Source organism: Salinicola lusitanus, from assembly GCF_038648475.1.
In the GTDB taxonomy this organism is placed as follows: Bacteria; Pseudomonadota; Gammaproteobacteria; order Pseudomonadales; family Halomonadaceae; genus Salinicola; species Salinicola lusitanus.
Genome location: NZ_CP151919.1, coordinates 3,541,854 through 3,653,422 on the forward strand (window position 1 = coordinate 3,541,854; position 111,569 = coordinate 3,653,422).

A 111,569-nucleotide genomic window follows, 5' to 3' on the forward strand; every position below is an offset into this window, starting at 1 on the left:
GCATCGAACAGTTCGACCTGCTGGGCCACTCGATGGGCGGTAAGGTCGCCATGACGCTGGCCCGGTCGAACCCGGCGCGGGTGGCGCATTTGATCGTCGCCGATATTGCGCCTGTCGCCTACGATCACGGCCACGATGACGTCTTCGCCGCGATGCGACGGGTCGAGGCGGGCAGGCCGACCTCGCGGCGCGATGCCATGGCGCTGATGCAGGAAGAGATCGACGATGCCGCCACCTGTCAGTTCCTGGCGACCAATCTGCTTCGCGGCGACGATGGCGTCATGCACTGGCGCGTCGGCCTCGACGAAATCGGTGCCGGGTACGAGGACATCATCGCGCCCCCAGACGGCGACCGGCCTTTCGAGGGCCCGGCGCTGTTGATTCGCGGCGGGGCCTCGCCCTACGTGCAGGATCGTCATCGCGATACGGTCGAGGCGGTGATGCCCAACGTCGAGTGGCAGACACTGGAAGGCGCGGGGCACTGGCTTCACGCCGAACAGCCCGACGCGTTTCGGGACGCCATCAATCGGTTCATCGCCAACTCGTGACGGCGTGGCTTCTCGGCCGCGTCGGCATCACGCCAAGTCGATCTCGCCATCGATCGGGATCGGCTCGATCCTGCCATCGGGCGCCGACAGGAAGCGGTTGAGAATGCGGTAGGTGTCGATGTCGAAGCCGCGAGCGTCGGGGAGGGCCTGCAGGTTTTCGAGCCGCCCGACGCTGCCCTGATAGTGCCAGTGATCGACGACATGCAGCCCGACGTCGCCATCGGTGCCACTCTCCCGGAAGGCGACGCGACCGGGCCACGGCCAGTTCTCGATACGCAGCCGTTCCATCGCGTCGCGTGCTCTCCGGGTGTGGGCCTCCCGAGGTTCCGCGCCGCAGCATGCGCCCAGACAGCGGCCGATCTGATAGCTAAAACAGCGACCCGCTCCTTTCTCCAGCCCCAGCACCTGGAGGCAGAGCGACTCCTGGTTGGCAATATCCCGCAACGTCATCTGGGCGTCGCGACGATTACGAAACAGGCCATGGAACCGGGAGCGAGCCGTGACCACCCACTGGCCATCGGTCAGCGTCGGCTGCGCTTCGCCCTGGGGCCAGTTCCAGCTCACCATGCGTGTCCGCTTGCGAAGTTGCCGGTTATAGAGCGGTATCCAGCGCTTGATCAGGTCCGCTTCCAGGAGTTGGGCCCCGAGGTCGCCGCTGGTGCGTAGCCAGGCGACACGCTGAGCCTGCGCTACCATCTGGGCGTGTCTTCTGGATACCGGCTGCTGGACATGGCTACGGACGCGGCTGCGGATGTCGACGCTCTTGCCGACGTAGAGCGGCAGTTCATTGTTGCCGAAGAAGACGTAGACGCCCGGGCGCGCGGGTAACGCGCCCAGGTCCTGAAGGGTCGTGCTGGGCAGGGTGCGGCTCGGATCCTGCCGCGGATCGTAGAGTAGCGGCTCATAAGCTGATGATCTTGAAGTCATATCAACATTCTAGCCGATTTTTCGCTACGGCGCGTTGAGATCCACCGCCAGGCGAGACACAGGGCTCTGCGCCTTGATCTGGGCCCGCTCCAGCAGGAACGCCTCGAAATCGCGATAGCGCTTGGCGTCCAGCGCAGCAGGGCGCAGCGCGAAACGGGGCAGGGTGGCCTTCCAGGCAGCGGCATTCAAGGGGGTGTCCAGCGCCGGATCGTAGCCGATGAAGCTCTGCCAGGCCTGATCCGGATGATTGATGATCCAGGATGTCGCCTCGCCAATGGCCTCCATGAACCGCCGGTCCGCATCGCGGTGCTGGTCGAGGGTTTCACGGTTGGCCACGAAGATCAGTTCGTCGTAGTCGGGGACACCCTGCTCCTCGATATAGAACGCCTTGCTCTCGACACCCTCCTGTTTCATCTGGGCCGGTTCGAAGTTGCGGAATGCCCCGGTCACGGCATCGACCTTTTCGCTGATCAGCGCCGGCGTCAGCGAAAAATTGACGTTGACCATCTCGACGTCATCCAGGCTCAGGCCGTTGTGCTCCAGCATGGCCGCGAGCAGCACCTCCTCGACGCCACCGACCGAGTATCCGATCTTTTTTCCCTTGAGCTGGGAGATGTCGTCGATACCGCTGTCCGCACGCACCAGCAACGCGTTCAGCGGCGTCGCGATCAAGGTGCCGACACGGACGACGGGGAGCCCTTGGTCGACCTGGAGATGGAGCTGGGGCTGATAGCTGACGGCGAGATCGATCCGCCCGGCGGCGACCAGCTTGGGTGGAACGCTGGGGTCGGCCGGGGCCTGAATGTCCACATCCAGGCCGCGCTTCTCGAATAACCCGCGCTGCTGGGCGATGATGATCGGCGCATGGACGGGATTGACGTACCAGTCGAGCATCACGCTCAGCGGAATCATCTGTGGTGGTGCAAGATCGTCGCCGGTCTCCTGCGCCAGTGCGGGCAGGGCGGAGGCCAGGGCGATCAGGGCCAGGCCCGTCGCCAGACTGCGGCGCCATAGATGGGAAAACGTCTTTGTCATTGCCTGTTCCTTTTTATCCATTGCTGTTTCTTCAGCCGTTTCGGCGCGTGGCGGTCGGCGGCGTTCACGTCTCACTGGTCGGGGGTCGTGCGATCCCGCTGCCAGGGCATCGCCACCCTCAAGGCCGCATCGACGCCGAAATAGAGCAGTACGGCGAAGGTGACGAGTACCACCAGCGCCGCGAACATCAGGTCGATCTGCAGCCGCGCGTTGGCGTTGAGCATCAGGTAGCCCAGCCCCTGGCTGGCGCCTACCCACTCGCCGATCACCGCGCCGATCGGCGCCGCGCTTGCCGCCATGCGCAGGCCGGAAGCGAGTGCCGGCAGGGCGGCCGGCAACTGGACCTTCATCAGCTGTTGCCGCCGGCTCAGGCCGAAGGTGCGGGCCAGGTCGAGCCAGCCCTGGGGCGTCTGGCGCAGGCCGTCGTAGCCGGTGGAGGCGACCGGGAAATAGATGATCACCATCGCCATCAGTATCTTCGGGCCCAGGCCGTAACCCAGCCACAGCATCAGAATAGGGGCCAGCGCGAACAGCGGAATGGCCTGACTGATCAACAGCAGCGGTAGCAGCGTTCGACGAAGGGCACGGAACCGGGCCAGTGCCAGTGCCGTCGTCAGACCCAGCAGGATGCCGCCGATCAGCCCTGCCACGATCTCGATGGCGGTGATGGCGGCATGATGAGCCAGCAGCCCGCGGTGTTCGAACAGCGCATTGGCGACAGCCGCCGGCGAGGGCAGGATGTAGCGTGGTACCCCGGTCAGGGTCAGTACCAGTTGCCAGATTGCCGCGAGCGTGGCGAGTGCCAGCAGCGGACGTCCCAACCGTCTCCAGAGCGCTCGATCAGGCATGCGCCTCCTCCCGCAGTTCGGCCACCAGTTGGGCCTGGCGCTGCGGCAGTTCGCTGTTGTCGAGCGGGCGGGGGCGGGGGCCTTCCGGAACCGGCATCGATACCAGTCGAGCGGGTTCTCCCTGCAGGATCAGGATTCGGTCGGCTAGGCGGAGCGCTTCGAGCGGGTCGTGCGTCACCATGATCACGGTGCGCCCGTCCAGAAGTCTGCTGGCAAGGTCATGGAGCTCCAGTCGGGTGATGGCGTCGACGGCGGAGAACGGCTCGTCCATCAGCACCACGCTGGCATCCTCGAACAGGGTTCGGGCGAGGGCGACTCGCTGGCGCTGGCCGCCGGAGAGTTCATCAGGCCAATGGCTGGCCTTGTCGACCAATCCGACCTGGGCCAGCAGTCGCTCGGCGCGCTGCCGATCCCGAGCGGTGGGGCGGCCGCGCCAGTGGGCGCTGAGCATGACGTTGCCGATCACCCGGTGCCAGGGAACGAGAAGATCCTGCTGAGCCATCCAGGCTAGCCGGCCCCTCAGCGGGGCACCATCGCTGGTATCGAGAACGAGATGGTGGTTGTCTGGCAGTCTCAGGCTGGCGATCATTCGCAGCAGCGAGCTCTTGCCGCTGCCGCTGCGGCCCAGCAGGCAGGTCCAACTGCCAGCGTCGAATCGTGCCTGGAGGGCTTGAAACAGCGGGCGGTCGCCGAAAGTCAGCGAGGCATCGCGGACGATGAGTCCGGGCGGTGGCATGACAGCTCCCTGTGGGCGCGGGCGGAGTCATGCGAGAACTGCTGGCATTTCCTCCGCCGGTATTAGCCGGTTCAGGTTCCAGGGTTGTGCATGGCACTCTCAGCCCGTTGACCGGGCACCCCTATCCAGTGCAGTGGATTGTACGCCGACCAGCCCCGCCTGCCCACCGGCGCGGGGCTCACCGACAAGAGGATGACGTTCATTGCGGACCGACGATGCCCCGCTCCAGGCGGATTCCGAGCTGACTCGCCGAGTCTCTCAGTTGACCGGAAGGTCGCTGATGCCCCTGCCGTTGCGCTGGCAGGATAGCGCCAACTGGCTCTGGCGGAGCGAAGAGGCGTCACCGCAGTTGCTCAAGCTGGCCAGGAGAGCGCCGGCGAGCGATGGCTTCTGGTGGGGGATCCAGCAACTCTTCGGTTTCGATCGCTGGAGAACGCCCGAGGCATTGGCCCGGCTCCCATCGACGCTGCCGTCCCGCCTGCCGCTGTCGCCATTGCCGATGACCTTCATCGGTCGGCTGGGCAACGCGCCGCTCTGGAGCCTGCCCTGGTGTTCCGCCACGCCGCCGCCGATGAATGAGGCGTTGGCCGCACGGCTCGGGGCGCAACTGGCACGACTGCACCGGCAAGCGCTGCCCGGCTTCGGGCATCCCGCGAGCGACGTCTTCCCGCTGTCGAGCTGGCCCCGGCGGGCCCGGCAATTCGTGGAAACGCACCCCAATCGCGGCTGGCTGGCCGAACTGCCGTCGTGGCCCTTGCCGTCGAAAGCCGTCTGGTCGCTGCCGGATCTGCGCAGCGACCAGTTTCTCGCCGGCGTGCAGGAGTGGCGCTGGAGCGACTGGGAGGCGCTGGTCTGGGCGCCACTGGAGTGGGATCTCTGCCTGCTCGAGCTGGTGCTGGAGAGTCGCGCCCAGCGCGATGCGTTCGTGGCGGCCTACCGGCGTCATCACGCCATACCGGATCTTTCTGGCTATCGTCCCGGCATGCGTTCCCTGGCGCTGCTGCTGGCACTCCATGGCGAGCGGGCAACGACCCGAACCCTCCATCATCCATGCTGGCTAAAAGATTAAATTTGCAGTCCTTTTTCGCCACGCAACGGCGTCCGTGCATGGCATACTAAGGTATCTACAATTGATAACCGATGGTTGATGCTTGGATTCGATCAATAGCCTGTTTCTTGTCTGCGGGGCACTGATAGCCCTGAGTATTCTGGCCAGTCGCGTGTCATCGCGGATTGGCGTGCCTCTGCTCGTGCTGTTCCTGGGCCTTGGCATGCTCGCCGGCGAAGAGGGCGTGCTGGGGCTCAAGTTCGACGACTACTCCCAGGCTTTCCTGATCGGCCACCTGGCGTTGGCGATGATCTTGCTCGATGGCGGGCTTCGGACGCGGTTGCGAACCTTCCGCGTGGGCCTGAAGCCGGCGTTGTCGCTGGCGACCGTCGGTGTGTTTCTGACCAGTGGCATCATGGGACTGCTGGCCATGTGGCTGCTCGACCTGTCGCTCACGGAGGGCCTTCTGGTCGGTGCGATCGTCGGCTCCACCGACGCCGCGGCGGTGTTCTCGATGCTCAAGGGGCAGGGCGTCAACCTCAACGAGCGAGTGGGCGCGACGCTCGAGATCGAATCCGGTACCAACGACCCGATGGCGATCTTTCTGACCATCACGCTCGCCGAGCTGCTGACGGGCGCGGTGGGGGGCATCGGGGAGACGTTGATGCGGTTCGCCCTGCAGTTCGGGCTGGGGCTTGCCGTCGGCCTGGGGGGCGGCTGGATTTCCGCCAAACTGCTGCGCTGGCTGGATCTGGCTCCCGGGCTCTACTCGCTGCTGGCACTGGCGCTGGGGTTCTTCATCTTCGGGGCGACCAGTGCCGCGGGCGGCAGCGGCTTCCTGGCCATCTACCTCACCGGCCTGATGATCGGCAACCAGCCGGGACGCCACCTCAACCATATTCTTCCCGTGCACGATGGACTGGCGTGGTTGAGCCAGATAGGGCTGTTCCTGGTGCTCGGCATGCTGGTCACGCCATCGGAAATGATCGATTACGCAGTGCCGAGCGCGATCCTGGGCATCGCCCTGATCGTGCTGGCGCGTCCGGTCGCCGTCGTCGTCTCGCTGGTTCCGTTCTTCAGCTTTCGCTGGCGAGAGGTCTGCTTCATCTCCTGGGTCGGGTTGCGGGGTGCGGTCCCCATCGTGCTGGCCATCTTCCCCATGATAAGCGGTGTCGAGAACGCGACGCTCTATTTCAACGTGGCGTTCTTCGTGGTCTTGATCTCCCTGTTGCTGCAAGGCTCCACCCTGGCTCGGGTCGCTCGCTGGATGCGTGTGGTACTACCGGAGACCACGACGCCCGATCGTCGGGGTCAGTTGGGCGTGCTCCCGGAGAACGACTACGAGATGTTCGTCTACAAGGTAGAGAACGAATCGCTGGATGACGTGCCGATCCGCCTGCTGCGTCTGCCCTCGGGGACCCTGATCTCGGCGATCTTCCGCCAGCATGCCATGTTGCACCCCAAGGGCAGCACTCGTTTGCGGTTGGGAGACGTCATCTGCCTGATCGGGCGCACCGGTGACCTGCCGTCTCTCAACCGCCTGTTCAATGGGGAGGCGAAGCTCAAGCGCGAGCGTGCCTTCTTCGGTACATTTACCCTGGACGGCGAAGCGCTCATGCAGGAAGTCGCCAGCGCCTACGGTTTGACCCTGAGTCCGGGGGAGCAGGAGATGACGCTGGGAGAGTTCGTGGCGCTGCGTGTCGGCGGTCATCCCGTCGTCGGGGATGACGTCGACTGGCACGGTTTTCACTGGGTGGTCAGTGAGATGGAGGGTAATCGTGTGACGCGGGTGGGGTTGCGCCTCTACCACTGAGACCGACGGCCGGCGTCACTCGACGTCGGCATCATCGGTGGGATTGTCCAGCCGTTTGCCGGTTTCGCGGGAGGTCATACTGTTCATGCTGTCGGCTCGCTTTTTCGCCTCCGCGGCTTCCGCGAAATGGCCCAGGCTGCCTCCCGTATCACCATCATAGACCTCGTAGCATACCTGCTCGGGCTTGCCGGGCTTGTGCGTCTTTCTTATCTCGACGAATGGCTCTGCCATGATCGAATCCTCCTGAAGATGCATCGGCTATCGGGTTGGCTGTGGTGCCGACGTGGTACGGCAAGTGGATGGGGCTTGTTCGTCGCGAAAAAGGTCAGTCCGGGTCCAGGTCCCACTGCAGACCGAACTGAAGGCCATTGATCGCTTCATCAATGAAGCCCGCATTCTGATTGTCGCGGCCATCATCGGCCTGCTCCAGTGACGCCTGCGTCTGTGGGTCCGGCCATCCCAGACGCGCCATGCACAACTGATACTCCGGCTCACCGGCGATCTGATGCGTCTGACGTTCGCAGGTGTTGCTGTCTCGCAGAAAGTTCGTCGCCGTCAGTCGTGGCGTCGCCGACACACAGCCAGCCAAGACGAGGGGGACGACGAAGGAGATTAACGCTCGGTGCATTGTCGACATCACTGAAAGCTAGATGCAGAGTAGCACTGTTTGCGAACTCATCCGCCCCCCTGATGAAAATTTCGCCGAGCGCCTCGATCAAGACTGTCCGCCTTGGTTCATGAAGCCAGTCCAGTCGTGGGGAGGCGCCAGCTCAGCAGAATATCGTGATGGGTGATATGAATGACCCGAACCTGATCACTATCGTCGAACTGTTCGACGAGACGCTCCCATTCGTGGATGGGTTCGTGTGTGCCACGGCTGATCGCGACCTGGTGGAAGTGGTTGGCTTGCGCTCGCGAAATCAACTGCTCGATACGCCGCACGAGCCGTCTCTCGGGCGTCGGGAAGGGGATGATCATCGATCGCTCCGCAATAACTGTTCATGCATACAGTATCCGCGACAGAGGGCGTCAACACAACCGCTATCGGGCCGCAAGAAGAATCCCGTGAGCGCCTCCAGGTCTATTGCGGATGACTCTCCATGTACGACCGAATCGCAGCCATGGTGGTCTGCATGTCGTCGCAGAATGATTGGGAGGGCTGGAATTCCGCGCCACTCGCCAGCTGCTTCATCTCGTTGTCGTGGTTGGAGACCTGGCCGCTCTCGCGCAACCCTCTGGCCATGCTCGTCAGCGCCTGTTGCGTCTGCTGCGGGTTATCGCTGTTCGATATATAGGCGTCGATCTCCCGGGTCTGCTCGCTGACATGCTTCATCAAGCTATCCGACGAACACTCCAGCGGTGCGGCCATCGCATGCAGTGGCATGGCGGCCATGACCAGTAGTCCCGCAAAGGCGAATTTCACAGTTTGGTCCAAGGCGATATTCCTCATCAGATGATCTGTCTCCTCCGCTGATCCAGCTGGCTCGCGGTCTCCACGCGTTCCCGAGATGGGGGCGGGCGAGGGGGCGCTCCCAGAAACTAGGGCATTATCACGACATGGATAGTGTTCGGTTCGCTGTCGGTGATTTCCAGATTGGTACCTCGGATAGCCGTTTCAAGCGCCTCGCGGATGGACATCGTCCCGTGAATGCCATTGACCCGAATGCCAGCCGTCCTGGTCAAGTCGGTCTTCACGAAACAGCCGGTAGCATGCGCCAGCTGCTGTACTGTCTCGTCAACTCGCTGCGCAGGCGTCTCGTAGGGTGCCACCTTGTCACAGGCGTCCGTCGAGGCGATCGATGCGTCCCGGTTCTGGCTCGAACATCCGGCCAGGGCGGCGAGCGCAAGCGCAGCCAACACGGGTTTCATCCACTCCCTCCCTGCCGATGCGACCCTGTGAGTCACGAGAGTAGCGGCTTACGATCGAGGTGAATAGGCGCCGGTGCCTCTGCCTCGGCTCGGAGAGGGCGGGCTGATCCTGCGCCGTTATACGGTATGAGGTTCAAGCGGGGAGCGCGCACGTGATCCGGCCTTTCCAAGATGACGGGTCTGGAGCGGTTTGACGGGCTCAGAAACGAAAAAGCCCCGCAGCGATGAGGCTGTCGGGGCTTTCGAATGTAAGGTGGCGGAGGGACAGGGATTCGAACCCTGGGTAGGCTATTAACCTACGCCGGTTTTCAAGACCGGTGCATTCAACCGCTCTGCCATCCCTCCGGCTTACGGCGGGGAATACTACCAGCTTATTGGAGCGCGTCAATAGGTTCTTTAGCTTTCAAGGAGTTATTTCGCTTTGCGGCGAGCGTATAACGCTTGTCAGGGGAACTTTGCAAGGGCATTCTGGTCTACGGGTGAGTTTCAACAGAACTGAGGGGACGACAAATGGATTATCGAACGTCGCACGACATCACCGATCGCCGATCGAGTGCGGTCAGCACCAACAAGGTGTTGCGCAACACCTACATGTTGCTGGCCATGACACTGCTATTCTCCGCCGTGACCGCCGGCGTCGCCATGGCGATGGGCGTCACGCAGCTCAACATCTTCGTGTTCTTCATCGGTGCCTATGGCCTGATGTTCCTGGTCCACAAGACCGCCAACTCCGGTGCCGGCATCGCGGCGATCTTCGCCTTCACCGGTTTCATGGGTTTCACGCTGGGGCCGATCATCGACCTCTATCTGTCGATTCCCAATGGCGCGCAGCTGGTGATGACGGCGCTGGGCATGACCGCGGCCACCTTCCTGGGGCTGTCGGCCGTGGCGCTGATCACGCGCAAGGACTTCAGCTTCCTGGGTAACTTCATGATGGCGGGCGCCATCGTGCTGGTACTGGCCATGGTCGCTGCGCTGATCTTCAACATCCCGGGCCTGGCGCTGGCAGTCTCCGCCGGTTTCGTGCTGTTCTCGTCCGCGGCGATTCTGTACCAGACCAGCGAGATCGTGAATCGCGCCGGGGAGACCAACTATATCCTGGCAACCGTCACGCTCTACGTCTCGATCTACAATCTGTTCATCAGTCTGCTGTCGATCCTGGGTGTCATGTCTCGCGACTGATCTCCTTGGCGTGGTATCGACGCAAACGAGGCCCCACTACGGTGGGGCCTCGCCGTTTGATACCATGAGCATGCCAGACTTCTCCCGGCAGCTTGCACGGAATCATCGGTCGTCATGCTCAATTACGCATTACTGCTACATGCCGCGCCTTACAGTCATCAGGCGGCGTTGTCGGCGTTACGCTTCGCCGATACCGTCGTGGCGAACGGTCACCGAATGAAAACGGTCTTTTTCTATCACGATGGCGTCCATAACGCTTCGGCCCTGATGGCGCCGCCGCAGGACGAGGTCCACCTGGCCGATGGCTGGAAACGGCTTCACCGCGAACATGGCACGGAACTGCTGGTCTGCGTGGCAGCCGGATTGCGCCGCGGGCTGCTGGACGTCGGCGAAGCCAGCCGCCATGGTGCGATGTCGCATAGCCTCGAAGCGCCCTTCGAGTTGACGGGGGTCGGCCAACTGGTCGATGCCATGCTGACCAGTGATCGAATGATCACCTTCGCGCCATGATCGACGTTTCTGGCTCCCGCCCCGTGCCGCAGGATCTGCTGGTGGTGCTGCGCCACCCACCCCACGGCACCCAATGGCTGCGCGAAGGTCTGGATGTGGCGCTGGTTGCGGCGGCGTTCGGCCAGCGCGTCGGTCTGCTGTTCCAGGGAGATGGCATCTACGCGCTGTTGAAGGGGCAACAGGCCGGCGCCCTGGGCCAGAAGGGCACCCATCCGCAGCTCGCCATGCTGGAGATGTACGACATCGATACGCTGTGGGTCAGCGCCAGGGGGCTGCGCGAGCGCGGTCTCTCGACGGACGATCTGATGTTGCCGGTGGTACCCTTGGAAGCCAGCGCCATGGTGGAACTCCTTCAGTGCCACCCCCATACCCTGATTTTCTAGGCTCGGAACGACGCTCATGATGCTGCATCTGCTCAACCGCTCCCCTCGATCGACCGCCACCTACCAGGATTTGAGCGAGGCTTTCGGCTCTGACGACCACCTGCTGCTGATCGAGGATGCCTGCTACGCGGCGCAGCCTTCGGCCGGCGCTGCGCTCGAACCCTTTGGCGGGCGGGTATCCGTGCTCCAGGAGGATCTGGTCGCCCGAGGGCTGGCCGAGCGGGTCGATCCTTCCGTCGAAATCGTCGACATGAACGGCTTCCTGGCGCTGACGGAGACCCACGAACGCTGCGTGAGCTGGTTCTGATGGCGACCAGGACGGCAAGAACCTTGATGGTGGAGGGGCATCCCGTCGCTCTCGATCCCGAGGGCTACCTGGTCTCGCTCGACGACTGGTCGGAACGCGTCGCCGAAGCGTTGGCCGCGGACGAGGGACGCGAGCTGACGCCCGCCCATTGGGAGATCATCGGAGTGCTGCGTGATTTCTACCAGCGCTTCGAGGCGGCGCCAGCCATGCGCCCGCTGGTCAAGGCGGTGAAACAGGCCCTGGGTGAAGAGAAGGGCAACTCGATCTATCTGATGCGGCTGTTCCCCGACAGCCCGGCCAAGGTCGGTGCCCGCCTGGCCGGGCTGCCCAAGCCGACCAACTGCCTCTAGGATCACCAACGATTCCCGCCATGAACTTTCTTGCCCACGCCTGGCTCTCACGTCAAGGCAGCGACGACTTCCTCTATGGCAACCTGGTTGCCGACGGGATCAAGGGCGCGCATCTGGCGTCATGGCCGCCGGCCGTGGCCGCGGGCATCCGTCACCATCGCCAGGTGGATGCCGCCATCGATCGTCATGCGGAGGTACTGCACCTGCTGCGAATGGCGCCGCAGGCCCAGCGGCGTTTTGCCGGAATTGCGCTGGATCTGGTCTGGGACCACTTCCTGGCCAGCCGTCACCCTGACGCCAGGCTGGTGGAGCGCTGCTATCGGGTGCTCGGAGCGCGGCCGGCGCCCTCGCGGCTCGAGGGCCTGGTGCCGGCGATGATCGATGGCAACTGGCTGCAGCGCTACGCCGACTTCGACTTCACCTGCCGTGCCATCGCCGGTATCGGCCAGCGGCTGCGCGGTCCCAATCAACTCGCCGCGTTGACGCCCTGGCTGCGCGACGAATACGCCAGTCTCGAGGCCGCTTTCGTCGCGCTCTGGCCCGACATGCAGCAGCGCTTCCGCGAGTAACCCGGCCCTAGCCCTGCAGCCACAGACAGTCGACCCGGTCACCGGGACGAATATGGCTGTCGGCCGGGATGACGGCAAAGGCATTCGTCTCGGCGCAGGAGGTCAGGACCGCCGAGCTCTGTTCGGGGTAGGGCGTGGCAAGGATGCGCTCACCGTGAAACTCGAGATTGGCGCGCATGTAGTGACGTCGACCCTGGGTACGGGTCTCGAACTGGGCCTCGGCGCTGATCACCGGAAGCGACTCCCGATCGGCGCAGCCCTGGAGCCTGCCCAGCAGCGGCCGCAGGTAGAGCCAGGCGCCGACATAGCTCGATACCGGGTTGCCCGGCAGCCCCACCAGGCGCGTGGAACCGATTGTCCCCAGCGCCAGCGGCTTGCCCGGTCGCATCGCCAGTCGCCACAGGGAGAGCGTTCCGAGCCGTTCCAGCGCCGGCTTGACGTGATCTTCCTCGCCGACGCTGACACCGCCCGTGGTCACGATGACATCGGCAACGGCCGCGGCTTCCTCCAGGCGTGCCAGGGTGGTGCCGAAATCGTCGGCAACCCTGACCTGGCTGACCAGCTCGCCACCGAAGCGTCGGATCAGCGCGGCCAGCATCGGGCCGTTGCTGTTGTAGATCTGTCCGCTGGACAGGGGCTGGCCGGGCTCGACGATCTCGTCGCCAGTGAGCAGCAGTGCCACTCTCGGCCGCCTGACCACATCGACCGTCGTGTAGCCCTGGCCAGCGAGCAGCCCCAGCGCGGCCGCGCCCAGGCGCGTGCCGGCGCCGAGCAGCGGCTGCCCCATGGTCACGTCCAGCCCACGACGTCTCACGTTCTGTCCAGCCTGGGTCACCGGAACGATCGCGGTATCCCCGACCCGTTCGACATTTTCCTGGATTGCCACGCAGTCGGCCCCGGCCGGTATCTCGCTGCCGGTGAAGATCCGCGCGCAGGTGCCGGGCGCCAGCGGCTGCGCTGGCTGGCCGGCGGGAATGCGTTGGGAGATCGGCAGTTGCCTGCCACTGTCCGCGCTGGCCAGCGCGAATCCATCCATGGCACTGTTGTCTGCCGGCGGTACATCGATGGCGGCCCGCACATCGTCCACCAGCACGCGGCCGTCGGCGTCCGGACAGGCGATGCGTTCGCCCTCGAGCCGCGAGACGCCATCGAGCAGCGCTTCCAGGGCACGTTCGACGCTCTGGAGTTCAGCCTGATTTCTCTCAGCCATGATCCTGTGTGCCTCGTCCCGGGATCACCAGATTGGCGAAGTTGCAGGGTCGGTGGCGGCTATCCAACTGCTCCTGGAGAATCCGATCCCAGCCGGTGCGGCAGGCACCGGTCGACCCCGGCAGGCAGAAGATCACGGTCGCGTTGGATATCCCGCCCAGGCAGCGGCTCTGCACGGTCGAGCTGCCGATCTCCTCGAACGAAAGCTGCCGGAACAGCTCACCGAACCCTTCGATGCGCTTGTCGAGCAGCGGGGCGATGGCCTCGGGCGTGGAGTCCCGGCCGGTGAACCCGGTGCCGCCGGTCGTCAGTACGACCTGCACGCCATCATCGGCGATCCAGCCCGCGACCACGGCCCGAATCCGATAGACGTCGTCAGGTACGATGCGTTTCTCGGCGAGGCGATGGCCTGCCGCTTCGAGGCGGTCGACGAGGGTCTGCCCGGAGCGATCGCTGGCCTCGTCCCGGGTGTCCGAGATCGTCAGTACCGCGATCGACAGCGGAATCATGGCCGAGTCGCTCATGCTTCCTCCCGACTGCCGTCGGCGCCGGCCTTGCGTGCCTGACGCGCCTCCAGCGCGGCGAGCTGCTCGTCGGTCGCCGGTGCCTGATGGTGCGCCTTCCACTCGGCGTAGGGCATGCCGTAGACGTACTCGCGTGCCGTTTCATAATCCAGCTCGGCGCCCCGCGTCTCGGCCGCACTGACCAGCCACTTTGAGAGACAGTTGCGGCAGAAATCCGCCAGGATCATCAGGTCGATGTTCTGGACGTCCTTGTTCGCGTCCAGATGGCGAAGCAGCCGACGAAAGGCGGCCGCTTCCAGTTCGGTGCGGGTCTGCTCATCGAGGTGGTGCATAGCAGGAGCTCCTGTCGTGGAGGATGAGTGGCAGTCAGGGTCGAACGTTCGTGCCGTCTCGGTCAGTCGGTATCGCCGGGCGTGCAGACCGAGAGCACCACGGCATCGTTCGGACTGGTGGAGACCAGGGCGTGGCCCATGTCGCTGTCGAAATAGAGTGAATCGCCGGCCGCCATCGCCAAGGGTTCGTAGAGTTCCGAATAGATCAGAATCTCCCCTTCGAGAATCATCAGAAACTCTTCGCCGTCGTGGCGGACCCACTCCTGGAACTCCTCGAAGTGACGCGCTCGCACGATGGTCTTGAACGGGATCATGCGCTTCTGCGCCAACTGGCATGAGAGCAGCTCGTGCTCATAAGTGGGAGTGGGGTGGCGCTTGCCGTCGCCACGCGGGGTGAGATCGCGTCGGCCGCTGGACTGGCGCCTGGGTTTGGTCGGCTTGAGCAGTTGGGGGAGATCGATGCCCAAGCCGGTAATCAGCTTCTGGACCGCGGTGAACGTCGGCGAGATCTGATCGTTCTCGATCTTGGACAGCGTCGATCGGGCCAGGCCGGTACGCGTGCTGACGTCGCCCAATGTCCACTGGTTCGAGAGCCGTATCTCCTTGAGCCGTTCGCCCAGACGCAGGGGCTCGACGAAGGCTTTGCGACCGGCGGCGATTCGCAGTGCGGCATCCTGATCGTTACTGGCGGCCATGAAACTCTCTGTCGGGAGCGTGGAGTGTCGAGTCGTTGTCTCGTGTCGGAGTGCAAGAATATCACAGCGTGAGGCGGCGGCTCTGCGCCGAGAACGACCTCTCCGCTACCTCAGACCGAATAGGCGTGACCCAGCAGCGCGATCAGGTGCGCCTCGACGCTCAGTGGCAGGGTCTTGAGGTGATAGCCACCCTCCAGCACCGAGACCAGCTTGCCGCCGGCGTGACGGCGAGCGACATCCATGGCGAGCGTGGTCACCCAGTGAAAATCCTCGTGACCGAGGGCCAACTGGCCCAGCGGGTCGTCACGGTGAGCATCGAAGCCGCTGGAGAGAAGCACCAGTTGAGGCCGGTGACGCTCCAGCGCCGGCAGCCAGTTCCGCTCGACAGCGGTCCTGAACCCCAGGCTGCCGGTACCGGCAGGCAAGGGAGTATTGACGATGTTGGGCCACGCTCCGGTCAGATAGCGCCACGGGTAGAACGCTTCCTGGTAACTGCTGCAGACCAGTACCGCGGGATCGTCGTGAAAGATATCCAGCGTACCGTTGCCCTGATGGACATCGAAATCGAGGATGGCGATTCGCTCGATGCCATGGGCGGCCCTGGCATGGGCGGCCGCCACGGCGACGTTGTTGTAGAAGCAGAACCCCATTGCCAGCGCGCGCTCGGCGTGATGGCCAGGTGGCCGAACGGCACAGAACACGTTGTCGGCGCGGTTGCCGCAGACCAGATCGACACCGCGGACCGCCGCGCCCGCCGCGAGCGATGCCGCAGCCAGCGAGTAAGGCCCCATGCGGGTGTCGCTATCGAGTTGCTGGAGGCCGCTTTGCGGTTGCTGGACATCGAGCGCGCTGAGGTAATCTGGGGCGTGCACCCTCTCGAGCTGGAGCGTCGATACCGGCCCGGGTTCCGACTGCATCGTCTGCTGCAGAACCCCGCTGAGCATGAGCCTGGCGCGGATGGCCTCGAGCCGCATGGGAGACTCCGGGTGATGGGAGCCCATGTCGTGCAGCGCGATATCGGGGTGGGTGAGATAGGAGGTGATCATTGAGACTCGCCGGCCGGTTCGAGGTAGCTCCATTCTGGGCGAGGCCGGCGCAACAAGTCACATTGTCTCGCTTCGACTTTGGTCTAGGGTCTGAACCTCGATGACGTGACCGTGTAGGGTTGAACGCATCCTTGTCGACGTCGTGAGGTTCACGGTGGCCACGCAATTCCTGCGCCGTTTTTTCGCGCCGAGATCACTGGTGGTGATCGGCGCCTCCCCCAAACCGGAATCGATGGGGGGAATCGTCCTGCAGAATCTGCTGCAGGCCGGCTTTGCGGGGCCGGTATGGGCGATCAATCCCCGGGGATACCAGGAGGTTCATGGTGTGACCTGCTTCCGGCGCATCGCCGATCTTCCCGAGATCCCCGATCTCGCCATCGTCTGCTCTCCGCTGAGCGGGGTCCCGGCGGTGCTGGAGCGGCTGGGACGCCGGCAGGTCAGGGCCGCGCTGATCGTCTCGGGTGGCGCGTCGCTGGAAGACGATTCCCGCGACGGCAAGGCGTTGCGCGCGCGACTGGAGCGGGCGACATTGCGCTCCGGCATGCGCGTGCTCGGACCGGAGTGCCTGGGCGTCGCGGTGCCTTCCATGAAGCTCAATGCCACCTATGCCAGCCAGCCGATAGGCGATGGCAGCGTCGCCTACCTCGGCCAGTCGGGGATGCTGGGGAACGCGATGATCGACTGGGCCGCCGGTCGCGAGGTGGGTTTTTCCCATCTTGTCACGCTGGGCGACAGCCTCGACGTGCAGTTGCCCGACCTCATCGACTATCTGAACCAGTCCGGTCGCTGCCGGGCGCTACTGCTGCACCTGGAAGCCTTCGGCAATGCACGGCACTTCATGACGGCGCTGCGGGAATCGTCGCGCAATCGGCTGGTGCTGGCGATCAAGAGCGGGCGTACCGCCGAGGCGACGCTCAGGCCGGTGTCGTCGACTGCGGGGGTCGATCGCCGAGACGCCATCGTCGATGCCGCACTGGCCCGGGCCGGGGTGGTGCGGGTCGGTGATTCCGACGAACTGTTCGATGCCCTGGAGACGCTGTCGCGGCTCAAGCCGCCGAAAGGCGACCGTCTGGCGATCGTTTCGAACGGCGTGGGCCCGGCGCTGCTGGCGATCGACAGGTTGATCGATGGCGGGGGCCGGCTGGCAGAGCTCGGTGAGACGGCCGCCGGCGCCTTGAAGGAGCGCCGGCTGGATGTCAGCAGACCGGGGCGCAACCCGGTTGACCTGGGCGGCAGGGCGACCCCGGAAGACTATCTGAGTGCACTGGAGATCGTGGCCCGCGATCCCAATGTCGACGCGGTTCTGGTGCTTCACGCGCCGACGCGGCTGGCGCCATCGCTGGCCACGGCCAACATGCTGATCGAGGCGCGCCAGCGCTTCCGCCACCGCCTGCTGGTGAGCTGGATGGGTCTGAAGGAGGCGCTAGAGGCCCGTGCGGCCTGCAATCGTGCCGGCATTCCCAGCTACGTGTCGCCGGAAAAGGCCGTCAGGGCCTTCCTCCACCTGGTGCGCTATCGCCAGGTCCAGCATCTACTGCAGGAGACGCCTCCCTCGCTGCCGTTCGACTCCAGTACTGGCAGCCGGCAGCGTTGCCATGCGCTTATCGACGACGCCCTGAACCGCCGGCGAGACCGGCTGACGCACCAGGAGACCGGTGAGGTACTGGCCGCCTACGGCATCGAATGTGCGCCCAGCGAGTACGTGTTCGATCTCGAGCAGGCGGAGCGGGCCACCGAGCGACTGCAGGGCCCCTGGGCCGTCAAGATCGTCCACCGCGACAACTGCGAGCCGTTTCGCTACTGGGGCGAGTCGCGGCGGCAGGCCACCTCGCTGGTCCAGGATCTGGAGCAGCCGGGCAGCGTCGTGGACGCCGTCGTACGACTGGAGGCGCGTGTTGGCGAGGCGCTGCCCGACAGCCCCATCTACAGCTACTGCCTCCAGACCATGCAGCGCGGCAAGGGGTCGCTGCAGCTATGTGCTGGCATCACGCGGGATGCGGAGTTCGGCCCGGTCATCGTGTTCGGCATGGGCGGCTACAAGGTCGACGTCATGGCCGACCGCCAGACGGCGCTGCCACCGCTCAACATGCGCCTGGCGGAGGAGCTGATGGACCGTACCCGGGCGGGCCGCCTGATCCGCGAGCACAGCGAGGACCCGGACAGCGCCGTCGGCTGGGTCGCCCGGCTGCTGGTCAAGCTGTCCCAGATGGCTTCGGATCTGCCGCGCCTCAAGGGGCTAGAGATCAACCCGCTGCTGCTCAATCACGAGGGGATGATGGCGGTCGACTTCGCGCTCGACCTGGGGCCGGCGTCGACCCAGGCGATCATGCCCTATCCGGAGCAGTTGCGGGAAACCGTGACATTGAACGGCATGGAGATCGAGATCCGGCCGATCCGCGGCGAGGATGCCCCGCTGATCACCCATTTCCATACCTTCCTATCCGAGCAGAGCATCCGTTACCGCTACTTCCACCACAAGGCCGTACTGTCACCCCGGGAGCTGTCACAGCTGAGCCAGATCAACTATGACCGCCAGATGGCGTTCATTGCGGTCCGGCGCGTCGAGCAGGCTGGCGGGCAGCAGAGCGGGGCAGCTGGCACTGCTTCACCTTCGGAAGAGATGCTTGGGGTAGTGAGGGTATGGAACGACTCCGACAACATCCGCACCGAATTCTCGATCATCGTTCGGGACGACCTCCACGGCAGCGGCCTGGGGCGCCGATTGATGCGGAAGATGATCGACTACAGCCGGCAGGTGGGAACGCTGGTCATGGAGGGTACGATCCTCAGCGACAACCTGCCGATGCGCCGGCTGCTGACCTCGCTCGGGTTCGAGCTGCGCACCAACGTCGAGGAGGGCACCGTGGAAGCCACGCTGAAACTGAATGAGCCGCAGAGCGACTGGCAACGTCATCGTCTCGACGCGGCGATGGATTGACCAACGAAGGAGGGGGGCTGGAGCCGTTTGAACGCTCATTCAATTATAAGATATTGTCGTTTGAAGGGATATTGATAAAACCGTATGATACGAAACCTAACAACACCAACAGATACCGTTCGACACGTATCCTGACAACGGCGTGAAGGACATTTTCTGCTTTGCCAACCTAGGCCTGACATGACCGACACACAGCAAACCAAGATTCAAGTGCGGAACTTGAGCAAGGTGTTCGGCGACGACGCCAAGAAAGCACTCAAACTACGCGACGAGGGTCTCAATCGTGCCCAGATTCTCGAAAAGACCGGGCAGACGCTCGGTCTCTCCAACATCAATTTCGATGTCCGGGAGGGCGAGCTTCTCGTCATCATGGGGCTCTCCGGCTCGGGCAAGTCGACGCTGATCCGCTGCCTCAACCGCCTGATCGAGCCCACCGAAGGCGACATCATCATCGGCGGCGAGAACATTCCCCAGCTCAGTGACAAGGCGTTGTTGCAGTGCCGGCGCCGGCACTTCTCGATGGTGTTCCAGAACTTCGCGCTGTTTCCGCACCGGACCGTGCAGATGAATGCCGAGTACGGTCTCGAGATTCGCGGCGTCGACAAGGCCGAGCGAGCCGAGAAAGCCAAGAACGCGCTCAAGCAGGTCGGGCTGGAGGGGTGGGAGCATGCCTATCCCAACCAGCTTTCCGGGGGCATGCAGCAGCGGGTCGGGCTGGCTCGCGCGCTGGCCAACGACGCCAGCGTACTGCTGATGGACGAGGCGTTCTCCGCCCTCGATCCGCTGATCCGGCGGGACATGCAGCAGGAGTTGATCGAACTGCAGCACCGGATGAAGAAGACCACGATCTTCATCACCCACGATCTCGATGAAGCCCTCCACATCGGTGACCGCATCATTCTGCTCCGTGACGGCGAGATCGTGCAGATCGGCACCCCTGAAGAGGTATTGACGCAGCCCGCGGATGACTACGTCGCCCGTTTCACCGAGGGGGTGGACCGCTCCCGGGTCGTCACCTCCCGCCGGGTGATGCGTCCGGTGCGCGCCACGGCCCATCACGACGACGGCCCGCGAACCGCACTGCGCAAGATGAGCGAGAATGCGCTGGACTCCATCTACGTCGTCGACCGCGAGCGCAAGCTGCTGGGCATCGTCGAGGTCGATGATGTCGATGAGGCGGCGAGGGCCGGCAAGGATTCGATACAAGAGCTGCTGATCACGGACTTTCCCCACATCGGACCCGATGAGCCGCTGGCGACGCTCTATCCCATGTTTCAGGGCAAGAGTTATCCGGTGGCAGTCATCGATGACCAGCAGCGCCTGCTGGGCGTGATCGTCAAGGGTGCCGTACTCGAACAACTGGCTCAGACGGGAGAACAATAATGGATTTCGATATTCCGAGAATCCCGCTGGGCAACTGGATCGAGAGCGGGCTCGATTTCCTGACCACCGAGTTTTCCGGCGTCACCCGAGCGATCTCGCGAGGGACGCAAAGTGGCATCAATTTGCTCAACGACGGGTTGATGTGGTTGCCTGAATGGGCGCTGATTGCGCTGGTCGTGCTGCTGTGCTGGAAGCTCAGCGGCCGGCGTCTGGCCATCGGCGGCCTGGCCGGCCTGGCGCTGATCTGGAATCTGGGCCTGTGGAATCCGATGATCCAGACCCTGACGCTGGTGGTCATCGCGACACTGGTAGCGATCGTGATCGCGTTGCCACTGGGCATTCTGGCTGCGGTATCCGACCGGTTCTATCGGGTGATCATGCCGGTACTCGACTTCATGCAGACGATGCCGGCGTTCGTCTACCTGATCCCGGCAATCCCGTTTTTCGGCATCGGCTCGGTCTCCGGCATTTTCGCCACCGTGATCTTCTCGATGCCGCCGGCCATCCGCTTCACCACGCTGGGCATCCGGCAGGTGCCGAAGGATCTGATCGAGGCGGCGGATGCCTACGGCTCGACCCGCAGTCAGAAGCTGATCAAGGTCCAGCTGCCACTGTCGCTGCCGACCCTGATGGGCGGGATCAACCAGACCATCATGCTGGCCCTGTCGATGGTCGTCATCGCGGCGATGATCGGTGCCAACGGCCTGGGCAGCGAGGTCTGGCGGGCCATTCAACGCCTGCGTCCCGGCGAGGGCTTCGAGGCCGGCATTGCGGTGGTCATCATGGCGATGCTGCTCGACCGCCTGACACAGTCACTCAGCGGCAGCAAGAAAACGAAGTGAAGCAGGGTGGAGCCCGCTGTCGTCGAATGTCTCGCCGACAGCCGGACTCGCGGTACGTAAACCACAAGAAGGGGAAAGTCGATGACACGCAACGCAATGTCGCAAGCCGTTCGCTATGGTGCCTTGATGATGGCCGCCGGCCTCAGCATGACCGCCGGCGTGGCCCAGGCGCAGGACAGCAAGGGCACCGTCAAGCTGGCCTATGTCGAGTGGGCCTCGGAAGTCGCCTCCACCAACGTGGTGCGCGCCGTGCTCGAGCAGCAGGGCTACGACGTCGAGATGGAATCGCTGGGCGCCGCGGTGATGTGGCAGGCGGTGGGTACCGGTGATGCCGATGCCATGGTCGCCGCCTGGCTGCCGACCACACATGGCGACTACATGGCCAAGGTGAAGGATCAGGTCGAGGACCTCGGGCCCAATCTCAACGGCACCAAGCTGGGGCTGGTCGTCCCCGCGTATACTTACGAGAAGGTCTCATCGATCGCCGATCTCAACGCCAACGCCGACCTGTTCGACGACAAGATCGTGGGTATCGACCCCGGCGCCGGCCTGATGGCACAGACCGAAGATGCCATCGACGAGTACGGTCTCGACAACATGCAGCTGCAGTCGAGCAGCGGTCCCGCCATGACGTCGGCACTGGCGAGTGCCATCGATGACAAGGCGGACATCGTGGTCACCGGCTGGACGCCGCACTGGATGTTCGCACGCTGGGATCTCAAGTATCTCGACGATCCGAAGAAAGCCTACGGTGATGCCGAGCACATCGACACCGTCGTTCACAAGGGTCTGAAAGAGAAGATGCCGCAGGCGTACGCTATCCTGGACAACTTCCACTGGACGCCGGACCAGATGGGTGAGGTCATGCTCATGAACCAGGAAGAGGGTTCGGATCCGTACGAGAACGCCAAGAAGTGGGTCGAGGAGAATCCTGATGTCGTCGCCGAATGGACCGACGGCACGGCCCAGTAACGACATTCATTGGGGTTCATGGCGAAGCGCCCGGTCAAATGACCGGGCGCTTTGCATTGGATGGGAGAAAACCCCGCTGGCGAATCAGCCGATGCGACTGCTCAAGGCGCCAGCCGGGTGCGATGCCACTCCTGGGCGTGTTCGTCGCGGCGGGTGTAGCGGACGCGATCGTGCAATCGGCTGCGTTGTCCCTGCCAGAACTCCACCGCCAGCGGCGCCAGAAGATAGCCGCCCCAGTGCGGCGGCCGTTCGACATCCTGATCCGAATAGACCTGCTCGAAGCGCGACAGTCGCTCTTTCATCCAGTCACGATTGGGAATCTCGACGCTCTGCTGGGAGACCCATGCCGCTAGCTGGCTCTGGCGTGGTCGGCTGGCAAAGTAGTCGTCGGACTGTCGGGAGTCCACCTTCGAGACGCTCCCCTCGACGCGGATCTGGCGCTGCAGCGCCGGCCACCAGAACACCACGGCGGCGTTGGGAACGTGGGCGAGCTCATTGCCTTTCTGGCTCTGGTAGTTGGTATAGAAGCGGAAGCCACTCTGATCGAACCCTTTCAGCAGGACGATGCGGGCGTGGGGGTGGCCCGCGCTGTCGACCGTCGCCAGCGTCATGGCGTTGGCATCCAGTCCCTCGGTCTCGATCGCCTTTTCCAGCCAGCCCTCGAACAGCGGAAGTGGCGAGTCGGGCGTGTTCTCGGGCGCCAGGGCGTCACCTTCGTAGTCCCGTCGCATACCGGCGAGATCGCTCATCAGTTGTTCTCCATGCGAATGCGATGAATGGCCATCATTGTAGCGCGCCAAGCCGGTGCGGTGGCCAACCCTCTCTCAGTCATTAGCCTAGGGGCGTCCAGCTCTCGCCGGGGCGCGCTGAACGTTCGCCCGTGCCCGGCGCGGAATCGGGTCAGATCGAACCCGCGTGAAGCGCCAGCACCAGGCCGCAGCAGCCCCAGCCGAGAATGGCATAGGGGAGATTCCAGCGCAGCATGTCGCGCACGGCAATCTGGTAGCGAACGCAGATCGCCAGATTGCTGCCGGAGAGCGGGCTGCTGCCGGTCCCCAGCGCCCAGCTCATGAGAAACAGCATGCCGAGCAGGGTCGGGTCGGGGTGGAGCGGCGCGATTAACGGTGCCAGCGTGGCGATACCGATCAGGGGGTGAATGCCGGTGAAGGAGACGACCACGATGATGCCAAGGGCGAACCACGCCTGCCAGTGACCGAAGTGATCGATGGGCAGGTCGAGCCCGTCCGGCAGGCTGGCCAGTAGCGCCGCCAATCCCGTCGAGATGACGCCAGCCCCCAGAAACAGGGCGAACTGGGGAGCCAGGCGCTGCAGGCCCTGGGTGAACTGATGGTGCATGCGCTCGCGCCGGTTGTCGCGAGGCATCAGCAGAAAGGAGAAGAGGGGCGCGACGATGGCGATGATCAGCGGGATCGAGAGAGCGGGATAGAGCAGGTGCAGCCCGATCACCACGATCGCCAGCGTGCAGGGCATCAGCAGCGCGCTCTTTTCGATGGGGTAACCGACGAAGGGCGCGTTCAGCCGTCGGATGTCGAGCCAGTTGAGCGCCAGCAGCGCAGCCGCCGCCAGCAGACCCCAGGGCAGCAGGCCGAGATAGTCGAGGCCTGGCGCGTAGGTCAGGGCCACACCCATCGCGACGAAGAATGGCGACCAGGCCGCGGCGGCGGTGAACCCCCGGCCGACGATGAGTGCCTGGGAGCGGGTGAGTCTCCCCTCGTGCTGCATTCGCTCGCCGAACAGGAAGACCACGGAGAGATTGATGGCGGCGCCGAACAGATGCGCCCCCAGCATGGTCCCGAGCATGCTGCCCGACTGCTGATGGTCCGCTCTGGCCTGCGGCGTGGCCATGGTCAGGAAGCTGACGCCGGCAAACATCATCAGCAACGACTGGTTGATGGTCAGCGCGTTCAACGGCGAGTAGGGCGTGCCGCGCACCAGCGCTGCCGCCCACAGCAACGAACCGGCCGCGAACAGCGTTCCTGCCTGGCGGCGGGAGGTGCGGGGCAGGGTGCGGAACAGCCGCAACGTCGCCAGCCAGGCCAGTATCGCGGCGGGCCAGATCGGCCAGCCAAACAGGTTGCAGGCCACACTGAGAGCCAGCATGGCCAGAATCAGGACGCTGGAAGGTCTCATGCCGGCGGTGAGTCGAGTCGACCGCGCAGGCGAACGTAGCGATAGGCCGTGAAGGCCAGAGCGCCGGCTGCCAGGATCTCGGCGCCGACCAGCACCGAACCGCCACCCTTGGTCACGATCATGATGCCCTGGACGACGTAGAGCACGCCCAGCGCCGTCAGCCAGATGTGGCCGCGCCGGCGTCGCATCAGTAGTGTCGGCAGGAACAGCACCAGCGGCAGGATCCTCACCAGTAGCGCAGCGACCTGCGCGTGCTGCTGGAGGTAATGCCAGATACCGCTCACCACCAGCAGCGCCAGCAGCGCCGAATAGGCGATCCACACGCCGCGCCGGGCAGTGTCGAGCGCTTCCGTGTTCTGCCGTGGCGAAGGACGTTCGTTCATGGCCGCCCGCTCCGCATCGCGGCGAGTGCCAGGGCGAGCTCGGCCAGGCGGCGCCCCTGGGCGACCGCCAGTCTGCGCTCGTCGGCGTCGACTTCGCGGTCGGCGTTGGGGCCGGCCAGATGGCTGGTGCCATAGGGCGTTCCACCGCTCTGGGTGCTCAGCAGCGTCGTCTCGCTGTAGGGCACGCCCGCATAGACCATGCCGTGATGCAGCAACGGAATCAGCATGGTCAGCAGGGTGCTCTCCTGGCCGCCGTGCAGGCTGGCCGTGGAGGTGAACGCGGTAGCCGGCCGGTCGACGAGCGCGCCGTTCATCCAGAGCCCGCTGGTGGTATCGAGAAAATACTTGAGCGGCGCGGCCATGTTGCCGAACCGGGTCGGGCTGCCCAGCGCCAGGCCCGAACAGTGGCGCAGGTCCGCTTCCTCGACATAGATCGCCCCTTGGTCGGGGATCTCGGGGGCGGTTGCCTCGGATACCGGCGAGACCGCCGGCACGGTACGCAGTCGCGCCTCGACGCCGGAGACGCTCTCGACGCCGCTGGCCAGCTGTTCAGCCAGTGTTTTCGTCGCCCCCTGGCGCGAGTAGTAGAGCACCAGGACATAGGGCAGGGTCGGGCCGCTGGAGGCCGTATGATCGGTCATGACTTCTCCTCGAGGGGACGGCTTGCATCAAGCGCGCTCGTCAGGGGTTGGACGAAAAAGTGGGCGAGCGATGACCAGACAAGGCAAAAGTCAGCGCAACCGGGCCGGACTGGCGTACCAGTTCACGGGGTGTAAAGGAGTACGTTGAGCGGGTTCAACACCGTATGGCCTCGCGCAGGCGGTTTTCGTACAAGGCTCAGATCAGTTGCAGGACGGCCTGCGGCGGGCGCCCAATGACCGCGTACTCGCCGTCGTCGGCGATCGGTCTCTGCATCAGGCGGGGATGCTCGACGATGGCGTCGATGATCTGCGCCGGGGTCGGGTCATCGATGCCGCGCGCCCGCCATTCCTGCTCGTCGCGGCGCAGCATCTGGTCGGCGTCGTCGCCCAGTCGCCTGGCGAGGCCTTCCAGCTGCTCACGCGACAGCGGGTCATCGAGATAGCGGCGTTCGATGAACTCGATGCCTCGAGACGCCAGCAGCGCCAGGGCCTCCCGTGACTTGGAGCAGCGCGGATTGTGGTAGAGCGTGAGCGTTGACATCGGTGCGGCGGAACCTTCTATGGCAGTGCGGCGCGGGGTCTTGCTGGCCGTCGATCGACGCGGGACAGCGCAACGGGGCGGAAGCGATATTGTAGCGGCTGATCAGCGGAGGCCTCAATCGTCGCCGACGACGGCAAGCGCCGCCGACTCTATTCCGGCAGCCGCTTGTAGACCCAGGCCGTCGTGCCGTCTTCCAGCTTGACGCTCTCCCGCGTGTAGCGAACGCCCAGTCGCTCGTAGCGATCCAGCGCCCTGAGTGCGGCAGGGCCGACGGTCAGCACCTCGCCGTACACCTCACCATCCGGCTGCGGGTGAATGTCCAGATCCTGTTTCCGATAGCCCTTCAGCGTCGCTTCCCGCGTCGCGACCGGAGTCCCCATGATGATCCAGCGCAAGCCGTCGTGACGCAGTGTCCCGTAGACGAACACGTCCTGCTCGGCAATTCGCTCATCGATGATGGCGGGCTCGGCGGGATGATAACCATAAGGGCTCATGAAGATGTACCAGAAGCCGCCGCCGGCGAGGATCGCCGCGGCGACCAGCAGAATCGACAGCCACTTGGCGAATCGTCGCATCATTGACAACCTTGCTCTGCGTAATGGATTTCGAGGAACATGCCTGTCAGCTTACCTCAGGCGCGGACGTCGCATGCAGATACGGTTCCGCAGAGGCCATTGAGGCGTCTCCTGAACCCCGTGCTAGCATTCGAAGTCGAAGCGTCAACGATGTCAGCGACGGAGGAGCGCCATCATGAGTCACGCCGCCAACGACTTCCAGGCATTCCGCGAAGCCTTGGGTCCCGATGTACGGCCGATCGGCAAGGGCCGGGACAAGGCCGCGGTCACCCGGCCCCAGAGATCACCCTCCGATGCCCAGCTCGCCCGTCGCGAGAGTGCCCAGCAGGCCCGCGACGACGAACGGGACTTCCTCTCCGACCAATTCGTCGACCTGGTCGGTGCCCACGATCCGATCGAATTTCGTCGCGACGGCATTCAGGTCGGCGTGCTCGAACGGTTGCGCCATGGCGGCTATCCCGCCGAGGCGCGGCTGCACATCATGCGCATGCCGGTCATCGAATGTCGCCGCGCCCTGTTCGGCTTTCTCCGCGACGCCTATGAACACGACCTGCGCAGTGTGCTCGTCGTCCACGGCCGCTCGCGCGAGGACGACGGCCACCCCAACGTCGTGCGCTCCTATCTCGACCACTGGCTTCGGCAGTTCGAGCAGGTCCAGGCCTTCAGTTCGGCGCCGGCCCAGCAAGGGGGAATCGGGGCGACTTTCGTGATGTTGCGCAAGTCGGAGCGTGCCAGATCGCACAATCGGGAGCGGCAGCAGAAGCGGCGCGGCTAAGTGACCGTTTGGTGCCGGATACACAAACCTTGGAGATCGTTGGCCCAACGCAATGACCCCAGCCTTGGCTGGGGTCATTGCTTGGAAAACCGGCTCCGAACCGATATCAGCGCTCCCGCAGGCGGCGGGCGAACAGCGGTTCGTTCAGGTCCACGGCGGGCTGGTAGCTGACGCTGAAGGCGGCGAGCGCCTTGAGGGCCGGCTCGAGCTCCTGATCCTCGCGTAGTGCCAGGGCGTCGAAGCCGCAGCGCGTCATGTAGTAGAGCTGATCGATCAGGACGTCGCCGATCGCCCGCACTTCGCCGGCATAACCGAAACGTTCCCGCAGCAATCGCGCCAGCGTGTAGCCGCGGCCATCGGTGAAGGCAGGGAAGTCGATCGCCACCAACGCGGCCTTCTCCAGTGTCGCCGCCAGTTCCGGAGTCAACTCGGTGTCGCTGGGTAGCCAGGGCGCCAGATCATCCTGATCCGAGTGCCGTTGCCACAAGGCGAGCGGCACGATGGCAGGACGGCTCACCGGCAGGCTCTCCTCGTCGCGGGAGAGCCCCCAGGTATCGGTGACCGGTTTGCCGAGCTTGATCAGCGTGCTCGTGGCGGCCACGGCTTCCGGCGCTTCTTGAAACTCCTGTTCAGGCTGCATAGACCCGCTCCTTGAAAGCCTGGTGACCGACACGACGATAGGTGTCGAGGAAGCGCTCATCGTCGAGGCGCTTTTCGACGTAGACCTGCAGAACCTTGTCGATGACGTCCGGGACATCCTCGCGATAGAAGGAGGGGCCCAGGATCTTGCCCAACGACACGTCGTCGTCGGCGTTGCCGCCCAGCGAGATCTGATAGTACTCCTCGCCTTTCTTGTCGACGCCGAGGATGCCGATATTGCCGACATGGTGATGCCCGCAGGCGTTCATGCAGCCGGAAATATTGAGATCGATCGGACCCAGGTCATACAGGAAATCGAGATCCTCGAAGCGCTCCTGAATCGCCTGGGCGATCGGGATCGAGACCGCGTTGGCCAGCGAGCAGAAATCACCGCCCGGGCAGCAGATGATGTCGTTCAAGGTGCCCACCGTGGGGTTGGCCATGCCCAGCGCATCGAGCTGCTGCCACAGCGCCTCGATCTCGTCGACGGGCACGTCCGACAGCACCAGGTTCTGCTCGTGGGTAACGCGTAGCTCGCCGAAGCCGAAGGTCTCCGCGAGATCCGCCACCGCGTCCATCTGATCGGCGGTGATATCGCCCGGGGCCGCCTCGCGACGTTTCAACGACAGCGTGACCGCCTTGTAGCCAGGCACCTTGTGATCCATGACATTGTTGGTCACAAAGCGGGCAAAGGCGCGATTTTCCTGACGAAGTGTCTCGTAGGCGACGATCGCGGATTCGGCGACCGGGCGACGCGCCGGCTCCGGGAAGTGCGTCTTGGCTTCGTCCACCGCCCCTTCGTTCAAGGTCTGCGGGCCATCCTTGAGATGGGCCCACTCGGCCTCGACGCGACGGGCGAACTCCTCGACGCCCAGCGCCTTGACCAGGATCTTGATCCGGGCCTTGAACTTGTTGTCGCGGCGACCGAACTGGTTGTAGACCCGGACGATGGCTTCGAGATAGGTCAGCAGATGCTGCCAGGGCAGATCCGCGCGCACCACCTCGCCGATCATCGGCGTACGCCCCATGCCGCCGCCCGCGAGGACGCGGAAGCGCAGTTCGCCGGCGTCGTTCAAGAACAGCCGCAGACCGATGTCATGGACGTGGATCGCGGCGCGATCCTCGGTGGCACCGGTGACAGCGATCTTGAACTTGCGCGGCAGGTAGGCGAATTCCGGATGCAGGGTGGACCACTGGCGAATCAGCTCGCACCAGGGGCGCGGGTCGACCACTTCATCCTTGGCGATGCCTGCGAACTGATCGCTGGTGGTGTTGCGAATGCAGTTGCCGCTGGTCTGGATAGCGTGCATCTGGACCTTGGCCAGGTCGGCCAGGATATCGGGCACGTCCTCCTGCGCCGGCCAGTTGAGCTGGAGGTTCTGGCGGGTGGTGAAGTGGCCGTAGCCGCGGTCGTAGCGCCGGGTGATGGTTGCCAGCGCGCGCAGCTGGTCACTGCTCAGCATGCCGTAGGGGATGGCGATACGCAGCATCGGCGCATGGCGCTGGATATAGAGGCCATTCTGGAGTCTGACCGGACGAAACTCCTCTTCACCGAGCTTGCCGGCGAGATAGCGATCCATCTGGTCGCGAAACTGCGCAACGCGCTCGTCGACGAGCGTCTGGTCATAAGAGTCGTAGCGATACATCGGGCCTGATCCTGCTAGTCATGGATTGCCAATGAGAGCACCTTACCGCGTGCGCTTTATTCTACAAAAGAATAAATACTCATAATTTCTTGCTTTATCGTTATTACGACCGCGCCGTCATGAGGCCAGCGCGGAGCCGGCGTCGCGTTCGCCGTCAGTGGCCGCCGGCGACTCCGGGTCGTAGGAGAGCACGGGCGACAACCAGCGCTCCAGTTCCGCCAGCGGCATCGCCTTGCGCCGGGCCAGCGCCTCGACCTGGTCCCGGCCGATCTTGCCGGTGGAGAAATATTTCGCTGAAGGGTGGGCGAAATACCAGCCGGAGACCGCCGCCGCCGGCCACATGGCAAAGCTGTCGGTCAGCGAGATGCCGGTGCGTGCGGTGGCCTCAAGCAGCCGGAACAGGGTGGCTTTCTCGGTGTGATCGGGGCAGGCCGGGTAGCCGGGAGCCGGGCGGATCCCCTGATATTTTTCGGCGATCAGGGCGTCGTTGTCCAGCGTCTCCTCCGGCACGTAACCCCAGAACTCCTTGCGTACGCGCTCGTGCAGGCGCTCGGCGAAGGCCTCGGCGAGGCGGTCGGCCAGCGCCTGAACCAGGATGGCGTTGTAGTCGTCGCCGGCCGCCTCGTAGCGCTTGGCCAGCTCATCCGCGCCATGGCCGGTGGTGACGGCGAAACCGCCGATCCAGTCGAGCTTGCCGCTGGACGCTCCGTTCTCTCGATAACGCGGCGCAATGAAGTCGGCCAGGCTGTGGCAGATGCCGTCGCGGCCCTTGGTGCTCTGCTGACGAATATGGTGGAGCCGCTCGATCACCGTTTCGCGACTGTCGTCAGCGTAGACCTCGATGACGTCGTCGTCGACGCTGTTGGCCGGCCACAGCCCGATCACGCCGCGGGCGCACAGATGCTTTTCGTCGATCAGCTTGCGCAGCATGGCCTGGGCATCGCGAAACAGATTGCGCGCCGCTTCGCCGACCACCTCGTCCTCGAGTATCCGCGGATACTTGCCCGAGAGCTGCCAGGTCATGAAGAAGGGCGTCCAGTCGATGAATTCGACGAGCTCGTCGAGATCGTAGTCGTCGAACACGGTGATCCCCGGCTGGATCGGTTTGACCGGTTCGAAATGGTTCCAGTCCACCTTGAAGCGCCGCTCTCGAGCCGAGCTGTAGGGCAAATCGGAAGCCTTGGGGCGGCGCTTGGCGTTGCGCTCACGGACCTGGTCGTACTCCTGCTGGATCTCGGCGAAGTAGGTGGGTTTCTGGGTCGGCGAGAGCAGCCGGCTGGCGACGCCGACGGCGCGGGAGGCATCGCTGACGTAGATCACCGGCTCGGCGTACTGAGGCGCGATCTTGACCGCCGTGTGCGCCTTCGAGGTGGTGGCGCCACCGATCAGCAGCGGGAGCTGGAAGCCCTGGCGCTGCATCTCCTTGGCGACGTGGACCATCTCGTCCAGCGATGGCGTGATCAGACCGGAGAGACCGATGATATCGGCGTTCTCGTCTCGTGCGGTCTTGAGGATCTTCTCCGTCGGCACCATCACGCCGAGATCGATCACCTCGTAGTTGTTGCACTGGAGCACCACGCCGACGATGTTCTTGCCGATGTCGTGGACATCGCCCTTGACCGTGGCCATCACGATCTTGCCCTTGGACTGCACATCGCCGGATTTCTCCGCCTCGATGTAGGGGATCAGATAGGCGACGGCCTGCTTCATCACCCGCGCGGACTTGACCACCTGGGGCAGAAACATCTTGCCGGCGCCGAACAGATCGCCGACCACGTTCATGCCGTCCATCAGCGGGCCCTCGATCACCTCGATGGGGCGCGCTGCCGCCGCCCGGGCCTCCTCGGTGTCGGCTTCGATATAGGCGGTGATGCCCTTGACCAGGGCGTGTTCGATCCGCTTGTTGACTTCCCACCCACGCCATTCGAGATCTTCTTTCTTCGCCGCGCCGCTGCCGTCCCCACCTCCGTCTTGACGGTAGCGCTCGGCGATCTCCAGCAGCCGTTCGGTGCCGTCGTCGCGGCGATTGAGCACCACGTCCTCGACCGCCTCGCGCAGCTCGCTCGGCAGGTCGTCGTAGACCGCCAGCTGGCCGGCGTTGACGATGCCCATCGACATGCCGGCCTTGATCGCGTGATAGAGAAACACCGAGTGAATCGCCTCGCGCACCGGATTGTTGCCGCGAAACGAGAACGAGACGTTGGAGACGCCGCCCGAGATCATCGCGTGAGGCAGGTTCTGGTGGATCCACTGGGTGGCCTCGATGAAATCGACGGCGTAGTTGTTGTGCTCCTCGATCCCGGTGGCGATGGCGAAGATATTGGGATCGAAGATGATCTCCTCGGCGGGGAAGCCGATCTCATCGACCAGCAGACGGTAGGCGCGCTGGCAGATTTCGGTCTTGCGGGCGAAGGTATCGGCCTGGCCCTGCTCGTCGAACGCCATGACCACGATGGCGGCGCCGTGGCGCCGACACTCGTTGGCCTGATGGCGGAACGACGCTTCGCCTTCCTTCAGCGAAATCGAATTGACGATCGCCTTGCCCTGAATGCACTTGAGACCGGCTTCGATGATCTCCCACTTGGAGGAGTCGACCATGATCGGCACCCGGGCGATATCGGGTTCGCCGGCGATCAGGTTGAGAAAGCGCACCATCGCCTCCTCGGACTCCAGCATGCCCTCGTCCATGTTGATGTCGATCACCTGGGCGCCGTTCTCGACCTGCTCCAGCGCCACTTCCAGGGCGGTGGTGTAGTCCTCCTCCTGGATCAGCCGCTTGAAGCGCGCCGAACCGGTGACGTTGGTGCGCTCGCCGACGTTGACGAACAGCGAGTCGGCTTCGATGTTGAAGGGTTCGAGGCCGGAGAGCCGGCAGGCAGCGGGGCGCTCGGGAACGGCGCGGGGCGCAACACCGTCGACGACGCGCTTGACCGCGGCGATGTGCTCGGGCGTGGTGCCGCAGCAGCCGCCGATGACGTTGAGCATGCCGCTCTCGGCGAACTCGCGCACGATCGCGGCCATCTCCTCGGCGCTCTGGTCGTACTCGCCGAATTCGTTGGGCAGCCCCGCGTTGGGATGGGCGGAGACGAAGGTGTCGGCCTTGAGGGAGAGCTCCTCGAGATAGGGGCGCAGCTCCTGGGCGCCGAGTGCGCAGTTCAAGCCGACGGAGAGCGGCCGGGCGTGACGTACCGCGTTCCAGAACGCCTCCGTCGTCTGGCCGGAGAGGGTGCGGCCGGAAGCGTCGGTGATGGTACCGGAGATCATCACCGGCAGACGCTCGCCGCGGGACTCGAACAGGGCCTCCAGCGCATAGATGGCGGCCTTGGCGTTGAGCGTATCGAAGATCGTCTCGATCAGGATGATATCGGCACCGCCATCGATCAGCGCGGTGGCGGCCTCGATATAGTTGTCACGCAGCTGGTCGAAGGTGACGTTGCGCCTGGCCGGATCGTTGACGTCCGGTGACAGCGAGGCGGTGCGCGACGTCGGACCCAGCACGCCAGCGACATAGCGTGGAACGCCGGTCTCCGCGGCGACGGCATCGCAGACCTCGCGCGCCAGTCTGGCCGCTTCGCGATTGAGCTCGACGGTCAGCGACTCCATGCCGTAATCGGACTGGGACAGCCGGGTACTGTTGAAGGTGTTGGTCTCGACGATGTCGGCGCCGGCCTCCAGGTAGGCGCGGTGGATCGATTCGACGATGTCCGCTCGCGTCAGCGTCAGCAGATCGTTGTTGCCCTTGAGCTCGCTGGGCCAGTCGGCAAAGCGCTCGCCACGGAAGTCGGCCTCGTCGAGACGGTACTCCTGAAGCATGGTGCCCATACCGCCGTCGAGGATCACGATACGCTCGTCCAGCGTCTTCTTCAGCGTGGCGAACGAGGCAGAGGCGGTAATGGCAGTCATGGCGGTGACTCTCCAACAGCAGGTAAACAGGTCGCGTCCCTCGCGAGACACCGAGGGGCCGCATGGTATCAGAAAGGCACGGATGGCGGGACTTGGGCGACAAGCCTGACTAAATCACTCGGGATTGTCTTGGCGCGCGCTTTTTCCTACCATAACGGTACATCTCAAGCAGAGTCCTCAGTCTCATGAGCCAACCGATTCAGATCACCGAAAGCGGCCAGGAGTACCTGGCCGAGTTGCTGGCCAAACAGAACGTCGACGATATCGCCGTGCGCGTCTTCATCACCCAGCCCGGCACTCCCTATGCGGAGACTTGTCTCGCCTACTGTCGCCCTGGCGAGGAGGAGCCCAGCGACGAGCGGGTGGAGCTGGAGAAGTTCAGCGTCTATCTCGACAAGAACAGCGTGCCGTTCCTGGAAGAGGCAGTGGTCGATTTCAACGCGGACCGCATGGGCGGCCAGCTAACCATCAAGGCGCCCAATGCCAAGATGCCCAAGGTCAACGCCGACAGCCCGCTGGAGGATCGCGTCAACTACATCCTCTATAGCGAGATCAATCCTGGTCTGGCGTCCCATGGTGGCGAGATCCGCCTGATCCAGCTCACCGAAGAGCAGGTCGCGGTGCTGCAGTTCGGCGGCGGCTGCCAGGGCTGCGCGGCGGTCGATCTCACCCTCAAGGATGGCGTCGAGAAGACGCTGATGGAGCGAATTCCTGAGCTCGCCGGCATTCGCGACGTCACCGACCACACCGATACCACCAACGCCTACTATTGAAGCCGACCGGGGCTCGCAAGACGGCACGCTTGCGACGCGCGGTCTCCCGCGAAGAGCGCTCGTCAGGAGCGCTCTTCGCGTTCCGGCGATCGCCCGGCAAGCCGTCGGCCATACCCGGGTTTCAGCGTCTGTCGCTGCAGTCGACAACCTGAGTGACAGCAGCCTGTCCGTGCTGGCCAGGTTTCGCGGTGACGAGAGCGGAGGCGCCCATGCCCACGAAGCGGTTCCTGATCGGCTGCCTGGCCTTGGCCTCGCTGCTCTGGTCGGTCGCGACATGGGCGAACTCGTCCATCGTCATCGGCACGGGGGGCATATCCGGGGTCTATCTCCCGACCGGGCGTGTCATCTGCCAGCTCTACCAGCAAGCGACCGGCGCTACCTGCCAGGCCCTGCCGACCGGGGGCTCGTCTTACAACGTCAATAGCGTTCGCAACGGCGATCTGGATTTCGGCATCGTCCAGTCGGACATTCAGTACGCCGCCTTCGAAGGTATCGCCCAGTTCTACGACAACGGCCCGAGCCCCGAGTTGAGAACCCTGTTCTCGCTGCATGCCGAGGCCTTCACGGTCGTTGCCACGCCGGCCGACATCCAAGAGTTCGACGACCTGCTGGGAAAGCGCGTCAACGTGGGTAACCCCGGCTCCGGCCATCGCGCCACGCTGAACGCCTTGCTGGCGATCAAAGGCAAGACGGAAGGGGCCTTCGCCCTGGCCAGCGAACTGAAACCCGGGGACATGACCCGAGTCATGTGCAGCGGCAAGCTGGACGCCTTTTTCTACGTCGTCGGCCACCCCTCGCAGGCCATCAACGAGGCGACCCGGCGTTGCGGTGCTCATCTGGTCGACGTCTCCGGACCCGACGTCGCCCATCTGATCGAAGCCGCGCCTTATTACAGTGTCACCGTCATCCCGGGCGGCACCTATGCCAACGCACCCGATGACACGACGACCTTTGGTGGCAGGGCGACTTTGATGACACGTTCGGACGCCGATGACGACGACGTCTATCGACTGGTCAAGGCGGTGTTCGAGCATCTGCAGACGCTCCGTCGGTCGCATCCGTCACTGGCACGGTTGGCACCGGCCGGAATGGTCAGCGAGGGAATGACCGCGCCCCTGCATCCCGGAGCGCGGCGTTACTACGAAGAAGCGGGGCTGTTGCCGGCCGAGCACTGACCGGCGGGCGACATCAACTGGCAGTGGGGGGCAGGGCGGCGCGAGACAGCCTGTCGTGCAGCTCACGATTGGCGGCACGGAGATTCTTGAGTTCGCTTTCCAGGCGCTGGCGCTCCTGCTGCATGGACTTGACTCGGTCGTCGCTGACGCGTTTCTCGCTTTCGGCCTGCTCCATGTGGACCTTGTCGGCGCGCAGGGACTCCTGGAGCTGGCCGTACTGACGGCGCTGCTCGGAAAGATCCTGCTGCAGGCGTTCGCAGCGCTGATCCAGCGACGCCAGGCGCTGCTCATACTGCTTTTCCTGCTTCAAGCGCTCCTGACGAGCATCCTCCAGCAGTCCCATCAACCGCGACTCGGCGGACTCGTGGCGCTTCTCTTCCTGAGCGAGCTTGGTCTGGTTGGCCTGGTGCTGCTTGGCCATGGCGTCACGATGCTGCTGTTCCGCCTGCTCCAGACTGGACTGATGGCGCTGGCAGGTCTGCTCGAGCTGGACGATACGCTTCTGCTGCTGACTCTGAGCGGATTGCAGTGATTGCAGTTCCGCCTGGAGATGCGCGGCTTCGGTGGTCTTGTTCTCGAGACGCTCCTGGACCCGGAGCATGTGCTCGTTGAGCGCCTGCAGTCGCTGTTCGGCATCCTCGCACTGACGTCTTGCCTGATGGCTGGCGTCGTCGGCCTCGCGGATCTGCTCGTCGGCCTCCTGGCGGTAGACGGCCAATTTCTCGTAGGCGGCCTGCTGCGCCTTGTCCCAGATATCGGCGACCCAGGCATCGAGGCCCTCGGGGCGCTCGAGATTGCGCGGAATGGCCTGTACCGAGTCTCCGCTCTGGCGCAGTCTCCATTCGCGGAGGTGGTCACTGATGGTGGTGTAGCTGCCGGTACCGAGAAATTCCCGGACCTTCTGGACGCTGATCGCTTCTCCCCGCTGCTGGAGTGTATCGATCGCGCGACAGACGTCATCGTAGCGGATGCCATTGCGTGCCATGTCTGGTTCCCTTGCGTTGCCAATGATTCCGGAGCTTCTGGTGGCTCCTGTTATCCAGCATAGGCGATTTACGTAAGGTGTATACGTAAAAATCTGTATGTAATGAAAGGAATCAGACGCTGGGGATCGAATCGTGCAACCCCTATAATGCGAACCAGAGACTAGGAGACGCTAATGAGTATTGAGCAGGCCCAGGCCGAGCTGCTGGATGAGTTCTCGATCTTCGACAACTGGATGGATCGCTATCAGTACATCATCGATATGGGACGCCAGTTGCCGGAGTATCCGGAAGAAGACAAGGTGGCGAATTACAAGATCGAAGGCTGTCAGTCCAACGTCTGGCTGCGCGCCACGGAAGAAGCGGGGCGGTTGCGATTCCGCGCGACGTCGGATGCCGCCATCGTCAGCGGGCTGATCGCGATCCTGATGCGGATCTACGACGATCGGGAACCCGACGAAATTCTAAACGAGGAACCCAGATTTCTGGCAGAGCTGGGACTGGACAAGCACCTGTCGCCGACACGCAGCAATGGTCTGCATGCCATGATCGAAAGCATCTACGCCATTGCCCGCGAGACTCGGGGCAGCCGCTCGGTTCACTGATCGGGCGGCCCGGCTCCCATTTCTACTCCTGGTGGTCAGCCTGGTGACATGGGCATTTCCGGTGATGGGGGTCGGGCACCGGGTCGACGCCACCGGGATGAAAAGGGTGGCATTTGAGCAGGCGGCGAATGGCCAGCCACATCCCGCGCCAGGGTCCATGCAGGTTGATGGCCTCCAGCGCGTAGTTCGAGCAGGTCGGCCAGAATCGGCAGCGTGGTCCGATCAGCGGGCTGATGCCATAGCGGTAGAGTTGAATCAGCCCGGTAACAAGCCAGGTGGCTATCTTGGCGATCACGATGGGCCTCAGCGTTTCTGGCCGTAGAGCGTTTCCGGTGAGATCAGGGGATTGCTGTCGACTTCACCGAACTCCGGGGTCAGACGCAGATAGAAGCAGTGACGTCGACCGGTATGACAGGCGGGGCCCGACTGATCCACCTTCAGCAGTAAGGTATCGCCATCGCAGTCGAGGCGGGCCTCGACAAGATGCTGTTGCTGGCCCGATGTCTCGCCCTTACGCCAGAACGCCTGCCGGGAGCGGGACCAGTAGCAGACGCGTCCGGTAGCCAGTGTCTCCTCCAGCGCCGCACGATTCATCCACGCCATCATCAGGACCTCGCCGCTATCGTGCTGCTGCGCGATGGCGGGAATCAATCCGTCGGCGTTCCACCTGGCTGCCGTGAGTAGCTCGCCGATAGCGACGCGAGCGCCAGATGAGGAGCGCTCGAGATCGTGAAAAAGGCCGGACATGGGTGTCACCGTAGGTTGAAAGTCAGTCAGACGAGGCTGAATCGCTCTCGAGGCAGGCATCGCAAGCACCGAGCAGCTCGATGGTCTGGCGCTGGATCGTGAATCCTCGCTCCCTTGCGGTCCGCGACAGCATCTCGCCGACAACTTCCTGATGAAGCTCTTCGACACGGCCGCAGTGCCGGCAGATCAACAGCTGGAAGCGATGCACGTGTTCGGGACACGGGCAGGCGATATAGGCATTGAGCGATTCGATTCGATGAACCAGGCCTTGCTCGATCAGGAAGTCCAGCGCCCGATAGACGGTCGGTGGGCGCGCGGAAGCGTGCTCGTCCGATAGTCGGTCGAGCAGATCGTAGGCTTTCAGGCCTCCCGGCGTGCTGGATATCATCTCCAGTACGCGGCGGCGAATCGGCGTAAAACGGACGCCGCGTTCCTGACACTGTTGATCTGCCTGTCTCAGCAGCACATCCGAATCGAGCATCGAATTTCCCGTTATCATCGACAGCAGCACATTCTACGCGCTCGCGTGGCGGGGAGCCACTGGGGAGGCCGGCTGGCAGGGCCTTGGCAGTCGTCGCCGCCATGTCGAGATAGTGTATTTAACATAATATATATTATGCGAATACAGAGGCTGCGGCGGACCCGGACCGAATCACCGGCGTCAACGACGAAAATCCTGAGATCGCCACCGAGTTGAACTACGCTGATCGGAACGGCCAAAAGCGAACCGCAGACGATCTGCGACATATCGCCACACTGGCGGAGAGTTTCCCGCCATCATCTGATCAAAAGCCATTTTTTCGGTACAATGCCGACCGCGAAATCCCTACTTCGTTGGCGACGTCGGATGCTCGGTACGCCATTGCGCGTCGTGTCAGAGTTGTCAGCCCTGGCTGGCAGCGTATGATGCAGGCCGCTAACCGATTGTTGCAGGGCCGAAAAGCTTTCCTCCACTGGGGTCGTGAGATGAGAAAAAGGAACTCCCTCAAGTATTTGAGTGTGATGACGTGGCTAACCACGCCACTGTTGCTGAGTGGTTGTGGATCAGCACTCATGGATCCGTCCGGCCAGATTGGCCAGGGTCTGAAGTCGTTGATCATCACGGCCTTTGGCTTGATGTTGATCGTGGTAATCCCGGTCATCGTGATGACCATCCTGTTTGCTTGGAAATATCGCGGGACCAATCTCGCGGCCAAGTACACGCCGAACTGGGAGCACTCGAATATCATCGAGGTCTTCGTTTGGGCAATCCCGTGCGTCATCATCTTCTTCCTTGCCGTCCTGACATGGCAGACGTCGCACTCCTTCGATCCACACAAGCCCATCGCCAGCGAAGACGAGACCATGACGGTCGACGCGATCTCGCTCGACTGGAAGTGGCTGTTCATCTATCCGGACGAAGGCATCGCCACGATCAACGAGCTCGCCATTCCCGTGGACACGCCGATCCACTTCCGTGTCACCTCGGGTACGGTCATGAACTCGTTCATGATTCCGAACCTCGGAAGTCAGATCTACGCCATGGCCGGCATGGACAACGATGTCTACCTCGAGGGTAACGAGATCGGCACCTTCCGTGGTCGTTCGACCCACTACAGCGGCGAAGGTTTCTCGGAGATGCTGTTCGACGCGCACGTCACGTCGGACGCCGATTTCCAGGCCTGGGTCGACAAGGTCAAGCAGTCTCCTGACACCATGATGTTTCCGGAAGACTACGAGCAGGTTGCCAAACCCTCCATTGCCAATCCGGTGGAGTACTTCTCGCAGGTCTCGCCCGACTTCTACGGCGATCTGATCAAAAGTTACAAGGCTGGTCACGGCGGTACCGATAGCCATGGCGAGCACAACGAAGCACGGGAGTCTTCAATGCCCATGAGTGCGCAGGCAGCGGAGTAACGTCATGTTCGGAAAACTCAGCTTAGATTCGATTCCATTTCACGAACCGATCATCATGGTCACCGCGGTGGCCATCGGGATCATCGGTGCGCTGATCGTCGGTCTGATTACCTATTATCGCAAATGGGGCTATCTCTGGACCGAATGGGTAACGTCCATCGATCACAAGAAGATCGGTGTGATGTACTTCCTCGTTGCGCTCGTCATGCTGATTCGCGGCTTCGCCGATGCGATCATGATGCGAACGCAGCAAGCCATTGCTGCCGGTGGCGCCGAGGGCTATCTGCCTCCCGAACACTACGATCAGATCTTCACCGCCCACGGTGTCATCATGATCTTCTTCGTCGCCATGCCCATGGTCATCGGTTTGATGAATCTGGTCGTGCCGCTGCAGATCGGCGCTCGCGACGTGGCCTTCCCGTTCATGAACAACCTGAGTTTCTGGCTGTTCGCGGTGGGCGTGATTCTGGTGAACATGTCTCTGGTTATCGGCGAGTTCGCCAAGACCGGCTGGCTGGCCTACGCGCCGCTATCGGAGTTGAAATACAGTCCAGGCGTTGGGGTCGACTATTGGATCTGGGCATTGCAGATATCGGGTATCGGGACCACGCTGACGGGGATCAACTTCTTCGTCACCATCCTGAAAATGCGCACCAAGGGCATGTCCCTGTTTCGCATGCCGATCTTCACCTGGACGGCGCTCTGCACCAACGTGCTGATCATTTTGTCGTTCCCGATCCTGACCGTGACCATTGCCCTGCTGACTCTGGATCGCTATCTGGGCATGCACTTCTTCACCAATGATATGGGCGGCAGCCAGATGATGTACGTCAACCTCATCTGGGCCTGGGGCCACCCGGAAGTCTACATCTTGATCTTGCCGGCGTTCGGTGTCTTCTCCGAGGTCATCGCGACCTTTACCAAGAAGCGTCTGTTCGGCTACAAGACCATGGTCTGGGCCACCGTCGTGATCGCATTTTTGTCGTTCACCGTCTGGCTGCACCACTTCTTCACCATGGGCGCGGGTGCTGATGTAAATTCCTTCTTTGGCATTGCAACGATGATCATCGCCATACCCACGGGCGTGAAGATCTTCAACTGGCTGTTCACCATGTATCGCGGGCGCATCCAGTTCACGACGCCGGTACTCTGGACGATCGGTTTCATCATCACCTTTACCCTGGGCGGTATGACCGGTGTCATGCTGGCCGTGCCGGGGGCGAACTTTGTGCTACACAACACGCTCTTCGTCATCGCTCACTTCCATAACGTCATCATCGGCGGCGTGGTGTTCGGGATGATGGCCGGCTTCACGTACTGGTTCCCGAAAGCCTTCGGCTTCACGCTGAGTGAAAAATGGGGCAAGCGCTCCTTCTGGTGCTGGCTGATCGGCTTCTACGTCGCGTTCATGCCGCTGTATGCGCTGAGCTTCTTCGGTGCCATGCGCCGGATGCAGTCCTACGAACAGACCGAGTGGCAGCCGCTGATGATCGTGGCCTGGTTTGGCGCCGTGATCATCGCCTGCGGCATTGCCTGCATCGTGATCCAGCTTGTCGTCAGTATTCGCGATCGCGAGAAGAACCGTGATCTGACAGGCGATCCGTGGGATGGGCGTACGCTGGAGTGGTCTACCTCCTCTCCGCCCCCGAACTACAACTTCGCTTACCTGCCAGATGTCGCGTCCATCGATAGCTACTGGGAGATGAAGCAGCAGCCGGGTGGCTTCAAGCGCGAGCTGGCGACCAAGTTCGAGGACATTCACATGCCCAGGAACACGGCGGAAGGCCCGATCCTGTCGCTGTTTGCCTTGTTGTTCGGCTTTGCGTTGATCTGGCACATCTGGTGGCTGGCGGGTCTGGGGGCCATCGGCATGTTCGTGACGTTCATGTTCCGTATCTTCAATAACGATACCGACTACCACGTCAGCGCTGCCGAGGTCGAAAAGACCGAACGTGAATACCACAAACGGTTGGAGATGCAGGCTTAATCATGGCAACCGACACAATCAAGCAACATGACGCTCATGCCCACGACGGGCATGAGCACCACGACGCAGGCGCAATGAAGATCTTCGGGTTCTGGATCTACCTGATGAGCGATCTGGTGATCTTCGGGACGCTGTTCGCCACTTTTGGGGTGCTGGCCAACGCCACTGCGGGTGGTCCGACCTCGCAGGAGATCTTCGAGCTACCTTTCGTGCTGGTCGAAACCTTTCTGCTGTTGATCAGTAGTTTCACCTTCGGTCTGGCGGTCTTGGCGCAGAATGCTGGCGACCGCGGCGCCGTCCTCAAGTGGTTGGCGGTAACGTTCCTGCTGGGCTTTGGCTTCGTCGCGATGGAGGTGTACGAATTCCATAACCTCATCGCCGAAGGCTACGGTCCGGACCGTAGCGCCTTCCTGTCAGCCTTCTTCACGCTGGTCGGTACCCATGGTCTGCACGTGACCTTTGGCCTGATCTGGATCGCGATCATGTTCTTCCAGATATCCAAACGCGGGCTGGACAGTGTGACCAAACCCCGAATGCTGTGCCTGAGCCTGTTCTGGCATTTCCTGGACATTGTCTGGATCTGCGTCTTCTCCTTCGTCTACCTGATAGGAGCGATGTGACATGAACGATAGTCACACTTCTCACGATGGCACCAGCCACGGTAGCCATAAATCTTATACTGTTGGATTGATTCTATCGATTGCGCTAACGCTGGCGGCTTTTGGCGTAGTCATGCTGGGGAAATTCAGTATCCTGGCAACTGCCATTACGGTGATTGTCACGGCGGTAGTTCAGGTCCTGGTGCAGTTAATTCTTTTCATGCATCTCGAATTTAGAACTCAGCAGGGTCGTGAATCTGGTGGATTTTTTGTATTTACGGCGGTGATCATAGGACTGATTGTCGGGGGATCACTATGGATCATGCACCACCTCCGTCTGAATTTGATGTGATAGCCAAGTGACATACAAGGCTTACAGTTCGTTGACCAAGCCCGGTATCATCTTCGGCAATCTCGTCACAGTCATCGGCGGCTATTTCCTGGCCGCCGGTGGCCGTTTCGAACCGTGGTTATTTCTGGCAGTGGTACTGGGCACCTCGTTGGTCGTCGCGTCCGGCTGTGTTTTCAATAACATTATCGATCGCGATATCGACGGCCATATGGCACGCACTCAGTCTCGAGCCATGGTGACCGGCGAGATTTCGATTCCGATCGCCCTGCTGTTCGGGTGCTTGCTGGGTATCGTCGGTTTTGGCCTGCTGGCGTGGATGACGACGCCGTTGGCTACCGGATTCGCGGCATTAGGCTTTGCCATCTATGTGGGTGCCTATAGCCTCTACCTCAAACGCCACTCGGTCTACAGCACGCTGATCGGAAGTTTATCCGGCGCATCGCCACCGGTGATCGGATACTGTGCGGTGACGGGCACGTTCGATCTGGGTGCCCTGCTATTGCTGATCATTTTCAGCATGTGGCAGATGCCGCACTCCTATGCGATTGCCATCTTTCGCTTCGACGACTACGCCTCGGCATCGATACCCGTTCTACCGGTGAAGCACGGCATCGCGGTGGCCAAGCGACATATCGTGATCTACACGGTGCTGTTCGTGATCGCCTCGGTCATGCTATCGGTTGCCGGCTATACCGGATGGGCCTACGCCATCGTTGCCGTTGCCGTGGGCGGTTACTGGCTCAGTATTACGCTCAGAGGCTTCCGAACCACCAATGATCAAGCCTGGGCTCGCAAGGTCTTCGGTATCTCGATCGTGGTGGTAACTGCATTGAGTGTCATGATGTCACTGGATAGCCGAATGCCGATAGCCGAATCGCTGCTGTCGCTTGCATCAGGATGATCGGATCGAGATTGACGGATTGACCTTCCCCCTGGTTTAAGTCCGCCCACAATGTGAGAAGCCGCCGCTCCAAGCGGGGCCAATTTGTCCATGGAGCGGTTATTTCGAAGCTACAAGAGCGAATGGATGTCCGCGACCGGTTACTTATCGGTGCGTTAGGCTTTACGGGATATCGGCTTCTACCTGATGCTGCGCTACAACCAGCAGCGCCCCTACATGCATGCATGACGTTCCTTGTGCCTCTTCGTTATTTCACGATGGCCATTTCGTGTGATGGCTATCGATCACAAAAGCGTGCCGATGAGTGCTGCAACAGATCGCCGCGATTCGCGGGGCGGTGAATGGGTTGATGGCCGCCGTCATGGAGGGGCACCTGACTGATCACGTCGTCAGGGAGCCCGAACTGGCGCAGCGGCAACAAGACTTGGACGCGGTACTACAGGTCATTAAGTCCTACCTCAAGTAAGGCAGATAAAAGCCTGGCACACGGAAGACTCAAAATGAATGAGAGTAAAAAAGCAAGACCACCACCACCCGCTCGAAGAAAAGGCTCAAAGGCACTGGCGCCGGTACGACGATCACCAGCGACTAGGATGACTTCTGCTACGGGACGACAGCCGTGGCGAGCCACGGCTTCCTTTGTGAATATATCCAATCGTAATGTGGCAGGTGCAAACTGCCTTTCATTAGCGCGGAAAAACATATCGACCCAATGGCCTGATAGAGAGTGAGAGCGGCTCGCGGGGAATCTCGATGGCCAATATACGAAGGAGGCATCAATGTCAGACCACAATCATAGCCATAGTGGCGGCAAGACCTTGTTGTTTGCACTGGTCTTCACTACAGGTTTTGCAGCTGTCGAAGTATTCGGCGGCCTGATAGCTGATTCGCTTGCCCTGTTATCGGACGCAGGCCACATGCTTACCGATTCATTGTCGTTAGGGATTGGTGCCTTCGCCGCTTGGCTGGCCAAGAAGCCGGCATCGCGTCAGCATTCCTTTGGACTCAAGCGCGCCGAAATTCTCGGAGCCCTGTTTAACGTGCTGTTTATGTTCGGAGTGATTGTATTTATCGCCTATGAAGCGATCCGCCGCATGGCAGACACCCCCGCTGTTGCCGGTGGCATGGTTTTGGCGATCGGCGGGCTCGGTTTGCTGGTGAATATCGCAGTGGCTTGGGCGCTGATGCGTGGAGAGCAGACTATAAACGTTCGCGGAGCGCTCCTGCACGTAATGGGAGACTTGCTGGGCTCGGTCGCTGCGCTGGTTGCCGGGGCGGTCATTTATCTGGGCGGGCCGCCCATTGCGGACCCGATCCTGTCTCTTTTCGTCAGCCTATTGATTCTGGTATCCGCCGTTCGACTACTGCGTGAGGTGACGCAAGTGTTGATGGAAGGCGTGCCAGAAGGAATCGATGCACATGAAGTCGGCTGCGCCCTTGTCCGGGTCGACGGCGTTTTTGCTATCCATGACATGCATATCTGGAGCCTATCATCAAACAGTCAAGCTCTAGCGGCGCATATTGATGTGGAAGCGATGGGACGATGGGAAGAGATACTGCCGCAGTTGCAAACGATATTGCGGGGGCGCTTCGGTATTGAGCACACCACCTTACAACCCGAGGATGCCGCTATCCGTCACGTTTGTGATGCCGATCCTGATTGCGGGGCTGGTGATGTGAATTAGGAGACCACAGGCAGCAGAGCCCCGTCTAGGCTGCATGTAACAGCGTCAATAAAGAATAGCAAGCCCCCTAGGGGGCTTGCCTGCTTCTGAACCGCTCCTGCCGTCGTGCGGACACCTTTCGGTTGACGAGACCAGCGGCATATCCACGCCAAGATCGGGGGTGTGGAGATGTCATGGGCTCTATGCCTGGCTGGAAGTGTTTATGAATCCATTCTCGCTACGATGACCATGTGACTCTCGGCGTTCTGCCAATAGGACAGCATGAACCGTGCTGCTTTCATTGAGGCGTTTCTCTTGCTGACCAAGTTGCGACAATGCGGACGCTTCCATACCCACGCCGTCGTCCTCAATGTCAATAATCCGTTATTTCTGTGTATGCGACATGCCACGCGTCCGCGAGACCTCCGCAACCAGCCCGCCACCGAAGTTTCCCAACGCGGGAAGCAATGCCAGGCCGAACACCATCCAAATGCTATCCATGATCACCTTCCCTGGTCGATGTCTAGCTCTAGCACTCGCCTTCAAGCACTCGCCGGCGAAGCGGCCTGGCCCGAGCTTTCCGGCGGCACATTGACGGAGGCTCCACCGCCGCGTGTCGGGCCCTGTCGATTCTCGAACCGTAACAGACGCAGCGCATTCAGCGTCACTAGTACGGTGGCGCCGGTATCAGCCATGATAGCCACCCACAACCCGGTCAGACCAAACATGGTCGTCAACAGGAATACCGCCTTCAGGCCCAGCGCGATGGTGATGTTCTGGCGAATATTGTTCATGGTGGCGCGAGCCAGACGAATCATGGTCGCTATGTCGGTCACGCGATTACGCAGCAAGGCGCCATCGGCCGTTTCCAGGGCGACATCGGTGCCCGAGCCCATGGCCACGCCGACGTCGGCGGTGGCGAGTGCAGGCGCGTCGTTGATCCCGTCGCCCACCATGATCACCCGGTCCTTGGCGACCATTCCCTTGATTGCCGTGACCTTGTCGTCAGGCAGCAAGCCTGCCTGGAACTCGATGCCCAGCGGATCGGCAATCGCTTTCGCGGTACGGGGGTTGTCACCGGTCAGCATCACCGAGCGGATGCCCAGTGCCTGGAGATCCTTGATGCCGTCGATGGCGTCCGTGCGCGGCTCGTCACGCATGGCAATCAGTCCGACGATCGCGCCGTCCCTAAACACCACGACGGCCGTCTTGCCCTGCTCCTCCAGCGCAGCGATCCGCGTCTTCAGAGCCTCTGTCAGTACGCCCTGGTCTTCAGCGTAGCGTGGCGAACCGACATAGCTACGATGACCGTCCACGCTTGCCTCGACACCATGGCCGGCGATGACGCGTGCGTCCGCCCCTTGAGAAAACGCGATATGACGCGATTCGGCATGACTTAACACCGCCTCGGCGAGCGGGTGGCTGGAGCCGGCCTCGACACTGGCGGCCAAGGCAACGACATCAGCCTCATCGTGGTCATCGGCAGCCGCTTGCACGTCGGTAACGACTGGTTTCCCGGCGGTCAGGGTGCCGGTCTTGTCGAAGGTCACGAGGCTAGCCTTGGCGGTGGACTCGATCACCGCGCCCCCCTTCAACAATAGCCCGCGGCGTGCCCCGGTAGACAGCGACGAGGCGATCGAAGCCGGTACCGAAATTACCAGCGCACACGGGCAGCCAATCAACAGCAGCGCCAGGGCTCGATAAGTCCATTCACCCCAAGCGCCGCCGAAAAGTAGCGGAGGAATGATCGCAACGAGTAGCGCGGTACCGACCACAGCGGGCATATAGACACGGCTGAAGCGATCAATGAAACGCTCGGTGGGCGCACGGGCTTCCTGTGCTTCTTCCACCAAGCGGATGATCCGCGCGATGGTATTGTCTTCGGGCGCCTTGGTGACGCGAATACGCAGCACGGCATCATTATTGATGGACCCGGCGAAGACCGACTCGTCGAGGGTCTTGCTCTTGGGCACCGATTCACCGGTCACCGGCGATTCATCGATAGAAGACGTTCCTTCAATGATCTGCCCATCGGCAGGAATCCGGTCGCCGGGTCGCGCGACGACGATCTGACCAATCTTCAGATTCGCGGCATTGACCTTGCGAGTCGCCCTCTGTGCGTCTTCGACCAGCGCGCTCTTGGGCACTAGATCACCCAGCGCGCGAATACTCGAGCGGGCACGATCCGCGGCCACCCCTTCAAGCACTTCGCCGACGGCGAACAGGAAGACCACCAGCGCCGCCTCCTCGGCGGCACCGATGATCAGCGCGCCACCGGCAGCGATGGTCATCAGCATTTCTATCGTGAATGGCATGCCCGCTCGTGCAGCGGAAAAAGCACGTTTCGCTACGGGAACCAGCCCGACCAGACACGCCAGGATGAAGCCCCAATAAGCCAGAGACTCCGAGGCCACCAGGCGCACCGCCACGGCGGCCAGCAGGACAGCCCCGGTCATGACCACCAGCCGGCCCTTGCCATGCAGAAACCAGCGTTTCGGTGAGGCCGACACTGCCTCGGCGACGCCTTCGTCAGCTGTGGAGCTGGCGCCATTGGAGCCATTACCGGTTATGGCGGTGCGCGGCGTTACACTGTAACCGAGCCGCTTGATCGATTTCTCGACGCTGTCCGGCGAGGTTTGCTGTTCGTCGAGCTTCAGCGTGAGCGTCTCGTTCATGACCGACACTTTGACGTCGGAGACTCCCGGCAGGTTCTCTACACCGCCACGAATTTTCGCCGCGCAACTGGCACAGTCCATGCCGCCGACCTTCCAACTGAGCGTGCCCTCGGTATCGGCCTCTTCGGCTGTCGCCATCGTCACGTCGCGGTCATGGTCATGGTCATGGTCATGGTCATAGTCATGTCCGTGACAGTGGTCGTGGTCGTGAGCCTGGCTACCGTCACAGCCGCCGTGTGAATGGCTCTCGTCCGGATCACTATCCTGTCCAGCGGCAGCGGGCTTGAACTGGACGCCATAGCCAAGCCGCTTGACGGTCTTCTCGACTTGCTCCATCGAGGTTTGTCGCGTGTCCAGCCCAAGCCTCAGCGTCTCCTTCATCACCGAAACCTGAACGTCGGAAACGCCTTTCAGGCGTTCCACCGCACCACGGATCTTGCCGGCGCAGCTTGGACAGTCCATGCCTTGAACGGTCCACTGGTATGGGTTATCGGATACTTCGGGATTTGTAGCTGGCATGAAAAGTTACCTCGTTCAATTTCTGTGTTTAAACTCTAAACCTTCTAGTGGCTATAGAGTCAAGCCGCATCGTCTTACTGGTAGTGAAGCATGCGAGGCGGGTAGAAAACGACTTGCGAACGACTGCGACGGCCAATAGAAGCATGACTTTTGAGAATGGCCATAATGTTTTTCCGAGGCGTTTTTGATAAAAGTGGCCCGTCACGTTAAGGAGCAACCCATGCGATTTTCCTGTCGCCCCTGGATGGGATGCGTGTTAGCGGTCTTCGCAGGGGCTCTAACGACGCTAACCTTCTCTCCCTTCGAGCTTTGGTGGCTGGGGCCGGTCGCCGTCGGCCTCATTTACTCAGGCCTGGATGACCTGACACCGGGTCAGGCAGCCCTGCGAGGCTGGTGTTATGGCATCGCGCTGTTCGCCACGGGAACCTCATGGGTCTACGTGTCGATCCATGAGTACGGTTACACGGGGGTGCCGCTATCGGTTTTCCTTACAGCCCTGTTTGCCGCCACCTTGGCGCTTTTCTATGCCATTCCCTTCTGGTTCTATCGGCGCTTTACTGGCTCGCGTCTAGCCTTTCTCTCCTTCGCCGGCGCGTGGGTGTTGATTGAAGTGCTACGGACATACCTTTTCACCGGTTTCCCTTGGCTATTGCTGGGGAGCGCGCACGTCGATTCTCCTTTAGCACCATTGGCCCCGGTTGGCGGGGTGCTGCTGTTGACATTGGTTACCGCCCTGACGGGCACGCTGGGGGTGGAGTTCCTGCGTCGACGCTGGTGGGCAGGGGGCACGATCGCCGCTCTATGGCTGTTCCCCTTGATGCTTCCTACTCAGTGGACCATACCCAGCAAGGAGCCCGTACAAGTGAGCCTGTTACAGGGCAATCTACCCCAGCTAAGCAAATGGACAAACGAGGGGCAGCGTAACGCAGTCAGCACCTATGCCCGATTGACCCGCAACATTGCTGAAGACATAGATCTGGTTATCTGGCCGGAAACGGCGATTCCTATGTATCAGCGTCAAGCCGAGCCGCTGTTGGAGCGGGTTAAGGCTACTTTGCCATCAGGAGCCGAACTACTCACCGGTATCGTGCAGCGCGACGACTCGGGCCGCTATTACAATGCCGTAGTCGGTGCCGGCGAGGTTACGGATGTGTACCGCAAGTCGCATCTGGTACCGTTCGGTGAATACATCCCGATGGAAAAACAGCTACGTGGCATTATCGCTTTCTTTGATCTGCCGATGTCAGACTTCACGGCAGGCAATTCCGAACAAGGCCCGATCCGAGCCGCTGGACTGCGCATCGGCACGGCGATCTGTTACGAAATTATTTTCCCGGACTTAGTGGCACAACGCGCCGATAACGCTGAGGTGTTGCTCACGGTGTCCAACGACACCTGGTTCGGTGACTCCATCGGGCCGCTTCAGCATCTGCAAATGGCCCGGCTACGCGCCCTTGAAAATGGTCGCTATGTTATGCGGGCAACGAACAATGGGGTGACGGCCATCATCGACCCGCAAGGTCGCATTATCGATCGCGCGACTCAATTCAGGATGACCACCCTCAACGGAGAAATCCGGGCCATGCGGGGAGAAACGCCATTCACACGCACCGGAAGCTGGCCAACCTGGCTATTGTCAGCAGCGCTGGTTATATCCGGGGTACGCAGGCGAAATAGCTAAAAGACACCGTTATCGACAGTTAGGCAAGCCACTACAAAATGTCATTATGCGCAGAGGCTTGCCCTGTAGGGTAGGCACATCGTGTTGTTTGGGGTAAAGTGCCGCCATTTCACTTCACTTGGTCTATCATAAGCTCTCATGCTAAGAATCCTTCGCTTCCTGCCTCGCAGCCGAAAATTACTGATTTTACCTATAGCTACGCTAGTCACGTTACTAGGAGCGCAGGAAATCTTCTCTGTGTTAAAAGCTTCTAATGGAGATGATGCGCCCCTTAACGAGGCTAGTTCGCCAAGCATTGAGTTATCTACTCGCTTCCAAGCTCAAGCTGACACCATGACAGCTGTTAAAGTCAGCACCAACTACAAATATACGGGCCCCGCTCAGGCTTCCACCGGACTTACCAAGCCCACGGCAGGCTCGCCGCAAAGCCTCCTATTGGTAACAGACGAAGTTGAAACTACTCGCGTTTCTGAAACAACTGTCCAAGACAGCGTTGTTCGTGCGGCTACACCATTAAACCCCAGCGTTCCTACAACCAAGCCGGAAAGTACTAAAGACGCTAGCGAACTGGATAGCCAGGCGCTGCACATGGCGATTCGACTTACCGACTCGTCAACAGAAGCCAACGATCGCAAAGTTGGCGGGACTTCCGATGTTGGTTTATCTGTCGACCTAATACATAACGATGAAAAAGTAGACATGGAAGAAGAACTGGTAGCCAACGAAAGATTCGTCCCATCTTGGGAAACTTATACCATTCAATCCGGCGATACTTTCGCGGACATGGCCGAACGCATTCTGGGACTAGGCTATGATGAAGTTATGCAGCTTCTCGAAGAAATCCCGGACGAAAGGACATTCACTCGCTGGCGTGTCGGTGATAACTTTGACTTTAAAATTAACGAATCTGGTGAATTATTGGCACTGCGAATCATGGAGGATGCACATTCCGGCCTCCTGATTGAACGCGACCACGACAGCAAGAGCTTTGAGGTTACTCGTCTTGAAAAAACGGCTCGGAAAACGGAGCGATTGTTTTCAGGAACCGTCAATGGCAGTTTTGCTCAGTCAGCCAGCGCCACTGGCTTATCTTACTCAGAAGTGTCTGATCTGAGCGATCTACTTTCGAAAAAGATAAATTTTCGCCGTGCTGCCCGGCGAGGAGATCAATTCCGAGTTTTGGTAGAAACCGATATGATTGAGGGTCAGGCTGCTGATTCGCGCATCCTTGCTGCTCACTACAAAGGCAATAAAAGAGACCTAGCTATCGTTAGGAATCCTGCTGATGACAATTTTTATACCTCTGAAGGCTACAGCCTCTCCCCGGCATTTAACCGGAAGCCGTTTAAAGGCGACTACAGGATAAGCTCGCCTTTTAACTTGCGGCGAAAGCACCCAATCACTGGCCGAGTTAGTCCGCATCGAGGCACTGACTTTGCAGTAACCATTGGCACTTCGATTCAATCTCCAGCAAATGGACGTGTTGTCAAATCGGCCTATCAAGCAAATGGCGCTGGAAACTACGTTGTGATCCGCCATGACAACGGCTACAAGACTCGCTATATGCACCTATCCAAACGCTTGGTATCTGAAGGCGAGCGCGTTTCCAGAGGCCAGAAGATTGCACTATCCGGCAATACGGGTCGTAGCACGGGGCCTCATCTTCATTACGAATTAATGGTTAACAATAATCAAGTCGACGCCATGCGCGTCAAATTGCCGGAAGGCAAGCAGCTATCTGGACAAGCATTAGCAGCCTTTCAAAAGGAGGCCAAGCAGTTCTTAGCTCAGATTGATCACGACACAACTTTATCTATGATTGCTAGCCAATCGAAATTACCTTAGAAAAACGCATTTCCAATGAGCCTGAGTATCCACTCAAAATACTTGGACCGGAGTCTGATAACCCAGACGCTGCGGGCAGGTTGTTGAGCCTCTCTACGACCTACCGCAGCTCAGCGTCGATGACTTCTCGAAAGGCCGTACCCTTCAAAATTACTGGCGAATTAGTCCGTTGGTATTCTGTTTTCACGGCACCAAGTCGAGGCTCCATCGCGAGATCTCGTGCTATCAGAATAAACGTAGCGGGAATTTCACATTGCCGGTGGATCCGGTTTCTGGGAGGAGGTCAGGATCAAAAAAAGACCGCATAAGCGGTCTTTTTTTGTGCCTGAATGAACGATGGCGCGTTGAGATTTACTCGGCCGGTGCGTAGGAGCCGTCTTCGCGGTGAATTTCACGGCCAGTTAGCGCAGGGCTGAAGACACAGGCCACGGTCATGCCCTTTTCCTTGCCACGCAGCCAATGCTCATCGTGCTGGTCGAGCAAATACATGTCGCCGGCCTTGATGGTATGGATCTTGCCATCGGCGATGGTTTCCACTTCACCCTCACCTTCGTAGCAGAACACCGCTTCGATGTGGTTCTTGTAGTGAATGTGGGTTTCCGTACCCGGATGAATACGCGTGATGTTGAATGAAAACCCACAGCCGTCTTCAGCCAGCATCAAGCGAGTGCTGTCCCAGTTACCGTTCTCGGCTTCGACAAAACGATCGGTTTTCATACACTCTGCAAGATTACGTACGATCATCGATTACAACTCCTGGTGGGTGACTACGTGAAAAGGCGGTATGAAAGACGGCCATCGAAGGCCGCCTTTCAGCGTCATTTCCGCCTCAGGCAAAGGCTTCCTTGGCGCTGCGTTCCAGAATGTCCAGGCCTTCGAGAAGGTCTTCATCGCTGATCACCAGCGGACACAGGCATTTCACGACTTGGCCACCCTGCCCCGCGGTTTCGATGATGAGTCCATTTTCAAAGGCTTTCGCCGTGATCTTGTCCGCCACGTCGCCGTCGCGCACGTCGATACCGCGCATCAGTCCGCGGCCACGTTCGCTCGCGGGATAGCCCATTTCGGTCAATGCCGCGGCAATCTTGGCGAAGCGCTCTTCGACGATACGGCCTTTGCGCTGGATATCGCGCTCGAACGTGTCGTCGCTCCAGAAATGTCTGAGCGCGGCGGTCGCCGTCACGAAAGCCATGTTGAAGCCGCGGAACGTGCCGTTGTACTGGCCAGGCTTCCACTTATCCAGTTCAGGGCGCATCAGCACGTGGGCGAACGGCAGCCCGTAAGCGGATAGCGACTTCGAGTTGGTGACGATGTCCGGCACGATGCCGGCATGCTCGAAGCTGAAGAACTTGCCGGTACGGCCACAACCTGCCTGGATGTCATCGACGATCAGCAGGATGTCATGCGCGCGGCAGATGCCTTCCAGACGCTTCAGCCAATCCAGGCCTGCCGGGTTGATACCGCCCTCGCCCTGCACCGTCTCGACGATCACGCCGGCCGGCACGTCGAGCCCGCCAGACTTGTCGCTCAGCAGCTTCTCGAAATAGTCGAGTGTGTCAGTGCCTTCCCCGAGATAGCCATCGAACGGCAGGAAGCTGGCACCCTGGGTCGGGATACCACCGGTCGCTTCGCGGAACTTGCGGTTGCCGGTCGTCGCCAGTGCGCCCATGGTGACGCCATGGAAGCCATTGGTGAAGGTGACGATGTTATGACGCCCCTTCGCCACGCGAGCCAGGCGAATCGCGGCTTCGGTAGCGTTGGTGCCCGTCGGTCCCGGCAGATGAACCTTGTAGTCCAGTCCGCGCGGTTTGAAGATCACTTCTTCCAGCGTCTCGAGGTAGTCACGCTTGGCGGCGGTCCACATGTCCAGACCATGCACGATGCCATTCGAGGTGATGTACTCGACCAGCGCTTCCTGCAGCTTCGGATGGTTGTGACCGTAATTCAGGGTGCCGGCGCCGGCGAGAAAATCGATGTACTCGCGGCCATCTTCCGCGGTCAACCGCGCGCCCTGCGCCTTGGTGAACACGATGGGAAACGAGCGGGAATAAGTCCGGACTTCGGACTCCATGCGTTCGAGAATCTGGGTCTGCATACAACCTCCCTGGTTGGCGATGCGTGATGAGGCGGATCGCAATCCGCTCTAGATGCGTTGCGGGTCGAACGGCCCGATCCGGACGAGATTCTCCGGATCGTGCTCGCCGCCCAACTGGTCGGTCGAGAAATATTCGCGGCTGATGAGCGGTGCTTGCCAGCGATCCGCAAGACGTTTGAACAGTCCCCACGAAGCCTGGTTGTCGGGCGTGATGGTGGTTTCCAGGTGATTCAGGCTGGCGAGCTCCGGCCGGGTCAGCACCGCCTCGACCAGGCGGCGGGCGAGGCCCGTGCCTCGAGCTTTCTCCCCTACTGCCACCTGCCACAGAAAATAGATGTCGGGCGCGGCGGCTTTGACATAACCGGAAACGAACCCGACGATCTCGCCATCCTCCGTCGTCGCCACGGCGCAGCTGTCACGGAACTGGGTGGCGAGTAATAGATAGGCATAGCCAGAGTTGACATCCAGCGGGGGGCAGGCCTTGACCAGTTCATAGATGCCCCAGCCATCTTCGGTGGTGGGCTTGCGAATGAACAGAGGCATGTCTGGCTTGCCCACGACGGCATCGGCAACCGTCGGTCGTGCCAGATCTGCCGAAGGGGTGAACGCCGGGTTGGGATTGGTCATCGTCATCATCGCTATGGCGAAATTGGGATCAAGGATAGCAGCGTGCCGGGATTGCTTCAAACGGCAGGTTATTTTGCCACGCTTAATCAATAAATATTATTTATATGGATGTTGCCGCCCTCTTGCCTATTGAGTCTAGACGAGCCGCGAAAAAACGTGGCATGAATGCAGCGATCGGAAGTCGCTCGTTCGGCCGCAAACGACAATGGCCGCCTCGAAGGGCGGCCATTGGGATCGGATAGCGATCGAACCTGGATCAGCGGCGCGTAACGCTTCGCATGGTGACGAACTCTTCCGCCGCGGTCGGATGGATGCCCACCGTGGCGTCGAAGTCGGTCTTGGTTAGCCCGGCACGCACGGCAATCGCGATGCCCTGTATCGTCTCTCCAGCCTCGTCGCCCACCATATGGGCTCCGACCACCCGATCGCTGGCATCGTCCACCACCAGCTTCATCAGGCAACGCTCGTCGCTGCCGGATAGCGTGTGCTTCATCGGGCGGAAATCCGCGCTGTAGATGCGTACCGTTTCGAATCGCTCGCGCGCTTCTTCTTCGGTGAGACCGACGGTGCCGACATTGGGATGGCAGAATACCGCCGTGGCGATGTCCTGGTAGTCGAGCGGCCCCGGCGTCTTGTCGCCATAGTGGTGCTGGACCATGTGCATCGCCTCCGCCAGGGCGACCGGGGTCAGTTCGGGGCCGCCGGTCACGTCACCCAGGCCGAGGATCGAGGGCACGGAGGATTCGTATCGTTCGTTGACCTTGAGCGTGCCATCGGTGTTGAGTTCGACCCCGAGCGCCTCCAGCCCCAGACCTTCGAGGTGCGGACGACGGCCGGTGGCGACCAGCACCGCGTCCACCTCTAGCCGTTCGCCGTTGGTCAAGGTGACCTCGAGTCCACCCTCGACCTTGCGGATACGCTCGATGTTGGCCTCGAAATGCAGGTTGACGCCCTTCTTGGCCATCTCGTCGCGGGTGAATTCTCGCACTTCCTGGTCGAATCCCCGCAGGAACAGCCCGCCGCGGTAGATCAGGTGCGTATCCGCCCCCAATCCGTTGAAAATGCTGGCGAACTCGACGGCGATATAGCCGCCGCCCAGCACCAGGAAACGGCGTGGGAAGCTGTCGAGATCGAACACCTGGTTGGAGTTGACGGTCAGTTCGCTGCCCTCGAACTGGGGCGTCCAGGGCCAGCCACCGACCGCAACCAGTATCTTCTCGGCGGTGATGCGCTCGCCGTTGATCTCGACGGCGTTGGCGTCGACGAGCTTGGCGCGACCGTTGATCAGCCTGACGCCGGCACCTTCCAGCAAGCGGCCATAGATGCCGTTGAGGCGCTTGATCTCCTCGACCTTATTGTCACGCAGCGTCGCCCAGTCGAAAGCCGGCGCCTGGGGAATGGTCCAGCCGAATCCACGGCTATCCTCGAATGCGTCGTGAAAGTGGGCAGCGTAGGAGTACAGCTTCTTCGGCACGCAACCCACGTTGACGCAAGTGCCGCCGAGATAGCGGTCTTCGGCAACGGCGACCCTGGCGCCGGTCGCTGCGGCGGTGCGCGCGGCGCGGACACCGCCCGACCCGGCCCCTATCACGAAAAGGTCGTAATCGTAATTCGCCACTGTGAGACTCCTAGAGAAATGTTGGAGGGATCATACCAGCCCGGCGTCGACGTCGGAAAAGCCCAAGGCTATCGGTGTGATATAGAAAATGCTTCGGTGCCATGGGGCTGGCGTTCGCATGGTCGACCGGGTGACTTCGAAAATGGCGACGGATGGCCTAGAATCGCTGATTCGATCGCGAACCAGTGGTTCGTCCACCCCCACTATCAGGTTACCGTCATGAACGATATCCAGACTCTTCTCGAGCAGAACCGCCACTGGGCCGACGGGATTCAGCTGCGCGATCCAAACTTTTTCGCTCGACTTTCTCAGCAGCAGAATCCCGACTATCTCTGGATCGGTTGCTCCGACAGCCGAGTCCCCGCCAATCAGATCGTGGATCTGCCACCCGGCGAGGTGTTCGTTCACCGCAATGTCGCCAACCTGATCTATCACAATGACATGAATGCGCTGTCGGTCATCCAGTTCGCCGTCGACGTGCTCAAGGTCAAGCACATCATGGTCGTGGGCCACTACGGCTGTGGCGGCGTCAAGGCCGCGATCACCGGTGGCGAGCATGGCATCGTCGACTACTGGCTCAACAGCGTCAGCGAACTCTATCAGCAGCTCAGGCCGGAGATGGAGCCGCTCTCCCTGGACGAACGGGTCGATCGGCTGTGCGAGCACAACGTGCGGCTTCAGGTCGCCAACCTGTGTCGCACCAAGATCATCCAGCGGGCCTGGGAGCGAGAGCAGCCCTTGTCGGTGCATGGCTGGGTCTACGGGCTCAAGGACGGCCGCGTCAACGACCTGGGCTGCACCGTCTCCCGTGCCGACCAGACGGGGACCATCCGCATCCAGCCGACCATTCCCGCCCAGAGCTGATCGCTCCCCGTCGGGCCGTCGCGACGCGCCGTTCATCGCCGCCATTCGGCGACTGAATGGCGCGCAACAAGATTTCGATTGGGCTGGCCGACCATTCATCAGTAAGGTGGTGATCGGCAGGCTCGGCTTCAGCCCGATCGATCCGGTAACGACGTTCAATAACAATAGCGGAACCCGCAATGCGTCTCACAACGTTCCTGCTCGGCCTGATGGTCGGGGGGCTGCTGGTGCCTCTCTCGACGGGGGCCGCGCTGGCTGACGACAGCCCCATCACGCTCAGGGTCGCCTACGATACCGACCCGGTTTCGCTGGACATCCACGAACAGCTCTCCATCGGCATGCTTCAGCTGTCGCACCTGGCCTTCGACCCGCTGGTTCGCTGGAATCGCGAGCTCGATTTCGAGCCTCGCCTCGCCACCCGCTGGGAGCAGCTTGACGATACGACGATGCGCTTCCATCTACGCCACGGCGTCACCTTCCACAGCGGCAATGCGTTCACCGCCAGGGATGTCGTCTGGACGCTGCGCCGGCTGCAGCGGAGCCCGGACTTCCGGGCCATCTTCGCGCCGATAAGCCGGGTAGAAGCCGTGGACGCATTCACCGTGGACCTGGAAACGCGTCAGCCCTACCCGCTGTTGCTCAACCTTGCGACCTATATCTTTCCGATGGACAGCCAGTTCTATTCCGGCACCTCGGGCGGAGGTCTCGACAAGAGCGATATCGTCAAGAACGGCAATTCATTCGCCTCGGGCCACCTCTCGGGCACCGGTCCCTTCGAGGTCGTGAAACGCCAGCCCGGCGCCAGGATCGAGTTCGAGCGGTTCCCGAACTACTGGGACACCGACTCACCCGGCAATGTCGAGCGCCTGGTGATGACGCCCATCGCCGAGAACGCCACCCGCGTCGCCGCCTTGCTCTCCGGCGACGTCGATTTCATCTCCCCGGTCCCGTTCAATGCGGTCCAGCGGCTTCGTCACGCCGAAGGGGTCAAGCTGGTCACCATGCCCGGCACCCGCATCACCATGCTGCAGCTCAACGAGCAGCGGGTAGCGGCCTTCCGCGACCGGCGCGTGCGCCTGGCTTTCGCCTACGCGGTCAACCAGACCGCCATTGCCGAGCGCCTGCTGAAGGGGTTCGCGACCCCCGCGGCCCAGATGTCACCCCAGGGATACGAGGGCCATGTTCCGACGCTGATCCCGCGCCACGATCTCGCCAGGGCTCGCGAGCTGATGCGCGAAGCCGGTTATGGCGATGGATTCTCGGTTACCCTGATGGCGCCCAACAACCGCTACGTCAACGATGCCCAGACCGCCCAGGTGGCGCTGGCGATCGCCGCGATGCTGGCCAAGATCAATGTCACCGTCGAGTTCGAGACCCTGCCCAAGAACCAGTACTGGGCCGAGTACGACAACCGCGCGGCCGACATGATGATGATGGGGTGGTATTCGGATACCGGCGACTCCGCCAACTTCTTCGAGTACCTGACCTTCTGCCCCGACGCCGAGACCGGCGCGGGCCAGTACAATGCCAGCGAATACTGCAATCCACGGATAGATGCGCTGGTGAAGCGGGCAAACCTCACCATGCGGCCGGCGGCGCGAGCCCGGCTACTGCAACAGGCCGAGCGGGAGATTCATGACGACGCCCCGTTTATCCCCCTGTACTGGCAGAATCTCGCCTGGGCGGCGGCCGATCGCGTCGAGATCGCCCCGGTGCTCAACGTGATGAACATGCCTTACCTGGGTGACGTGGTGGTCCAGCCCCGATGATATTCTTCCTGATGCGTCGGCTGTTGCAGGCCGTGGCGGTGATGTTCGTCATCAGCGTGATCGGATTCGCCATTCAGGACGGGTTGGGAGACCCCGTTCGGCAGCTACTGGGGCCGACGGCGACCGATGCCGAGTCCACGGCGCTGCGGCACTCGCTCGGCCTGGATCGGCCGCTGTGGATGCAGTACCTGGATTTCGCCGGCGACGCCGTGAAGTTGGACTTCGGCGACTCCTATTTCTTCCATGAGCCTGCGCTCGATGTCATCGCACGCTACCTCCCGGCCACCCTGGAGCTGGTTGCCGCCAGTGCGGTGATCACCCTGCTGCTGTCGGTGCCGGTGGGCATCTTCTGCGCGATCCGGCCTCGCAGCTGGCTGTCACGGGGGCTGATGGGGCTATCGCTGATCGGTATCTCGGTGCCGGTCTTCCTGAGCGCCATGGTGCTGATCCAGCTCTTCTCGATCGGCATCCAGGTGACGCTGTTCCCCACCGGCACCGGCTGGGGGCAGTGGCTCAACCAGTTGCTCTCCATCCAGGGCGGGATGCCGGCCTACGGCCGTGGCAACCCCGTCCACGTCTGGGGTGTCTGGTACACCAACTTCGCCTCGTGGCAGGGCCTTCTCTATCTGCTGCTTCCCGCCCTCTCCCTGGCGTTCGTCATGCTGCCGCTGTTCGTTCGTCTCATTCATGCCGAGATGCTGGAGGTGCTGGAGTCGGATTACGTGAAGTACGCCAGGGCCAGAGGCTTGCGACCTTCACGGATCTACTTCCTGCACGCGCTCAAGAACACCCTGTTACCCGTGGTAACCCTCGGCGGGGTCCAGATCGGTACGCTGGTCGCCTATACCCTGCTGACGGAGACCGTGTTCCAGTGGCCCGGCGCCGGTCTGATGTTCCTCGATGCCATCGAACGGGCCGACATGCCGCTGATCGTCGCCTACCTGATGGTGGTCGGGCTGATATTCGTGGTGACCAATACCCTCGTCGACCTGCTCTACCGGGGCCTGAATCCACGGGTAACGCTGAGCGGGAGGTCGGCATGAGTTTCGAGAATGGCTCCCCATCCACCGCATGGCGCCGCTTTCGCGACTCCTATTTCCTCTACCGGCTGCAGCGAGACCGGCGCGCCCAGATCTGTCTGCTGCTGTTCGGGATGCTGATGATCGGACTGCTGCTGACCCCGTGGATCGCCCCGAGCAATCCCTACGACCTGGCCCAGATCAACCTGCTCGATTCTGAGCTGCCCCCGTTTTGGATCGCCGGCAGCGAGCCTGGCCACCCGCTGGGTACCGATGCCCAGGGGCGGGATCTGCTGTCGACCATGCTGTACGGCGCTCGCGTCTCGCTGGCGATCGGCTTCGGGGCGGTGCTCGTTCAGTCCCTGCTGGGGACGGTGCTGGGGCTGCTCGCCGGTTATCGAGGAGGCGTCGTCGACGCTTTGCTGATGCGGCTGGCCGATATCCAGCTATCGTTCTCGACCCTGATGATGGCCATCGTGGTCGGTGCCGTGGTCAAGGCGGCCTTCGGCGGCGCATTCTACGGCGACTATGGCGTCGCGATCCTGATCACGATCATCGGCCTGAGCGAGTGGCCGCAGTATGCCCGCACGGTGAGGGCCAGCGTGCTGGCGGAGAAGCGCAAGGAGTACGTCGAGGCGGCCCGAGTACTAGGCTTCTCCAGCTACCGCATCATGTGGCGGCACATTCTGCCCAATACCCTGTCGCCGATCCTGGTGCTCTCCACGGTCCAGATCGCCAACGCCATCATGGCCGAAGCGGCGCTGTCGTTCCTGGGCCTGGGCATGCCCGAGACCAAGCCCTCATTGGGGTCGCTGATCAAGTCCGGGTTCGACTACCTGCAGTCAGGCTCCTGGTGGATCACGCTGCTGCCCGGTCTGTTTCTGGTGCTGCTGGTGCTGGTCGTCAACCTGCTGGGGGACTGGTTGCGCGATACGATGAATCCCCGTCTCTACAAGGGTTAATGGCATGGCGCTGCTGGAAGTGGAGCATCTCGATGTGCGTTTCCCGTTGAGGCACGGCGAGATTCGCGCGGTACGCGACGTGAGCTTCGCGCTGGATCGCGGCGAGCGGCTGGGGATCGTGGGCGAATCCGGCGCCGGCAAGTCGGTGCTCGCCTTCAGTCTGCTGAGGCTGCTCTCCCGCCCGGGCCGCATCGCCCGGGGCCGGGTTCGCTTCGAGGGGCATGAACTGACCCGGCTGTCCGATCGCCAGCTGCGCCGGATCCGGGGCAACCGGGTGGCGATGATCTTCCAGGATCCGCTGACGACGCTCAATCCGGTGCTGACCATCGGCCAGCAGATGATCGAGAGCCTGAAGGCGCATCGGCGGATCTCCTCCCGCCGCGCCAGGAGCGTGGCCCTGCAAAAGCTGCGCCAGGTCCAGGTGTCGTCTCCCGAGCAGCGCCTGGCGCAGTATCCGCACCAGCTGTCCGGTGGCCTCTGCCAGCGGATCGTCATCGCCATCGCCCTGCTGCTCGACCCCGACATCATCATTGCCGACGAACCCACCACCGCGCTCGATGTCACCATCCAGGCGGAGATCATCGCCCTGCTCAAGCACCTGTGCGAGAAGCACAACGTCGGTCTGATCGTGATCTCCCATGACCTGGGGGTCATCGGCCGGCTGACACAGCGGCTGCTGGTGATGTACGCGGGCCGCATCGTCGAGCAGGGGCCGACCCGGGCGATCATCAACGACGCCCAGCACCCCTACACCCAGGGCTTGATCAACGCCCTGCCCCAGATGGCACTGCCACGGCAGCCGCTGGCCCAGATCCCCGGCAACATGCCGAGTCTCTCCCAGGTGCCGGCAGGATGCGCCTTCCATCCACGCTGTCGCTACCGCCTCACGCCCCAGGGCCAGCCTCGCCGGGATTGCAGCGAGCGGGTCCCCGAGGCCGTCGTCTCCGGCGAGAGCCAGGTCGCCTGCCACTGGGTGCGGGAACTGATCGCTACCCTGCCCATCGAGGAGGAGGCAACATGACACCGGCCGATTCGCTGCAGACGCTGGGTCGTGCTGCCGATGCGCCGACGCCGCTGCTCAGGGTCGAAGGGCTCAGCAAGCGCTTCGCGCTGCATCCGGAACGCCTGTTGCCGTGGCGGTTCGACAAGCGCTCCCGCGCCTGGCGACGTCAGCGAATTCATGCGGTCAACGGTGTCGATCTGGAGATTCAGCGTGGCGATGCGCTCTGCGTGGTGGGCGAATCGGGATGTGGCAAGTCGACCCTGGCGCGTCTGATCGCGGGACTGCTCTCCCCCTGCAGCGGCGAAGTGCATTACGACGGCCAGCGTGTCGATCATCTGACGGCGAATCAGTGGCGACCCTACCGTCGGCGCTTGCAGATGATCTTTCAGAACCCCTTCGCCTCGCTCAATCCTCGCCTGACGGTACGCCAGACGCTCGAGGAGCCCATTCGCCTTCACCATACCGACTGGTCGCGCGCCCGGGTGCGCGACGGCGCCGATGCGCTGATGGCCGACGTGGGGATCGACCTTGGCTGGAGCGAGCGCTTTGCGCACGAGTTCTCCGGCGGCCAGCGACAGCGTATCGCCATCGCCCGGGCCCTCAGCGTGAACCCGGAGTTCATCATTGCCGACGAGCCCGTCTCCGCCCTGGACGTCTCCGTGCAGGCCCAGATCCTGAATCTGCTCATGGACGCCCAGGCGGAACGTCGCCTGACCTATCTGTTGATCACCCACGATCTAGCGGTCGTCGAACACTTTGCCACCCGAGTCGCGGTGATGTACCTGGGCACGATCTGCGAGCTGGCGGACGCCGACACGCTGTTCGCCAATCCTCGTCACCCCTACTCCCGAGCGCTATTGGCGGCGAGCCCCAGGCTGCGGGATGGCCAGGTTCAGACGATGCGCCTGAACGGTGAGACCTCGATGCCGATCGAGCCGCCAAGCGGTTGTGTGTTTCGCGCCCGCTGTCCGCACGCCAACAGCCGCTGTCAGCGCGAGCGTCCATCGCCGCGGACACTCTCCGAGGGCCATCGGATCGCCTGCCATGCCGTCGAGGAGGGGCGCATCTGATGGCAGTCACCAATAGGCGACCCCGGGCCCATCGGGTAGGCTGTCCCGGGTCGACGCCACGCTACGCCAACTCGCCGCCCGGTGCCTCGCAACAGCAGGATCCACGATAGAGAAAGCCATGGAACTACGTTGGCTAGAGGATTTCATCGTCCTGGCCGAAACGCGTCATTTCTCCCGCGCTGCCGATCAGCAGAACGTCACCCAGCCGACCTTCTCGCGACGCATCAAACTGCTCGAGGAGTCGATGGGGACCACGCTGATCAACCGCCAGACGCTGCCGCTCAGCCTGACCCCGGCCGGCGAGGAGTTCCTGATCCTGTGCCAGCAGATCACCGAGCGGGTGCGGGTGACGCGGGAGCGGCTGAAGAACCTCGGCCATGAAGACGCCCGCCGCATCAAGCTCGCTGCGCCACAGAGCCTGGTCACGCATTTCGTCCCGGGCTGGCTGGAGGCCCACGCCCTTCATGCTCAGGTGGAGCCCTACCTGCGAGCCACGAGCTGGCTGGTCGGGGAGTATTTTCAGGCGCTCGAACGCGGCGAGGTGGATCTGGCACTGTGCTACTGGCCGGAGAGTCGCACGGCGCTGGAACTCGACCTCGGCGGCGTGCGCTATCTCGAGATTGGCGAAGAGCGCCTGGTGCCCGTCAGCCTGGCCAATCTCGACGGTCAACCGCGCTTCGTGCTGCCGGGCAGCAAGCGTGAGCCGGTGCCGCACATCGCCTATCACCCCAGTGGCCTGATCGCGGCGGCGCTACACGCCCATTGGGGACGTTCCCGTCAGGAAGTCCACCTGGCTACGCTCAACGAAAACATCCAGACATCCAACATTCGCGAACTGGTGCAGCAGGGCTATGGGCTCGGATGGTTACCCTGGCGCACCGTTCGCCACCTGCTCGAAGCCGGCGAACTGACCCGGGCCGGCGATCAGCGCTGGGACGTGCCGCTGTCGCTGCGCCTCTATTTTCGTCACGATAGCCGTCACCCCTCACTGCCGGGGCTGCTGCAGCAGCTCGCCACCGGCTCGACGACAACGTCAACGACAGGACACGCGCCATGAGCTCTCAAACCGCTAGCGCCGAGACACGCCAACGCGCCCATCTGGAACGCCTGGAGGCTGCCTATGCCAGCATCCTTGCCACTCAGGGGTTCGACGCCGTGCTCATCTACAGCGGCCATGCCGGCGTTCATTTTGCCGACGATCAGGAGACCTCTTTCAGGAGCTATGGACACTTCGTCCACTGGACCGGTGCGAGCCACCACCAGCATGACTGGTTGTTGATCCAGCCGGGCAGCATGCCCCGCTGGTATTACTACGCCCCGGCGGACTTCTGGCATCTCTCCACGCCGGCGCCGACGGGCGTGCTGGCGCAGATGATGACGCTGGAGCCGCTGCGTGACACCGGCTGGCCGCCGCCGCGCCAGATCTCCGCACGGCGACTGGCGGTGATCGGCGACCTGGATGCCTCGGCGATGCCACTGGGCGCCGAACTCAACCCACCGGGGCTGCTGGCGGCACTGGACGAACTCCGCATGCGCAAGGACGATCACGAACGTCATTGCCTGTTCGTCGCCAACCAGTGGGCCCTGGCGGGCCACGAGGCGGCCCGTGCCGCCTTCGCCGATGGCGCCGGCGAACTCGACATCCAGCTCGCCTACCTCGCCGCGACCCGTCAGCGCGAATTCCAGGTTCCCTACCAGAACATCATCGGCATCAATCACCATGCCGGTACCCTTCACTATCAGCACTACGACCTGGAAGCGCCCGAGTTGCCGCGGTCGCTGCTGGTCGACGCAGGACATGCCCATGCCGGTTACGCGGCGGACATCACCCGTACCTGGGCATCCGCCCACGCCGACCCGCTATTCGAGCGCCTCCTCGAGGGCGTCATCGACTATCAACAGCGACTCATCGCCCGCCTCGCCCCGGGCCTGTCGTTCGTCGATCTGCATCGGGAAATGCACCGCCATCTGGCCGAGCTGCTGGTGGAGACTCGGCTGGTCACGCTCAGCGCCGAGGCCGCGGTAGCGTGCGGCCTGACCCGGGCGTTCTGCCCCCATGGGCTGGGGCACAGCCTGGGAATTCAGGTCCACGACGTGGCTGGGCGCCAGCGCGATGACCGGGGAACGCCGCTACCGACGCCGGCGGAGGACCCAGCCCTGCGCCTGACACGAACGCTCGATGCCGGCATGGTCGTGACCATCGAGCCCGGACTCTACGTGATCCCGATGCTGCTGGAGCCGTTCCGGCACGGCGCCCAGCGCGACGCGGTCGACTGGGTGGCCATCGATCGCCTGCAGGATCATGGCGGCATCCGTATCGAGGACAACGTGATCATCACTACCGATGGTCACGACAACCTGACCCAGGGCACATCCGTCGTCGAGGGCTGAGCTCGCCATGGCAAGCACGATCGTAGCGGCAGACTTCCGGGCGCCGGCGGGATTGCGCAACGCCCACGTTCAGACGCTGCTGCCCCGGATCCTGCCCGGGCGAAAGCTGGCGCGAGAGACCGAAATCGTCGATCTGCCGGATGGCGATTTCGTGGAGCTGGCCTGGGCCCGGCCGGCCCCGTCGCGAGCCGATGCGCCGATATTCCTGCTGTTTCACGGCCTGGAGGGATCCTTCGACTCCCCCTATGCCCGCGAGCTGCTCCACGCGGCGGCGGCAATGGGATGGCGCGCCGTGCTGATGCATTTTCGCGGCTGCGGACAGACGCCCAATCGACTGCCGCGGGCCTACCATTCAGGTGATACCGCCGATGCGTACTGGATCGTGGGGCAACTGGCACAGCGCTATCCCCAGGCGCTGATGGTGGCCGCCGGCGTTTCGCTGGGTGCCAACATGTTGTTGAAACTGGTTGCCGAACAGGGGGGCGACGGCCTGCCGCTGGCGGGGGCCATCGCGATCAATGCGCCGCTGGATCTGGCGGCGAGCGCGGACACCCTCAACCGCGGCATCTCCCGCGTCTATCAACGCTATCTGCTGCGCCAGCTCAAGCACAAGGTGCTGACCCGGCTACAGACGACGCCGCTGCCGCTCAAGATCAACGCGGGCCAGATTCGTCGGCTGAACAGTTTCTGGGCCTACGACAATGACGTTACCGCCCCGCTGCATGGATTCCGTTCCGCGAGCGACTACTATCGTCGGGCATCGGCTGGCCCGCTGCTGGGTGAGATCGAGCTGCCGACATTGATCCTGCATGCGGCAGACGACCCATTCATGCCGGGGGACCTGTTCTCGCGGCTACCGCCACCCTCGCCATCGGTCCGGGTCGAGATCGCCCGTCATGGCGGACATGTCGGTTACGTGGAGCGACGCGGTGGACGCCTTCGCTCCTGGCTGACGCGCCGCATCGAGCAACAGCTGCGACAGTGGGCGCCACGCCAACTCGAGCGGGCGACGCCTTCTCACCTGCCCCATCCGTAGAGCCGGTGGACAGCGGCGCCGGAGGGCGGCTGTTGGAGGATGGCGCCCGGCTCCCGGTCAAGCCGGGATCGGGCAGGTGACGCCAGTTCCCTTCAAGCCACAATAGCCGTTGGGATTCTTGGCCAGATACTGCTGATGATACTCCTCGGCATAATAGAACGTCTCCAGCGGGCGGATCTCGGTGGTGATCGTTCCGAGCCCCTGCGACCGCAGCGCTGCCTGGTATTCGTCTCGGCTCTGCTCCGCCGTCGCTCGCTGCGACTCGTTGGTGGTGTAGATCGCCGAACGGTACTGGGTGCCGAGATCGTTGCCCTGACGCATCCCCTGGGTCGGATCATGGGCTTCCCAGAACGTGCCCAGCAGCGACTCGAGGGTGATCCGTGCCGGGCCGTAGACGACCATCACGACCTCGGCATGCCCGGTCTTCCCGGTACAGGTCTCTTCGTAGGTCGGATTGGGCGTGATACCGCCGGCATAACCCACCGCCGTGACGGTCACGCCATCCAACTCCCAGAACAGCCGCTCGGCGCCCCAGAAGCACCCGAGTCCCAGCACGATCTGTTCGGTGCCGGCCGGGAAAGGCGGCAGCATCGAGACGCCAGTGAGCAGATGTTCTCCACGGATCTCGAGGGGGGTGTCGCGGCCCGGCAGCGCCGTCTCCGCGGTCGGCAGTGAATCGGAACGTCGTTGAAACATGGCTTGCCTCCGGATGATCGAGACCGGCGTGCGCTGGGGGCGCACGCCGGATGTGTCGATTGAGCGGGTCAGCGACTGTTGGCGCGACCCAGGCTAAAGGTGTAGATCAGATCGACGGCCTGCGCCGCCCCGGAAACGGCCTGCAGATACAGATTCTGGATCAGGCGGTAACGCAGGGTCAGCTCGGCGATGGGAGAGAATATGCCGACGCCATAGCTTACCTTCAAGTCGTCGAAGACGTAGCCGCTGACCACGACCTGGCTGTCGTCGCCCGATCCCGAGGCATCGAGGCTCAGGTCCTGAACGCCGAACGCCTGGCCGACCTGACCCACGGCGCTGCCGGTCTGCGAAAGCGAGAGCCCGATCAGCGCCGAGGTCAGGGCGTCGTCTCCACTACCCGAGTCCTCGGGTGCCCGGCCTCTCAGGATGTAGGAGAGCGCCCGACTCTCGGTCATCGCCGGCTCGGAGAAGATCGTCAGACGCGGCGCGGAAGCGGAGCCCGTCACCCGCAAGCCCGCGATCACATCGTCTTCGGTGGTATCCGGGTTGCGGATGGCTTCGAACTGCAGGCTTGGCTGCGACGCCGGCCCGCTGAACAGCACCTGGCCCTGCCGAATGATGAGATCCTGGCCGAAGGAGGTGTAGGTACCATCGACCAGGTTCACATCGCCATACAACTGAACCGGGCCGGTGCCCTGGCGGACCTGAAGTTCGCCCCGCAGGCCGGCTTCCAGCCCATAGGCCTCCAGCTTCATGTCGGGCCCCAGGTGCAGATTGACCCGAACGTCGAGCTGCATCCCCGCATCGGCCAGAGCCTGGGCAGTGCCGGCACCCTCGTCGTTCTGGCGGGCGGCGGCAGCGGCCTGCTGCTGGCGGTCCTCCTCCTCGGTAATCACGACGGTGTCGCTGCTGGGCGCCTGGGCGGACGAGGGAATCTGGCCGATCTCCAGACGTGCCCACGGTACGCTCACGTCGCCCCGAACCTGCAAGCGCTGTGGCATCGCCCGGATCTGCAGGTCCGGCGCTATCCGCAGACGCCCATAGGCCGGCATCGCGACCATGAGCGGAGACTGGGTACCATCGATATCGACATTGGCCCTCCACTCGTCGGGCTGCTGCCAATTGGCGTCGCCGGTCAGGTCGAGCCGGCCATCCTCACTCTGAACGAAGCCTTGCAGCGTCGAGGACTGGCCCCGCAGCGCCAGCGTCAGTTGTCCATCGGTCACCGCCACCGGAGACACGCCGCCCTTGACCCTGACGCCGTCGATCGTGACGTTGCCATTCAAGGCCGGCATCGCCACCGTGCCACCCAGCGAAACGTCGCCATTGATGGCGCCCTCCAACTGGTCGATCCCGGATATCAGTGGCCGATAGGGACTGAAGCGAAGGTCGCTCATCTGCAGGCGCCCCTGCAGGTTGCCTTGCCCCGCCGGGTCGTCGATCCGGGCCTGCAGCTGCACCTTTCCGGCATCTTCCAACTGAAGGTCGAGTTGCGTCTGGGCTCGCTGCTGGTCGGCGTCCAGCGACAGAGAGATCGTCGCCGCCGGCACTTGCCAGGGAGCCCCCCTCGCGTCGACACCGCTGACATCGATGCGGCTATCGATATCGGCCGTGGCGGCCCAGGCCTGACCGCCGCGTGACCAGCTGGCAACCACGTTACCGCCGGTCTGGCCATCGACTTGCCACCCGCTCGGAATGAAATCGTTGAGCAGCGCCATCGGGACGTCATCGATCGACAGCGCAGCGCGTCCCTGCGCGGCCGACGCATTCATGCGCTCGGTCAGGCAGAGCGCGCCGCCCTGCTGGCGATCGAGACAGAACGGCGAGATCGTCGCACTGGCGTTGGTCAGGTTGGCGCTGAAGTCCAGCGAGTCGCGCAGGGCGATGTCGCCGTAGTCGGTCGATGCCGAGAGCCGGGAGAATGCCCCCCGATAGTTCTGGAACGCGCTGTCCAGGCCGCCCTGCAATCTCACCGAGGCCTGCGAGACCGGTAGGCCCTCACCGCCACTGACGTCGAGCGCCAGTTGATGTCGCGACAGTCGACCCTGGAGGTCCAGATCGACGCTCCGAAGCTGCTGTCCGCCGGCCTCGACGCCGCTGGCGTTCAAGTTGACGTCGAACTGCGGGTCCTGCGTACCGGTGGAGTTGGCCTTCAGCACCAACTGCTCGAGACGGTTCTCCGCGTATCCAACATTGCTGCCTTGCAGGTCGACCGTGATCTGCGGCCTCGTCAGCGTGCCGCGCCCTTGGAACTGGCCGCGCAGCGCGCCCGACAGGTCCGGCAAGATCGTGCCCAACGCCGGAGCATCGATCCGGCCATCGATAGCGAGATGGTCGTCGACGCGGCCGCTGGCGGTCACGCGATTGTCACCCTGACGAAAATCGAGTGCGCGGATGTCCCACTGGTTATCGCTGTTGCCATCGAGACGCGCATTCAGCTTGAGTGCGCGCTGCTGCAGCCGGCCATCGATCGCCAGTTGCGGCACCGACAGCTGCCAGCCGCCGTCGTCGCGCATGGCGAAGGCCGCACGGGCCTGGCCATTCAATTGCCCTGTCACGGCCTGGGTGAATGCCTCCAGCGGAAGCTGCTCGAAATCCAGGTTCACGCTGGCCGAGAGAGCCGGGGTCCAGCGTACCGTCCCCTGGCTGTTGAGCTGGCCGCCCTCGGCTGCCAGCCGCATCGGTTGCCAGCGGAAATGATCGAGGTCCCCTTCGCCGGCGACACTTAGTGTCACCGGGGGCAGGCCCTCGCCCTGACCGGCAAGGTCGACGCTGGCACGATAGTCGTCGAGTCGACCCTCGACAGCCAGCGTCAGGTGGTCAAGCTGGTACTGCGCTGGGGTCTGCTCGACCGGTTTGATGCCGCGAAGCTCGCGGGCACTCAGGATCGCGACCTCATCGAGTCCGCCTTCCGGATCGGTGAGCGGCGCAAAGGGCCGCGCGGCCAGCGGCCAGCGCACTCGCTTGGCATTGACGTTCACCGAAAACGGCAATCCTGGCGCGAACGCCTGGAGTCGCGCATCGATCGCGGCCTCGGCATTGCCGGCCGTGCGTAGCCGGATGTCCAGGTCGGCCAGGGTGCCGTTGGCGTCGAGCGATAGTGTCTGGCCATAGATCGGCGCTCGGGTAATGCGACCCTGCAGTGACAGCGAGAGCGGGACGTCCCCTTGCAGCTCGGCACTGGCGGTGAGTTCGACGTGGCCATCGGGCGAATCCACCATCAACCGGTGAATCCCGACCCGGCGGTCGACCGCGGAGGCCGACAGCGCCAACCGGTCGAGATGCTGCGGGCTCGGTCCCTCGAGTTGCAGGTCGCTGATCGTCAGGTCCGGTATCTCGACCTCCAGCGGCAGCTGGATATCGGGCAGCCGATCCCGGATCTCCCGCAGGCTCTGCTCGATGCGCTGAACCCGCGCATCGGTCTGCTCGGCACTACCGTCGGCAACGTTGGCAGCCGCCGCCAGGGTCAATGGTGTCAGCGCGACGGCGGCCGGGGCATCGGGAACGGCGGCCAGCGCCGCGGCATCCGTCAGCGGCGTGGAGACCTTGGCCCCGCCGTCATTGCCGCTGTCGCCATCGACCGTGTTGATGGCGACCGACACATCGATGGCATCCGGGCTCAAGACGCCGCTGCCCAGGTCGGGCGTCGCCAGCGTCAGGCCCGGGCTCTGGGGAAGTGCGATGCGAGTCCGCTCCAGGGTCGTCGGGAGCAGTTTCAGATGGTTGCCGGCCATCTCGGCACCGGTCTGGAAATGATCCCAGTGCACGTTGGTACCGTCGGCGAGCTGAATGCTGACATCGTCCAGGCGCACCTGGCGAATCTCGATGGGCAGCGGCACGGAGATCGACGGCATGCCACTCCCTTCGGCCGCGTCAGGCTCAGGGGACGGTTGCGATTCGCTCTCGCCCAGTCGAATTCGCGCCCCCGTGATCGTCAGATCGTCCAGGCAGATCCGCCCCTTGAGCAGGCAGTCGTCCGCCCAGGCCAGGTGGAGATGATCGACGGACAGGTCCAGTGTCCCGGCAGACAGGCGCAGACCGTCGACGGTCAGCTCATCGAGCGGCGCGCCTTCGAAACGTTGTGCCTCGACCCAGCCTCTCGACTGGGCCTGCTCGAACAGCCATTGGCTACCCCAGGGGGACAATCCCAGCCCGACCAGCGTTAGAACCAGACCCAGCAGCCACAGGATCAGGAACAGCAGTAGCCGAATCAGAACTCCGGTCCGATGGAGAAATGAAGACGCCAAGAGTCCTCCTCGTCGTCAAACGGGTGGGCGATATCGAAACGGATCGGCCCAACGGGTGAAATCCAGCGCACGCCGACGCCGGCGCCGGTCTTGAGCTCATCGGGCCACCACTCGTCGAAGGCGTTGCCGGTATCGACAAAGGTCGCGCTCCAGAAATTGCCGGTCAGGTGGCGTTGATACTCGATGCTGCTGGTCAGCATGTGCTGTCCGCCAAGCAGCTCGCCATCGTCGTTTTCCGGCGACAGACTCTCGTAGGAATAGCCGCGTATGCTCTGATCGCCACCGGCGAAGAAGCGCAGCGAGGGGGGAATCTTGTCGAAGGTGTTGGTCGCCATGGCACCACCACCGATACGCCCGACGAAGCGGTTCTCGCTGCCGAGCATCCGCACCCACTGGGAGTTGAAGGTGGTGCGCACGAAGCGGGCGTCCGACCCCCACGAAGGGTCGGACCACTCCAGAGTGAGTTCCTGCTTGTCGCCCCAGCTCGGGAAGATCGGGTTGCGCTTGCGCGTTCGCGACCAGCTGATGCCGGGATAGAGCAGCAGCACCGCATCGTTCTGATCGGCCTGGGTGAAATCCTCGTAGGTGGTCTGCCAGTAGAGATCCTGGATCCAGCCGTTGGAAAACTCCCAGTGGCGGGCCAACTGCACCGAGCTCTCGAAGCTCTTGGTATCCTCGTTGTCGATATTCTTTAGCCCGTAACGAACCCGGTAGCTGTCTCTCAGCGGGTTCTCCAGCGGGATCCTGTACTCCCCCGAAAAGCGCTGTTCGGGGGCCGAGAGGTAGAGCGAGTTGGTCAGGCTGTGACCATAGCGATTTAGCCAGGGCATGGTCCAGGAGAACTGAGTTCGCGGGCCCACGTCGGTGGCGTAGCCGACACCGACCTCGAACTGATGGCGGTCGGCCGGTGTCAGTTCGACATCGACCGGCACTACCGTGGGCTGGCTGTCGGTCAACTCGCGGGCCATGCTCAGCCCCGGCCCGCCGAGCACACTGGACGGGTCGGCGGTGGTATCGCGCCCGGTCGACTCGCTCCACCACTGGCTGGGAACCGTGGATGCGGCCTCCTCGTTCACGCGCGGGCGCACCGCTACCCCGGCAAACCAGTCGGTCTGGCCGAGATTCTGGTTGAGCGTGGCGAGATCACCGGCGAGATAGGGGTCGCCAGGTTCGAAGGGAACCATGTTCTGCAGCCGATGCGGTTCGATCTGGCTCCCTCGGAAGTGCACGTGCCCGAAACGATAGCGTGGACCACTATCGAGATCGAGAAAAATGCGGGCGCTCTCTTCCCAGGGGCGAACCTCGATTCGTTGTTGCCGGAAACGAGAGTTGAAGTAGCCGCGCTCCAGCGCCAGGGTCGACAACTTGCCCTTGAAACCATCGTAACGAGAGTGCAGCAGCGGGTCGCCGACCTTGAGCGGATTCGAGCGCATCACCTCCTCGAAAGCTTCATCCTGCCTGGCGTCGCCCTCCAGCTTGACGTCTACCTGGGTGATCTTGGTGCGCTCGCCCGGCTCGACATCGATCACGACCCGCCGGTTGTCCGCATCGGGGTAATGGGTCGCCAGTTTGGCGTTGTAGTAGCCAAAGGCCTGCAGCGCCTGCTGGGCACGGTTCCTCACCACCCCGTCCAAGCGCTCCCGGGTCGCCTGGCTGTCGGGCTCGAGTTCGGACAGGATGTTGACCACATTCTCCGCCGGAGGTCCGCTCAATCCCTTGACCGTCACACCGAGTGCCCAGGCATGCCCCGCGGCGGGCAACGCCAGGCAAAAGAGTCCCATCCGTAGGACCTTGACTTGCCGCATGAGATCAGCCTCCGCCGCGCTGTAGGTTGGAAACGTCCGTGATCAACGAGGCCACGCGGCTCGTCAATTGCGAACGGCTGGCCTCGAGGGATCCCAGCCGCTCCTTGAGCTCGCGAATCTGGGCGGCACTCGCCCCCGTTGGCAGCGCATCGACCCGTGAGCGTAGCGATTCGAGACCAGCACTGAGAGCCGTCTGGCCCTGGCGAAGTTCCGTCACCGAGCCACGAAGCTGATTCAGGGCATCGGTCGATGGTACATCCTGCTGGGCCAGGGTCTCGACACGGGACTCCAGATCCGCGATAGCGGCACCCAGATCGGTCGAGTCGTTTCCTTCCACCTGGCGAGAGAGCGTCTGCTGGGACTGACGCAACTCCTCGAGCGAGGCCGTGAGCTGCTCCGAAAGTGCCTGGTTCTCCTGCTGCTGTTGATCGAGCGAGTCGGCCATCGAATCGAGGCGATCGCCCTGCTGATTCTGGCCACTCTCGAGCGAGGCCAGCCTGGCAGCCAGCGCGCCACGCTCGTCCTTGCCGGTGCTCTCGAGGGCGTTGAGCGAGGATTGGAGCGCGTCGATCAATCCCTGCAGGTTTCGATCGGCGTCCTGCAGTTTCTCGATCTGCTGAGCCGTCTGGTCGTTGGACCGGGAATCCGCCACCCGCGTCTCCAGGCTCCCCACCGCCGCTCGCGTGGCCTCCAACTGGTCACGCAGGCGATCGAACTCGGCCCGCAGACTCTCCCCGGAAGCGTCCAGGGTCGACCCGGTCGCATTCACACGCTGGTTGAGCCGGTCGATCTGGGCGTGCTGTGCCTCCAGCCGCTGCCAGAGCAGCCACCCCCCCGCAACCGCGCCGGCAATGAGCAGCAGGATGAGCAACCACAACGGCCACACCCTGGGTCGGCCGCGCCCGGAAGAAGAACCTTGATAATGCACCGCTCCCGAGCGGCGTGTCGTCATGTCGTCTCGATCTGGGACGATGGATGGGGATGCGCGATGCTCGTCCGATTGTGATGGCATTGCCGTCGTATACCTTGCCAATAGTGGTGCGGATAGTACGTAAAACAGAAACCGCGCTCGACATCCAGGTCCCGGAGCCTGGAAGCCGGTTTCGAGGCGTCAGCCATGGACGCCACTATGCCACGAAAAGCGGGTCTCGGGCGGCTGACGAGATCACGTTACGTGAAAGCCGTTGCAAAGCCCAGACTTGGCCGCAGTCGGCTCGCACGATACTGGCGGCCGCAGGCGCGCCGTTGGCGATGGCGGGTGCGATCGCGGTAGCATGGCCGCTTCCGCTGGGCCGTAATGTAGCCCTCTCCACCTCTACTCGTCGATGAGCCAGATGCCTGAATTCGCTAACCGATTCGAGCTGCCCGCCCTGCCATTCGAGCGCCATTCGCTGGAGCCCGAGGTATCCCGGGCTCAGGTCGACCTGCTCTATAGTCATTACCATCGCCGCCATATCGATGCGCTCAACGCCATAGCGCCAGGGCTACCCGAGCACTCATTGGCGAGCCTTGCCGAACACCACGAGGCGGAGATTCGCCGATCCGCGCAGGAGGCCTGGAATCTGGTGTTCTTCTGGCATGGACTCAGCGCCGGAAGCGTTGCGGTGCCCGACGATCTGGCGCGCAGAATCGACCAGACCTTCGGCGGCATCGGGGCACTGCAGTACCGGTGGCGAGCCAGCATCCTGGACGTTTCGGAGGGGTGGTCATGGCTGGCGGTCGACGCCGATGGCAAGCTGGAACTGCGGCACTCGCCAACAGGAGCGCGCCCCACCGACGTGGCCCCGCTGCTGGCCATTGCCCTGAACGAGAACGCCTACCGGATCGATTACCCTCAACGCCAAGGCGATTATTTCGATGCGCTGTGGCGCCACTTGAACTGGGAATACGCGCAGCTCAACATCGAGGCGAGCGCCTGAGCCCCGGCCAAGGGCCAGGATTCAGGCGCTCCCCGGGAGCGGGACTAGGCGCGGCGGCCGATCCCGCGGTAGACCAGTCCGCGTGAAGCCACGTAAGCGGGATCGTAGATGTTGCGCCCGTCCAGGATCAGCGGCGTCTTCAGCGACTGCAGCAGCCGGCGCCAATCCGGATTCCAGTAACACTTCCACTCCGTCACCAGCATCAGGGCATCGGCTCCCTCGCAAGCGCTATAGAAATCGCCCTCGCACAAGATCAGTTGCGGGTGGTCGGGATAGAGTTCACCCAGCGCATGCAGTGCCGCCGGATCATGGACCCTGACCGTGACTCCCTGCGCCCACAGCGCTTCCAGCAGCGTCAGGACCGGGGCATGATCGATCCGCGCCGTTCCGGGTTTGAAGGCGGCGCCCCAGATGGCTACGGTGCGGCCTTCCAGTTCCCCCTTGAAGTGGTTCCAGAGTTTGCGGAACAGCGTCTCTTTCTTGCTCTCGTTGATGTCGAGGACGTGCTCCAGCAGATGGGATTCCCGCCCGGTCGAGTGCTGGACGTCGGCCAGACGCATCAGGTCCCGCGAAAAGTTGGGACCGCCGAAGCCACAGCCGGGATAGAGATACTCGAAGCCAATCCGGGTATCGGCCCCCATCCCCTGGCGCACATACTCCACGTCCACGGCGAGCGAGTCGGCGAGGCCTGCCAGCTCGTTCATGAAGCTGATCCGTGTCGCCAGCATGCCGTTGATGGCCAGCTTGGTCAGTTCGGCGGCACGCCTGGGCATCAACTGGAACACCTCGTGGCGCCGATTGAAGGCCCGCAACAGCTCGCGTATCTGCTGGGTTCCCCACTCGTCCTCGCTCCCCAGCAGCCAGTGCGCGGGGCGGGTGAACGTTTCCCAGGCACGCCCTTCCTCGATGCGGTCGGGCAGCGCCACGGCCACCTGGCCGGCGTGACCCAGCAGCGCTTCGAGTTTCTCCGTCTGACCTACCGGGAAGGTGGAGTTGTTGACGATGATCAGAGGCGTGCTCTGACGCCCCGGCACCTGCCGGACGTAGCTCTCCGCCGACTCGCGTTGATCCGGGGAGAGTGCCAGCCAATGGACGTCGGCATCGGCGTCGGCCGGTACTTCATCCACGATCGCCAACTGGCCGGACTCCTCGCCTGCCAGAATCTGATCCTTCAATCCGGGCTCGCTGATCAGCCAGTCGGCACGCGCCAGGCTGTCCCAGCGAAATTCGGCATGTGGCATCCAGGTAACCTGATGCCCAACCGAGCACAATGCGGCGGCGGCGGTTGCCGCGGCCAGTTCGCTACCATGTACGACCACGCGCATCGACTTAGTCCTCGGCCGCGTATTGCTGGATCAACTGACGGAATCCTTCACCGAGGGTGGGATGTTTCCGCCCCAGGGCCAGGGTCGCTTCGAGATAACCGAGTTGGCTGCCGCAGTCATAGGTCTGGCCCTGCATGCGATAGGCCGCCGCACCGCTGTTCTTGCGCAGGGTCTCGATGGCATCGGTCAACTGAATCTCGTTGCCCGCCCCCGGCGGCGTTTCGGCCAGGATCGGAAAGATATCGCCCGGCAGGAGATAACGGCCAATCACGGCCAGCGTGGAGGGTGCCTCCTCGACCTTCGGCTTCTCGACCATACCGGTCAGCGGTGCGCTCTTGCCGGCGGCGGGCTCGGCCCCCTCGAGCGCCACGATGCCGTACTTGTACGTCAGCTCCTTGGGCACGGTTTCGACCATGATCTGGGCTTTGCCGGTCTCGTCGAACTCCTTGATCATGCCGGTGAGATCGTTACTGGCCATACCGTCGTCGTCGATGACCACATCGGGCAGCAGCACGGCGAACGGGTCATTGCCGATGACCGGGCGGGCACACAGGATGGCGTGTCCCAGCCCCAGCGCCTCCGGCTGACGCACGCTGATGATATTGACGTCGTCCGGGATGATGTTGCGAAGTTCCTCGAGCAGTTCGTTCTTGCCCTTGGCCTCGAGCTGGGTCTCGAGTTCGAAGTGCTTGTCGAAATGGTTCTCGATGGCGCTCTTCGAGGAGTGAGTGACCAGGACGATCTCCTTGATGCCCGCCTTGACCGCCTCGGTGACCACGTACTGAATCACCGGTTTGTCGACGATGGTGATCATCTCTTTGGGAATCGCCTTGGAAGCGGGTAAGCAGCGGGTGCCGAATCCGGCGACGGGCAGTACGGCCTTGCGAATCATCTTTTAGGTCCTTCCCTTCCTGGGTATGAAATCAACGATTGCCGGTGTGCCGACAGCGTATCCTTCTGCTAGCTTAGCGGGCGAGAAGCCGAAAGCACAGTCGCAGAAAAGCGACAACTCGAGGCACTGCCCCACCGACTCGCTTTTCTCCGACATGGTCTCCAGACAAGCTACCGTCCATAGTAGAATATCGCAAAGCGATGCACCGCCATGCGCTTGGCCGGCCGCCCCCGCTTGACGGTGTACCGACATTCCCGGAAAGGAAATCCGTTCATGACATCATCACCTCACGACGACACCCCCGTGCATCACAACGTCGACCATGCCGAAATCGCCAAGTTCGATGCGCTTGCCAGCCGCTGGTGGGATCGGGAAGGCGATTTCAAGCCGCTGCACGATATCAATCCGCTGCGTCTGGGCTTCATCGACGCCCATGTCTCCCTGGCCGGCAAGCGGGTCATCGATGTCGGCTGCGGGGGCGGGATCCTGAGTGAAGCCATGGCGCTGCGCGGCGCCGAAGTCACCGGGATCGATCTGGGAGAGGCTCCCCTGGCGGTGGCACGGCTGCACCAGCAGGAGAGCGGCGTGGAGGTCGACTATCGCTGCATCAGCGTGGAGGCGATGGCGGCGGCGCATAGTGGCGAATTCGACGTGGTGACCTGCCTCGAGATGCTCGAGCATGTGCCGGATCCGGCTTCGGTGATCGCGGCCTGTGCCAGGCTGGTCAAACCCGGTGGCCATCTGTTCTTCTCGACGATCAATCGCAACCCGAAATCCTACGCCTTCGCGATTGTCGGTGCCGAATACGTGCTGGGCCTTCTGCCGAAGGGCACCCACGACTACCGCAAGCTGATCCGCCCCTCCGAGCTTTCCGGCTGGTGTCGACAGTCCGGCCTGCGACTGCAAGACCAGACCGGGCTGACCTACAACCCGCTGTCCCGACGCTACCGGCTGACACCCAACGATGTCTCGGTCAACTACATGGTGCATGTGCGTCCCGAGTGGACCGGTAGCGGCAACGACAAATGAGCCCGCATGCCCTCCCGAAAGCGCTGCTGTTCGATCTCGATGGCACCCTGGTCGACACCGCTCCCGACCTGGCCGAGGCCACCAACCGGTTGAGGGAGCACCATGGCAGGGAGCGACTTCCCTACCCCGTCATCCGGGCCCAGGTCTCCAACGGCGGGAGTGCCCTGGTGACCCTGGCGCTGGATCTCGCCAGTGATCACCCGCAACATGCCGGTGCCCGTCAATATCTGCTGGATCGTTATGCGGAAGTCGTGGCCGACAACAGTCGCGTCTATCCGGGCTTGTCAGGCCTCATCGCGCGCTGGGAGGCGGAGGCGCGGGGCTGGGGGATCGTGACCAACAAGCCCAGGGCCTATGCGGAACCGCTGATCGAGGCGCTCTCCTTGCGGCCCGGGGTACTGGTCTGTGCCGATGATCTACCTGTCAGGAAACCCGAACCGGAACCGCTGTGGTTTGCCGCTCGTCAACTGGAGGTGGAGCCGGGAGAGTGCTGGTACGTCGGGGACCATCGGCGGGATATGGAAGCCGCGGAGCGGGCCGGAATGACGGCGATTGCCGTGCGTTACGGCTATATTCCGGCCGAGGAACCACTCGACGAATGGCCGGCGGATCGCTGGTTCGACACCTCGGAGTCCCTGGCCGACGAACTGCTGGCGTTACTGACGCCCCGCTAGCCGGGCCCGGGCTCAGCGCTTCGACGGCTGGGCGTCGAAGGCCTCGCCACTGATTCCTTCGCTATCCCGGCCCATCAGCCACAGATAGGTCGGCATGATCTCTTCCGGCTTGCGAAGGCGCTGAGGATCCTCGTCGGGATAGGCGGCCTGGCGCATGGCCGTGCGCGTGGCACCGGGATTGAGCGAATTGAAACGGATGGTCGACCCCTGGTGCTCATCGGCCAGAATCTCCATCAGTCCCTCGGTGGCGAACTTCGAAGTCGAATAGGCGCCCCACTTCGCCCGCCCCCGTCGTCCGACGCTGGAGGAGGTGAACACCACCGACGAACTGGCGGATTGACCCAGTAGCGGCAGCAGAGCCTGGGTCAATCCCAGTGTCGCGGTGAAGTTGACCTGCATCACCTTGGCCCAGAGCTCAAGGTCATAGGACGCTACCGACACCCGATCTCCCAGAATGCTCGCATTGTGCAGCAAACCGTCCAGGCGCCCGAACTCCTTCTCGAGCTTGGTGGCCACCGCCAGATGATCCTGGGCGGTCGCGCTTTCCAGATTGAGCGGGAAGATCGCCGGCTGCGGGGCACCCATTGCCTCGATGGCGTCGTAGACCACCTCGAGACGGCTGACGCTACGCCCGAGCAGGATGACCGTGGCGCCGTGGCGGGCGTAGGTCATGGCCGCGGACCTGCCGATGCCGGCGCTGGCGCCAGACACCAGCACGATCTTTCCGGCGAGCAGGTCAGCGGGCGCCTGGTAATCGATATGGCAGGTCATAGGGAGAGATCCTGAGTCGCGGTGCCGGCGGATCGCTGAACGATCCGCTCAGCCCATCTGATTGAGAAAATCGCCCGCCATCTGCGCGGCGTTGCTGTCGGGATAGTCGCTGCGTACCCGCTGCAGCAGTTGCCGACTGCCTTCGGCATCGCCCTGACGCGCCTTCAGCAGGCCCAGCTTGTAGAGCGCATCCGGCACCTTGTTGCTCTGTGGGTAGTCGCTGATGACCGTATCGAACGCATCGGCGGCCTGATCGAGCTGTGACTGCGCCGAGTAGAGTTCACCCAGCCAGTAGTGTGCGTTGGGTAGCAGGCTGGACTGCGGATAGTCGGAAATGAAACGCTGGAAGGCGTCGATGGCTGCATCGAACTGCCGCGACTGCACTTGCTGAAATGCCGCCTGATAGGCCTCTCGCCCTTCACCGCCCGTGGTGCTGGAGGCGGTCGAACGGCTGGCACTGGCGTCGGCTTCACTGGCAGCGCCACCATCGGCTGACGCGGAAGCGCCGGCGGCGCCGGAGACCTCACTTGCCGTGCCGCTGTCGACATCGGATCCGCTCAGATCGCCGCTGGCATCTCCCGCGCTACCTGAATCCATTCCGCCGCCGGAAATACGGTCATCGAGATCCAGATACTGCTGTTGGGTCTGTTGCTTGAGCTGATCCAGCTGGTAACGCAGCTCCTCGACCTGGCCACGAAGCTGCTGGATCTGCTGCTTGTTGTCCTGCAGTTGATTGAGGATCGTCAGAGTGCCGCCGCCGCTTTGGCGGGCTTCCGTCTGACTGTAGAAGCCGTTCGACTGACCGGTGAGATCATCGACGACAGGTTGCTGAGCCCATACGGACAGCGGGAGCACCAGGGCTCCCGCGCCGCACAGTCTTTTCAGACCGTGTTTCATGCTTCTCTCCGTCGCAGCTTAGTACGCGAACACGACACGACGGTTCTTGGCGTACGCTTCTTCGGTATGGCCCTGAACTGCCGGACGCTCTTCACCGTAGCTGACGATCTGGATCTGTGACGGGGATACGCCCTGAACGGTCAGGTACTGCTCGACCGCCTGCGCACGACGCTCGCCGAGGCCCAGGTTGTATTCGCGAGTACCGCGCTCGTCAGCATAACCCTGGAGGGTCACGTTGACGTTCGGGTTGGCCATCAGATACTGGGCGTGGCCGCGCAGTACCGATTCGAATTCAGGGCGAATTTCTTCGCTGTCGAATGCGAAATAGATGGTGTCGACGCTAGGACGCTGATCGTTGGCGCCCATCTGCGAGCCCGAGGTGCCCTGTCCGGAAGTCATGCCCTGTCCGGACATGCCACCGGAAGTGCCATTCATGTCCCCTTCCTGGGTACCGCCACTGCTGGAACAACCAGCCACTACGGCTAGCGACAGCGCGACTGCTAACGTCTTGGCGTAGGTCTTAATTTGCATTGTCATCTCCTTGCTCGGATGTCGAATGACACAATGACTGTAGTCGTTTAGTTCAAAAACGGCGACCACGCGGGTTCGCGTACGTCACCCTGCGCCGAAGGCAGTCGGAAAGACGCTCGTCCATCCGAAGAAACTGCCCCCAACACACCTTGCGCCCCTTGCTGGGTAGCGAAGATTACCATGGTGCCATTCGGCGCGACACTGGGCGATTCGTCCCAACGTGAATCTGTCAGAACCGTCACCCGACCCGTGTCGAGCTCCTGCTTCGCCACGTGATAGCCGCTGCCATCACGGGTCACCATGAACAATGTTTTTCCATCCGGTGAGAAGCGTCCATCGGAATTGTAGTTGCCGGTGAAGGTTACCCGCTCGGCCTGTCCTCCTGTGGCCGACATGCGATAGAGCTGCGGCGCCCCGCTTCGGTCAGAGGTGAAAATCAGGGACTGGCCGTCCGGGGACCAGTCGGGTTCGGTCTCGATGGCACGATTGTTGGTCAGACGGGTGAGCTGGCGCGAGGCCAGATCCATCACATAGATCTCCGGCTGGCCATCCTTGGAAAGCGACATCGCCATCTTGCGTCCGTCCGGCGACCATGCCGGGGCACCGTTGATGCCGCGGAAAGAGGTCAGGCGGACCCGCTCGCCGGTGGAGGCATTCTGCACGTAGATGGCCGAGTTACCGGATTCGAACGAGACGTAGGCGATCTTCTGGCCATCCGGCGACCACGCCGGCGACAGGATCGGATCGTCTGAGGACAGAATCTGCTGGCCGTTGTGTCCATCGGCATCGGCCACGTAGAGGGCGTAGCGCGCGTTGTCACCGGTACCGCTGGCCGCGACGTAGGCAATGCGAGTGGAGAAAGCCCCTCGGATGCCCGTGATGGCCTCGAAGATCTGGTCGCTGATGTAATGAGCACTGGCACGCAGGTTGCCGTCTGACGAAGTCAGCGTCTCTCCCAGCATGCGCTTGCCCCCCAGGATATCCATCAGCTCGTACTGGATACGATACTGATCGCCCTGGGGCTCGATCTTTCCGACCACGAGATAGCGGGCATCGACCCGCTTCCAGTCGTCGTAGAACACGTCTTTGCTGCTGCTGGGCAGTGACACGAGAGAACTGCGGCTCAGCGGCGAGAACTGGCCGCTATGTTCCAGGTCATCGCTGACGATCTGCGCCACATCCTGTGGCAACCCGCCTTGTCCACTGAATTCGAACGGCACGATGGCAATGGGCGTTGCCTGATCGCTACCGCGGGTGATTTCGATGGTCAGGTTCTGCGCTTGGGCCGTGGTCGCGAGACACGCCAGCGACACCAGCCAGCCAGCGGCCAGGGCTTTCCATCCTTGAGACATCCATCGTTTCATCACTGTATATCCCCGGGGGTGAATTTGAGATTGAAATCGCGGAACCGCCGCTGCAGACCGGCGTCCAGTTGCTGCAGCTCACGGAACGGGGCCGCGGCTTCCACGGCCTGCGTGGCCGAGCGATCGAAGCTGGGGTTACCGCTGCTGCGAGTGATGCTGGCTGCCAGCAATTCACCCGAAGGCCCTAGCCTCACTCTCACTTGTGCCACCAAACCATTGTCCACGTTGGCCGGCAAGTGCCACCGGTCCTCGACGGCCCGTTTGACCAGGTTGATGAAGCTGTTCGAGGCCTGGTCGGACTGCTGGGCATTGGCGATACGTTCCTTTTCGTTGGCAATGGAGTCGCTCAGCGCCTTGGCTGCCGCCTCTTTTGCTGCCGCCTCGGCTGCGGCTTTCTTCTTGGCCTCTTCAGCCTGGCGTTTCTTCTCCGCCTCGGCTGCGGCTTTCTTCTTGGCCTCTTCGGCCTGACGCTTCTTCTCCGCCTCGGCTGCGGCTTTCTTCTTGGCTTCTTCGGCCTGACGCTTCTTCTCCGCCTCGGCTTCGGCCTGCTTCTTGGCTTCTTTGGCCTGACGCTTCTTCTCCGCCTCGGCTTCGGCCTGCTTCTTGGCTTCTTCGGCCTGGCGCTTCTTCTCCGCCTCGGCTTCGGCCTGCTTCTTGGCTTGTTCGACCTGACGCTGCTTTTCCGCCTCGGCTTCGGCCTGTTGCTTCTCTCGCTCGGCCTGGCGTGCGGCTTCGGCCGCCTTCTGCTGCTCTTCTGCCTCGGCACGTTCGGCAGCCGCCTGCTCCGCCGCCTGCTGGCGCCGCGCCGACTCCGCCTGAGCCTGCTCCGCGGCGGCCTGGCGTTGGGCGGCTTGCTGCTGGGCCTGTTCCTGGGCTTGCTGCTCGGCCGCTTGCCGGGCGGCTTCCTGGGCCTGTTGCTCCGCTGCCTGCTGGGCGGCCTCTTCCGCCTGCCGCTGCGCTGCACGTGCCCGCGCTTCCTGGGCGTACTGTGCCTGATCCGTGGCAGTCACGTCGCTGACCAATGTGGCCTGTACCACCGAGGATGAGCTGGGCGTAGGCTCGCTATCCGGCAGGCGCAGCATCGTCAACAGCAGTGCCACCACGTGAACGGCGATCGCCAGGACGACGGGCAGGCCGTAACCGACACGGCGGTTTCGCTTCGCCATGCTGACTCCTTACCCGTCGTTGCCTTGCGGCGGCTCGGAAATCAATCCGACGTTCGCCACACCTGCCATCTGTAGCGTGCTCATCAATGTCACGACCTGACCGTAAGAGGCGTTCCTGTCACCACGTACCATGACCGGGGTGTTGGGCTTGCGCTCGAGAATCGCCACAACCTGGTCGCCAACGGTCTGCAGCGTGACCGCCTTGTCCTGTTCGCCCAGCGATATGAAGTATTCGCCCTGACTGTCCACGGAGACGATGATCGGCTCCTGCTCGTCGGTATCGATCGGCTCCGACGTGACTTGCGGCAGATCGACCTGCACGCCCTGGGTCAGCATCGGGGCGGTAATCATGAAGATCACCAGCAGTACCAGCATGACGTCGATGAACGGGACGACGTTGATTTCGCCCATCGGCTTGCGCCGATGATGGCGGCTATAGGGTCCACCCATGTTGAACCTCCGCCTCAGGCCGCCGGGTTGCCACCGCGACCTTGCAGGTTACGGTGCAGGATCGAATGGAACTCTTCGGCGAAGTCTTCGTACTCGCCGAGCAGACGGCTGGCGATGGATGACAACCGGTTGTAGAAGATCACCGCCGGGATCGCCGCGAACAGGCCCATGGCTGTCGCCACCAGGGCTTCCGCGATCCATGGCGCGACCGTGGAGAGCGTCGCCTGCTGTGCCATCGACAGGCTCTGGAACGACCCCATGATTCCCCAGACAGTGCCGAACAGGCCGATGTAGGGGCTGGCCGAAGCCACCGTGGCCAGCAGGGTGAGCTTGTCATTGAGGCTGTCTTCCTCGCGTGACAGCGCGACTCGCTGGGAGCGTTGTACGCCGTCCAGCACCGCTTCACTACTGCGCGTCTTGGGCATCAGCCGGTTGAACTCCCGGAAGCCCGCCCGGAACACGTGCTCCGAGCCCTGGGCTTCGTAGTTATCCGGTACGTCACGATAGAGTTCGTTGAGATCGACACCTGACCAGAAACGCTCGTCGAAGGCCTTCTGCGCCTTCCGGGCTCGGCTCAACGCGAAACTGCGTTGAAAGATGACGACCCAGGAAGCGACCGAGGCGGCCAACAGCAGGAGCATGACCAGCTGGACCACCAGACTGGCGTTCATGATCAGATGGGGGATGGACATGGAGTCGTTCACGAAAATCCTCGAATCACTGGCTAGGAATGGCGGATGTCAGCGCCGCATATAGACTGCTGGGCCAACGTCTTGGTTTCAGGCGTTGCGCGTCGACACACGCAATATCGACCGACGCTTCGCATAATGTATCCCCGTCGTACCGAACTGCCTGCGCGAATCGCAACGAGCAGGCGGCCAGGCGCTCGATGCTGGCGGTCACCTCCAGCCGGTCATCGAGTCGCGCCGGGCGGGCGTAGCGACACTGAAGCGAATGTACCACCAGTTGCACGCCCTGCTCGATCAGTCCACGTTGACCGAAACCCAATGCGTTCAACCACTCGCTCCGTGCGCGCTCCATGAATTTCAAGTAGTTAACGTAGTACACAATGCCGCCGGCGTCGGTGTCCTCGATATAGACCTTCACCGGCAGGATGAATTCATTCATTGCCGGGCTCGTCGTGGTTGGGGGGCGCGCTTCGGGGCGCCTGGTCGCTGGGCACGATGCCGAAATGGTGATAGGCGGAGCGGGTGACCACACGGCCACGGGTGGTTCGCATCATGAACCCCTGCTGGATCAGATAGGGCTCGATGACATCCTCGATGGTGTCACGCTCTTCGCTGATGGCCGCCGCGAGGCTATCGACCCCTACCGGCCCGCCGTCGAACTTCTCGATCATCGCCAGCAGCAGCCGGCGATCCATGTGATCGAGGCCGTGGCTGTCGACGTTGAGCATGTTGAGCGCCTGGTCGGCGAGCGTGGCATCGACACTACCGTCGCCCTTGACCTCGGCGAAGTCACGTACCCGCCGCAGCAGGCGATTGGCGATGCGTGGCGTTCCCCTGGCCCGCCGCGCGATTTCCCGAGCGCCGGCAACATCGGCAGTCACCCCGAGCAGCCGCGCCGAACGGGCAACGATTTCGGTCAGTTCGTCGATGGCATAGAACTCCAGGCGCTGAACGATGCCGAAGCGATCGCGCAGTGGCGAGGTCAGCAGCCCCGCGCGGGTAGTGGCGCCGACCAGCGTGAACGGCGGCAGATCGAGCTTGATCGACCGCGCCGCGGGCCCGTCGCCGATCATGATGTCGAGCTGGAAATCCTCCATCGCCGGATAGAGTACCTCCTCGACCGCGGCCGACAGACGGTGGATCTCGTCGATGAACAGTACGTCGCCCGGCTGCAGGTTGGTGAGCATGGCGGCGAGATCGCCGGCGCGCTCCAGCACCGGCCCCGAGGTCGACTTGATATCGACCTCCATCTCCGCGGCGATGATATTGGCGAGCGTGGTCTTGCCCAGCCCGGGCGGACCGAAGACCAGGGTATGATCGAGGGAGTCACCGCGATTGCGCGCCGCCGAGATGAAGATATCCATCTGCTCGCGCACCCGCGGCTGGCCGATATAGTCGCCCAGCCGGCGCGGCCGGATGGCATGATCGGCGTGCTGCTCGCCCTGTCGCGGCGAGGCTTCGATGAGACGGTCTGGTTCGATCATATCGGCTTACCCGGCCATCTGGCGCGCCAGCGCCGCCTTGATCAGAGCTTCGGTGGGCAGGCCCTCATCGAGCCCGGAGAGCATGCGCGACGCCTCGGTCGGCTTGTAGCCGAGCGACACCAGCGCCGCCTCGGCATCGGCGAGCGGGTCCTGCGGTTTGACCACGGGCTGGCGCGGCGCATCCAGCAGCGACCCCTGCTCTTCCTGCCAATGGGGAAAGCGATCGCGCATCTCGACGATCAACCGGTCGGCAGTCTTCTTGCCCACGCCCGGGAGTTTGGTCAACGCCTTGCTGTCGCCCTCCATGACGCAGCCCACGAAGGCGTCGCGATCCATGCCAGAAAGGATCGCCAGAGCGAGTTTCGGCCCCACGCCATTGACCTTGATCAGCGCCCGAAACAGCTGGCGCTCCTCGTCACGCCCGAAACCGTAGAGCAGATGCGCATCCTCGCGCACGCTCAGGTGGGTATAGAGGCGGACCTCCTCGCCCACGGCGGGTAGCGCGACCAGTGTCGTCATCGAGGTTTCGAGTTCGTAACCGACGCCGTTGACATCGATCACGATCCAGGGAGGGAGCTTTTCCAGTAGGGTGCCGTGCAGGCGTCCAATCATTCCATTCAACGTCCTTTCCGTGACGGCGTCCACTATACGCATCGCCGAATCGGCTGGCTAGCTGCCGCGCGGGCCTCTTGCCAGACGATATTCAGCCCACCTGCGCCACCCACTCATTGAGGTTGTAGTAGTTGCTGATGCGCGCCACCTTGCCGTTGCTGATCTCGAAGAAGGCGCCGGCCGGCAGCACGTAGGTCTGGCCGTTGGCCGGTGGCAGGCCTTCGTCGTCGGCCAGGTACTCACCGTGCACCACGAACTCGGCGGCGGCGCGGTCGCCAGCGGCATTCTGCATCACCACGATGTCGGCCAGGCGCTCGCGGTAGCAGCGGTTCATCTTGTCCATGAAGGCGGCGAAGTTGGCCTTGCCGACCTGGCGCTCGCCCTGGTTGATGTCGTGGACCACATTCTCGTCCAGCAGGTCGAGGAAGGTGGGCATGTCGCCGGCGTTGAAGGCGGCGTAGTAGGCCTGAATCAGTTCGGTGGCGGTCATGGCTAGGTTCCTTGCGTAGCGTGGTTAGGGAACCACTGCATAAATGCCTGCGCGAGCGAATCGCTGCGTTGCGTGGTACTCGAACACTCGCCTAACCCCATGTTATGTCTCGTGTTCTGTGTTCCATGCGCCTTGCGCTTCATCTCGCTCGTCGATTTATTCAGCGCTTCCTTAGTGATGGGTTGGCTCGCATGATAAGTTCGCGCCTTCCAGCCGGCATAGCCGCCGGCGTCACCCTGCTGCTGGCGAACGACTCCAGATGGACATCGAACTGCTACGGGGGCCGCAGATCGCGCCCCACGTCGAAGACCTGGCGTATTTGCGGATCACGGTCTTCCGCGAATTCCCCTACCTCTACGACGGCAGCCTCGAGTACGAGGCCGAATACCTCGACACCTATGTGCGCAGCGCGGACAGCCTGTGCGTGTTGGTGCGTGATGAGGGCCGGGTGGTCGGCGCTTCCACGGCGCTGCCGCTGGCCGATGAAACCGTGGAGTTCCAGCACCCCTTCCTCACCGCAGGCTGGGATCCTGGGCGCATCTTCTACTGCGCCGAGTCGGTGGTGTTGCCGGCCTGGCGCGGACGTGGTTTGGGCGTGCGCTTCTTCGCCGAGCGCGAGGCCCATGCGCGCCAGCTGAGCCGTTTCGACTGGTGCGCCTTCTGCGCCGTGCAGCGCCCGGCAGAGCACCCGCGCCGGCCCGCCGACTACCAGCCGCTGGACGCCTTCTGGGCGCGCCGCGGCTATCGCCATCATCCCGAACTGCACACCCAGTATCATTGGCGCGATCTGGACGAAGCCGAGGCGTCGGCCAAACCCATGTCGTTCTGGCTCAAGGAACTCACCTCATGATCAAGGTTGCCGCCTGCCAATATCACATCGATCTGCTGACGAGCTGGGACGCCTATGCCGAACACCTGACCGAGCTATGCGAGGCCGCCGCCGGCCAGGGTGCCGAGCTGTTGCTGCTGCCGGAATACGCCGGGCTGGTGCTCACGGGCCAGTTGCCAGAGGCCCAGCGCAGCGACCTGCACGGCTCCATCGCCGGCATCCAGCCACTGCTGCCGCGCTGGCTGGCGCTGTGCGAAAGCCTGGCAAAGCGGCTGCAGATTCATCTGCAACCCGGTTCGGTGGCCGTGCTGGATGATGATGGCCTCTACCGCAACCGCGCCTGGCTGTTCGGCCGAACGGCTGCCTGGGCAGCCAGGACAAGCTGATGATGACCCGCTTCGAGCGGGAGCAGTGGCAGATCGCTGCCGGCAGCGGGCTCCAGGTGTTCGACACGCCTCTGGGCAAGCTGGGCATCCTGATCTGCTACGACAACGAGTTCCCGCTGTTGGCGCGCACCCTGGCCGAGGCCGGGGTGGATCTGATCCTGGCGCCCAGTTGTACGGACACCGAGGCGGGCTTCTATCGCGTGCGCATCGGCGCCCAGGCGCGCGCGCTGGAGAACCAGATCGCCGTGCTGCAGTCGCCCACGGTGGGCCTGGCGCCCTGGTCGCCGGCACTGGACGAAAATATTGGCCGCGCCGCGCTCTACGTGCCGTCGGACTACGGTATGCCGGCCACTGGCGTGATTGCCGAAAGTACAGAGCTGTGCCCCACGCGCAGCCGCTGGCTGATCGCCGAGCTGGATCTGGACGAGGTGCGCCGGGTGCGTGAGGCGGGCCAGGTCTTCACCCGGCGCGACTGGCCAACGCAGTTCGACGACGGCCGGCTGGTTTTGCGATGAACGCCCAGCGGGGGGAGCCCGACTCCCCCGTGGCCGCGTACGAACGCTCGCTCGCTGCCGGCTTCGTCGTCGATGCCGCCCAGCGCCGTACGGTTCAAGCGTTGCAGCGCTGCTTCGAGGCCGTGCATCGCGGCGAATGCCCGCCCGGTGTCTATCTCTGGGGACCAGTGGGGCGCGGCAAGACCTGGCTCATGGACAGCTTCTACAACAGCTTGCGTGTGCCGGCGCGGCGCCAGCACTTCCATCACTTCATGCAGTGGGTGCATCGTCGCCAGTTCGAGTTGACCGGCCATGCCGACCCGCTGCGTCTGCTGGCCGAGGAGCTGGGGCGCGAGGTACGCGTGCTGTGCTTCGACGAACTGTTCGTCAGCGATATCGGCGATGCCATGTTGCTCGGTCGCCTGCTCAGCCTGGTGGTGGAGCAGCGCGTGGTGCTGGTGGCCACCTCCAACCAGCCACCGGATCAGCTTTATGCCGACGGTTTCAACCGCGAGCGTTTTCTGCCGGCCATCGCCGCGCTCGAGGCGCATATGCAGGTGGTGGCCGTGGATGGCGAGCAGGATCATCGCCTGCACCCTGGCGCCGAGGTGCAGCGCTATTGGGTGCAGCAGCCGCAGGCGCTGGACGAGCTGTTCGCCCGCTTGAGCGACAATCAGCAGGTGAGTCATGAGCCGGTCGAACTGAACCATCGGCATATCGCCAATCTAGGTCACAGCTCGGCAGCGCTGTGGTGCCGCTTCAGTGAACTGTGCGAACGGCCGCTGGCCGCGTCGGACTTCATCGCGCTGTGCGAACGCTTTCCGGCCATTCTCCTTGGGGAAGTACCGCGCCTGGGCGGCGAATCGCGCGAAGGACGCATCGCCCGTGGCACCGAGGATGGCGCCGAGCGGGTCGACGCCGGCGATAGGCAGTTGCCGGCATTGGCGCGCAACGACGATGCGGTGCGACGCTTCATTTCCCTGGTCGACGAGTGCTACGACCGCCGCGTGCCGTTGTACATCGAGGCCGAGGTCGCACTGGATGAGCTGTACACCCAGGGCTACCTCGAATTTGCCTTTCGCCGCACGCTCAGCCGTCTGCGCGAGATGCAGCTGGAGCGCTTCGGCCATTCCTAGTTCCCGATGGCTGCTCGGTGTCCAGTGCTCTGGAGGGGGCTAATTCATCTGCGCTCTGCTTCTGAAAACCGGGCTGGCACATTGGATGCCTCCCCGTCTCTCACTCCGGCCTGAAGTCGCGCCAGCGGTTGCGACCGGTGCTACCGCTACTACGCCGGCGGCCGCTGATCGCCACCAGACCTTGGCGCGCGTAGGCGTGGGTGAGCGCGATGGCCAGCGCGTCGGCGGCATCCTCCGGGGGGGACGCGTCCAGCGCGAGTAGCGCCGTCACCATATGCTGAACCTGGGCCTTCTCGGCGCCGCCGGTCCCCGTGACCGCCTGCTTGATCTGCCGCGCGGCGTATTCGTGTACCGGGATGCCGTGGTTGGCGGCACACACGATTGCGGTGCCGCGGGCTTGGCCCAGCTTGAGCGCGGAGTCCGGATTCTTGGCCATGAACACCCGCTCGATGGCGAACTCCTGAGGTCGGTGGAGCCCGATCAGTTCGGCGACCCCGGCATAGACCTGGGCCAGTTTCTGCGCCAGGTCGTCACCGGAGATGCGAATGCAGCCGCTGGCGACGTAGCGGGGCCGCGCCGCACCGACGTCGATCACGCCGTAGCCGGTGATCCGCGAGCCCGGATCGATACCCAGCAGCATCATCGTCTCGGCTCCGGTGTCGTGCGGATGATCATCGTTGGCTCAGTCATGCACTTCATGCTGGGTTAGCCCTTTCCGCTCGGCGGGTGCAGGCGATAGGCCAGAAACGTATCGCGTGGAGGGAGGTTTACAGCAGCGTATCCCCTAACTGCCCCGCATAAAAGAACCGGCGCCTCGCGGGGCGCCGGTTCGGGGCACGTTGAACGCCGGGCGATGTTATTCGCCGGCGCTCTCCGGCTTAGCCTTGGGGCGCAGGCGGATGTGCAGGTCGCGCAGCTGCTCCTTGCTCACCTCACCAGGGGCATCGGTCATCAGGTCCGCGGCGCTCTGGGTCTTGGGGAAGGCGATGACGTCGCGGATGGTACGCGAACCGGTCATCAGCATCACCAGACGGTCGAGACCGAAGGCCAGGCCGCCGTGGGGCGGCGCACCGAACTTGAGCGCGTCGAGCAGGAAGCCGAACTTCTCTTCCGCCTCTTCCTTACCGATGCCGAGCACGTCGAAGACCACGCGCTGCATCTCCTGGTCGTGGATACGGATCGAGCCGCCACCCAGCTCGGTGCCGTTGAGCACCATGTCATAGGCCCGCGACAGCGCCGTAGCCGGTGACGCCTTGAGCGCTTCCGGCGAGCAGGAAGGCGCGGTGAACGGATGATGTAGCGCCGACAGCCGGCCGTTGTCGTCGGCTTCGAACATGGGGAAGTCGACCACCCACAGCGGTGCCCAGGCGGCGGTGTAGAGGTCGAGATCCTCGCCCAGCTTGACCCGCAGCGCGCCCAGCGCCTCGTTGACCACCCGCGCCTTGTCGGCGCCGAAGAAGACGATATCACCGTCCTCGGCACCCACGCGGTCGAGCAGCTCCTCGATCACGCCTTCCATGAACTTGACGATCGGCGACTGCAGTCCGTCGAGGCCCTTGGCGCGCTCGTTGACCTTGATCCAGGCCAGGCCCTTGGCGCCGTAGATACCCACGAACTTGGTGTAGTCGTCGATCTCCTTGCGCGAGAGCTTGGCCCCACCGCTCACCTTGAGCGCGGCGACGCGGCCGTCCTCGGCCTTGGCCGGACCGGAGAAGACCTTGAAGTCGACCGACTGCATCAGGTCGTCGACGTCGACCAGCTCCAGCGGGATGCGCAGGTCCGGCTTGTCGGAACCGTAGCGCTGCATCGCCTCGCTGTATGGCATGCGCGGGAACTCCGGCAGCGCCACGTCGAGCACGTCCTGGAACAGCTGACGCACCATGGTCTCGGTGATGCCCATGATATTGCGCTCTTCGATGAACGACGCTTCGATATCGATCTGAGTGAACTCGGGCTGACGATCGGCGCGCAGATCCTCGTCGCGGAAACACTTGGCGATCTGATAGTAGCGATCGAAGCCCGACACCATCAGCAACTGCTTGAATAGTTGCGGCGACTGCGGCAGCGCGAAGAAGTGGCCTTCGTGGGTTCGGCTGGGCACCAGGTAGTCGCGCGCCCCTTCAGGGGTGGCACGGGTCAGGATCGGCGTCTCGATGTCGAGAAAGCCCTGCTCCTCCAGATAGGCACGCACGCTATGGGTGATCCGCGAGCGCAGGCGTAGCTTTTCGATCATCTCCGGGCGGCGCAGGTCGATGTAGCGGTACTTCAGTCGTACCTCCTCGCCGACCTTGCCATGCTCGTCGAGCTGGAAAGGCGGCGTGGCGGCGGTATTCAGCACTTCGACCTGCTTGGCCAGTACCTCGATCATGCCGGTGGGCATGTTGGGGTTCTGGGTGCCTTCCGGACGGAGTCGAATGCGGCCGACGATACGCAGCACATATTCGCTGCGTGAGCGATCGGCGTTGGCGAACGCTTCTGCGGTATCGGGATCCACTACCACTTGAGCGACACCGTCTCGATCGCGCATGTCGAGGAAAATGACACCGCCATGGTCGCGGCGGCGATGCACCCACCCGCAAAGCGTGACTTCGTGATCGATCAATGACTCGTTCAATTGGCCGCAATAATGACTGCGCATGCTGGATCCTAAGATTGTGAAGCTAAAAAGGGTGAAGACGGTATTCAGGCCGACGCTTTGCTCTCGCCGCTCGCCTTGCTGGCGCCGTCCGACTTGCCGCCGCTATCGCCGGAAGTCGCCGGTTTGGCACTATCGCCAACGAGGTTCTTCTTGCTGCCCGATTTGAAATCGGTCTCGTACCAGCCGCCACCGGCCAGCCGAAAGCCGGCTGCGGAGACCAGGCGAGACAGTTCGGCGCGCTCGCAGGCCGGGCAATCGGTCAACGGTGCCGCACCGATCTTCTGGAGCTTTTCCAGCCGATGACCGCAAGCCTTACACTCGTATTCATAGATGGGCATGATGTCGTCACTCTCTATGAGTGCCAGGGTCGCCGGCCGGTAATCGGGCGGCTCGCTGGCGATATCCAGGCGCGCTTCCCCCGACGGGCGTCGCGCCATCCTTTAGTCGGTTTTTCGTTCGTCGTTCGTCATGACCGGTGGCCACGCGGACCTTCCCAAGCCAAGCTCGAAAGCCGCATAGTATAGCGCGTAGCGGCCGGTCGCAGGCAATATTACCGGCTGACAATGCCGATGTCGTCGTCCGCACGCCAGCGACTGCCAGGCGATGACAGCCGGCACGGAAAAGAGACAAGGAAAAGACGCATGAAAGCCGTACTTCTGGATGCCGCTTCCCTCGGCGACGACGTCGACCTCGCACCGATTCGCACGTTCGTCGACGATCTCGTGATTCATCAGCTCACTGCCATGGACGAAAGGCTCGACCGGCTCGAAGGCGCCACCATCGCGTTGACCAACAAGGTCGTCATCGACGCCGAGCTGATCGACGCCCTTCCCGATCTGAAGCTGATCTGCGTGCTGGCCACCGGCACCAACAACGTCGACATGGCTGCAGCGGAACGGCGTGGCATCATCGTACGTAACGTCTCGGCCTACGGCACCGCGAGCGTCGCCCAGCACACCCTGATGCTGATGCTGGCGCTGGCCGCGCGACTGCCGCTGTACCAGGCCGACGTGCGTGATGGCGCCTGGCAACGAAGCGACTTCTTCTGCCTGCTCGACCACCGCACCCTACAACTGGCCGGCAAACACCTAGTGATCGTCGGCCGCGGGGAGCTGGGCTCGGCGGTGGCCAGGCTGGGGGAAGCCTTCGGCATGCGTGTCAGTTTTGCCGCCCGCCCCGGTAACGAGGCAAATGATGCTCGCCCCAGTCTGACCTCGCTGCTGGGTGATGCCGACGTGCTGAGCCTGCACTGCCCGTTGACGGAAGCGACCCGGGGCCTGATCGGCCGCGAGGCGCTGGCGACGATGAAGAGAGATGCGCTACTGATCAACTGTGCTCGCGGCGGGATCATCGACGAGGACGCGGCGCTGGCCGCCCTCCGCGAGCGGCGCCTGGGCGGGCTGGCCGTCGACAGCCTGCCTGTCGAACCGCCACGAGAGGGGTACCCTCTGCTCGATGCCCTGCACGAGCCGCTCAATCTGATCGTGACGCCGCACAATGCCTGGATCACGCCGGAAGCGCGTCAGCGCGTCGTCGACCTGACCGCCGACAACCTGCGCGCCTGGCTGACCGAGGAGCGCGGATGATGGCGACCGAAATTCCGGGGATCTACAACTACGGCTCGATCAACATCGACCACGTCTATCGGGTTCCACACCTGGTGCGCCCGGGCGAGACGCTCTCCAGCACCAGCCTGCATCAGGTACTGGGTGGCAAAGGTGCCAACCAGTCGCTGGCCCTGGCGCGTGCCGGCGGGCGCGTTGCTCACTGGGGACGCCTGCACGAGGGCGACCGGTGGGCGCTGGAACCGTTGACCCGCGCCGGCGTCGATACCGCGGATATCGAGCTGATCGATGGCGCCAGCGGCCACGCACTGATCCAGGTCGACGACGACGCCGAGAACGCGATCATCCTCTACCCTGGCGCCAACCACGGCTTCGACGACGGTTGCCTCGAGGCGCTGGTCGGCTCGGCCGTTCCCGGCAGTTGGATCCTGCTCCAGAACGAGTGCAATGATGCCGGCAAGATGCTGCGCCTGGCGGCCGACAACGGCCTCTCGATCGCGTTCAACCCGGCCCCGCTCTCCGCGGAGATCGCCGGCTTGCCACTGGATCTGTGCCAGCTCCTGTTCCTCAATCGCGGCGAAGCGGCGGCGCTGGTCGGGGAGGAAGAGTCCGTCGATTCCGACACCCTGCTCGAGGCGCTGGCCACGCGTCTGCCGAATGTGGAGATCGTCCTGACCCTGGGCGGCCAGGGGGCCTGTCACCAGCATCGCGGTGAGCGCGTCATGTTGGCTGCCCACAAGGTGGAGGCGATCGACACCACGGCCGCCGGCGATACCTTCATCGGTTACTTCATGGCGGCACGGCAGCGCGGCGACGAGGTCGAACAGGCGCTGCGCCTGGCAACGACCGCCTCGGCGCTCTGTGTCCAGAAGGCCGGTGCCGAACCCAGCATTCCCGATGCGGATGCCGTCGAGAAGGCCATGACCACCCTGCCCGCTCTCCCGGCCGAGCGTTCGACCCTCTGAACCTCTTCATCGCCGCCGCGCCGCCGTTCCGGCGGGTGGCGGCGCATCAACTGAACCGACTCTAGGAATTCTCATGCCGACGCCCATCATTTTCGACACCGACCCCGGAGTCGACGACGCCCAGGCCATCGCCATCGCGCTGGCCCACCCGGATATCGAGCTACTGGGCCTGACCACCACCTTCGGCAATGTCACGATCGAAGTGGCCACCCAGAATGCGCTGCTGCTCGCGGAGCTCGCCGGTCAGTCGATTCCCGTTGCCCAGGGGGCCGCCGGGCCGCTGGTCAAGCCCAAGAACCCGCCGCCGGGGCACATCCACGGCGACAACGGCTTGGGCAACATCGAATTGCCACAGGTCTCCACCCAGGCGCTGAAGCAGAGTGCCGCCCAATTCATCGTCGAGCAGGTCAACGCCCGGCCGGGCGAAGTCGTGCTGGCCGCCGTCGGCCCGCTGGGCAACCTGGCCGCCGCGTTGCAGCTCGACCCGACGCTGGTCGACAAGGTCAAGCGCGTGGTCGTGATGGGCGGATCGATCCGTGAAGGCGGTAACGTGACGCCCGTCGCGGAAGCCAATATCTTCAACGACCCCCATGCCGCAGCCCGGGTATTGCAGGCCGACTGGCCGCTGACACTGGTGGGGTTGGACGCGACACACCGCTGCGTGCTGGATCCGCAGAGCATGGCGCGGATCGTCGAAGCCCAGGGGCGCCTGGGGAAGGTACTGGGCGAGAGCTATGACTTCTACCGCGCCTTCTACCAGCAGGCGCTGGGCATCGATGGCTGCTGCCCCCACGATAGCTGTGCGCTGGTGTGGCTGATGCGCCCGGACCTGTTCCGCGTCGAGCGCGGCTACCTGAGCGTGGTCACCGACGGTCTGGCCGAAGGCCAGACCCTGATGGCCCCCGAACGACGCGAGTTCGTCGATCCCCGCTGGTCCCAGGGCAACGTGGCGGAGATCTGCATGAACGCCGATGGCCCGGGCGTCATCGACTGGATCGTCGACACGCTGGCCACTCCGCCCTCGCACTGAAACCGGCTCGCCCGAGCGCCGGCCAGGCGAGCGGGCGAGATTCCACCGCGATCCGATACCGCCGGGCACGGCCTGCGCGCCGGCCGGTAAACGCCTGTGCCCACCCGTACCACGTTAGCGATCGATTGCCGCGTCAACCGGGACCGCCTTCGCCGATTTTGCTCGGCTACCGCTGGTCGATTCTCGGCCGGCGCTTGGCTGTCGGAGTCTCAGCCTGTGGTAAAGCTCGCGGGTGCCGCGATCGTCGCCTCTTCGACCGTGACATCGGTGACGTCAGCGGCCGGGGAGCCCTCCCACAGTTGATCGATCAGCTCGGCGATGGCGATGGCCTCGCCATGGGCGGTTACCTCGACGCGTCCATCCTCGAGATTGATCGCATGACCGGTGATGCCCCAGCGCTCCGCGTGACGACGTACATGTTCACGATAGCTGACGCCCTGGACTCTCCCGCTCACCCAGGCCTTGATCGTCCGATGAGTCATGAGATGCCTCCTCCTTTCTGATCACTTCATGGCGCACTGCCACGGCCGTATTGCGAGGAATGATGCTGCCGCCCTTGGCCAGGACATGGGTTCGGGTGAACGCCGCGCCGAACAGCAGGATCAGCGACGAGTAGTACACCCAGAGCAGGACCAGCACGACCGAACCCGCCGCCCCGTACGTCGAAGCCGTTGCCGTGTGCGCCAGATAGGCCGCGATCGCGTTGCGCCCGATGATGAACAGCACCGCTGTCACCAGGGCGCCCAGCAGCACGTCGCGATAGGAGAGCACGACATCCGGCAGCACCTTGAAGATGGCGGCAAAGAACAGCGTGATGACCACGATGGACAAGGCGTACTGAGCGATCTCGAGCAGGAACACGCTGCCGGGGACCCAATCCCCGGCGTAGCTGAACGTCGCCTGCACGATGATGCCCAAGATCAGCGACACCAGCAGCACGAACCCGATCGCCAGCACGACGGCCATCGACAGCAGACGCTTCTTGGCAAATAGAAAGATACTGTTGCGGTCCGGGTTGGGCGCGACACCCCAGATGGTATTGAGTGAAAACTGCATCTGACCGAACACCGTCGTCGCACCGATGAGCAGCGTGACGAAGCCCGCCACCGTCGGCAGGATGCCCGAGGCCTGAATGCTCGATTGCGCGACGGCACTCTCGATCGCGCTGGCCGCCGAGGGGCCGAGCGTATCCTGCAGGCGGTGCACGATCTCGCCCCGGGCGGCATCCTCACCCAGCCACAGCCCCACCACGGTTACCGCGATGATGACCGTCGGTGCCAGCGAAAAGAGCGTGTAGAACGCCAGCGAGCCAGCGTAGCTGAAGGCGTTGCGGTCGAGCCACAACTTGATGGAATCGCGAACGACGGCGAACCAGTACTGGCAGAAAGAGACGGCTTTGGAGTAAAGGGGTATCAAGTTGAGTTCCCTGTTGTCTGCTGTCACCGAGGGCGGCAAAGATGAACGTCAACGCCTCGACGGTGCGAGGCCTGTGGACGATACACCAGCAGTCTAGACGAGATTTCCGGATTTCCCGTGCTGGTCGGCGACACGCCACCGCTATCGGTTCGCCTCATGCCCGCAGGAAATCGCTGGGGAGCTTCATCATGCGGCGCCACAGCTTCTCGACACCGGGCTTGTGGACCAGCGAGCATCGATACAGGCGAATTTCCAGCGGGATATCCCAGTCGCTCTCCGCGGCGCGCACCAACTTTCCGTTCGCCAGCTCGTCACGAATACAGAAATCCGGAATCCAGGCCAGCCCGACGCCCTGCAACGCCATGCCCTTGAGCCCTTCCGCCATGGCCGTCTCGTAGACGGTCTTGAGACGCATGCGCCCGGGCTCGTTCTTGAGCAACATGCGGACGCTGCGGCCGAGAAAGGCGCCTTGGGTGTAGGAGAGGAACGGAATCGGACCGTCGCCATCGAACGAGAACCTCGGCTTGCCGCTCGTATCCGGAACGCTGACGGGGATCATCTTGACCTGGCCGATGGAGAACGAGGGGAATATCTCGGCGTCCAGCTGCATGGTGGCATAGGGATCGTGGTAGGCCAGCATCAGGTCGCAGTTGCCCTCCCGCAGGACGTGAATGGCATCGCCCACGTTCATGGCGACCAATCGGGTCGGCAGCTCCCCGACACCTTTCTGCAAGCGCGAGATCCAGGGCGGATAGAAGGCCAGTGCCAGCGAGTGGGCGGCAACGATGTCCAAGGCTTCGTTGTCCATGGCCAGACCGCGTAGGTGCGCCAGGCTGTCATTGAGCTGCTCGACCATGTTTCTCGCCGTCACCAGAAAGAGCTGCCCTTCCGGCGTGAGACTGACCGGTGTCGTCGAGCGGTCCACCAGGGTGGCGCCGACGGCCTGTTCCAGTGAACGGATGCGCCGACTGAACGCAGGTTGAGTGACATGCCGCTGGCGCGCCGACGCCGAGAAACTCCTCGTGTTGGACAGGGCCACGAAATCCTCGAGCCATTTGGTTTCTAGATTCAATGGTGCCTCCCGGCAACCCTTCAAGCGTTGGTGACGTCGGCCGCCAGGCCAGTGGCAGCGCTACTGCACGGGCGACAGCAGATAAGTGGCGCGCGATACCAGCTTGCGCCACAACGGCCGCTCCTCGAGTTCGCGCTGGCTGACCTGCCGGCTGCTGGCGAAGTCCCGTTCGAGCATCTCGAAAACCGAGGCCGCGAAGACCTTGTCGGGGACATAGGCGGTGACTTCGAAGTTGAGCCGAAAGGACCGATTGTCCAGATTAACCGTGCCCACCATTGAGGTGTGGTCGTCCACCAACAGCACCTTCTGATGCAGAAAACCAGGCTGATAACGGTATATCTTGACCCCGTTGCGGATCATCTCCGGCAGGAAAGCAAAGGCGGAGAGGAAGACCAGCAGATGATCCGGACGTTCGGGAATCAGCACCCGGACGTCGACGCCCCTGAGCGCCGCCAGGGTCAGTGCGTCCTGGACGCCGTGATCAGGAACGAAATACGGACTGGTCACCCAGAGCCGATGACGTGCGCCATGAATGGCGTGCTGAACCAGGAGACTGGCCGTCTCGCGCCCGTCTGCCGGACCGGAAGGCACGATCGCCACGTGCTGGGACGCATCGGGAATCTGCCTGGGCTTCCAACCCAGCGCCAGAATGTCGCCGGTTGCCCAGTACCAGTCCTCCCAGAACGCTTCCTGCAGCGCCAGCACGCTCGGGCCCTGAAGCTTCAAGTGAGTATCGCGCCAAGGCCCATATCGCTCGACCCGGCCCAGGTACTCGTCGGCGACATTGAGCCCGCCGGTCCAGCCCACTCGGCCATCGACGACCACGATCTTGCGGTGATTGCGGAAGTTGATCTGGAATCGATGGCGCCAGCCGCGCGAGGAGTTGAAGGCAGAGACCCTGACTCCGGCCTCTTCCAGGTCCCTGAGATAACCGCCGGGCAGCCCTCGACTACCGATCTCGTCGTAGAGGAAATAGACATTGACGCCATGCTCTGCCTGGAAGATCAGCTTGCGCTTGAAGGCCAGGCCAATCTCGTCGGCGCGCACGATGAAGAACTGGACCAGGATATAGTCTTCGGCACGATCGATCCCCTCGAAAAGGCTGTCGAAAGTGGCACCGCCGTCGATCAGCAACTCCGCGCGATTGCCTCGGGTCATCGGCATGCGAGCCAGCTCCTCGACCGCACGAATACGTCCGCTGACGGCTTCCGGACGCGAAATGAACGACTCCATGTTTGGCCGATAACGCTGAAGAACCTGGCGCAGCACGGTGTCCCGCTCCCCCCGCGCCGAGACATAGCCGTAGAATCTCGGGCGGCCGAACGTCCAGAAAATCGGCACGGCAATATAGGGAAAACTGATCAGCGTCACGATCCAGGCAACGGCACCCTGCGAGGTGCGGCTGGACATCAGCGCCATGATTGCCGTGGCGATCCCGGCCACGTGAGAAACGAACAACAGCCAGCCGATCAGCAAGGTCATGTCCGACATTTTCCGCAACGCTGCATTGTCATCTTCTCCGCCAGAAATCGTCAGCCTAACCAACATCATACCGAAAAAAGAAGAGAGCCCCACAGGGGCTCTCTTCTTTACGGGTTCCGTTGACGCAATAGCAGCCGACTTCGCTTGCCGACGGGTTCCGTCACTTGGCGCTCAGACCCGCTCGGCGATGATTTCCTTCCACTTGGCGGGCCCCGTCTGGTGAACCGATGTTCCCAGGTGGTCCACGGCCACCGTGACCGGCATGTCCTCGACCTCGAACTCGTAGATCGCTTCCATGCCCAGGTCGTCGAACGCGATCACCTCGGCCTTCTTGATCGCCTGAGCGACCAGATAGGCGGCGCCGCCGACAGCCATCAGATAGACTGCCTGATTGTCGCGAATCGCCTCGATCGCCAGCGGGCCGCGCTCGGCCTTGCCGACCATGCCCAGCAGGCCGGTCTGCTCGAGCAGCGTCCGTGTGAACTTGTCCATCCGCGTCGCCGTGGTGGGTCCTGCCGGTCCGACCACCTCGTCACCCACCGGATCCACAGGGCCGACGTAGTAGATGAAGCGGTTCTTCAGGTCTACCGGCAGCGACTCGCCCTTGGCCAGCATGTCGATCATGCGCTTGTGCGCCGCATCGCGCCCGGTCAGCAGCTTGCCCGACAGCAGCACGGTGTCGCCCGGCTGCCACTCGCGCACGGCTTCCGGGGTAATCTCGTCGAGATTGACCCGCCGCACACCCTCTCCCACCTCCCAGGTGATCTCGGGCCAATCGTCGAGTTTCGGTGCCGGCAGCACAGCCGCGCCGCTGCCATCCAGCGTGAAGTGCACGTGACGGGTCGCGGCGCAGTTGGGGATGATCGCCACCGGCTTGTTGGCAGCGTGAGTCGGGTAATCCTTGACCTTGATATCGAGCACCGTGGTCAGACCGCCCAGCCCCTGGGCGCCGATGCCGCTGCGGTTGACCTTGTCGAACAGCTCCAGGCGCAGCTCCTCGGCCCGGTTGCCGGCACCGCGCGCCTGCAGTGCCTGAATGTCGATCGGATCGAGTAGCGCCTCCTTCGCCAGTTCCATCGCCTTCTCCGCGGTGCCGCCGATGCCGATGCCGAGCATGCCCGGCGGACACCAGCCAGCGCCCATCTTGGGTAGCTGCTCCAGCACCCAGTCGACCACGTTGTCGGAGGGATTGAGCATCGCGAACTTGGATTTGGCCTCGCTGCCACCACCCTTGGCCGCGACGTGGATCTCGACCGTGTCGCCCGGCACCAGCTTGTGATGAATCACCGCAGGCGTGTTGTCACCGGTATTCTTGCGCTTGCCATCGGGATCGGCCAGCACCGACGCGCGCAGCACGTTATCGGGCAGCAGATAGGCGCGGCGCACCCCTTCGTTGACCATGTCGTCGAGACTCATGTCGGCTTCCCAGCGCACGTTCATGCCGACGTGAACGAAGACCGTGACAATGCCGGTGTCCTGACAGATCGGCCGGTGGCCGGTGGCACACATCCTGGAGTTGATCAGGATCTGAGCGATGGCATCGCGCGCCGCGGGGTTCTCTTCCCGCTGGTAGGCCGCGTGCATGGCATCGATGAAATCCTTGGGGTGATAATAGGAGATGTACTGCAGCGCATCGGCCACGCTCTGAATGAGATCCTCCTGGCGGATCACGGTCATCATCGGTCTCCTGCTGGTCACGGTAACTGCCCGACGGTTCGATCGTCCGCGGGTCGGTAGCTTCGAGGGCGCCAATCATACCCTAGCGAACGAAGATTGGCAGTTTGCAACTTTCATCAGCCGTGAAAGATAACGGTATAAACCTGAAGGTATTGCTGACCCCGTCAATGGAGTTTCGTCACTCCGGCTGGCAGACGGGGCAACGATAGAGGCGCCGAGAGGCAGCGGCTTCGCGAACGATGATCGAATCACAGGCGTGACATGGCAGGCCTTCGCGGTCGAACACGGCGAACCGCCACTGGTCGCGATGCTCCCCGGCCCGCTGCAAGCGCTTGCGCCACACGGGACGGTTGGTGACCCCGGCTTGTCGATAGGCCTGCTGGATCGTGGCCAGGATGACGCGCGCCAGTCGCTGGCGCTGTGCGGCCGTCAGATCCCTGGGGCGTTGTCTCGGCGACAACCCGGCGTAGAACAGGATCTCCGAGCGAAGATAGTTGCCGATACCGGCGTAGAACCCCTGATCCAGCAGCAGCCCGCCAAGCCCCCGACCCGCGAAGCGGGACTCCGTCAACCGCGCCTCGATATTCCCCACCGAGACGTCGTGAGTCAGCAGATCCGGTCCCAGGCGGGCCAGAAATGGCTGCTGCCGAACGGTCTCGGTGGTCCACAGAGAGATGTCCGAGGCGCTGTAGAGACTGGCGGCATGGGTCGCGGTCGTCAGCCGGGCACGTAGCGTCCGCCCCGAGGTCGGCGCGTGGCCGCGACGGTGAATACGCCAGACGCCATAGAGCTGGTTGTGGGAGTAGAGCACGTGCCCATCGCTGAAGGTGATCAACAGCGCCTTGCCCCAGCAGTCGACCGCCGTTACCCGGCTTCGGCCCAGGCGCCCGGCCATCGGCGCGATCTCGGCAAAGGCGAACCAGGTCTGGACCAGCGGTCTGCCGACCAGGACCTTCCCCAACCGATCCGCGACGCGGCGTATTTCCGGTCCTTCCGGCATTCTCGCGCTTCCTGACCTCGCCTATCCCAGCTCCAGCAACCTGGACTTGAGCGTCTGCAACTGATCTCGCAGTTTCGCGGCCTGCTCGAATTCGAGATTTTGGGCCGCCTCGTGCATGCGATCCTCGAGCTTGCTGATCTCCTTGGTCAACTGCGGCGCACTCATCTGACCCAGGGCCTCGCGGGTGTATTCGCCCGGGGCTTCCGCCACCAACTGCTCGGTGCGCTTGCGGCCCCCCTTGCGGCTGCCGGGCGCCTGCGCCCCTTCCATGATGTCGGCCACCGACTTGGTCACGGTCATCGGGGTGATGCCATGGCGCTCATTATGCGCAATCTGCTTGTTGCGGCGGCGTTCGGTCTCATCCATCGCCCTCCGCATCGAGTCGGTGACCCGATCCCCGTAGAGAATCGCCTTGCCGTGGGCGTTGCGTGCCGCCCGGCCGATGGTCTGGATCAACGAGCGTTCGGCGCGCAGGAAGCCCTCCTTGTCGGCATCGAGAATGGCGACCAGCGACACTTCGGGAATATCCAGCCCCTCGCGCAGCAGGTTGATGCCGATCAAGACGTCGAATTTACCCAGGCGCAGATCGCGGATGATCTCGACCCGCTCCACCGTGTCGATGTCCGAGTGGAGATAGCGAACGCGGATGTCGTGTTCGTCGAAATACTCGGTGAGGTCTTCCGCCATGCGCTTGGTCAGGGTGGTGACCAGCACCCGCTCGCCGACGTCGACGCGCAGCCGGATCTCGGAGAGCAGGTCATCGACCTGGGTCGTGGCCGGACGCACCTCGATCTGCGGGTCGACCAGACCGGTCGGGCGTACCACCTGCTCGACGACCTGCCCCGCGTGTTCCGCCTCGTAGGGGCCGGGCGTGGCCGAGACGAACACCGTCTGCGGCACGATGCCCTCCCACTCCTCGAACGTCATCGGTCGGTTGTCCAGCGCCGACGGCAGGCGGAAGCCGTACTCGACCAGCGTCTCCTTACGCGACCGGTCACCGCGGTACATGCCGCCGACCTGCGGCACGCTGACGTGGGATTCGTCGATGAACAGCAGCGCGTCGTCCGGCAGATAGTCGAAGAACGTCGGCGGCGCATGGCCGGGCGGGCGTCCGGAGAGATAGCGGGAGTAGTTCTCGATACCGTTGCAGTAGCCCAGTTCGAGCATCATCTCGATATCGTAGAGCGTGCGCTGCTCCAGACGCTGCGCCTCGACCAGGCGCTCGTGCTTGCGCAGGTACTCGAGTCGATCCGCCAGCTCCTGCTTGATCGATTCGATCGCGCCAAGGATGGTGTCCCGCGGCGTGACATAGTGACTCTTGGGGTAGATGGTCATCCGCGGTACCTGCCCGCGCACCTCGCCGGTGAGCGGATCGAACAGCCGGATCGAATCGATCTCGTCGTCGAACAGCTCGACTCGCACGCCCTCGTCCTCGGCGTCCGCGGGAAAGACATCGATGACGTCGCCGCGGACCCGGTACGTGCCGCGGCGGAAGTCGGCATCGTTGCGGGTGTACTGCAGTTCCGCCAGCCGCCGCAGGAAGCTGCGCTGGTCGATCTGCTCGCCTCGATTGAAGTGCAGCCGCATCTTCATGTACTGCTCGGGGTCGCCCAGACCGTAGATCGCGGAGACCGAGACCACGATCAGCGCATCGCGACGCTCCAGCAGTGCCTTGGTTGCGGACAGCCGCATCTGCTCGATATGGTCATTGATCGAGGCGTCCTTCTCGATGAAGGTGTCGGAAGACGGGACATAGGCTTCCGGCTGGTAGTAGTCGTAGTACGAGACGAAATATTCGACCGCGTTATCCGGGAAGAAGCTCTTGAACTCGCCGTAGAGCTGGGCGGCCAGGGTCTTGTTCGGCGCCAGCACGATGGTCGGACGCTGCAGCGTCTCGACGACATTGGCCATGGTGAAGGTCTTGCCCGAGCCGGTGACGCCGAGCAGCGTCTGATGAGACAGACCGGCACCCAGGCCGCGGACCAGCCCCTCGATGGCGGCCGGCTGATCACCGGCCGGACGATACTTGGATTGAATCTTGAAAGGTTTGTTCATGGTGACTAATTAGGGTCCAAACGACCGTCATTCAAGGGCGAGGTGCAACTTAGAGTGCCATCGCTCGGGGGGCGAGCCACGATCACCGAGCGGTAAATCCCGATTTCAGCGCCTCCACCGCCGCGATCAGCGCGTCGCGGTTGACACGCCCTTCCACCTCGGCCCACTCCCGGCCGATATCGACGCTTTCGACACCATCCACCATCATCAGGGCGGTCGTGACACGATTGAGGTCTTCCGGCGTCGATACGCCGCTCAGCGTGAGATTGATACGGGACATGCGAGACTCTCCACAACGGTCTTCCACGACGATTTCAGGCAGACAGCATAGACTAGCACGCCGTTTGCGCGACCTGGCGTTGCAATGGCCGGATATCGCCGCCATCTTGAGGCCAGACACCACACTCCGGTACCGCCGACGCCGGTACCGACAACCGTTTTCACAGGAGGCATCGGATGGACGATTGGCTGGCATATCTCACGGCCCAGGGCGGACGCCAGTCGAATGAGCACGACTGGGTGTTCCCGAACAGCGATCACGGCTCCGCCAGTGACGGCACACACCTGGTACCGCTCACCCACCTGAGTATCCTCGAATGCGACGGCCCCGATGCGGCTCGCTTTCTGCAGGGTCAGACCAGCGCCAACGTCGAGCATGCGGATGGCGACTTCGCGCCCCTGACTGCCTTCTGTACGCCGAAGGGGCGCATGATCGCCAATGCCGAAGTGCTCAAGGTATCCGCTGAACGCTACTGGCTGCTGCTGCACGCCTCGCTGGCCGCTTCCCTGGCGACGCATCTCGGGAAATACGCCCCTTTCTACAAGGTGACGCTGAGCCATCGCCAGGATCTGGCCCTGATCGGCATGATCGGGCGCCCCGAGTCGTGGACGTCCGTTGCCGGCCTGCCCGACCTGCCCCGTCTCGACTGGCACATGACCCAACAGGAGGGCATCGTCGCCTTGCGCCAGCCCGCCGGCCAGCCCCGCGCGATGCTGATCCTGCCAGCCGCCGAGGCCGCAACACGATGGGAGTCGTTGAGCCGGTCCGCCAGCGCCGCGAATACGATCCTGTGGCGGCGTGCGGATATCGATGCCGGCGTCGCCTGGCTCACCGCCGATCACAGCGACGCCTTTCTGCCGCAGATGATCAACTGGGAAGCCTTGGGCGGCATCAGCTTTCGCAAGGGCTGCTACACCGGCCAGGAAGTGGTGGCAAGGGCGCATTTCCGGGGCCAGGTCAAAAGGCGCCTGCGGATCGCCTCGCTGGAAGGCAGCTCGCTGCCCGTTATCGGCGAGGAGATTCGCAATGGCGAGGCCAAGCGCGTGGGCGAGATATTCCAGGCAGTCAACGACGACGTTTCCGATTCATGCGCCGTCCTGGCCGTTCTCAACACCAGCCAGGACGAGGAATCGCCTCTGTTCGTCGGCGAACGTCAGTTGGTGTTGCGCGAGCTGCCCTATCCGCTCGAACGTCTCGATCCCGAGTCCGTCGTCGACGGGACCGCGACCGCCTGACGACGACGGCGCCCACTCAGAGCGACGCCGCCTCCAGTCGGAAGAGCCGGTGGGTATTGTCCCAGGCGCTGGCGGCGACCCAGTCGGCATCCTGGCCCCGCAACAGCGCGACACGGGCCAGGGTCTCGTCGAGATGGGCGGGCTCGTTGCGCTGCCCCTGACGCCCGGCCAACGGCATGTCGGGGCTATCGGTCTCGAGCACGAAGCCGTCGTCGGGTATCGCCCTTACCGCCCGATGCAAGCGCTTGGCGCGATCGTAGGTGACAGCACCGCCAAGCCCGAGCCAGTAGCCGAGATCCACGAAACGCCTGGCCTGTTCCGGGCTGCCGCCGAAGGCGTGAATCAGGCCGCGCGCCGGAAGATCGAGCTGCTTCAGTCGCTTGGCCACCTGATCATCGGCGTGGACGCAGTGGATGATGACCGGCAGCCGATACCGCTTCGCCAGCTGCAGTTGCGCTTCGAACAGCTCCCATTGACGCTCCAGCGTCGCTTCGAATCTGGCGTCGATCCCGCACTCGCCAATGCCGACGAGTCGATCGCCGGGCGCCACGGCCTTCTCCAGCGCCTCGAGATCACCGGCGGCGTGCTGGGCGATGAAATAGGGGTGCAGCCCGAGCGCCACGACCACGTCGGCACGCTCTCCCAGGCTCAACACCGCCCCCCAGCGCTCACGCGTCGTTCCCGGCACCATGAAACGCGAAACGCCAACCGCATGGGCACGTTCGAAGACGGCTTGGCGATCGGCGTCGAAACTGTCGAAATCGAGGTGACAGTGGGCGTCGAACAGCATGACTCAGGTCGCGGCTGTTCCTTGCGGCTCGGGGTCCGAGACCGGCAGGTCGGCGGTGCAGTGGCCGCACTTGGTCGCCTTGACCGGGATCGTCATGAAGCAGTAGGGGCAGGCCTTGTCCGTCGGCGCCTTGGGCGCAACGGCCTCCTCGCGCTTCATGCGGTTGATGCTGCGCACCAGCAGGAATACCACGAAGGCCACGATGACGAAGCTGATCACGGCGTTGAGAAACAGGCCGTAGTCCAGAGTGACGGCGCCAGCTTGCTGGGCGGCGGCGAGCGAGGCGTAGGGTCCCGCCGTGGCGCCTTCCTTGAGCACGACGAAGAAGTTGGAGAAGTCGACACCACCGATCAGCAGCCCCAGGATCGGGTTCATCACGTTCTTGACCAGGCTCTGCACGATCAGCGTGAACGCACCGCCAATAATGATACCCACCGCCATATCGACGACGTTGCCCTTGACGGCAAACTCTCGGAACTCCTTCAGGAACTTGGAAGCCATCGACATTCTCCTTTTTTGGTCGATCGCACGACGCTGGTTAGGGGGGCCGCCATCCACCGGGCCGCGACGCTAGTCAGCATGGCCCAACCGCCCGGGAGCGGCAAGATGAAATCGCCTCCCCCAGGCAGTGCCAGAACGGCCGCGTCTCAGTGCTCGCGGGTGGCCCGGAACTCGATCTCCGGCCAGCGCTCCTGGGTCATCTGGAGATTGACCCGGGTCGGCGCCAGGTAGGTCAGGTAGTCGCCGCCATCCAGCGCCAGATTGGCGCTGCCCTTGCGCTTGAACTCGTCGAGCTTCTTCGCATCCGGACAGTAGACCCAGCGTGCCGTGTTGACGTTGACGGGTTCGTAGAGGCAGTCGACCTTGTACTCCTCCTTGAGCCGATGGGCGACGACATCGAACTGCAGCGTACCGACCGCGCCGACGATCAGGTCGTTGTTGTCCAGCGGCAGGAAGACCTGGGTCGCGCCCTCCTCGGAGAGCTGCTGAAGCCCTTTCTGCAGCGCCTTCATCTTCAGGGGGTCGCGCAGCCGCACCCGGCGGAACAGCTCCGGCGCGAAGTGCGGAATGCCGAGGAAGCGCATGTCCTCGCCGGCGGTGAAGGTGTCGCCGATCTGGATCGTGCCGTGATTGTGCAGACCGATGATGTCGCCGGGCCACGCCTCCTCGACATGGGCGCGGTCGGAGGCCATGAAGGTGAGCGCATCGGCGATCTTGACCTCCTTGCCGATCCGGACGTGACGCATTTTCATGTTGCGTTCGTACTTGCCGGAACAGATTCGCAGAAACGCCACCCGGTCCCGATGCTTGGGATCCATGTTGGCCTGGATCTTGAACACGAAGCCGGAGAAGCGGCCATCCTCGGCGACCACTTCCCGCGTATCGGTCTCCCGCACCTGGGGTGTCGGTGCGAACTCGACGAATCCGTTGAGCATTTCCCGGACGCCGAAATTGCCCATCGCCGTGCCGAAGTAGACCGGCGACAGCTCGCCGCGACGGTAGGCTTCCAGATCGAATGGATGGGACGCGCCTCGCACCAGTTCGACCTCCATCCGCAGCTCTTCCGCCGCGCTCTCGCCCAGCACCCGGTCCACTTCGGGACTGTCCAGTCCTTCGATGCGCTTGTCTTCCGGAATCCGGTTGCCCTGGCCCTGGGTGTAGAGATGGATGACGTCGTCGTAGAGGTGATAGACCCCCTTGAACGCACGGCCCATGCCGATCGGCCAGGTCATCGGCGCACAGGCAATATTGAGAACAGTCTCGATCTCGTCCATCACTTCGATGGGATCCCGGGTCTCGCGATCCATCTTGTTGATGAAGGTCAGGATTGGCGTGGTGCGCAGCCGACAGACCTCCATCAGCTTGATGGTACGGTCCTCGACACCCTTGGCCGCGTCGATGACCATCAGCGCCGAGTCCACGGCGGTCAGGGTGCGATAGGTATCCTCGGAGAAATCCTCGTGCCCCGGGGTGTCGAGCAGGTTGACGATGCGCCCGTTGAAGGGGAACTGCATCACCGAGGTGGTGACGGAGATGCCGCGCTCCTGCTCCATTTTCATCCAGTCGGAGGTGGCGTGGCGCTCCGCCCGCTTGCTCTTGACCGAGCCGGCCAACTGAATGGCGTTGCCGAACAGCAACATTTTCTCGGTGATCGTCGTCTTCCCCGCGTCGGGGTGACTGATGATGGCGAAGGTGCGGCGTAGGGCCGCTTCCTGGGCGAGCTGAGCATCTGACATGAAAGGCTTCACTGACTGGGGCGGCACTCACGCGGCGTGGCCGGGAGGTCGCGGGGAATCGAAGATGGCGGCGATTGTACGCGCTGATCCCGCAGAGTTGTAGCCGCCCGACCTGCCGGATACCGCCGGCCGGACCTGCGACAAATGGACACTGCCCTCGCCATCCCGACAGCGACGTCCGGGCTCACGCCGCTTCCCGGCATTGCGTTAACATGGCGACGACGCTGGCGGCGCTGCCGAACCGGCCCCATCGTCGCTGCTGGCGACCTCGACGCCGTCACCCGACTCGATCCCGGAGAGACCATGCTGCAACCGCTTCCGCTCTCGACGCCGAACCGCAACCTGGTTCGCCTGACGATCGTCCGCGGTATCACCTGGACCGGTTTCCTCGCCGCGATCATCTTCGGCATCGAGGTGCTGGGATTCCAGTTGCACGTTCTTCCGGTCATCAGCGTCATCGTTGCCATGGGCCTGTTCAACGTGGCGACCTGGTGGCGACTGGGCCGGCCCCGCGCGGTCACCGATACCGAATACCTGCTGCACTGGCTGGTCGACATCGCCGGATTGAGCCTGCTGTTCTACTACACCGGCGGCTCGAGCAACCCCTTCATCACCTACCTGCTGGTACCGCTGGGGATCGCCGCCGCCACCCTACCGTGGTTCCACGCCTGGGTCATCGCGATAGCGGCCACCGCCAGTTACACCACCATGATGCTGTTCTACGAGCCGGTCCCGCAGTTGACCAACAGCACGGTCGTCTTTGGCGTCCAGCTGCATACCCTGGGCATGTGGCTGAACTTCATTCTTTCCGGCAGCCTGTTGACCTTCTTCATCTTCAAGATGGCGCACACCCTGCGGCGACGTGACCTGACCCTGTCGCGCACTCGCGAGGCGGCGCTGCGCAACGAGCAGATCCTGGCCGTGGCAACCCAGGCTGCCGGCACGGCGCATGAGCTCGGCACGCCGCTATCGACGATGGCGGTGCTGCTCAAGGAGATGCGCCACGAGGCCAGCGACCAGCCATCGCTGGTGGAGGATATCGACCTGCTGCGTCATCAGGTCGACACCTGCAAGCAGCGCCTGCAGACCCTCGTCGCCAACGCGGACCGGCGGCGCCTGGAGAAGCCGGAGACGCTTCGCGCCACCCCCTGGCTCCAGAACCTGATCCAGCGCTGGCTGGTGCTGCGTCCCGATGTCAACCATCGCCTGGAAGTGCTCGGCAAGCGCGGCCAGCCGACCATCGCCGTCGACGCCACGCTGGAGCAGGCGATGATCAACCTGCTCAACAACGCCGCCGATGCCAGCCCCGATGCCGTCGTCACCAGCCTCGACTGGAACGCCGACGAAGTGGTCATCGACATCCGCGACCACGGCCCGGGCGTACCGATGTCGATCGCGGATCAGTTGGGCGACACTTTCATCTCGACCAAGAGCAAAGGCATGGGAATCGGGCTGTTCCTCACCCACGCCACCGTCAACCGGTTCGGTGGCGGCGTGAGCCTCTACAACCACGAGGAAGGCGGCACCCTGACGGAGGTCAAGCTCCCCCGCATCAAGGTCGGCGAGAGCCTGTAGCGCTGCTGTCGATCGTCAATCACTCGCCAAGGAGAACCACCGATGAGCGATCCGGAACGTCTGCTGATCGTCGACGACGACGAGCAACTCTGTTTCGTCATGGAGCGCGCCATGCGGCGCCGGGGCTACGACGTGGTCGTCGCCCATACTCATGACCAGGCCCTGGCGGCCGCGAGGGAAGCACCGCCCGCCCTGGCGACGCTCGACCTGAAGCTGGAGTCGGACTCCGGCCTCAAGCTGCTACCGGCTCTGCTGGAAGTGGCGCCCGCGTGTCGCGTCGTGGTGCTGACGGGCTACTCGAGCATCGCCACCGCCGTGGAAGCGATGAAACTCGGTGCCGTCAATTACCTGTGCAAGCCAGCCGACGCCGATGAGATCCTGCAGTCGCTCGAGCGCGAGAGCGGCGATGTCGACGTGGAAATCGCCGACAATCCCCCTTCGGTGAACCGGGTCACCTGGGAGCACATCCAGAAAGTGCTGCATGAACACG

The 111,569-nt window shown here is 63.1% G+C and carries 111 protein-coding genes, 1 tRNA gene, 1 pseudogene and 1 riboswitch (2 of these 114 cut by a window edge); of the genes and pseudogenes, 49 read left to right on the forward strand and 64 right to left on the reverse strand.

The window, feature by feature from the left end; all coding sequences use genetic code 11:
* Nucleotides 1–548: the 3' portion of an alpha/beta fold hydrolase gene (locus AAGT95_RS15900; protein ID WP_342594436.1), read on the forward strand. 244 nt of this gene lie to the left of the window's left edge; the window shows 548 of its 792 coding nt (coding positions 245–792); its start codon lies off the left edge, out of view; its stop codon occupies nucleotides 546–548.
* 27 nt (nucleotides 549–575) lie between these two features.
* Here AAGT95_RS15900 and AAGT95_RS15905 read toward each other — a convergent pair whose 3' ends face one another.
* The 4 genes from AAGT95_RS15905 to AAGT95_RS15920 form a co-directional block, all read right to left on the reverse strand.
* Entirely contained in the window at nucleotides 576–1,475 is a 900-nt protein-coding gene (locus AAGT95_RS15905; RefSeq protein WP_342594437.1) for a hypothetical protein, read from the reverse strand.
* 24 nt (nucleotides 1,476–1,499) lie between these two features.
* A complete protein-coding gene (locus AAGT95_RS15910) occupies nucleotides 1,500–2,510 on the reverse strand; it encodes an ABC transporter substrate-binding protein (protein ID WP_342594438.1) in 1,011 nt (336 codons plus the stop codon).
* 71 nt (nucleotides 2,511–2,581) lie between these two features.
* Complete coding sequence (locus AAGT95_RS15915) at nucleotides 2,582–3,358, reverse strand: ABC transporter permease (protein WP_342594439.1); 777 nt, start codon at nucleotides 3,356–3,358, stop codon at nucleotides 2,582–2,584.
* On the reverse strand, nucleotides 3,351–4,094 hold the full coding sequence (locus AAGT95_RS15920) for an ABC transporter ATP-binding protein (RefSeq protein WP_110599891.1): 744 nt from the start codon (nucleotides 4,092–4,094) through the stop codon (nucleotides 3,351–3,353). Before AAGT95_RS15920 ends, AAGT95_RS15915 begins: the two co-directional genes overlap by 8 nt.
* A 31-nt stretch (nucleotides 4,095–4,125) precedes the next feature.
* Nucleotides 4,126–4,227: riboswitch (TPP riboswitch) on the reverse strand.
* A gap of 147 nt (nucleotides 4,228–4,374) precedes the next feature.
* On the opposite strand from AAGT95_RS15920, the gene AAGT95_RS15925 reads away from it, so the two are divergent.
* The gene (locus AAGT95_RS15925; protein WP_342594440.1) at nucleotides 4,375–5,163 is read left to right on the forward strand and encodes a hypothetical protein; all 789 of its coding nucleotides are present in this window, start codon (nucleotides 4,375–4,377) and stop codon (nucleotides 5,161–5,163) included.
* Between the two features lie 82 nt (nucleotides 5,164–5,245).
* The gene (locus AAGT95_RS15930; RefSeq protein WP_110599887.1) at nucleotides 5,246–6,955 is read left to right on the forward strand and encodes a potassium/proton antiporter; all 1,710 of its coding nucleotides are present in this window, start codon (nucleotides 5,246–5,248) and stop codon (nucleotides 6,953–6,955) included.
* Between the two features lie 15 nt (nucleotides 6,956–6,970).
* Here the strand turns inward: AAGT95_RS15930 and AAGT95_RS15935 are convergent, their stop codons facing one another.
* The 6 genes from AAGT95_RS15935 to AAGT95_RS15960 form a co-directional block, all read right to left on the reverse strand.
* Nucleotides 6,971–7,186 carry a hypothetical protein gene (locus AAGT95_RS15935; protein ID WP_157958391.1) on the reverse strand — a complete coding sequence of 72 codons (216 nt, stop codon included), beginning with the start codon at nucleotides 7,184–7,186 and terminating at the stop codon, nucleotides 6,971–6,973.
* 94 nt (nucleotides 7,187–7,280) lie between these two features.
* Nucleotides 7,281–7,583: a hypothetical protein gene (locus AAGT95_RS15940; protein ID WP_157958390.1), complete on the reverse strand. Its 303-nt coding sequence runs from the start codon at nucleotides 7,581–7,583 to the stop codon at nucleotides 7,281–7,283.
* A 107-nt stretch (nucleotides 7,584–7,690) separates the two neighbouring features.
* Complete coding sequence (locus AAGT95_RS15945; protein WP_342594441.1) at nucleotides 7,691–7,933, reverse strand: DUF1654 domain-containing protein; 243 nt, start codon at nucleotides 7,931–7,933, stop codon at nucleotides 7,691–7,693.
* A gap of 103 nt (nucleotides 7,934–8,036) precedes the next feature.
* Nucleotides 8,037–8,378: a hypothetical protein gene (locus AAGT95_RS15950; protein ID WP_342594442.1), complete on the reverse strand. Its 342-nt coding sequence runs from the start codon at nucleotides 8,376–8,378 to the stop codon at nucleotides 8,037–8,039.
* 116 nt (nucleotides 8,379–8,494) lie between these two features.
* Nucleotides 8,495–8,824 (reverse strand): STN domain-containing protein, encoded by a 330-nt coding sequence (locus tag AAGT95_RS15955; RefSeq protein WP_342594443.1) that lies wholly within the window; start codon nucleotides 8,822–8,824, stop codon nucleotides 8,495–8,497.
* Nucleotides 8,825–9,078: 254 nt separating this feature from the next.
* Nucleotides 9,079–9,169, reverse strand: a tRNA-Ser gene (locus tag AAGT95_RS15960).
* A 165-nt stretch (nucleotides 9,170–9,334) separates the two neighbouring features.
* Between AAGT95_RS15960 and AAGT95_RS15965 the strand changes: the two genes are divergently transcribed.
* From AAGT95_RS15965 to AAGT95_RS15990, 6 genes are all read left to right on the forward strand, one after another.
* Nucleotides 9,335–10,006, forward strand: coding sequence for a Bax inhibitor-1/YccA family protein (locus tag AAGT95_RS15965; protein ID WP_110599747.1), 672 nt, complete (start codon nucleotides 9,335–9,337; stop codon nucleotides 10,004–10,006).
* A 114-nt stretch (nucleotides 10,007–10,120) separates the two neighbouring features.
* Nucleotides 10,121–10,516: a sulfurtransferase complex subunit TusD gene (gene tusD, locus AAGT95_RS15970; RefSeq protein WP_110599745.1), complete on the forward strand. Its 396-nt coding sequence runs from the start codon at nucleotides 10,121–10,123 to the stop codon at nucleotides 10,514–10,516.
* Nucleotides 10,513–10,899 carry a sulfurtransferase complex subunit TusC gene (tusC, locus tag AAGT95_RS15975; protein ID WP_110599743.1) on the forward strand — a complete coding sequence of 129 codons (387 nt, stop codon included), beginning with the start codon at nucleotides 10,513–10,515 and terminating at the stop codon, nucleotides 10,897–10,899. The genes tusD and tusC overlap by 4 nt, the downstream gene beginning before the upstream one ends.
* Nucleotides 10,900–10,915: 16 nt before the next feature.
* A complete protein-coding gene (tusB, locus tag AAGT95_RS15980; protein WP_342594444.1) occupies nucleotides 10,916–11,206 on the forward strand; it encodes a sulfurtransferase complex subunit TusB in 291 nt (96 codons plus the stop codon).
* On the forward strand, nucleotides 11,206–11,556 hold the full coding sequence (locus AAGT95_RS15985; RefSeq protein ID WP_110599739.1) for a TusE/DsrC/DsvC family sulfur relay protein: 351 nt from the start codon (nucleotides 11,206–11,208) through the stop codon (nucleotides 11,554–11,556). Before tusB ends, AAGT95_RS15985 begins: the two co-directional genes overlap by 1 nt.
* Nucleotides 11,557–11,576: 20 nt before the next feature.
* Nucleotides 11,577–12,125: an ACP phosphodiesterase gene (locus AAGT95_RS15990; RefSeq protein ID WP_110708996.1), complete on the forward strand. Its 549-nt coding sequence runs from the start codon at nucleotides 11,577–11,579 to the stop codon at nucleotides 12,123–12,125.
* A gap of 7 nt (nucleotides 12,126–12,132) precedes the next feature.
* On the opposite strand, the gene glp is transcribed toward AAGT95_RS15990, so the two are convergent.
* The 5 genes from glp to AAGT95_RS16015 form a co-directional block, all read right to left on the reverse strand.
* Nucleotides 12,133–13,335, reverse strand: coding sequence for a gephyrin-like molybdotransferase Glp (glp, locus tag AAGT95_RS15995; protein WP_342594445.1), 1,203 nt, complete (start codon nucleotides 13,333–13,335; stop codon nucleotides 12,133–12,135).
* Complete coding sequence (moaB, locus tag AAGT95_RS16000; RefSeq protein WP_342594446.1) at nucleotides 13,328–13,858, reverse strand: molybdenum cofactor biosynthesis protein B; 531 nt, start codon at nucleotides 13,856–13,858, stop codon at nucleotides 13,328–13,330. The genes glp and moaB overlap by 8 nt, the downstream gene beginning before the upstream one ends.
* A complete protein-coding gene (locus AAGT95_RS16005) occupies nucleotides 13,855–14,190 on the reverse strand; it encodes a DUF1244 domain-containing protein (protein ID WP_110599730.1) in 336 nt (111 codons plus the stop codon). The genes moaB and AAGT95_RS16005 overlap by 4 nt, the downstream gene beginning before the upstream one ends.
* Before the next feature lie 62 nt (nucleotides 14,191–14,252).
* Nucleotides 14,253–14,885 (reverse strand): XRE family transcriptional regulator, encoded by a 633-nt coding sequence (locus AAGT95_RS16010; RefSeq protein WP_342594447.1) that lies wholly within the window; start codon nucleotides 14,883–14,885, stop codon nucleotides 14,253–14,255.
* A 110-nt stretch (nucleotides 14,886–14,995) separates the two neighbouring features.
* Nucleotides 14,996–15,931, reverse strand: coding sequence for a histone deacetylase family protein (locus AAGT95_RS16015; RefSeq protein ID WP_342594448.1), 936 nt, complete (start codon nucleotides 15,929–15,931; stop codon nucleotides 14,996–14,998).
* A 154-nt stretch (nucleotides 15,932–16,085) separates the two neighbouring features.
* On the opposite strand from AAGT95_RS16015, the gene AAGT95_RS16020 reads away from it, so the two are divergent.
* From AAGT95_RS16020 to AAGT95_RS16035, 4 genes are all read left to right on the forward strand, one after another.
* Nucleotides 16,086–18,869 (forward strand): bifunctional acetate--CoA ligase family protein/GNAT family N-acetyltransferase, encoded by a 2,784-nt coding sequence (locus AAGT95_RS16020; protein ID WP_342594449.1) that lies wholly within the window; start codon nucleotides 16,086–16,088, stop codon nucleotides 18,867–18,869.
* A gap of 180 nt (nucleotides 18,870–19,049) precedes the next feature.
* Nucleotides 19,050–20,252 (forward strand): quaternary amine ABC transporter ATP-binding protein, encoded by a 1,203-nt coding sequence (locus tag AAGT95_RS16025; RefSeq protein ID WP_110599722.1) that lies wholly within the window; start codon nucleotides 19,050–19,052, stop codon nucleotides 20,250–20,252.
* Nucleotides 20,252–21,094, forward strand: coding sequence for an ABC transporter permease (locus tag AAGT95_RS16030; RefSeq protein ID WP_110599720.1), 843 nt, complete (start codon nucleotides 20,252–20,254; stop codon nucleotides 21,092–21,094). The genes AAGT95_RS16025 and AAGT95_RS16030 overlap by 1 nt, the downstream gene beginning before the upstream one ends.
* Before the next feature lie 81 nt (nucleotides 21,095–21,175).
* Nucleotides 21,176–22,066 (forward strand): glycine betaine ABC transporter substrate-binding protein, encoded by an 891-nt coding sequence (locus AAGT95_RS16035; RefSeq protein ID WP_342594450.1) that lies wholly within the window; start codon nucleotides 21,176–21,178, stop codon nucleotides 22,064–22,066.
* Nucleotides 22,067–22,167: 101 nt separating this feature from the next.
* Here the strand turns inward: AAGT95_RS16035 and pdxH are convergent, their stop codons facing one another.
* From pdxH to AAGT95_RS16065, 6 genes are all read right to left on the reverse strand, one after another.
* Nucleotides 22,168–22,818: a pyridoxamine 5'-phosphate oxidase gene (gene pdxH / locus AAGT95_RS16040; RefSeq protein ID WP_110600457.1), complete on the reverse strand. Its 651-nt coding sequence runs from the start codon at nucleotides 22,816–22,818 to the stop codon at nucleotides 22,168–22,170.
* A gap of 148 nt (nucleotides 22,819–22,966) precedes the next feature.
* Nucleotides 22,967–24,217: a hypothetical protein gene (locus AAGT95_RS16045; protein ID WP_232822270.1), complete on the reverse strand. Its 1,251-nt coding sequence runs from the start codon at nucleotides 24,215–24,217 to the stop codon at nucleotides 22,967–22,969.
* Nucleotides 24,214–24,600, reverse strand: a complete 387-nt coding sequence (locus tag AAGT95_RS16050; protein WP_342594451.1) for a DUF2069 domain-containing protein — start codon at nucleotides 24,598–24,600, stop codon at nucleotides 24,214–24,216. Before AAGT95_RS16050 ends, AAGT95_RS16045 begins: the two co-directional genes overlap by 4 nt.
* Nucleotides 24,597–25,241 carry an NAD(P)H:quinone oxidoreductase gene (gene wrbA, locus AAGT95_RS16055; RefSeq protein WP_110599714.1) on the reverse strand — a complete coding sequence of 215 codons (645 nt, stop codon included), beginning with the start codon at nucleotides 25,239–25,241 and terminating at the stop codon, nucleotides 24,597–24,599. Before wrbA ends, AAGT95_RS16050 begins: the two co-directional genes overlap by 4 nt.
* 196 nt (nucleotides 25,242–25,437) lie before the next feature.
* On the reverse strand, nucleotides 25,438–25,782 hold the full coding sequence (locus AAGT95_RS16060) for an arsenate reductase family protein (protein WP_110708976.1): 345 nt from the start codon (nucleotides 25,780–25,782) through the stop codon (nucleotides 25,438–25,440).
* A gap of 149 nt (nucleotides 25,783–25,931) precedes the next feature.
* Nucleotides 25,932–26,360: a gamma-glutamylcyclotransferase family protein gene (locus AAGT95_RS16065; RefSeq protein WP_342594452.1), complete on the reverse strand. Its 429-nt coding sequence runs from the start codon at nucleotides 26,358–26,360 to the stop codon at nucleotides 25,932–25,934.
* Between the two features lie 172 nt (nucleotides 26,361–26,532).
* Between AAGT95_RS16065 and smrA the strand changes: the two genes are divergently transcribed.
* Nucleotides 26,533–27,132 carry a DNA endonuclease SmrA gene (smrA, locus tag AAGT95_RS16070; RefSeq protein ID WP_110599708.1) on the forward strand — a complete coding sequence of 200 codons (600 nt, stop codon included), beginning with the start codon at nucleotides 26,533–26,535 and terminating at the stop codon, nucleotides 27,130–27,132.
* 106 nt (nucleotides 27,133–27,238) lie between these two features.
* Here the strand turns inward: smrA and AAGT95_RS16075 are convergent, their stop codons facing one another.
* The 3 genes from AAGT95_RS16075 to metH all read right to left on the reverse strand — a co-directional run bounded on the left by AAGT95_RS16075 (nucleotide 27,239) and on the right by metH (nucleotide 33,320).
* Entirely contained in the window at nucleotides 27,239–27,772 is a 534-nt protein-coding gene (locus AAGT95_RS16075; protein WP_342594453.1) for a DUF934 domain-containing protein, read from the reverse strand.
* Entirely contained in the window at nucleotides 27,762–29,417 is a 1,656-nt protein-coding gene (locus AAGT95_RS16080) for a nitrite/sulfite reductase (protein WP_342594454.1), read from the reverse strand. Before AAGT95_RS16080 ends, AAGT95_RS16075 begins: the two co-directional genes overlap by 11 nt.
* 117 nt (nucleotides 29,418–29,534) lie before the next feature.
* Nucleotides 29,535–33,320 carry a methionine synthase gene (gene metH, locus AAGT95_RS16085; protein ID WP_342594455.1) on the reverse strand — a complete coding sequence of 1,262 codons (3,786 nt, stop codon included), beginning with the start codon at nucleotides 33,318–33,320 and terminating at the stop codon, nucleotides 29,535–29,537.
* 185 nt (nucleotides 33,321–33,505) lie between these two features.
* Here metH and nfuA point away from each other — a divergent pair, with 185 nt between their 5' ends.
* Nucleotides 33,506–34,093, forward strand: coding sequence for a Fe-S biogenesis protein NfuA (gene nfuA / locus AAGT95_RS16090; protein ID WP_110599700.1), 588 nt, complete (start codon nucleotides 33,506–33,508; stop codon nucleotides 34,091–34,093).
* A gap of 209 nt (nucleotides 34,094–34,302) precedes the next feature.
* Complete coding sequence (locus AAGT95_RS16095; RefSeq protein WP_342594456.1) at nucleotides 34,303–35,268, forward strand: TAXI family TRAP transporter solute-binding subunit; 966 nt, start codon at nucleotides 34,303–34,305, stop codon at nucleotides 35,266–35,268.
* A gap of 13 nt (nucleotides 35,269–35,281) precedes the next feature.
* Here the strand turns inward: AAGT95_RS16095 and AAGT95_RS16100 are convergent, their stop codons facing one another.
* Nucleotides 35,282–36,253 carry a DNA-binding protein gene (locus AAGT95_RS16100; RefSeq protein WP_110599696.1) on the reverse strand — a complete coding sequence of 324 codons (972 nt, stop codon included), beginning with the start codon at nucleotides 36,251–36,253 and terminating at the stop codon, nucleotides 35,282–35,284.
* 174 nt (nucleotides 36,254–36,427) lie between these two features.
* Between AAGT95_RS16100 and AAGT95_RS16105 the strand changes: the two genes are divergently transcribed.
* Entirely contained in the window at nucleotides 36,428–36,856 is a 429-nt protein-coding gene (locus AAGT95_RS16105) for a SufE family protein (RefSeq protein ID WP_110708960.1), read from the forward strand.
* 22 nt (nucleotides 36,857–36,878) lie between these two features.
* On the opposite strand, the gene yidD is transcribed toward AAGT95_RS16105, so the two are convergent.
* Genes yidD through AAGT95_RS16120 form a run of 3 tightly spaced genes read right to left on the reverse strand, consistent with a single transcriptional unit; the run spans nucleotide 36,879 to nucleotide 38,084 of the window.
* Nucleotides 36,879–37,151: a membrane protein insertion efficiency factor YidD gene (yidD, locus tag AAGT95_RS16110; protein WP_425356029.1), complete on the reverse strand. Its 273-nt coding sequence runs from the start codon at nucleotides 37,149–37,151 to the stop codon at nucleotides 36,879–36,881.
* Between the two features lie 8 nt (nucleotides 37,152–37,159).
* A complete protein-coding gene (hisI, locus tag AAGT95_RS16115; protein ID WP_342594457.1) occupies nucleotides 37,160–37,603 on the reverse strand; it encodes a phosphoribosyl-AMP cyclohydrolase in 444 nt (147 codons plus the stop codon).
* A 22-nt stretch (nucleotides 37,604–37,625) separates the two neighbouring features.
* Entirely contained in the window at nucleotides 37,626–38,084 is a 459-nt protein-coding gene (locus tag AAGT95_RS16120) for a transcriptional repressor (protein ID WP_110599690.1), read from the reverse strand.
* A gap of 212 nt (nucleotides 38,085–38,296) precedes the next feature.
* On the opposite strand from AAGT95_RS16120, the gene cyoA reads away from it, so the two are divergent.
* The 8 genes and pseudogenes from cyoA (at nucleotide 38,297) to AAGT95_RS16160 (ending at nucleotide 45,023) form a co-directional block, all read left to right on the forward strand.
* On the forward strand, nucleotides 38,297–39,499 hold the full coding sequence (gene cyoA, locus AAGT95_RS16125; RefSeq protein WP_342594458.1) for a ubiquinol oxidase subunit II: 1,203 nt from the start codon (nucleotides 38,297–38,299) through the stop codon (nucleotides 39,497–39,499).
* A 4-nt stretch (nucleotides 39,500–39,503) separates the two neighbouring features.
* Nucleotides 39,504–41,486 carry a cytochrome o ubiquinol oxidase subunit I gene (gene cyoB / locus AAGT95_RS16130; RefSeq protein ID WP_087720339.1) on the forward strand — a complete coding sequence of 661 codons (1,983 nt, stop codon included), beginning with the start codon at nucleotides 39,504–39,506 and terminating at the stop codon, nucleotides 41,484–41,486.
* Between the two features lie 2 nt (nucleotides 41,487–41,488).
* Nucleotides 41,489–42,106, forward strand: a complete 618-nt coding sequence (cyoC, locus tag AAGT95_RS16135; protein ID WP_071231185.1) for a cytochrome o ubiquinol oxidase subunit III — start codon at nucleotides 41,489–41,491, stop codon at nucleotides 42,104–42,106.
* Between the two features lies 1 nt (nucleotide 42,107).
* Nucleotides 42,108–42,437, forward strand: coding sequence for a cytochrome o ubiquinol oxidase subunit IV (gene cyoD, locus AAGT95_RS16140; RefSeq protein ID WP_071231184.1), 330 nt, complete (start codon nucleotides 42,108–42,110; stop codon nucleotides 42,435–42,437).
* Between the two features lie 7 nt (nucleotides 42,438–42,444).
* Nucleotides 42,445–43,338 (forward strand): heme o synthase, encoded by an 894-nt coding sequence (cyoE, locus tag AAGT95_RS16145; protein ID WP_071231183.1) that lies wholly within the window; start codon nucleotides 42,445–42,447, stop codon nucleotides 43,336–43,338.
* A gap of 81 nt (nucleotides 43,339–43,419) precedes the next feature.
* Nucleotides 43,420–43,566 (forward strand): annotated as a pseudogene (locus AAGT95_RS16150) (IS3 family transposase); the annotation flags it as partial.
* A 76-nt stretch (nucleotides 43,567–43,642) separates the two neighbouring features.
* Nucleotides 43,643–43,804, forward strand: coding sequence for a metal-sensing transcriptional repressor (locus tag AAGT95_RS16155; protein ID WP_239496096.1), 162 nt, complete (start codon nucleotides 43,643–43,645; stop codon nucleotides 43,802–43,804).
* A gap of 313 nt (nucleotides 43,805–44,117) precedes the next feature.
* Complete coding sequence (locus tag AAGT95_RS16160) at nucleotides 44,118–45,023, forward strand: cation diffusion facilitator family transporter (RefSeq protein WP_071231182.1); 906 nt, start codon at nucleotides 44,118–44,120, stop codon at nucleotides 45,021–45,023.
* Nucleotides 45,024–45,544: 521 nt separating this feature from the next.
* Here the strand turns inward: AAGT95_RS16160 and AAGT95_RS16165 are convergent.
* Nucleotides 45,545–48,139, reverse strand: coding sequence for a heavy metal translocating P-type ATPase (locus AAGT95_RS16165; RefSeq protein ID WP_342594459.1), 2,595 nt, complete (start codon nucleotides 48,137–48,139; stop codon nucleotides 45,545–45,547).
* Nucleotides 48,140–48,416: 277 nt separating this feature from the next.
* Here AAGT95_RS16165 and lnt point away from each other — a divergent pair, with 277 nt between their 5' ends.
* The gene (gene lnt / locus AAGT95_RS16170; RefSeq protein ID WP_071230019.1) at nucleotides 48,417–49,877 is read left to right on the forward strand and encodes an apolipoprotein N-acyltransferase; all 1,461 of its coding nucleotides are present in this window, start codon (nucleotides 48,417–48,419) and stop codon (nucleotides 49,875–49,877) included.
* Between the two features lie 237 nt (nucleotides 49,878–50,114).
* Complete coding sequence (locus AAGT95_RS16175; RefSeq protein WP_244179840.1) at nucleotides 50,115–51,722, forward strand: peptidoglycan DD-metalloendopeptidase family protein; 1,608 nt, start codon at nucleotides 50,115–50,117, stop codon at nucleotides 51,720–51,722.
* 351 nt (nucleotides 51,723–52,073) lie between these two features.
* Here the strand turns inward: AAGT95_RS16175 and AAGT95_RS16180 are convergent, their stop codons facing one another.
* From AAGT95_RS16180 to gorA, 4 genes are all read right to left on the reverse strand, one after another.
* The gene (locus tag AAGT95_RS16180; RefSeq protein WP_087719747.1) at nucleotides 52,074–52,466 is read right to left on the reverse strand and encodes an ectoine synthase; all 393 of its coding nucleotides are present in this window, start codon (nucleotides 52,464–52,466) and stop codon (nucleotides 52,074–52,076) included.
* Between the two features lie 85 nt (nucleotides 52,467–52,551).
* Nucleotides 52,552–53,817, reverse strand: a complete 1,266-nt coding sequence (gene ectB, locus AAGT95_RS16185) for a diaminobutyrate--2-oxoglutarate transaminase (RefSeq protein WP_332779570.1) — start codon at nucleotides 53,815–53,817, stop codon at nucleotides 52,552–52,554.
* Between the two features lie 48 nt (nucleotides 53,818–53,865).
* Nucleotides 53,866–54,444, reverse strand: coding sequence for a diaminobutyrate acetyltransferase (ectA, locus tag AAGT95_RS16190; protein WP_342594460.1), 579 nt, complete (start codon nucleotides 54,442–54,444; stop codon nucleotides 53,866–53,868).
* 256 nt (nucleotides 54,445–54,700) lie between these two features.
* Nucleotides 54,701–56,062 carry a glutathione-disulfide reductase gene (gene gorA, locus AAGT95_RS16195; protein WP_342594461.1) on the reverse strand — a complete coding sequence of 454 codons (1,362 nt, stop codon included), beginning with the start codon at nucleotides 56,060–56,062 and terminating at the stop codon, nucleotides 54,701–54,703.
* Nucleotides 56,063–56,281: 219 nt separating this feature from the next.
* On the opposite strand from gorA, the gene AAGT95_RS16200 reads away from it, so the two are divergent.
* The 9 genes from AAGT95_RS16200 (at nucleotide 56,282) to AAGT95_RS16240 (ending at nucleotide 66,176) form a co-directional block, all read left to right on the forward strand.
* A complete protein-coding gene (locus AAGT95_RS16200) occupies nucleotides 56,282–56,926 on the forward strand; it encodes a carbonic anhydrase (RefSeq protein ID WP_342594462.1) in 645 nt (214 codons plus the stop codon).
* 179 nt (nucleotides 56,927–57,105) lie between these two features.
* Complete coding sequence (locus tag AAGT95_RS16205; protein WP_342594463.1) at nucleotides 57,106–58,695, forward strand: ABC transporter substrate-binding protein; 1,590 nt, start codon at nucleotides 57,106–57,108, stop codon at nucleotides 58,693–58,695.
* Nucleotides 58,692–59,738, forward strand: coding sequence for an ABC transporter permease (locus tag AAGT95_RS16210; RefSeq protein WP_342594464.1), 1,047 nt, complete (start codon nucleotides 58,692–58,694; stop codon nucleotides 59,736–59,738). Before AAGT95_RS16205 ends, AAGT95_RS16210 begins: the two co-directional genes overlap by 4 nt.
* Complete coding sequence (locus AAGT95_RS16215; RefSeq protein WP_342594465.1) at nucleotides 59,735–60,676, forward strand: ABC transporter permease; 942 nt, start codon at nucleotides 59,735–59,737, stop codon at nucleotides 60,674–60,676. Before AAGT95_RS16210 ends, AAGT95_RS16215 begins: the two co-directional genes overlap by 4 nt.
* A gap of 4 nt (nucleotides 60,677–60,680) precedes the next feature.
* Entirely contained in the window at nucleotides 60,681–61,697 is a 1,017-nt protein-coding gene (locus AAGT95_RS16220) for an ABC transporter ATP-binding protein (protein ID WP_342594466.1), read from the forward strand.
* Nucleotides 61,694–62,749: an oligopeptide/dipeptide ABC transporter ATP-binding protein gene (locus tag AAGT95_RS16225; RefSeq protein ID WP_342594467.1), complete on the forward strand. Its 1,056-nt coding sequence runs from the start codon at nucleotides 61,694–61,696 to the stop codon at nucleotides 62,747–62,749. The genes AAGT95_RS16220 and AAGT95_RS16225 overlap by 4 nt, the downstream gene beginning before the upstream one ends.
* A gap of 118 nt (nucleotides 62,750–62,867) precedes the next feature.
* Nucleotides 62,868–63,806 (forward strand): LysR family transcriptional regulator, encoded by a 939-nt coding sequence (locus AAGT95_RS16230; protein ID WP_342594468.1) that lies wholly within the window; start codon nucleotides 62,868–62,870, stop codon nucleotides 63,804–63,806.
* Nucleotides 63,803–65,140 (forward strand): Xaa-Pro dipeptidase, encoded by a 1,338-nt coding sequence (gene pepQ / locus AAGT95_RS16235; RefSeq protein WP_342594469.1) that lies wholly within the window; start codon nucleotides 63,803–63,805, stop codon nucleotides 65,138–65,140. The genes AAGT95_RS16230 and pepQ overlap by 4 nt, the downstream gene beginning before the upstream one ends.
* Nucleotides 65,141–65,147: 7 nt before the next feature.
* The gene (locus tag AAGT95_RS16240; RefSeq protein WP_342594470.1) at nucleotides 65,148–66,176 is read left to right on the forward strand and encodes a hydrolase; all 1,029 of its coding nucleotides are present in this window, start codon (nucleotides 65,148–65,150) and stop codon (nucleotides 66,174–66,176) included.
* A gap of 57 nt (nucleotides 66,177–66,233) precedes the next feature.
* Here AAGT95_RS16240 and msrA read toward each other — a convergent pair whose 3' ends face one another.
* From msrA to AAGT95_RS16260, 4 genes are all read right to left on the reverse strand, one after another.
* On the reverse strand, nucleotides 66,234–66,872 hold the full coding sequence (msrA, locus tag AAGT95_RS16245; protein ID WP_342594471.1) for a peptide-methionine (S)-S-oxide reductase MsrA: 639 nt from the start codon (nucleotides 66,870–66,872) through the stop codon (nucleotides 66,234–66,236).
* A 68-nt stretch (nucleotides 66,873–66,940) separates the two neighbouring features.
* Entirely contained in the window at nucleotides 66,941–71,119 is a 4,179-nt protein-coding gene (tamB, locus tag AAGT95_RS16250; protein WP_342594472.1) for an autotransporter assembly complex protein TamB, read from the reverse strand.
* On the reverse strand, nucleotides 71,083–72,924 hold the full coding sequence (tamA, locus tag AAGT95_RS16255) for an autotransporter assembly complex protein TamA (protein ID WP_110708928.1): 1,842 nt from the start codon (nucleotides 72,922–72,924) through the stop codon (nucleotides 71,083–71,085). The genes tamB and tamA overlap by 37 nt, the downstream gene beginning before the upstream one ends.
* Before the next feature lie 4 nt (nucleotides 72,925–72,928).
* Complete coding sequence (locus AAGT95_RS16260; RefSeq protein ID WP_342594473.1) at nucleotides 72,929–73,876, reverse strand: hypothetical protein; 948 nt, start codon at nucleotides 73,874–73,876, stop codon at nucleotides 72,929–72,931.
* A 382-nt stretch (nucleotides 73,877–74,258) separates the two neighbouring features.
* On the opposite strand from AAGT95_RS16260, the gene AAGT95_RS16265 reads away from it, so the two are divergent.
* Entirely contained in the window at nucleotides 74,259–74,843 is a 585-nt protein-coding gene (locus AAGT95_RS16265; RefSeq protein WP_342594474.1) for a superoxide dismutase, read from the forward strand.
* A 44-nt stretch (nucleotides 74,844–74,887) separates the two neighbouring features.
* Here AAGT95_RS16265 and AAGT95_RS16270 read toward each other — a convergent pair whose 3' ends face one another.
* Nucleotides 74,888–76,168 carry a nucleotide sugar dehydrogenase gene (locus AAGT95_RS16270; protein ID WP_110599646.1) on the reverse strand — a complete coding sequence of 427 codons (1,281 nt, stop codon included), beginning with the start codon at nucleotides 76,166–76,168 and terminating at the stop codon, nucleotides 74,888–74,890.
* Nucleotides 76,169–76,172: 4 nt separating this feature from the next.
* Nucleotides 76,173–77,060 carry a UTP--glucose-1-phosphate uridylyltransferase GalU gene (galU, locus tag AAGT95_RS16275; protein ID WP_342594475.1) on the reverse strand — a complete coding sequence of 296 codons (888 nt, stop codon included), beginning with the start codon at nucleotides 77,058–77,060 and terminating at the stop codon, nucleotides 76,173–76,175.
* A 273-nt stretch (nucleotides 77,061–77,333) separates the two neighbouring features.
* Here galU and ubiG point away from each other — a divergent pair, with 273 nt between their 5' ends.
* A complete protein-coding gene (gene ubiG / locus AAGT95_RS16280; RefSeq protein ID WP_342594476.1) occupies nucleotides 77,334–78,089 on the forward strand; it encodes a bifunctional 2-polyprenyl-6-hydroxyphenol methylase/3-demethylubiquinol 3-O-methyltransferase UbiG in 756 nt (251 codons plus the stop codon).
* A complete protein-coding gene (locus AAGT95_RS16285; protein WP_342594477.1) occupies nucleotides 78,086–78,763 on the forward strand; it encodes an HAD-IA family hydrolase in 678 nt (225 codons plus the stop codon). Before ubiG ends, AAGT95_RS16285 begins: the two co-directional genes overlap by 4 nt.
* A gap of 12 nt (nucleotides 78,764–78,775) precedes the next feature.
* On the opposite strand, the gene AAGT95_RS16290 is transcribed toward AAGT95_RS16285, so the two are convergent.
* From AAGT95_RS16290 to AAGT95_RS16340, 11 genes are all read right to left on the reverse strand, one after another.
* Entirely contained in the window at nucleotides 78,776–79,534 is a 759-nt protein-coding gene (locus tag AAGT95_RS16290; protein WP_342594478.1) for a YciK family oxidoreductase, read from the reverse strand.
* Between the two features lie 48 nt (nucleotides 79,535–79,582).
* Nucleotides 79,583–80,431, reverse strand: a complete 849-nt coding sequence (ybgF, locus tag AAGT95_RS16295; protein WP_342594479.1) for a tol-pal system protein YbgF — start codon at nucleotides 80,429–80,431, stop codon at nucleotides 79,583–79,585.
* Between the two features lie 18 nt (nucleotides 80,432–80,449).
* Entirely contained in the window at nucleotides 80,450–80,962 is a 513-nt protein-coding gene (gene pal, locus AAGT95_RS16300; RefSeq protein ID WP_110599634.1) for a peptidoglycan-associated lipoprotein Pal, read from the reverse strand.
* 47 nt (nucleotides 80,963–81,009) lie between these two features.
* Nucleotides 81,010–82,326 (reverse strand): Tol-Pal system beta propeller repeat protein TolB, encoded by a 1,317-nt coding sequence (gene tolB, locus AAGT95_RS16305; RefSeq protein ID WP_240612342.1) that lies wholly within the window; start codon nucleotides 82,324–82,326, stop codon nucleotides 81,010–81,012.
* Nucleotides 82,326–83,492 (reverse strand): cell envelope integrity protein TolA, encoded by a 1,167-nt coding sequence (tolA, locus tag AAGT95_RS16310; protein WP_342594480.1) that lies wholly within the window; start codon nucleotides 83,490–83,492, stop codon nucleotides 82,326–82,328. Before tolA ends, tolB begins: the two co-directional genes overlap by 1 nt.
* Nucleotides 83,493–83,501: 9 nt before the next feature.
* Nucleotides 83,502–83,942 carry a protein TolR gene (gene tolR, locus AAGT95_RS16315; protein ID WP_110599628.1) on the reverse strand — a complete coding sequence of 147 codons (441 nt, stop codon included), beginning with the start codon at nucleotides 83,940–83,942 and terminating at the stop codon, nucleotides 83,502–83,504.
* 14 nt (nucleotides 83,943–83,956) lie between these two features.
* Nucleotides 83,957–84,646, reverse strand: coding sequence for a protein TolQ (gene tolQ / locus AAGT95_RS16320; RefSeq protein ID WP_110599626.1), 690 nt, complete (start codon nucleotides 84,644–84,646; stop codon nucleotides 83,957–83,959).
* A gap of 13 nt (nucleotides 84,647–84,659) precedes the next feature.
* Entirely contained in the window at nucleotides 84,660–85,070 is a 411-nt protein-coding gene (gene ybgC / locus AAGT95_RS16325) for a tol-pal system-associated acyl-CoA thioesterase (RefSeq protein WP_110599624.1), read from the reverse strand.
* Entirely contained in the window at nucleotides 85,063–86,115 is a 1,053-nt protein-coding gene (gene ruvB / locus AAGT95_RS16330; protein WP_342594481.1) for a Holliday junction branch migration DNA helicase RuvB, read from the reverse strand. The genes ybgC and ruvB overlap by 8 nt, the downstream gene beginning before the upstream one ends.
* 6 nt (nucleotides 86,116–86,121) lie before the next feature.
* Nucleotides 86,122–86,727 carry a Holliday junction branch migration protein RuvA gene (gene ruvA / locus AAGT95_RS16335; protein ID WP_110599620.1) on the reverse strand — a complete coding sequence of 202 codons (606 nt, stop codon included), beginning with the start codon at nucleotides 86,725–86,727 and terminating at the stop codon, nucleotides 86,122–86,124.
* A 91-nt stretch (nucleotides 86,728–86,818) separates the two neighbouring features.
* The gene (locus AAGT95_RS16340; RefSeq protein WP_342594482.1) at nucleotides 86,819–87,217 is read right to left on the reverse strand and encodes a nuclear transport factor 2 family protein; all 399 of its coding nucleotides are present in this window, start codon (nucleotides 87,215–87,217) and stop codon (nucleotides 86,819–86,821) included.
* Nucleotides 87,218–87,476: 259 nt separating this feature from the next.
* Between AAGT95_RS16340 and AAGT95_RS16345 the strand changes: the two genes are divergently transcribed.
* From AAGT95_RS16345 to zapE, 4 genes are read left to right on the forward strand one after another with little or no spacing between them, the layout of a single operon-like run.
* Nucleotides 87,477–88,067 carry a GNAT family N-acetyltransferase gene (locus AAGT95_RS16345; protein ID WP_342594483.1) on the forward strand — a complete coding sequence of 197 codons (591 nt, stop codon included), beginning with the start codon at nucleotides 87,477–87,479 and terminating at the stop codon, nucleotides 88,065–88,067.
* Nucleotides 88,064–88,432, forward strand: a complete 369-nt coding sequence (locus AAGT95_RS16350; protein WP_342594484.1) for a nitrilase-related carbon-nitrogen hydrolase — start codon at nucleotides 88,064–88,066, stop codon at nucleotides 88,430–88,432. Before AAGT95_RS16345 ends, AAGT95_RS16350 begins: the two co-directional genes overlap by 4 nt.
* Nucleotides 88,432–88,947 carry a nitrilase-related carbon-nitrogen hydrolase gene (locus AAGT95_RS16355; protein WP_342594485.1) on the forward strand — a complete coding sequence of 172 codons (516 nt, stop codon included), beginning with the start codon at nucleotides 88,432–88,434 and terminating at the stop codon, nucleotides 88,945–88,947. Before AAGT95_RS16350 ends, AAGT95_RS16355 begins: the two co-directional genes overlap by 1 nt.
* 29 nt (nucleotides 88,948–88,976) lie before the next feature.
* The gene (gene zapE / locus AAGT95_RS16360) at nucleotides 88,977–90,062 is read left to right on the forward strand and encodes a cell division protein ZapE (protein WP_342594486.1); all 1,086 of its coding nucleotides are present in this window, start codon (nucleotides 88,977–88,979) and stop codon (nucleotides 90,060–90,062) included.
* Nucleotides 90,063–90,162: 100 nt separating this feature from the next.
* On the opposite strand, the gene ruvC is transcribed toward zapE, so the two are convergent.
* From ruvC to AAGT95_RS16375, 3 genes are all read right to left on the reverse strand, one after another.
* Complete coding sequence (gene ruvC, locus AAGT95_RS16365) at nucleotides 90,163–90,705, reverse strand: crossover junction endodeoxyribonuclease RuvC (protein WP_342594487.1); 543 nt, start codon at nucleotides 90,703–90,705, stop codon at nucleotides 90,163–90,165.
* Between the two features lie 213 nt (nucleotides 90,706–90,918).
* A complete protein-coding gene (aspS, locus tag AAGT95_RS16370) occupies nucleotides 90,919–92,700 on the reverse strand; it encodes an aspartate--tRNA ligase (protein WP_342594488.1) in 1,782 nt (593 codons plus the stop codon).
* A gap of 44 nt (nucleotides 92,701–92,744) precedes the next feature.
* A complete protein-coding gene (locus AAGT95_RS16375) occupies nucleotides 92,745–93,038 on the reverse strand; it encodes an FmdB family zinc ribbon protein (RefSeq protein ID WP_110600447.1) in 294 nt (97 codons plus the stop codon).
* Nucleotides 93,039–93,341: 303 nt separating this feature from the next.
* On the opposite strand from AAGT95_RS16375, the gene AAGT95_RS16380 reads away from it, so the two are divergent.
* The 3 genes from AAGT95_RS16380 to AAGT95_RS16390 all read left to right on the forward strand — a co-directional run bounded on the left by AAGT95_RS16380 (nucleotide 93,342) and on the right by AAGT95_RS16390 (nucleotide 96,260).
* The gene (locus AAGT95_RS16380) at nucleotides 93,342–94,286 is read left to right on the forward strand and encodes a D-2-hydroxyacid dehydrogenase (RefSeq protein ID WP_342594489.1); all 945 of its coding nucleotides are present in this window, start codon (nucleotides 93,342–93,344) and stop codon (nucleotides 94,284–94,286) included.
* The gene (locus AAGT95_RS16385; protein WP_342594490.1) at nucleotides 94,283–95,230 is read left to right on the forward strand and encodes a ribokinase; all 948 of its coding nucleotides are present in this window, start codon (nucleotides 94,283–94,285) and stop codon (nucleotides 95,228–95,230) included. Before AAGT95_RS16380 ends, AAGT95_RS16385 begins: the two co-directional genes overlap by 4 nt.
* A 73-nt stretch (nucleotides 95,231–95,303) precedes the next feature.
* Nucleotides 95,304–96,260: a nucleoside hydrolase gene (locus AAGT95_RS16390; protein ID WP_342594491.1), complete on the forward strand. Its 957-nt coding sequence runs from the start codon at nucleotides 95,304–95,306 to the stop codon at nucleotides 96,258–96,260.
* 209 nt (nucleotides 96,261–96,469) lie between these two features.
* On the opposite strand, the gene AAGT95_RS16395 is transcribed toward AAGT95_RS16390, so the two are convergent.
* The 8 genes from AAGT95_RS16395 to AAGT95_RS16430 all read right to left on the reverse strand — a co-directional run bounded on the left by AAGT95_RS16395 (nucleotide 96,470) and on the right by AAGT95_RS16430 (nucleotide 105,242).
* A complete protein-coding gene (locus AAGT95_RS16395; RefSeq protein ID WP_110599602.1) occupies nucleotides 96,470–96,742 on the reverse strand; it encodes an acylphosphatase in 273 nt (90 codons plus the stop codon).
* Nucleotides 96,681–97,673, reverse strand: coding sequence for a YihY/virulence factor BrkB family protein (locus tag AAGT95_RS16400; RefSeq protein ID WP_425353332.1), 993 nt, complete (start codon nucleotides 97,671–97,673; stop codon nucleotides 96,681–96,683). Before AAGT95_RS16400 ends, AAGT95_RS16395 begins: the two co-directional genes overlap by 62 nt.
* 157 nt (nucleotides 97,674–97,830) lie before the next feature.
* A complete protein-coding gene (locus AAGT95_RS16405; protein ID WP_342594492.1) occupies nucleotides 97,831–98,748 on the reverse strand; it encodes a LysR family transcriptional regulator in 918 nt (305 codons plus the stop codon).
* A gap of 60 nt (nucleotides 98,749–98,808) precedes the next feature.
* Nucleotides 98,809–100,239 carry a cardiolipin synthase gene (cls, locus tag AAGT95_RS16410; RefSeq protein ID WP_425353329.1) on the reverse strand — a complete coding sequence of 477 codons (1,431 nt, stop codon included), beginning with the start codon at nucleotides 100,237–100,239 and terminating at the stop codon, nucleotides 98,809–98,811.
* A gap of 162 nt (nucleotides 100,240–100,401) precedes the next feature.
* Nucleotides 100,402–101,907 carry a fumarate hydratase gene (locus AAGT95_RS16415; protein ID WP_110709361.1) on the reverse strand — a complete coding sequence of 502 codons (1,506 nt, stop codon included), beginning with the start codon at nucleotides 101,905–101,907 and terminating at the stop codon, nucleotides 100,402–100,404.
* Between the two features lie 178 nt (nucleotides 101,908–102,085).
* Nucleotides 102,086–102,907, reverse strand: coding sequence for an endonuclease VIII (gene nei / locus AAGT95_RS16420; protein WP_342594493.1), 822 nt, complete (start codon nucleotides 102,905–102,907; stop codon nucleotides 102,086–102,088).
* 21 nt (nucleotides 102,908–102,928) lie between these two features.
* Entirely contained in the window at nucleotides 102,929–104,962 is a 2,034-nt protein-coding gene (gene uvrB / locus AAGT95_RS16425; RefSeq protein WP_110708884.1) for an excinuclease ABC subunit UvrB, read from the reverse strand.
* An 82-nt stretch (nucleotides 104,963–105,044) separates the two neighbouring features.
* Complete coding sequence (locus AAGT95_RS16430; RefSeq protein ID WP_110599596.1) at nucleotides 105,045–105,242, reverse strand: heavy-metal-associated domain-containing protein; 198 nt, start codon at nucleotides 105,240–105,242, stop codon at nucleotides 105,045–105,047.
* Nucleotides 105,243–105,418: 176 nt separating this feature from the next.
* Between AAGT95_RS16430 and AAGT95_RS16435 the strand changes: the two genes are divergently transcribed.
* A complete protein-coding gene (locus AAGT95_RS16435; RefSeq protein ID WP_342594494.1) occupies nucleotides 105,419–106,477 on the forward strand; it encodes a folate-binding protein in 1,059 nt (352 codons plus the stop codon).
* Between the two features lie 16 nt (nucleotides 106,478–106,493).
* Here the strand turns inward: AAGT95_RS16435 and AAGT95_RS16440 are convergent, their stop codons facing one another.
* The 3 genes from AAGT95_RS16440 to AAGT95_RS16450 form a co-directional block, all read right to left on the reverse strand.
* A complete protein-coding gene (locus AAGT95_RS16440) occupies nucleotides 106,494–107,267 on the reverse strand; it encodes a TatD family hydrolase (RefSeq protein WP_342594495.1) in 774 nt (257 codons plus the stop codon).
* Between the two features lie 3 nt (nucleotides 107,268–107,270).
* Nucleotides 107,271–107,768, reverse strand: a complete 498-nt coding sequence (gene mscL, locus AAGT95_RS16445) for a large conductance mechanosensitive channel protein MscL (RefSeq protein WP_110599590.1) — start codon at nucleotides 107,766–107,768, stop codon at nucleotides 107,271–107,273.
* Between the two features lie 146 nt (nucleotides 107,769–107,914).
* Nucleotides 107,915–109,504 (reverse strand): peptide chain release factor 3, encoded by a 1,590-nt coding sequence (locus tag AAGT95_RS16450; protein ID WP_342594496.1) that lies wholly within the window; start codon nucleotides 109,502–109,504, stop codon nucleotides 107,915–107,917.
* Between the two features lie 303 nt (nucleotides 109,505–109,807).
* Between AAGT95_RS16450 and AAGT95_RS16455 the strand changes: the two genes are divergently transcribed.
* Entirely contained in the window at nucleotides 109,808–111,079 is a 1,272-nt protein-coding gene (locus AAGT95_RS16455) for an ATP-binding protein (protein ID WP_110599586.1), read from the forward strand.
* Between the two features lie 42 nt (nucleotides 111,080–111,121).
* A protein-coding gene (locus AAGT95_RS16460) for a response regulator transcription factor (RefSeq protein ID WP_342594497.1) crosses the window boundary here: on the forward strand, nucleotides 111,122–111,569 show its 5' portion. It continues 89 nt past the right edge of the window; the window shows 448 of its 537 coding nt (coding positions 1–448); it begins with the start codon at nucleotides 111,122–111,124; its stop codon lies off the right edge, out of view.

Coding starts and splice junctions, on each gene's coding strand:
- AAGT95_RS15905 (WP_342594437.1), bottom strand. CDS start 1,475: ATGACTTCAAGATCATCAGCTTATGAGCCGCTACTCTACGATCCGCGG.
- AAGT95_RS15910 (WP_342594438.1), bottom strand. CDS start 2,510: ATGACAAAGACGTTTTCCCATCTATGGCGCCGCAGTCTGGCGACGGGC.
- AAGT95_RS15915 (WP_342594439.1), bottom strand. CDS start 3,358: ATGCCTGATCGAGCGCTCTGGAGACGGTTGGGACGTCCGCTGCTGGCA.
- AAGT95_RS15920 (WP_110599891.1), bottom strand. CDS start 4,094: ATGCCACCGCCCGGACTCATCGTCCGCGATGCCTCGCTGACTTTCGGC.
- AAGT95_RS15925 (WP_342594440.1), top strand. CDS start 4,375: ATGCCCCTGCCGTTGCGCTGGCAGGATAGCGCCAACTGGCTCTGGCGG.
- AAGT95_RS15935 (WP_157958391.1), bottom strand. CDS start 7,186: ATGGCAGAGCCATTCGTCGAGATAAGAAAGACGCACAAGCCCGGCAAG.
- AAGT95_RS15940 (WP_157958390.1), bottom strand. CDS start 7,583: ATGCACCGAGCGTTAATCTCCTTCGTCGTCCCCCTCGTCTTGGCTGGC.
- AAGT95_RS15945 (WP_342594441.1), bottom strand. CDS start 7,933: ATGATCATCCCCTTCCCGACGCCCGAGAGACGGCTCGTGCGGCGTATC.
- AAGT95_RS15955 (WP_342594443.1), bottom strand. CDS start 8,824: ATGAAACCCGTGTTGGCTGCGCTTGCGCTCGCCGCCCTGGCCGGATGT.
- AAGT95_RS15965 (WP_110599747.1), top strand. CDS start 9,335: ATGGATTATCGAACGTCGCACGACATCACCGATCGCCGATCGAGTGCG.
- tusD (WP_110599745.1), top strand. CDS start 10,121: ATGCTCAATTACGCATTACTGCTACATGCCGCGCCTTACAGTCATCAG.
- tusC (WP_110599743.1), top strand. CDS start 10,513: ATGATCGACGTTTCTGGCTCCCGCCCCGTGCCGCAGGATCTGCTGGTG.
- tusB (WP_342594444.1), top strand. CDS start 10,916: ATGATGCTGCATCTGCTCAACCGCTCCCCTCGATCGACCGCCACCTAC.
- AAGT95_RS15985 (WP_110599739.1), top strand. CDS start 11,206: ATGGCGACCAGGACGGCAAGAACCTTGATGGTGGAGGGGCATCCCGTC.
- AAGT95_RS15990 (WP_110708996.1), top strand. CDS start 11,577: ATGAACTTTCTTGCCCACGCCTGGCTCTCACGTCAAGGCAGCGACGAC.
- glp (WP_342594445.1), bottom strand. CDS start 13,335: ATGGCTGAGAGAAATCAGGCTGAACTCCAGAGCGTCGAACGTGCCCTG.
- moaB (WP_342594446.1), bottom strand. CDS start 13,858: ATGAGCGACTCGGCCATGATTCCGCTGTCGATCGCGGTACTGACGATC.
- AAGT95_RS16005 (WP_110599730.1), bottom strand. CDS start 14,190: ATGCACCACCTCGATGAGCAGACCCGCACCGAACTGGAAGCGGCCGCC.
- AAGT95_RS16010 (WP_342594447.1), bottom strand. CDS start 14,885: ATGGCCGCCAGTAACGATCAGGATGCCGCACTGCGAATCGCCGCCGGT.
- AAGT95_RS16015 (WP_342594448.1), bottom strand. CDS start 15,931: ATGATCACCTCCTATCTCACCCACCCCGATATCGCGCTGCACGACATG.
- AAGT95_RS16025 (WP_110599722.1), top strand. CDS start 19,050: ATGACCGACACACAGCAAACCAAGATTCAAGTGCGGAACTTGAGCAAG.
- AAGT95_RS16030 (WP_110599720.1), top strand. CDS start 20,252: ATGGATTTCGATATTCCGAGAATCCCGCTGGGCAACTGGATCGAGAGC.
- AAGT95_RS16035 (WP_342594450.1), top strand. CDS start 21,176: ATGACACGCAACGCAATGTCGCAAGCCGTTCGCTATGGTGCCTTGATG.
- AAGT95_RS16045 (WP_232822270.1), bottom strand. CDS start 24,217: ATGAGACCTTCCAGCGTCCTGATTCTGGCCATGCTGGCTCTCAGTGTG.
- AAGT95_RS16050 (WP_342594451.1), bottom strand. CDS start 24,600: ATGAACGAACGTCCTTCGCCACGGCAGAACACGGAAGCGCTCGACACT.
- wrbA (WP_110599714.1), bottom strand. CDS start 25,241: ATGACCGATCATACGGCCTCCAGCGGCCCGACCCTGCCCTATGTCCTG.
- AAGT95_RS16060 (WP_110708976.1), bottom strand. CDS start 25,782: ATGTCAACGCTCACGCTCTACCACAATCCGCGCTGCTCCAAGTCACGG.
- AAGT95_RS16065 (WP_342594452.1), bottom strand. CDS start 26,360: ATGATGCGACGATTCGCCAAGTGGCTGTCGATTCTGCTGGTCGCCGCG.
- smrA (WP_110599708.1), top strand. CDS start 26,533: ATGAGTCACGCCGCCAACGACTTCCAGGCATTCCGCGAAGCCTTGGGT.
- AAGT95_RS16075 (WP_342594453.1), bottom strand. CDS start 27,772: ATGCAGCCTGAACAGGAGTTTCAAGAAGCGCCGGAAGCCGTGGCCGCC.
- AAGT95_RS16080 (WP_342594454.1), bottom strand. CDS start 29,417: ATGTATCGCTACGACTCTTATGACCAGACGCTCGTCGACGAGCGCGTT.
- metH (WP_342594455.1), bottom strand. CDS start 33,320: ATGACTGCCATTACCGCCTCTGCCTCGTTCGCCACGCTGAAGAAGACG.
- nfuA (WP_110599700.1), top strand. CDS start 33,506: ATGAGCCAACCGATTCAGATCACCGAAAGCGGCCAGGAGTACCTGGCC.
- AAGT95_RS16095 (WP_342594456.1), top strand. CDS start 34,303: ATGCCCACGAAGCGGTTCCTGATCGGCTGCCTGGCCTTGGCCTCGCTG.
- AAGT95_RS16100 (WP_110599696.1), bottom strand. CDS start 36,253: ATGGCACGCAATGGCATCCGCTACGATGACGTCTGTCGCGCGATCGAT.
- AAGT95_RS16105 (WP_110708960.1), top strand. CDS start 36,428: ATGAGTATTGAGCAGGCCCAGGCCGAGCTGCTGGATGAGTTCTCGATC.
- hisI (WP_342594457.1), bottom strand. CDS start 37,603: ATGTCCGGCCTTTTTCACGATCTCGAGCGCTCCTCATCTGGCGCTCGC.
- AAGT95_RS16120 (WP_110599690.1), bottom strand. CDS start 38,084: ATGCTCGATTCGGATGTGCTGCTGAGACAGGCAGATCAACAGTGTCAG.
- cyoB (WP_087720339.1), top strand. CDS start 39,504: ATGTTCGGAAAACTCAGCTTAGATTCGATTCCATTTCACGAACCGATC.
- cyoC (WP_071231185.1), top strand. CDS start 41,489: ATGGCAACCGACACAATCAAGCAACATGACGCTCATGCCCACGACGGG.
- cyoD (WP_071231184.1), top strand. CDS start 42,108: ATGAACGATAGTCACACTTCTCACGATGGCACCAGCCACGGTAGCCAT.
- AAGT95_RS16160 (WP_071231182.1), top strand. CDS start 44,118: ATGTCAGACCACAATCATAGCCATAGTGGCGGCAAGACCTTGTTGTTT.
- AAGT95_RS16165 (WP_342594459.1), bottom strand. CDS start 48,139: ATGGACTGTCCAAGCTGCGCCGGCAAGATCCGTGGTGCGGTGGAACGC.
- lnt (WP_071230019.1), top strand. CDS start 48,417: ATGCGATTTTCCTGTCGCCCCTGGATGGGATGCGTGTTAGCGGTCTTC.
- AAGT95_RS16180 (WP_087719747.1), bottom strand. CDS start 52,466: ATGATCGTACGTAATCTTGCAGAGTGTATGAAAACCGATCGTTTTGTC.
- ectB (WP_332779570.1), bottom strand. CDS start 53,817: ATGCAGACCCAGATTCTCGAACGCATGGAGTCCGAAGTCCGGACTTAT.
- ectA (WP_342594460.1), bottom strand. CDS start 54,444: ATGACCAATCCCAACCCGGCGTTCACCCCTTCGGCAGATCTGGCACGA.
- AAGT95_RS16200 (WP_342594462.1), top strand. CDS start 56,282: ATGAACGATATCCAGACTCTTCTCGAGCAGAACCGCCACTGGGCCGAC.
- AAGT95_RS16205 (WP_342594463.1), top strand. CDS start 57,106: ATGCGTCTCACAACGTTCCTGCTCGGCCTGATGGTCGGGGGGCTGCTG.
- AAGT95_RS16210 (WP_342594464.1), top strand. CDS start 58,692: ATGATATTCTTCCTGATGCGTCGGCTGTTGCAGGCCGTGGCGGTGATG.
- AAGT95_RS16215 (WP_342594465.1), top strand. CDS start 59,735: ATGAGTTTCGAGAATGGCTCCCCATCCACCGCATGGCGCCGCTTTCGC.
- AAGT95_RS16220 (WP_342594466.1), top strand. CDS start 60,681: ATGGCGCTGCTGGAAGTGGAGCATCTCGATGTGCGTTTCCCGTTGAGG.
- AAGT95_RS16225 (WP_342594467.1), top strand. CDS start 61,694: ATGACACCGGCCGATTCGCTGCAGACGCTGGGTCGTGCTGCCGATGCG.
- AAGT95_RS16230 (WP_342594468.1), top strand. CDS start 62,868: ATGGAACTACGTTGGCTAGAGGATTTCATCGTCCTGGCCGAAACGCGT.
- pepQ (WP_342594469.1), top strand. CDS start 63,803: ATGAGCTCTCAAACCGCTAGCGCCGAGACACGCCAACGCGCCCATCTG.
- AAGT95_RS16240 (WP_342594470.1), top strand. CDS start 65,148: ATGGCAAGCACGATCGTAGCGGCAGACTTCCGGGCGCCGGCGGGATTG.
- msrA (WP_342594471.1), bottom strand. CDS start 66,872: ATGTTTCAACGACGTTCCGATTCACTGCCGACCGCGGAGACGGCGCTG.
- tamA (WP_110708928.1), bottom strand. CDS start 72,924: ATGCGGCAAGTCAAGGTCCTACGGATGGGACTCTTTTGCCTGGCGTTG.
- AAGT95_RS16260 (WP_342594473.1), bottom strand. CDS start 73,876: ATGACGACACGCCGCTCGGGAGCGGTGCATTATCAAGGTTCTTCTTCC.
- AAGT95_RS16265 (WP_342594474.1), top strand. CDS start 74,259: ATGCCTGAATTCGCTAACCGATTCGAGCTGCCCGCCCTGCCATTCGAG.
- AAGT95_RS16270 (WP_110599646.1), bottom strand. CDS start 76,168: ATGCGCGTGGTCGTACATGGTAGCGAACTGGCCGCGGCAACCGCCGCC.
- galU (WP_342594475.1), bottom strand. CDS start 77,060: ATGATTCGCAAGGCCGTACTGCCCGTCGCCGGATTCGGCACCCGCTGC.
- ubiG (WP_342594476.1), top strand. CDS start 77,334: ATGACATCATCACCTCACGACGACACCCCCGTGCATCACAACGTCGAC.
- AAGT95_RS16285 (WP_342594477.1), top strand. CDS start 78,086: ATGAGCCCGCATGCCCTCCCGAAAGCGCTGCTGTTCGATCTCGATGGC.
- AAGT95_RS16290 (WP_342594478.1), bottom strand. CDS start 79,534: ATGACCTGCCATATCGATTACCAGGCGCCCGCTGACCTGCTCGCCGGA.
- ybgF (WP_342594479.1), bottom strand. CDS start 80,431: ATGAAACACGGTCTGAAAAGACTGTGCGGCGCGGGAGCCCTGGTGCTC.
- pal (WP_110599634.1), bottom strand. CDS start 80,962: ATGCAAATTAAGACCTACGCCAAGACGTTAGCAGTCGCGCTGTCGCTA.
- tolB (WP_240612342.1), bottom strand. CDS start 82,326: ATGAAACGATGGATGTCTCAAGGATGGAAAGCCCTGGCCGCTGGCTGG.
- tolA (WP_342594480.1), bottom strand. CDS start 83,492: ATGGCGAAGCGAAACCGCCGTGTCGGTTACGGCCTGCCCGTCGTCCTG.
- tolR (WP_110599628.1), bottom strand. CDS start 83,942: ATGGGTGGACCCTATAGCCGCCATCATCGGCGCAAGCCGATGGGCGAA.
- ybgC (WP_110599624.1), bottom strand. CDS start 85,070: ATGAATGAATTCATCCTGCCGGTGAAGGTCTATATCGAGGACACCGAC.
- ruvB (WP_342594481.1), bottom strand. CDS start 86,115: ATGATCGAACCAGACCGTCTCATCGAAGCCTCGCCGCGACAGGGCGAG.
- ruvA (WP_110599620.1), bottom strand. CDS start 86,727: ATGATTGGACGCCTGCACGGCACCCTACTGGAAAAGCTCCCTCCCTGG.
- AAGT95_RS16340 (WP_342594482.1), bottom strand. CDS start 87,217: ATGACCGCCACCGAACTGATTCAGGCCTACTACGCCGCCTTCAACGCC.
- AAGT95_RS16345 (WP_342594483.1), top strand. CDS start 87,477: ATGGACATCGAACTGCTACGGGGGCCGCAGATCGCGCCCCACGTCGAA.
- AAGT95_RS16350 (WP_342594484.1), top strand. CDS start 88,064: ATGATCAAGGTTGCCGCCTGCCAATATCACATCGATCTGCTGACGAGC.
- AAGT95_RS16355 (WP_342594485.1), top strand. CDS start 88,432: ATGATGACCCGCTTCGAGCGGGAGCAGTGGCAGATCGCTGCCGGCAGC.
- ruvC (WP_342594487.1), bottom strand. CDS start 90,705: ATGATGCTGCTGGGTATCGATCCGGGCTCGCGGATCACCGGCTACGGC.
- aspS (WP_342594488.1), bottom strand. CDS start 92,700: ATGCGCAGTCATTATTGCGGCCAATTGAACGAGTCATTGATCGATCAC.
- AAGT95_RS16375 (WP_110600447.1), bottom strand. CDS start 93,038: ATGCCCATCTATGAATACGAGTGTAAGGCTTGCGGTCATCGGCTGGAA.
- AAGT95_RS16380 (WP_342594489.1), top strand. CDS start 93,342: ATGAAAGCCGTACTTCTGGATGCCGCTTCCCTCGGCGACGACGTCGAC.
- AAGT95_RS16385 (WP_342594490.1), top strand. CDS start 94,283: ATGATGGCGACCGAAATTCCGGGGATCTACAACTACGGCTCGATCAAC.
- AAGT95_RS16390 (WP_342594491.1), top strand. CDS start 95,304: ATGCCGACGCCCATCATTTTCGACACCGACCCCGGAGTCGACGACGCC.
- AAGT95_RS16395 (WP_110599602.1), bottom strand. CDS start 96,742: ATGACTCATCGGACGATCAAGGCCTGGGTGAGCGGGAGAGTCCAGGGC.
- cls (WP_425353329.1), bottom strand. CDS start 100,239: ATGTCGGACATGACCTTGCTGATCGGCTGGCTGTTGTTCGTTTCTCAC.
- AAGT95_RS16415 (WP_110709361.1), bottom strand. CDS start 101,907: ATGACCGTGATCCGCCAGGAGGATCTCATTCAGAGCGTGGCCGATGCG.
- nei (WP_342594493.1), bottom strand. CDS start 102,907: ATGCCGGAAGGACCGGAAATACGCCGCGTCGCGGATCGGTTGGGGAAG.
- uvrB (WP_110708884.1), bottom strand. CDS start 104,962: ATGAACAAACCTTTCAAGATTCAATCCAAGTATCGTCCGGCCGGTGAT.
- AAGT95_RS16430 (WP_110599596.1), bottom strand. CDS start 105,242: ATGTCCCGTATCAATCTCACGCTGAGCGGCGTATCGACGCCGGAAGAC.
- AAGT95_RS16435 (WP_342594494.1), top strand. CDS start 105,419: ATGGACGATTGGCTGGCATATCTCACGGCCCAGGGCGGACGCCAGTCG.
- AAGT95_RS16440 (WP_342594495.1), bottom strand. CDS start 107,267: ATGCTGTTCGACGCCCACTGTCACCTCGATTTCGACAGTTTCGACGCC.
- mscL (WP_110599590.1), bottom strand. CDS start 107,768: ATGGCTTCCAAGTTCCTGAAGGAGTTCCGAGAGTTTGCCGTCAAGGGC.
- AAGT95_RS16450 (WP_342594496.1), bottom strand. CDS start 109,504: ATGTCAGATGCTCAGCTCGCCCAGGAAGCGGCCCTACGCCGCACCTTC.
- AAGT95_RS16455 (WP_110599586.1), top strand. CDS start 109,808: ATGCTGCAACCGCTTCCGCTCTCGACGCCGAACCGCAACCTGGTTCGC.